Origin of the sequence: Streptococcus sp. 2020WUSS089, from assembly GCF_044427405.1 — a bacterium.
Lineage (GTDB): Bacteria > Bacillota > Bacilli > Lactobacillales > Streptococcaceae > Streptococcus > Streptococcus hashimotonensis.
The window spans coordinates 1-115343 of record NZ_JAOTGD010000003.1 but is presented as its reverse complement, the minus strand read 5'-3'; the positions used below and the strand labels follow the sequence as shown (position 1 = coordinate 115343).

Annotated in this window: 99 protein-coding genes and 2 tRNA genes (1 of these 101 running past the window's edge); 19 read left to right on the top strand and 82 right to left on the bottom strand. The window is 44.2% G+C overall.

The features are described 5' to 3' along the window. Positions 1 to 572 carry the 5' end (the start) of a glycoside hydrolase family 125 protein gene (locus ODU46_RS04185; protein WP_398579288.1) on the bottom strand. Its footprint begins 715 nt before the window's first position, so only the first 572 of its 1287 coding nucleotides appear in the window; it begins with the start codon at positions 570 to 572; its stop codon lies off the left edge, out of view. Between the two features lie 722 nt (positions 573 to 1294). Between ODU46_RS04185 and ODU46_RS04180 the strand changes: the two genes are divergently transcribed. Then, complete coding sequence (locus ODU46_RS04180; protein WP_398579287.1) at positions 1295 to 3436, top strand: GH92 family glycosyl hydrolase; 2142 nt, start codon at positions 1295 to 1297, stop codon at positions 3434 to 3436. Positions 3437 to 3475: 39 nt separating this feature from the next. Here ODU46_RS04180 and ODU46_RS04175 read toward each other — a convergent pair whose 3' ends face one another. The 12 genes from ODU46_RS04175 to ODU46_RS04120 form a co-directional block, all read right to left on the bottom strand. Beyond that, positions 3476 to 7927, bottom strand: a complete 4452-nt coding sequence (locus tag ODU46_RS04175) for a bacterial Ig-like domain-containing protein (RefSeq protein WP_398579286.1) — start codon at positions 7925 to 7927, stop codon at positions 3476 to 3478. Positions 7928 to 8172: 245 nt separating this feature from the next. Next, the gene (locus ODU46_RS04170) at positions 8173 to 8571 is read right to left on the bottom strand and encodes a Mini-ribonuclease 3 (RefSeq protein ID WP_024407940.1); all 399 of its coding nucleotides are present in this window, start codon (positions 8569 to 8571) and stop codon (positions 8173 to 8175) included. Further along, positions 8564 to 9907, bottom strand: coding sequence for a cysteine--tRNA ligase (cysS, locus tag ODU46_RS04165; RefSeq protein ID WP_105136461.1), 1344 nt, complete (start codon positions 9905 to 9907; stop codon positions 8564 to 8566). The genes ODU46_RS04170 and cysS overlap by 8 nt, the downstream gene beginning before the upstream one ends. A 269-nt stretch (positions 9908 to 10176) precedes the next feature. After that, the gene (cysE, locus tag ODU46_RS04160) at positions 10177 to 10794 is read right to left on the bottom strand and encodes a serine O-acetyltransferase (RefSeq protein ID WP_205026922.1); all 618 of its coding nucleotides are present in this window, start codon (positions 10792 to 10794) and stop codon (positions 10177 to 10179) included. Positions 10795 to 10847: 53 nt separating this feature from the next. After that, a complete protein-coding gene (gene pnp / locus ODU46_RS04155) occupies positions 10848 to 13067 on the bottom strand; it encodes a polyribonucleotide nucleotidyltransferase (RefSeq protein ID WP_105118974.1) in 2220 nt (739 codons plus the stop codon). A gap of 162 nt (positions 13068 to 13229) precedes the next feature. After that, the gene (locus ODU46_RS04150) at positions 13230 to 13355 is read right to left on the bottom strand and encodes a hypothetical protein (protein ID WP_260619436.1); all 126 of its coding nucleotides are present in this window, start codon (positions 13353 to 13355) and stop codon (positions 13230 to 13232) included. Positions 13356 to 13369: 14 nt separating this feature from the next. After that, complete coding sequence (gene rpsO / locus ODU46_RS04145) at positions 13370 to 13639, bottom strand: 30S ribosomal protein S15 (RefSeq protein ID WP_002938849.1); 270 nt, start codon at positions 13637 to 13639, stop codon at positions 13370 to 13372. Between the two features lie 197 nt (positions 13640 to 13836). After that, positions 13837 to 15120, bottom strand: a complete 1284-nt coding sequence (locus ODU46_RS04140; protein WP_105155357.1) for a uracil-xanthine permease family protein — start codon at positions 15118 to 15120, stop codon at positions 13837 to 13839. Positions 15121 to 15335: 215 nt separating this feature from the next. Beyond that, positions 15336 to 15812 carry a DUF6773 family protein gene (locus ODU46_RS04135; RefSeq protein WP_044675947.1) on the bottom strand — a complete coding sequence of 159 codons (477 nt, stop codon included), beginning with the start codon at positions 15810 to 15812 and terminating at the stop codon, positions 15336 to 15338. Continuing rightward, positions 15793 to 16011: a helix-turn-helix transcriptional regulator gene (locus ODU46_RS04130; RefSeq protein ID WP_044675946.1), complete on the bottom strand. Its 219-nt coding sequence runs from the start codon at positions 16009 to 16011 to the stop codon at positions 15793 to 15795. The genes ODU46_RS04135 and ODU46_RS04130 overlap by 20 nt, the downstream gene beginning before the upstream one ends. Before the next feature lie 142 nt (positions 16012 to 16153). Then, positions 16154 to 16663 (bottom strand): hypothetical protein, encoded by a 510-nt coding sequence (locus tag ODU46_RS04125; protein ID WP_024378859.1) that lies wholly within the window; start codon positions 16661 to 16663, stop codon positions 16154 to 16156. Positions 16664 to 17347: 684 nt separating this feature from the next. Beyond that, positions 17348 to 18658 (bottom strand): nucleobase:cation symporter-2 family protein, encoded by a 1311-nt coding sequence (locus ODU46_RS04120; protein WP_014638669.1) that lies wholly within the window; start codon positions 18656 to 18658, stop codon positions 17348 to 17350. Between the two features lie 216 nt (positions 18659 to 18874). On the opposite strand from ODU46_RS04120, the gene ODU46_RS04115 reads away from it, so the two are divergent. Then, positions 18875 to 19456: a xanthine phosphoribosyltransferase gene (locus ODU46_RS04115; RefSeq protein WP_398579285.1), complete on the top strand. Its 582-nt coding sequence runs from the start codon at positions 18875 to 18877 to the stop codon at positions 19454 to 19456. Between the two features lie 41 nt (positions 19457 to 19497). Here ODU46_RS04115 and ODU46_RS04110 read toward each other — a convergent pair whose 3' ends face one another. Genes ODU46_RS04110 through ODU46_RS04100 form a run of 3 tightly spaced genes read right to left on the bottom strand, consistent with a single transcriptional unit; the run spans position 19498 to position 22043 of the window. Next, entirely contained in the window at positions 19498 to 20226 is a 729-nt protein-coding gene (locus tag ODU46_RS04110; protein ID WP_105153686.1) for a pseudouridine synthase, read from the bottom strand. After that, complete coding sequence (locus ODU46_RS04105; protein ID WP_238137350.1) at positions 20217 to 20843, bottom strand: GNAT family N-acetyltransferase; 627 nt, start codon at positions 20841 to 20843, stop codon at positions 20217 to 20219. The genes ODU46_RS04110 and ODU46_RS04105 overlap by 10 nt, the downstream gene beginning before the upstream one ends. A gap of 36 nt (positions 20844 to 20879) precedes the next feature. Further along, the gene (locus ODU46_RS04100; RefSeq protein WP_105211720.1) at positions 20880 to 22043 is read right to left on the bottom strand and encodes an MFS transporter; all 1164 of its coding nucleotides are present in this window, start codon (positions 22041 to 22043) and stop codon (positions 20880 to 20882) included. Between the two features lie 129 nt (positions 22044 to 22172). On the opposite strand from ODU46_RS04100, the gene def reads away from it, so the two are divergent. Then, the gene (gene def, locus ODU46_RS04095; protein ID WP_105100564.1) at positions 22173 to 22787 is read left to right on the top strand and encodes a peptide deformylase; all 615 of its coding nucleotides are present in this window, start codon (positions 22173 to 22175) and stop codon (positions 22785 to 22787) included. 43 nt (positions 22788 to 22830) lie between these two features. On the opposite strand, the gene ODU46_RS04090 is transcribed toward def, so the two are convergent. From ODU46_RS04090 to ODU46_RS04080, 3 genes are all read right to left on the bottom strand, one after another. After that, positions 22831 to 25173: a hypothetical protein gene (locus ODU46_RS04090; RefSeq protein ID WP_398579284.1), complete on the bottom strand. Its 2343-nt coding sequence runs from the start codon at positions 25171 to 25173 to the stop codon at positions 22831 to 22833. After that, on the bottom strand, positions 25170 to 26054 hold the full coding sequence (locus tag ODU46_RS04085) for an ABC transporter ATP-binding protein (RefSeq protein WP_105134004.1): 885 nt from the start codon (positions 26052 to 26054) through the stop codon (positions 25170 to 25172). The genes ODU46_RS04090 and ODU46_RS04085 overlap by 4 nt, the downstream gene beginning before the upstream one ends. A gap of 68 nt (positions 26055 to 26122) precedes the next feature. Next, positions 26123 to 26335: a hypothetical protein gene (locus ODU46_RS04080; protein WP_205013421.1), complete on the bottom strand. Its 213-nt coding sequence runs from the start codon at positions 26333 to 26335 to the stop codon at positions 26123 to 26125. Positions 26336 to 26466: 131 nt separating this feature from the next. Here ODU46_RS04080 and ODU46_RS04075 point away from each other — a divergent pair, with 131 nt between their 5' ends. Further along, a complete protein-coding gene (locus ODU46_RS04075; protein WP_205013422.1) occupies positions 26467 to 27327 on the top strand; it encodes a helix-turn-helix transcriptional regulator in 861 nt (286 codons plus the stop codon). A 327-nt stretch (positions 27328 to 27654) separates the two neighbouring features. Here ODU46_RS04075 and ODU46_RS04070 read toward each other — a convergent pair whose 3' ends face one another. The 15 genes from ODU46_RS04070 to dhaS form a co-directional block, all read right to left on the bottom strand. Further along, positions 27655 to 28440, bottom strand: a complete 786-nt coding sequence (locus ODU46_RS04070; RefSeq protein WP_136627969.1) for an L-threonylcarbamoyladenylate synthase — start codon at positions 28438 to 28440, stop codon at positions 27655 to 27657. Between the two features lie 59 nt (positions 28441 to 28499). Continuing rightward, positions 28500 to 29093, bottom strand: coding sequence for a 3-isopropylmalate dehydratase small subunit (leuD, locus tag ODU46_RS04065; protein WP_253221780.1), 594 nt, complete (start codon positions 29091 to 29093; stop codon positions 28500 to 28502). After that, complete coding sequence (leuC, locus tag ODU46_RS04060; RefSeq protein WP_105120207.1) at positions 29093 to 30484, bottom strand: 3-isopropylmalate dehydratase large subunit; 1392 nt, start codon at positions 30482 to 30484, stop codon at positions 29093 to 29095. Before leuC ends, leuD begins: the two co-directional genes overlap by 1 nt. A 2-nt stretch (positions 30485 to 30486) precedes the next feature. Continuing rightward, entirely contained in the window at positions 30487 to 31533 is a 1047-nt protein-coding gene (gene leuB / locus ODU46_RS04055) for a 3-isopropylmalate dehydrogenase (protein ID WP_105153679.1), read from the bottom strand. An 8-nt stretch (positions 31534 to 31541) separates the two neighbouring features. After that, on the bottom strand, positions 31542 to 33104 hold the full coding sequence (locus ODU46_RS04050) for a 2-isopropylmalate synthase (RefSeq protein ID WP_105153678.1): 1563 nt from the start codon (positions 33102 to 33104) through the stop codon (positions 31542 to 31544). 542 nt (positions 33105 to 33646) lie between these two features. Next, positions 33647 to 33880 (bottom strand): GlsB/YeaQ/YmgE family stress response membrane protein, encoded by a 234-nt coding sequence (locus ODU46_RS04045; RefSeq protein ID WP_002938398.1) that lies wholly within the window; start codon positions 33878 to 33880, stop codon positions 33647 to 33649. 208 nt (positions 33881 to 34088) lie between these two features. After that, the gene (locus tag ODU46_RS04040; RefSeq protein WP_398579283.1) at positions 34089 to 35330 is read right to left on the bottom strand and encodes an aminopeptidase; all 1242 of its coding nucleotides are present in this window, start codon (positions 35328 to 35330) and stop codon (positions 34089 to 34091) included. A 916-nt stretch (positions 35331 to 36246) separates the two neighbouring features. Further along, positions 36247 to 36849, bottom strand: coding sequence for a nitroreductase family protein (locus ODU46_RS04035; protein WP_202846789.1), 603 nt, complete (start codon positions 36847 to 36849; stop codon positions 36247 to 36249). A 143-nt stretch (positions 36850 to 36992) separates the two neighbouring features. Continuing rightward, the gene (locus ODU46_RS04030) at positions 36993 to 41384 is read right to left on the bottom strand and encodes a PolC-type DNA polymerase III (protein WP_398579282.1); all 4392 of its coding nucleotides are present in this window, start codon (positions 41382 to 41384) and stop codon (positions 36993 to 36995) included. A gap of 513 nt (positions 41385 to 41897) precedes the next feature. After that, entirely contained in the window at positions 41898 to 41975 is a 78-nt protein-coding gene (locus ODU46_RS04025) for a putative holin-like toxin (RefSeq protein ID WP_209307259.1), read from the bottom strand. A 231-nt stretch (positions 41976 to 42206) separates the two neighbouring features. Continuing rightward, the gene (locus ODU46_RS04020; RefSeq protein WP_309474041.1) at positions 42207 to 42320 is read right to left on the bottom strand and encodes a putative holin-like toxin; all 114 of its coding nucleotides are present in this window, start codon (positions 42318 to 42320) and stop codon (positions 42207 to 42209) included. Between the two features lie 213 nt (positions 42321 to 42533). Beyond that, the gene (locus ODU46_RS04015) at positions 42534 to 43001 is read right to left on the bottom strand and encodes a hypothetical protein (protein WP_395382167.1); all 468 of its coding nucleotides are present in this window, start codon (positions 42999 to 43001) and stop codon (positions 42534 to 42536) included. Positions 43002 to 43091: 90 nt separating this feature from the next. Beyond that, positions 43092 to 43292, bottom strand: coding sequence for a hypothetical protein (locus tag ODU46_RS04010; RefSeq protein WP_205026903.1), 201 nt, complete (start codon positions 43290 to 43292; stop codon positions 43092 to 43094). Between the two features lie 163 nt (positions 43293 to 43455). Then, entirely contained in the window at positions 43456 to 44445 is a 990-nt protein-coding gene (dhaQ, locus tag ODU46_RS04005) for a DhaKLM operon coactivator DhaQ (RefSeq protein ID WP_313681231.1), read from the bottom strand. A gap of 10 nt (positions 44446 to 44455) precedes the next feature. Then, entirely contained in the window at positions 44456 to 45001 is a 546-nt protein-coding gene (gene dhaS, locus ODU46_RS04000) for a dihydroxyacetone kinase transcriptional activator DhaS (RefSeq protein WP_024378834.1), read from the bottom strand. Positions 45002 to 45146: 145 nt separating this feature from the next. Between dhaS and dhaK the strand changes: the two genes are divergently transcribed. From dhaK to ODU46_RS03980, 4 genes are read left to right on the top strand one after another with little or no spacing between them, the layout of a single operon-like run. Further along, positions 45147 to 46136 carry a dihydroxyacetone kinase subunit DhaK gene (gene dhaK, locus ODU46_RS03995; RefSeq protein WP_105142570.1) on the top strand — a complete coding sequence of 330 codons (990 nt, stop codon included), beginning with the start codon at positions 45147 to 45149 and terminating at the stop codon, positions 46134 to 46136. Positions 46137 to 46146: 10 nt separating this feature from the next. After that, positions 46147 to 46722 (top strand): dihydroxyacetone kinase subunit DhaL, encoded by a 576-nt coding sequence (gene dhaL / locus ODU46_RS03990; RefSeq protein WP_398579281.1) that lies wholly within the window; start codon positions 46147 to 46149, stop codon positions 46720 to 46722. Further along, positions 46719 to 47093 (top strand): dihydroxyacetone kinase phosphoryl donor subunit DhaM, encoded by a 375-nt coding sequence (gene dhaM, locus ODU46_RS03985; RefSeq protein ID WP_398579280.1) that lies wholly within the window; start codon positions 46719 to 46721, stop codon positions 47091 to 47093. The genes dhaL and dhaM overlap by 4 nt, the downstream gene beginning before the upstream one ends. A 9-nt stretch (positions 47094 to 47102) precedes the next feature. Then, positions 47103 to 47813 carry an MIP/aquaporin family protein gene (locus ODU46_RS03980; RefSeq protein WP_222759405.1) on the top strand — a complete coding sequence of 237 codons (711 nt, stop codon included), beginning with the start codon at positions 47103 to 47105 and terminating at the stop codon, positions 47811 to 47813. Positions 47814 to 48035: 222 nt separating this feature from the next. On the opposite strand, the gene ODU46_RS03975 is transcribed toward ODU46_RS03980, so the two are convergent. The 6 genes from ODU46_RS03975 to ODU46_RS03950 form a co-directional block, all read right to left on the bottom strand. Further along, on the bottom strand, positions 48036 to 49898 hold the full coding sequence (locus tag ODU46_RS03975) for a proline--tRNA ligase (protein ID WP_398579279.1): 1863 nt from the start codon (positions 49896 to 49898) through the stop codon (positions 48036 to 48038). Positions 49899 to 50227: 329 nt separating this feature from the next. Continuing rightward, entirely contained in the window at positions 50228 to 51487 is a 1260-nt protein-coding gene (gene rseP / locus ODU46_RS03970; RefSeq protein WP_024384493.1) for an RIP metalloprotease RseP, read from the bottom strand. 9 nt (positions 51488 to 51496) lie between these two features. Beyond that, positions 51497 to 52303: a phosphatidate cytidylyltransferase gene (locus ODU46_RS03965; protein WP_014638692.1), complete on the bottom strand. Its 807-nt coding sequence runs from the start codon at positions 52301 to 52303 to the stop codon at positions 51497 to 51499. A gap of 9 nt (positions 52304 to 52312) precedes the next feature. Further along, complete coding sequence (locus ODU46_RS03960) at positions 52313 to 53068, bottom strand: isoprenyl transferase (protein WP_398579278.1); 756 nt, start codon at positions 53066 to 53068, stop codon at positions 52313 to 52315. Positions 53069 to 53181: 113 nt separating this feature from the next. Next, positions 53182 to 53505, bottom strand: a complete 324-nt coding sequence (gene yajC / locus ODU46_RS03955; protein WP_014638693.1) for a preprotein translocase subunit YajC — start codon at positions 53503 to 53505, stop codon at positions 53182 to 53184. A 109-nt stretch (positions 53506 to 53614) separates the two neighbouring features. Continuing rightward, positions 53615 to 54907, bottom strand: a complete 1293-nt coding sequence (locus ODU46_RS03950; protein ID WP_002937782.1) for an adenylosuccinate synthase — start codon at positions 54905 to 54907, stop codon at positions 53615 to 53617. A gap of 364 nt (positions 54908 to 55271) precedes the next feature. On the opposite strand from ODU46_RS03950, the gene gshAB reads away from it, so the two are divergent. The 4 genes from gshAB (at position 55272) to dusB (ending at position 63122) form a co-directional block, all read left to right on the top strand. Next, a complete protein-coding gene (gshAB, locus tag ODU46_RS03945) occupies positions 55272 to 57503 on the top strand; it encodes a bifunctional glutamate--cysteine ligase GshA/glutathione synthetase GshB (RefSeq protein WP_398579277.1) in 2232 nt (743 codons plus the stop codon). Between the two features lie 556 nt (positions 57504 to 58059). Next, complete coding sequence (locus ODU46_RS03940; RefSeq protein ID WP_398579276.1) at positions 58060 to 61179, top strand: DUF6359 domain-containing protein; 3120 nt, start codon at positions 58060 to 58062, stop codon at positions 61177 to 61179. Positions 61180 to 61258: 79 nt separating this feature from the next. After that, a complete protein-coding gene (hslO, locus tag ODU46_RS03935; protein ID WP_024407276.1) occupies positions 61259 to 62125 on the top strand; it encodes an Hsp33 family molecular chaperone HslO in 867 nt (288 codons plus the stop codon). Further along, entirely contained in the window at positions 62118 to 63122 is a 1005-nt protein-coding gene (dusB, locus tag ODU46_RS03930; RefSeq protein ID WP_398579275.1) for a tRNA dihydrouridine synthase DusB, read from the top strand. The genes hslO and dusB overlap by 8 nt, the downstream gene beginning before the upstream one ends. Positions 63123 to 63217: 95 nt before the next feature. On the opposite strand, the gene ODU46_RS03925 is transcribed toward dusB, so the two are convergent. The 4 genes from ODU46_RS03925 to ODU46_RS03910 form a co-directional block, all read right to left on the bottom strand. Continuing rightward, positions 63218 to 63709: an adenylyltransferase/cytidyltransferase family protein gene (locus tag ODU46_RS03925; protein ID WP_395325812.1), complete on the bottom strand. Its 492-nt coding sequence runs from the start codon at positions 63707 to 63709 to the stop codon at positions 63218 to 63220. Between the two features lie 192 nt (positions 63710 to 63901). Next, positions 63902 to 64399 (bottom strand): GNAT family N-acetyltransferase, encoded by a 498-nt coding sequence (locus ODU46_RS03920; protein ID WP_202851237.1) that lies wholly within the window; start codon positions 64397 to 64399, stop codon positions 63902 to 63904. Positions 64400 to 64407: 8 nt separating this feature from the next. After that, positions 64408 to 66858 carry an ATP-dependent Clp protease ATP-binding subunit gene (locus ODU46_RS03915; protein ID WP_398579274.1) on the bottom strand — a complete coding sequence of 817 codons (2451 nt, stop codon included), beginning with the start codon at positions 66856 to 66858 and terminating at the stop codon, positions 64408 to 64410. Positions 66859 to 66861: 3 nt separating this feature from the next. Then, positions 66862 to 67320, bottom strand: coding sequence for a CtsR family transcriptional regulator (locus tag ODU46_RS03910; protein WP_002937810.1), 459 nt, complete (start codon positions 67318 to 67320; stop codon positions 66862 to 66864). A gap of 268 nt (positions 67321 to 67588) precedes the next feature. Between ODU46_RS03910 and traF the strand changes: the two genes are divergently transcribed. Continuing rightward, a complete protein-coding gene (gene traF, locus ODU46_RS03905; protein ID WP_398579273.1) occupies positions 67589 to 67927 on the top strand; it encodes a conjugal transfer protein TraF in 339 nt (112 codons plus the stop codon). Beyond that, positions 67927 to 68628 (top strand): GNAT family acetyltransferase, encoded by a 702-nt coding sequence (locus ODU46_RS03900; protein ID WP_398579272.1) that lies wholly within the window; start codon positions 67927 to 67929, stop codon positions 68626 to 68628. The genes traF and ODU46_RS03900 overlap by 1 nt, the downstream gene beginning before the upstream one ends. Before the next feature lie 375 nt (positions 68629 to 69003). On the opposite strand, the gene tsf is transcribed toward ODU46_RS03900, so the two are convergent. The 3 genes from tsf to ODU46_RS03885 form a co-directional block, all read right to left on the bottom strand. Next, positions 69004 to 70044: a translation elongation factor Ts gene (gene tsf / locus ODU46_RS03895; RefSeq protein ID WP_024407282.1), complete on the bottom strand. Its 1041-nt coding sequence runs from the start codon at positions 70042 to 70044 to the stop codon at positions 69004 to 69006. Between the two features lie 267 nt (positions 70045 to 70311). Next, the gene (rpsB, locus tag ODU46_RS03890; RefSeq protein WP_012775356.1) at positions 70312 to 71088 is read right to left on the bottom strand and encodes a 30S ribosomal protein S2; all 777 of its coding nucleotides are present in this window, start codon (positions 71086 to 71088) and stop codon (positions 70312 to 70314) included. Between the two features lie 194 nt (positions 71089 to 71282). Then, positions 71283 to 73598, bottom strand: a complete 2316-nt coding sequence (locus tag ODU46_RS03885) for a hypothetical protein (RefSeq protein ID WP_398579271.1) — start codon at positions 73596 to 73598, stop codon at positions 71283 to 71285. Positions 73599 to 73737: 139 nt separating this feature from the next. Between ODU46_RS03885 and ODU46_RS03880 the strand changes: the two genes are divergently transcribed. Then, a tRNA-Cys gene (locus ODU46_RS03880) sits at positions 73738 to 73808 on the top strand. Positions 73809 to 73850: 42 nt separating this feature from the next. On the opposite strand, the gene ODU46_RS03875 is transcribed toward ODU46_RS03880, so the two are convergent. From ODU46_RS03875 to pbp2a, 5 genes are all read right to left on the bottom strand, one after another. Continuing rightward, positions 73851 to 78920: a S8 family serine peptidase gene (locus ODU46_RS03875; protein WP_398579270.1), complete on the bottom strand. Its 5070-nt coding sequence runs from the start codon at positions 78918 to 78920 to the stop codon at positions 73851 to 73853. Positions 78921 to 79061: 141 nt separating this feature from the next. After that, positions 79062 to 79601 carry a transcription termination/antitermination protein NusG gene (gene nusG / locus ODU46_RS03870; RefSeq protein ID WP_002940254.1) on the bottom strand — a complete coding sequence of 180 codons (540 nt, stop codon included), beginning with the start codon at positions 79599 to 79601 and terminating at the stop codon, positions 79062 to 79064. 109 nt (positions 79602 to 79710) lie between these two features. Further along, positions 79711 to 79887, bottom strand: a complete 177-nt coding sequence (secE, locus tag ODU46_RS03865; protein ID WP_002940255.1) for a preprotein translocase subunit SecE — start codon at positions 79885 to 79887, stop codon at positions 79711 to 79713. A gap of 9 nt (positions 79888 to 79896) precedes the next feature. Further along, positions 79897 to 80049: a 50S ribosomal protein L33 gene (gene rpmG / locus ODU46_RS03860; RefSeq protein ID WP_002940258.1), complete on the bottom strand. Its 153-nt coding sequence runs from the start codon at positions 80047 to 80049 to the stop codon at positions 79897 to 79899. A 33-nt stretch (positions 80050 to 80082) separates the two neighbouring features. After that, positions 80083 to 82296 carry a penicillin-binding protein PBP2A gene (gene pbp2a / locus ODU46_RS03855; RefSeq protein ID WP_398579269.1) on the bottom strand — a complete coding sequence of 738 codons (2214 nt, stop codon included), beginning with the start codon at positions 82294 to 82296 and terminating at the stop codon, positions 80083 to 80085. A 152-nt stretch (positions 82297 to 82448) separates the two neighbouring features. Here pbp2a and ODU46_RS03850 point away from each other — a divergent pair, with 152 nt between their 5' ends. Next, positions 82449 to 83417, top strand: a complete 969-nt coding sequence (locus ODU46_RS03850) for an NAD(P)/FAD-dependent oxidoreductase (protein WP_398579268.1) — start codon at positions 82449 to 82451, stop codon at positions 83415 to 83417. Between the two features lies 1 nt (position 83418). Continuing rightward, positions 83419 to 84285: an RluA family pseudouridine synthase gene (locus ODU46_RS03845; protein ID WP_398579267.1), complete on the top strand. Its 867-nt coding sequence runs from the start codon at positions 83419 to 83421 to the stop codon at positions 84283 to 84285. 25 nt (positions 84286 to 84310) lie between these two features. Here the strand turns inward: ODU46_RS03845 and purR are convergent, their stop codons facing one another. From purR to rsgA, 7 genes are all read right to left on the bottom strand, one after another. Then, positions 84311 to 85123, bottom strand: coding sequence for a pur operon repressor (gene purR / locus ODU46_RS03840; protein ID WP_002938438.1), 813 nt, complete (start codon positions 85121 to 85123; stop codon positions 84311 to 84313). A 101-nt stretch (positions 85124 to 85224) separates the two neighbouring features. Continuing rightward, a complete protein-coding gene (locus tag ODU46_RS03835) occupies positions 85225 to 86091 on the bottom strand; it encodes an aminoglycoside phosphotransferase family protein (RefSeq protein ID WP_202848498.1) in 867 nt (288 codons plus the stop codon). Further along, positions 86091 to 87032: a 3'-5' exoribonuclease YhaM family protein gene (locus tag ODU46_RS03830; RefSeq protein WP_202848499.1), complete on the bottom strand. Its 942-nt coding sequence runs from the start codon at positions 87030 to 87032 to the stop codon at positions 86091 to 86093. Before ODU46_RS03830 ends, ODU46_RS03835 begins: the two co-directional genes overlap by 1 nt. Further along, complete coding sequence (locus ODU46_RS03825) at positions 87022 to 88260, bottom strand: DNA recombination protein RmuC (RefSeq protein WP_024383259.1); 1239 nt, start codon at positions 88258 to 88260, stop codon at positions 87022 to 87024. The genes ODU46_RS03830 and ODU46_RS03825 overlap by 11 nt, the downstream gene beginning before the upstream one ends. Continuing rightward, on the bottom strand, positions 88261 to 88893 hold the full coding sequence (locus ODU46_RS03820; protein WP_398579266.1) for a thiamine diphosphokinase: 633 nt from the start codon (positions 88891 to 88893) through the stop codon (positions 88261 to 88263). Next, entirely contained in the window at positions 88886 to 89545 is a 660-nt protein-coding gene (gene rpe / locus ODU46_RS03815; RefSeq protein ID WP_024407309.1) for a ribulose-phosphate 3-epimerase, read from the bottom strand. The genes ODU46_RS03820 and rpe overlap by 8 nt, the downstream gene beginning before the upstream one ends. A 14-nt stretch (positions 89546 to 89559) precedes the next feature. Continuing rightward, positions 89560 to 90435 (bottom strand): ribosome small subunit-dependent GTPase A, encoded by an 876-nt coding sequence (gene rsgA / locus ODU46_RS03810; RefSeq protein WP_398579265.1) that lies wholly within the window; start codon positions 90433 to 90435, stop codon positions 89560 to 89562. A gap of 124 nt (positions 90436 to 90559) precedes the next feature. Here rsgA and ODU46_RS03805 point away from each other — a divergent pair. Then, a tRNA-Leu gene (locus ODU46_RS03805) sits at positions 90560 to 90641 on the top strand. A 46-nt stretch (positions 90642 to 90687) separates the two neighbouring features. Here the strand turns inward: ODU46_RS03805 and ODU46_RS03800 are convergent. The 20 genes from ODU46_RS03800 to ODU46_RS03705 all read right to left on the bottom strand — a co-directional run bounded on the left by ODU46_RS03800 (position 90688) and on the right by ODU46_RS03705 (position 110512). Continuing rightward, complete coding sequence (locus ODU46_RS03800; RefSeq protein WP_398579264.1) at positions 90688 to 92280, bottom strand: ATP-binding cassette domain-containing protein; 1593 nt, start codon at positions 92278 to 92280, stop codon at positions 90688 to 90690. 33 nt (positions 92281 to 92313) lie between these two features. Beyond that, complete coding sequence (locus ODU46_RS03795) at positions 92314 to 93891, bottom strand: ATP-binding cassette domain-containing protein (RefSeq protein WP_398579263.1); 1578 nt, start codon at positions 93889 to 93891, stop codon at positions 92314 to 92316. Between the two features lie 142 nt (positions 93892 to 94033). Beyond that, positions 94034 to 96478 (bottom strand): LTA synthase family protein, encoded by a 2445-nt coding sequence (locus tag ODU46_RS03790; protein ID WP_398579262.1) that lies wholly within the window; start codon positions 96476 to 96478, stop codon positions 94034 to 94036. Between the two features lie 12 nt (positions 96479 to 96490). Beyond that, a complete protein-coding gene (locus tag ODU46_RS03785; RefSeq protein WP_398579261.1) occupies positions 96491 to 98221 on the bottom strand; it encodes a hypothetical protein in 1731 nt (576 codons plus the stop codon). Between the two features lie 207 nt (positions 98222 to 98428). After that, positions 98429 to 99301: a 16S rRNA (adenine(1518)-N(6)/adenine(1519)-N(6))-dimethyltransferase RsmA gene (rsmA, locus tag ODU46_RS03780; protein WP_398579260.1), complete on the bottom strand. Its 873-nt coding sequence runs from the start codon at positions 99299 to 99301 to the stop codon at positions 98429 to 98431. Between the two features lie 23 nt (positions 99302 to 99324). Beyond that, positions 99325 to 100479: an MBL fold metallo-hydrolase gene (locus ODU46_RS03775; RefSeq protein WP_395325790.1), complete on the bottom strand. Its 1155-nt coding sequence runs from the start codon at positions 100477 to 100479 to the stop codon at positions 99325 to 99327. A gap of 59 nt (positions 100480 to 100538) precedes the next feature. Further along, a complete protein-coding gene (locus ODU46_RS03770) occupies positions 100539 to 100868 on the bottom strand; it encodes a type II toxin-antitoxin system RelE/ParE family toxin (RefSeq protein ID WP_336372423.1) in 330 nt (109 codons plus the stop codon). Then, on the bottom strand, positions 100858 to 101145 hold the full coding sequence (locus tag ODU46_RS03765; RefSeq protein WP_024381177.1) for a hypothetical protein: 288 nt from the start codon (positions 101143 to 101145) through the stop codon (positions 100858 to 100860). Before ODU46_RS03765 ends, ODU46_RS03770 begins: the two co-directional genes overlap by 11 nt. 97 nt (positions 101146 to 101242) lie before the next feature. Beyond that, the gene (locus tag ODU46_RS03760; protein WP_395325788.1) at positions 101243 to 101611 is read right to left on the bottom strand and encodes a hypothetical protein; all 369 of its coding nucleotides are present in this window, start codon (positions 101609 to 101611) and stop codon (positions 101243 to 101245) included. After that, a complete protein-coding gene (rnmV, locus tag ODU46_RS03755) occupies positions 101604 to 102194 on the bottom strand; it encodes a ribonuclease M5 (protein WP_238708585.1) in 591 nt (196 codons plus the stop codon). The genes ODU46_RS03760 and rnmV overlap by 8 nt, the downstream gene beginning before the upstream one ends. Beyond that, positions 102157 to 102939: a TatD family hydrolase gene (locus tag ODU46_RS03750; RefSeq protein WP_105134297.1), complete on the bottom strand. Its 783-nt coding sequence runs from the start codon at positions 102937 to 102939 to the stop codon at positions 102157 to 102159. The genes rnmV and ODU46_RS03750 overlap by 38 nt, the downstream gene beginning before the upstream one ends. Positions 102940 to 103045: 106 nt before the next feature. Further along, positions 103046 to 103183, bottom strand: coding sequence for a 50S ribosomal protein L34 (gene rpmH / locus ODU46_RS03745; RefSeq protein WP_002939016.1), 138 nt, complete (start codon positions 103181 to 103183; stop codon positions 103046 to 103048). 167 nt (positions 103184 to 103350) lie between these two features. Continuing rightward, positions 103351 to 104346: an RNA-binding cell elongation regulator Jag/EloR gene (gene jag, locus ODU46_RS03740; RefSeq protein ID WP_013730624.1), complete on the bottom strand. Its 996-nt coding sequence runs from the start codon at positions 104344 to 104346 to the stop codon at positions 103351 to 103353. A 19-nt stretch (positions 104347 to 104365) separates the two neighbouring features. Further along, on the bottom strand, positions 104366 to 105178 hold the full coding sequence (locus tag ODU46_RS03735) for a YidC/Oxa1 family membrane protein insertase (RefSeq protein ID WP_172071930.1): 813 nt from the start codon (positions 105176 to 105178) through the stop codon (positions 104366 to 104368). Continuing rightward, positions 105162 to 105521 (bottom strand): ribonuclease P protein component, encoded by a 360-nt coding sequence (gene rnpA / locus ODU46_RS03730; RefSeq protein WP_398579259.1) that lies wholly within the window; start codon positions 105519 to 105521, stop codon positions 105162 to 105164. The genes ODU46_RS03735 and rnpA overlap by 17 nt, the downstream gene beginning before the upstream one ends. A 70-nt stretch (positions 105522 to 105591) precedes the next feature. Continuing rightward, positions 105592 to 106986, bottom strand: coding sequence for an argininosuccinate lyase (gene argH, locus ODU46_RS03725; protein WP_398579258.1), 1395 nt, complete (start codon positions 106984 to 106986; stop codon positions 105592 to 105594). A gap of 13 nt (positions 106987 to 106999) precedes the next feature. Then, a complete protein-coding gene (locus ODU46_RS03720) occupies positions 107000 to 108193 on the bottom strand; it encodes an argininosuccinate synthase (protein WP_398579257.1) in 1194 nt (397 codons plus the stop codon). 192 nt (positions 108194 to 108385) lie between these two features. Next, the gene (locus ODU46_RS03715) at positions 108386 to 108934 is read right to left on the bottom strand and encodes a hypothetical protein (protein ID WP_105139658.1); all 549 of its coding nucleotides are present in this window, start codon (positions 108932 to 108934) and stop codon (positions 108386 to 108388) included. A gap of 69 nt (positions 108935 to 109003) precedes the next feature. Beyond that, positions 109004 to 109531: a transcription repressor NadR gene (locus ODU46_RS03710; protein ID WP_398579256.1), complete on the bottom strand. Its 528-nt coding sequence runs from the start codon at positions 109529 to 109531 to the stop codon at positions 109004 to 109006. A gap of 105 nt (positions 109532 to 109636) precedes the next feature. Continuing rightward, the gene (locus ODU46_RS03705) at positions 109637 to 110512 is read right to left on the bottom strand and encodes a VOC family protein (RefSeq protein ID WP_398579255.1); all 876 of its coding nucleotides are present in this window, start codon (positions 110510 to 110512) and stop codon (positions 109637 to 109639) included. A gap of 120 nt (positions 110513 to 110632) precedes the next feature. Between ODU46_RS03705 and ODU46_RS03700 the strand changes: the two genes are divergently transcribed. Next, the gene (locus ODU46_RS03700; RefSeq protein WP_398579254.1) at positions 110633 to 111133 is read left to right on the top strand and encodes an NUDIX domain-containing protein; all 501 of its coding nucleotides are present in this window, start codon (positions 110633 to 110635) and stop codon (positions 111131 to 111133) included. A gap of 49 nt (positions 111134 to 111182) precedes the next feature. On the opposite strand, the gene mmuM is transcribed toward ODU46_RS03700, so the two are convergent. From mmuM to gltX, 3 genes are all read right to left on the bottom strand, one after another. Continuing rightward, positions 111183 to 112130 (bottom strand): homocysteine S-methyltransferase, encoded by a 948-nt coding sequence (gene mmuM / locus ODU46_RS03695; protein ID WP_336372422.1) that lies wholly within the window; start codon positions 112128 to 112130, stop codon positions 111183 to 111185. 12 nt (positions 112131 to 112142) lie between these two features. Then, on the bottom strand, positions 112143 to 113519 hold the full coding sequence (locus ODU46_RS03690; protein ID WP_398579253.1) for an amino acid permease: 1377 nt from the start codon (positions 113517 to 113519) through the stop codon (positions 112143 to 112145). 137 nt (positions 113520 to 113656) lie between these two features. After that, positions 113657 to 115111 (bottom strand): glutamate--tRNA ligase, encoded by a 1455-nt coding sequence (gltX, locus tag ODU46_RS03685; RefSeq protein ID WP_395325772.1) that lies wholly within the window; start codon positions 115109 to 115111, stop codon positions 113657 to 113659. Positions 115112 to 115343: the final 232 nt, after the last annotated feature.

Below are 115343 nucleotides of genomic sequence, written 5' to 3'. Positions count from 1 at the left end.
TCTAGCCGGTCAGTATCCCGTTCAAAGCTATAAGGGGAGTTTTCATGGTGCTGCTCCAATTTCCAGACTTGAACAATTTTTTCAGCTGCTCCAAAGAAGGTCTGGTTAAAATGGCTAGTTTCTCCTGTCGCTTTCCAAAGTAGATAGGCTAGTTGAAGGGGGTAGCAGAGGGAATCCACTTCATATTTCCGCTCCCAAATCCATGGTCCCATCTGAGTTTGGTCAGTCTGGTGCCCATGCCCATTGGCTGCCTGATTAAAGGCATTGGCATAAGGATCCATCAAAATAAAGGCCATTTGTCGCTCTACCAGACCTACAATCATCTGGCGCAAGGTCGCATCTTTTCCTGCTAGGGCTAGATAGGGTTTGACCTGGGCTGTCGAGTCCCTCAACCACATGGCTGGAATGTCCCCTGTTAAGACAAATGTAGTCCCATCTTCCAACTGACTAATGGTCCTATCAAGCGTATCCGTATAACACCTTTCAAATACACTCCCCCAACTTGGGTGGTCTGCTGTTTTCTTCTGAATGTCCGTTAGCCAGTGCTCTATGATTTCTTTTGTGTAAAACATGATTTCTCCTTTTCATCCGTTGCTCAGACTTCTTCCAACCTCTATCTGGCAAGTCCATATCATTTTCATTAGACACAAGGTTCCTAGTATCAGTCTATACAATTCCAAATGCAAATCCTATACACAAATTAAACGCATTTTTACACAAATATTGCCAGTTTTAGAAAACGCTTTCTTTTCACTCGCTTTCTCTATATAATAAAGTGACACCACTTATTATCAATATCGTCTTTTAGTTTACTTTTAGTACTCACTCCAAAGGTTCGGGGAACCTTTGAAGGCTGGAGATAGTGGGAGTGGGAAAGAACTCGACTGGTCTAAAAAGAGTTCGTCTTCCCACCCCCGCACAGTTGATTAGGTCGTATTTGGAGTGTGAAACACGAACAAATCTGCCAATCAACCACTGCGCTGAGATGTTGACACGAACTCTAAGAAGTGGCACTGGGCTTTTTGCCCAGCCGCTTCAAAAGCCGTAGACATAACTCAATGCCTTCTTGTTTCTAGGTGACCAGCTGATGTACTTCGCTTTTTTGTTTTCAGGATCAGGTACGAATAGTTCACCGAACTATTCGTATCCCCCAGACTGTTTCAATCAGGCAAGGCGAGTTCCAACACTCCAGTGGAGTGTTTGAAGTTGGAAATAAGGAAACGGAGTTTCCTCTTATGTCGAAGTAATAAAAGTCAACTAAATGACGATAAAATAAAAAAGAAAAGGATAACCTATGCATACCTCCATCGTTTCAACCATTGACACCCGCTATGGTACTTATAACTCACATGCCTTTTCAAATGGAAACACCCTACCATTGACAGGTGTCCCTTTCGGCATGAATTATTTTGCTCCCCAGACCAGCGACCAGACTGGAAACTGGTGGTTCAATCCCTATGAACCTGTCTATCAAGGCATTCGCTTGACCCATCAACCCAGTCCTTGGTTGGGAGATTTTGCCTCCCTCCTATTGACGCCTGTCACAGGCGAATTAAGCCGAGATAGCATCTTTCACCGTCAATCTAGCTACCAACTGGATCAGGCTATTTTCCGACCTGACCTCCTTCAATTACAATCCAACCGCTATCGCTTGATAAGCCGTTTAGCTCCCAGCCGATACGGAGCCAGTTTTGAGATAGCGTCTTTTGCTAACCAGCCTGTCGGAATAGTCTTCTATTCATCTGGAAAATCCATTTATCGACTGCTCAATCCTCATCAATTGCTCATTCAGATTTTTCAGGTCAGCGCCTGCCAATCCCCTGATTTCTGCATGTATGCTCTCCTAGAATTTGAAGAGGAAATAACAGAATGTTACCATCTGGTCAAGGATCGCAAGATTGCTAAAAGGGAAGTGGTGGGAGAAGATTTGCACCTTCGCATCAACTTCTCAAACACTTCTATCAAGGGGCGTTTGGCTACCTCCTTTATCAGCCCTGAGCAGGCCGCCTTTCTATTGAAAGATGTTCCTGACTTCCCCCAAGCCCAAAAACAGGCGGAAAGCACCTGGAACCAACTACTGGGCCGTGTTCAGATTCGTGACAAAAAAACAGAAGACATCAATTTCTTCTACCACTGCCTCTATCGTTGCCTACTTTACCCACAGACTTTCTACGAACCTAGTCCTGATGGACAAGCCATTCATTTTGACCCTATCAGCAATCAGGCCAAACTAGGCAAATTTTTCACCAACAACGGCTACTGGGACACCTTCCGTTCCTCCTATCCCCTGCTTTCACTTATCTACCCAGACTATTTGGAAGAGTTTCTCCACGGCATTCTCCAACACTATCGAGATACTGGATTTTTACCCAAATGGCTATCGCCAGACGAGCGCGGTATCATGCCAGGAACTCTTGTAGATGGAGTCATTGCTGATGCGGCCTGCAAGGGACTTGTTCCTCATTTGATGGAAGAGTTTCTCCAAGCCATGATTGAAACCAGTCAAAAGACCGATGCAGATCAACGTTACGGTCGACACGGTAGTCAGATTTACCGCCAGTTAAACTATCTCCCTCTTGATTTCAACGAATCTGTGAGCCATTCTCTTGATTATGCCTACAGTGATTGGGCTATCAGCCAAGTAGCAGAAAAACTGGGGCAGGACCAACTGGCTAAGCAGTACGCTCAAATGAGCCTGGGCTACCGACAGTTATTCGATAGCCAAACAGGTCTCATGCGTGCCAAGGATAGACAGAAACAATTCCGATCAGACTTTTCTCCTCTAAGCTGGGGAAGAGACTATGCCGAATGTTCTGCCCTACAAGCAACCCTGTCCGTCTTTCATGACATCGATGGACTGATCGAATTGATGGGCGGAAAAGAAGCCTTTACCACCTACCTCATCCAACTGTGCAATCAGGAAGCTTATTTCTCACCTGAACAGTACGGCTACGAAATCCACGAAATGTCGGAAATGGCACAAGCCAATCTCGGTCAGCTGGCTATTTCAAATCAACCGAGCTTCCATATCCCTTATCTTTTCCAATGGTCCACCAAACCAGAATACACTAGTCTGCTCATTCACAAAATCAGACAAACAGCTTTCAAGACAGGTTTTCAAGCCTATCCAGGTGACGAGGATAATGGCAGCCTTTCAGCCTGGTACATTTTCTCCTGTCTAGGCTTCTACCCTGTCTGTCCTGGAAAAGCTGACTACCAAATCGGGCTTCCGCATTTTAAGGAAGTAGACTTGCTACTTGCAGATCAACACAAGCTGACCATTTCTACTCCAAAGAGCGATGCAAATTTCCAGTTTGTCAAGCAAGTTTCATTAGACAAACAAGTCATCCAAACCATCAAGCATGATCAGTTAGTGACAGCTAAGTGTCTGGAATTTGACCTATCTATACTTCCAAGCATAGAGGCATACTCTTAGAATAATAAATAGTCAGGGTTTGCTCCCTGACTATTCATTTTATTCACCTTGCTTTCTGAGCTTAGCTAACTGAGATAGGCCAGCCAGAGCCATACCAACTAACCCAAGAAGGACATACTTCTCCTGATAGGTATCACCAGTTTGTGGAAGACCGCTCTTCTGCAGAGAAGCATCTCTGATCTGCTTTTCAACCTGCGGGCTATTTTCTACCATTAAAGTCTTCTCCTGCTGGATAGGCAAACCGCTGCCGACCTCCACTATTTTCGGCTGACTCTCATTAGCAACTGTTCGTGAATACAGCTCGCGACGGCCATCACTATAGACTAGGTGAGCTACCATCATTTGACCATCCGCCCCCTCCTGAACAATTCGCTCTTTGCCCAGTGGCAAATCAGTGCTGATCCGTTTGATGACTTGTCTCGGCACCAGCTCATAGGTCAAATCCATCCTCGGTTTTTCAGGAGCCAGTAAATTCTTAGGTTCCATCGAATCTCTTGTACCGACATGCGTTACCAGACTAGACTGTTCAAACAAATCAGTCCATTCATTGAGCAGCTCCTTCATCTCATCTGGACGAATACTATCCGAACCCAAAATTTTCTCAGTTTTTTCAAGTAAAGAACTCAGCTCAGAAGAATTTATAGGCGTATCTATTCCTTTCACCTCTTGGATTAGCTGATTGAGACGTCCAAGATCTGCTTGGTAAAGTTTCTCCCCATCCAGCTCTCCTAACTGTTTCTCTAAAAGAGTTTGAACGGCTTCAACCTGCTCGACTGTCCGATTGGTATCTGCTACCACAGACTTAGCTTCTTCCAAGGCAGTTTGCAAGGCAAGTTGTGTCTGCTCACTAGAATAGAGATAGGCTGTTTGGGTTTGTAGAGCCTCAATTTCTGCTATTTTCTGCTTTAGATACTCATCATTGACGATTGGCTTCGGTGAAACAAGGACATCAAATGAAGTCTCCAAACCAGCATACCGTAAACCTAGGCTCTGACGCCCCTCTTTACGGGAATCGAAACCAACAATTTCTACTCCAGCTTCTGTCAAAGAGAAGGACTGAGTTGACTCATCGTCATAGATAATAGCAAATCGACCATTTGTAACATCCAAATCATCTCCTACAACATACTGCACTTTTGGTAACTGTTGGATTTCTAGACCGACTGCTTTTTTCTCACCTTGGGCTATATCTTCAACAACATATACCGTCAGTGGCTGAGCAAGTGTTTCGCCTAAATAGGAAACGGTCAATATTTGTTCACCTAATTTTTGCGGATCATATCCCCTTACTGTAACTGCCGGATTGGTGGTATTCACTCGTTCAGCAGGCCAATCTCCTTCAAAAGCTACACGGAATTGTGCTCCTGCAAGCGATAAAGGACTACCTTGTCGGTAAACTTTTTTCTCTAGGGGAGCTATCCATTCCATCGCTTTCACGACTTTTTCACCTTGCGGTACGCGAATGGCCAATAGATTGCTCCAATCCTTTCCTTCCTCCAGAGTACGGTAGTAAATGAACTCAGGCAGGGACTCAAAGCGAATCGGGTCGAATATAAGATTTCCTGACTCTGTCGATTCCAATTCTGCCAGTGGTTTTACGGCATCTGGGCTAGAATAAAGCGCTATTTTCCGATTGGCAGGGACATCCTTGAAACCTACTTGAATCTGATGATTACCGAGATGGCGAGCAACAGCATGGGTCATCGGAATGTTTGGTGTCTCCATGTCCAATTCTTCATACATACGCCAATTATAAATACGAATGGCCTTCCAAGGAGTGCCATTATCAGAAGTCAAGACATCCAAACGCCATTCCTGCGCTCGAATTGGCTTGTCCAATACGATGTCTGTCACATGATCACGATTGCCACGAACTTCTTTGGCTAACACCCAATCACCATTCTCATTTTTATAATAGAGATCGAAATCCTTGGTGTTCATTAAGCCATCATTGACCGATTCACCACCTGCACCAGCATGATCCATAGCCCATCGCACGACTGTCCGAGGTTGGGTCAAACGAATATCTACATGGCCACTCAACTGATGGGAAGACCATTTATCTGACAGACTGGTGATGGTCCCATTCAACATGCCCTCAATGCCTTCTCCACCTTCTTTTTTTGCAAAACTTGAACCGATGACTTCTGCTCCGAGAACAATGTTTTCTGCCAATGGTTTAGGAAGGCTAGTATCTTTCACCGTCATTTCCCAATCAAAGATAAACTCCCCTGCTTCCGAACGCAAACCGTTTTTCCCAACGGCATGAACTTTCAAAGCTTGGGTTCGACCTTCTGCCTGAGCAGAACGAACTAGCTGAGGGAGGTAAATCCTTGTATTAGAAGAACCTGTCAGCAATTTCCACTGTCCGTCAACCTGCGCATAGACTTCATAATAGTCTGCATCATCTGTCCCTGTAAAGCTAATCACAGCTTCAGCATCTTGGGCATTCTTCAATCGCTTAGCAAGGACTTGGCCATCTTTCGGTGCAGTAGGTGAAGTTTCTTGGTCATAAATAGCCAACTGCCCTAAACGAAAATCAAAATCCGACAGCGCTGCTTCATTTTCAACAACCACTTGGATACCGTACACTGTCTTTCCTGCCAGACTAGATAAATCAAAGGTCTGATCTTGCCAATCTCCTGATAGTTTAAGCAAGCGCCACGCTTCTTTATTCGCAAATTGATAATCTGGTTCAAGCGCTAGAGCTAGGGAGATATTTGCACCTTGCCCTCCTTTGTGCGCAACCCTTAAACGACTTGTTTCTGATAGAGGAATCTTGGTGGAATACAACTTAACTTCCTGCTTGCCATTTTTTTCCAAATCGCCTGTAAAACGAAGAGAGTTGCCCCCATTATAGGCATCATCAAAATCATAAGCCGCAGCAAGCTTTTCACCACTTGCTTCAATCCACCACCGCCAGGTTGGTAAAATACCAGACACAGAGCGATAATTCCATTCCCCATCTTTGGCAACCTTGCCATCTACAAACCATTTTTTCCCATGCCCTGTATTAAAGGAACTATTGAAATTACTGCTTGTAATAGCCGTCTTATCCGCAATGAGATTGGCCAAGCCATACCAATTTTTATCCGAAGGTTTCTGTTTGGTTGGATCACCTTGATAGCCTGTAAAGAAGATATTCTCATTCTCATGATAATCCTCACCCGTCGCACCCAAACTTGTAATAGTATCTGGCGCAAACAGACCGAGTGATAATTTCAATTTCCCATTTTCATCAAACAGAGCATCCCAGTTAATTTGCGTTTTGTAAGAGCCTCCCCGTTGCAATTCAAATCCAGCAAAAATATCAAATGGATCTCGACCGATTCGTTTCGCCACTTCAATTGAATAGTTATTTTTCGCCCGTGTCCAGTTAAAATTCGCAAAGAAACGATCCGCAGGGACCTTGTCTCCTTCCTTTTCCATAAACGGATAGTTGTACTCACCCAAACCATCTTCGTGATAGCGACCATATTCGTAGGTCATGGCATCATACCAAGAATACGTAATCGGATAACCAATCGATTCTGCATATTCCTTGGTATAGAGCATGAAGTTTCTCATTGTTTCCCCTAGTGGTTGAACCATGCTTCCTGTAGTCTCTTGATTAATGAAATAACCATCGAAACCATAGTATTTTGCCATATCTACCAACTTACGAGCCACAGGAAAACTTCCATCAGGATCCTGTCTCATAGAAGCCACAAACTTCTCTTGGTCTTCAATACTACTGGACCAATTGTAGAAAATCGTTCCCAAAACAGGCACACCATTGCGGTGTCCAGCATCAATAACGTCTGGGCTAGGAATCAAGCCTTCCCAAAATACCATTGAATCAATATACTGCCAGTAATCAAAGGCATAGGCTTTGAACTCTTCTCCCCCTACAGAGGCATGGTCTTTCGCCTTAGAGTTGGTATTTGAAAGAGCTTCTACCTTTGCATTCTCATTGGCTCTCTCATTGACGACATGCCCTCTAAAGCGCCCAACCAACTCTACAGAAGCACGGTTCAAATCGTCATCTGGACGAGCACCCGGCTCCCAAGCAAGCACCTGATCCCAGTTATCAAACTTAATCTCTTTCGGACGAATTCCTTGATCCTCTACCTGAGGAAAATCAGAAAGCAACAGACCAGAATCCGAAGAATCTACCTCTTTATCTTCCGCTTCCTCTGTGTCCTCTAGTTTATTTTCTGGATTATCAGACGGAGTTGAAGGCAGTTTTTCTTCTCTATTCAACTCTTCGGTCACCGCTTTTTCATCTGCTGAAATTGGTGATATTCCTTCCTCAGCTTCGGTCTTTTCCACATGTTCGTTCCCTACCGAAGAGAGCTCAACAGCTGGCTCTGACAAGCTGTCTAAATTTTCTAGCTGGTCCGCAGAAACCTGTGCCCCAAATAAGGTCGCACCAATCAAAACAGAACAGGCACCTATTGTAAATTTTCGAATACCGAATCGCTCACGTTTGTCGAAATCACATTTTGTCATATTTTCCTCCTACACAATTGTAGTGCAACAGCTGTTCTCACTTTCCTCCTTTCCAGATCATAGTTGGCACATGCTACCTTTGATAGAACAGCTATCACACGAAGTTTATCAGGTTTTATTAATTCCATTGTACAGAGGAAAAATATGACCTTCAAGCCCTCATGGTCCCCTTCTTTAAATCAGATAAAAAGAACTTTAGTTTAGAGAAAACAAAAAAGAGGAAGTTTCCCTCCTCATTGTCTTAGTTAATTATTTTCTACAAACTCAATACACCAGCCCACCAGTTCATCCAGGCGTTCCATCTGCTCGGTCATGTGCAAATAGCCCAAAACCGCCTCAAAACCTGTGGACATTCGATAGGTGACCACATCCGCATTCTTAGCCTTGGTGTGGCTATTGGCATTACGCCCCCGCTTGTAGATTTCTTCCTCTTTTTCGGTCAACAGCTGAGCTTCTAAGAGGGCAGAAATCAGGCTTGCCTGAGCCTTAGCCGAGACGTATTTGTTAGCCTCACCGTGCAATTTATTAGGCTTGGTCAGCCCCTTGAAAATCAAGTGCCGTCTGATATACATGGAATAGACAGCATCCCCTTCAAAAGCCAGGGCAATACCGTTGATGAGATTGACATCTACTGCCTTAGTCACGTGTCCACCTCACACCATCCTTGGTATCCAAGAGCTTGATGCCCTGGGCTGCCAATTCATCACGAATGCGGTCAGCCGTCGCAAAATCCCGATTGGCACGCGCTGCTTGACGTTCTTCTATTAATGCTTCAATCTCGCTGTCCAAGACTTCTTCTTCAAAGACAATACCGAACACTTGCAGCATGTTTCCAAAGGCTACTTTTACAGTTTCATCGTAGTTGCCAGAGTTGATCCATTTGGCAAAGTCAAAGATAGCCGTAATCCCATTTGCCGCATTGAAATCATCATCCATTGCCGCTTCAAAGGCTGCCAAATGCAATTCAAGACCTGACTTATCCACAGAGTTTTGCACAGGTTGTGTATAAGTATTTTTTAGATATTTGAGATTGATTTCCGCATCTGAAATAGCCTTCTCAGTGTAGTTGAGTGGACGGCGGTAGTGCTGGGTCGATAGGAAGAATCGCAAGACCTGACCATCAATTTGTTCCAACATATCATGGGCTGTCAGGAAATTGCCCAAGGACTTGGACATCTTCTCATCATTGATATTGAGCATGGCATTGTGCATCCAGTAGTTGGCAAAGGTTTGCCCTGTTTTGCACTCAGACTGGGCAATCTCATTGGTATGGTGAGGAAACTCCAAGTCTGCACCGCCACCATGAATGTCAATAGTATCTCCCAAAAGCTCTGTCGCCATAACCGAACACTCGATATGCCAACCTGGACGACCTGCTCCCCAAGGACTTTCCCAAGAAACTTCGCCTGGCTTGGCAGATTTCCAGAGGGCAAAGTCGAAAGGATGCTCCTTCAATTGACCTTCTCCCTCAACACGACCAGAAGCCCCAGCTTCTAAGTCAGACAAGGTTTTGTTGGCCAAACGAGCATAGTTTTCAGCCTTTTCCACACGGAAATAAACATCGCCAGCCGCTTCATAAGCGTACCCCTTGTCAATCAAAACCTGCACAAAATCAATGATTTCATCCATATAGTCGATAACCCGAGGGTTTTTGGTAGCTGGTTTGACACCTAACTTTGCCACATCTTCCTTGAAAGCTGCGATAAACTTATCAGACAGTTCCTTGGTTGTCATGCCTGCTTCATTAGCAGCTTTGATAATCTTGTCATCCACATCCGTAAAGTTAGAAATGTAAGCTACATCAAAGCCACGGTATTCAAAATAGCGGCGGATGGTATCAAAAGCCACGACACTACGGGCATTTCCGATATGGATATAGTTGTAAACCGTCGGACCGCAAACATACATCTTGACCTTCCCCTCTTCCAAGGGCACAAAGTCACGCAAACTGCGGGTCATGGTATCGTAAATTTTAATCATAGTTTCTCCATTACTTCTGAGTATTCTTTAGGACTTGATACTTTTGATACAATTTTACTAGCCAATAAGCTGTCACTGCCAGCCAAATCATCCCTAACTGCCAGTTTCCTTGGGAAAACTTAAGGATAGATAGAATTGTTCCAGCGATGGAGGTCAACACATAAGGCCAGTTTTGTCTTACTAATTTTTTTAACATGATGTACTTTCTAATTTTCTTGCAATCGCCATAGCCACTTCAAAGAAGGTCATACTGTCAGCCATCCGCTTTCCTACAAATGTGACGAACGGTGGCTGGCTTCTCGTAATTCCGCAAGCTTAGTCGTGTAGTGTTCACGGCCATCTTCCATGTCATGAATGACCTTCTCATCTTTTTGACCGTGTACACGGACAATTTTAGCTGGCATACCGACCACTGTCACATCTGCTGGAACATCGGCTAGGACAACGGCAGCTGCACCCACTTTAGCATTTTCTCCGATTTCAACTGGTCCAATAACCTGTGCGTGTGCAGAAACAAGGGCACCCTTTCGGATAGTTGGATGGCGTTTACCCGTATCCTTTCCTGTTCCACCAAGCGTTACGCCGTGGTAGAGCATGACACCAGACTCAATAATAGCTGTCTCACCGATAACCAAACCAGCTCCATGGTCAATGAAGACTCCCGAAGCAATCTCGGCACCTGGATGAATCTCAATATTGGTCCAAAAGCGCCAAAATTGGCTGTGCATCCGAGCCAAGAGTTTAAAGCCTTTTTTCCACATCCAATGGGACAGACGGTGGGCAGCCAAGGCCTTGACACCTGGGTAGGTCAAAAGAACTTCCAAGGTCGTCCGTGCTGCCGGATCTTTTTCTTTTACAATCTCAATGGTGTCCTTCCACCAACCCATAGTCACTCCTTCTAGCGAGAAGACAAGCCCGCTACCGAACTTGTCTACTCAGCTTATTTCTTTTCAACCTTGTGGAATTTGAATTCACCAAAGTTGTTATCTTTTTTCTCTTTGTTGTCTTTATGACGGCGTGGTCTGTCAGAACGCTCGCGTTTTTCTGGCTCCACATAACCTTCTGGTTTTGGAAGAAGAGCCTTCATAGAAGCGTCAATACGTCCTTTATCATCAATCTTGATGACTTTAACATCGACAATATCGCCGATTTCAACTAGGTCTTCTGGTTTATTGACACGAGTCCAAGCCATTTCAGAAACGTGGACCAGGGCATCTGTCTTATCAAATAGGTTGACAAAGGCACCGAATTTCTCCAAACGAACAACTTTTGCCTGGAAGACTTCGTCCACTTTTGCCTCACGAACAAGACCTGCGATGATTTCCTTGGTCCGCTCAATCGCATCGCGATCTGGTGAGAAGATCGCGACAAGACCGTCTTCGTCAATATCGATTTTCACGCCAGTTTCTGCAATAATCTTATCGATGGTTTCGCCACCCTTACCGATGACAATCTTGATCTTGTCCACATCAATCTTGATAGTGTCAATCTTCGGTGCGGTTGGTGCCAAGTCAGGACGAACTTCTGGGATCGTCGCTTCGATGACATCAAGGATTTCAAAACGTGCCTTCTTAGCCTGTGCCAAGGCTTCTTCCAAAATTTGCGGTGTAATACCGTCAATCTTGATGTCCATTTGAAGAGCTGTGATACCGTCACGGGTACCAGCAACCTTAAAGTCCATGTCGCCGAAGTGGTCCTCAAGACCTTGAATATCAGTCAAGACAGTGTAGTTGGTGCCGTCTGAGATCAGACCCATGGCAATCCCTGCAACTGGTGCCTTGATTGGCACACCACCTGCCATGAGGGCAAGGGTACCAGCTGTGATAGAAGCCTGCGATGAAGAACCGTTTGACTCCAAAACTTCTGCTACCAAGCGGATAGCGTAAGGGAAGTCTTCCAAGCTCGGTAAGACTTGCTCAAGGGCACGCTCACCAAGGGCACCGTGACCAATCTCACGACGACCTGGTGCACCATAACGACCAGTTGAACCAACTGAATATTGTGGGAAATTGTAGTGGTGCAAGAAACGTTTCTTGTATTCATCATCCAAACCATCGATGATTTGAGTTTCACCCATTGGGGCCAAGGTCAAGACTGAAAGTGCCTGAGTTTGACCACGGGTAAAGAGACCTGAGCCATGAACGTTTGGCAAGAAGTCCACTTCTGCGTCCAGCGGACGGATCTCATCGACACGACGGCCGTCTGGGCGGACCTTGTCTTCTGTAATCAAACGACGAACTTCTGCGTGCTCCATGAGTTCCAAGATTTCATGGACATCACGCATGATGCGGTCGAATTCTTCGTGTTCAGCGTATTTTTCTTCGTAGGCCGCGATGACGGTCTCACGAACGGCATTGGTCGCATCTTCACGGGCCAATTTTTCTTCAACCTGCACCGCTTTTTTCAAATCGTCATTATAAGCTGCGACAATCTCAGCCTGCAATTCTGGGTCCACTTGAAGAAGTTCCACATCTGCCTTTTCCTTGCCGACTGCTGCTACGATTTGATTTTGGAAATCAAGGAGTTCTTGAATAGCCTCATGACCTTTCAAAAGAGCTTCCAACATGATGTCTTCTGACAACTCTTTAGCGCCAGACTCTACCATGTTGATGGCATCCTTGTTACCAGCTACTGTCAAGTCAAGGAGAGACTCTTCCATTTGAGCCTTGTCAGGGTTGATGATGAGTTCACCATTGACATAACCAACCTGCACTCCTGCGATTGGGCCGTTGAATGGGATGTCTGAGATTGCCAATGCCAATGATGAACCAAACATGGCTGCCATTGGAGCAGAAGCATCTGGATCATAAGAAAGCACTGTGTTGATGACTTGTACTTCGTTACGGAAGCCTTCTGCAAACATTGGACGAATCGGACGGTCAATCAAACGAGCTGTCAAGGTCGCATCAGTTGACGGACGGCCTTCACGCTTCATCCAGCCACCTGGGAATTTCCCTGCAGCGTACATTTTCTCTTCATAGTTGACTTGGAGCGGGAAGAAATCGCCCGTTGCCATTTTCTTGGACATAACTGCCGCTGTAAGGACTGTGGAGTCGCCATAGCGAACGACAACCGCACCATTGGCTTGTTTGGCAACCTGGCCTGTTTCAACAACCAATTTCTTGCCAGCAAAAACCGTTTCAAATACTTGTTTTGACATGAATTGTCTCCTATTTTTTCTGAAATTTTTCTTGCGTGTTTTCTACAAAAGACAATCAAACAAGCTTGTTTCACTCTCTTTTGCACAAAACCACGCATACTTCTTATTTTATCATATTTGACGGAAAATGTGGGGAATTGAGGAAGGAATTTGAGGGAAAATCTAACCTGCTATATAAACAACCGAACGAAACGAATACTCTTCAATCAAACGAAGAACACCCAGCTTTTTCCGAGCACTACACTCCCATAATGGAACATAAGAAAAACTGCCAATGTCCGAAGACATGGCAGTTTCCTATATTAACGACGTAGTCCGAGTGAGTGAATCAATTCACGGTAACGGTTTACGTCTGTGCGGCGTAGGTATGCCAACAAGTTACGACGGCGACCGATTTTTTTCATCAAACCACGGTAAGTTGCGTGGTCTTTTTTGTGTTGTTTGATGTGGTCGTTAAGGTGGTTGATTTCCCAAGTAAGTACTGCTACTTGAACTTCAACTGAACCTGTGTCGCCTTCATGACGAGCATATTGTGCCATGATTTCATTTTTTTTCTCTTTTGAGATTGCCATGATATGTTCTCCTTTGTTTTTGAGCCTAATCCGAGTGACAGGTTGGCGACCTGTAACCAAGAAAAAGCTAGATTTGTCCTTTTGGACCTTAACCATTCTATCAAGGAATGGCTCTTTTGTCAACTGATTTGAGAAATAGCTGAGCTGCTCTGCTATTTTCAAAAAAAGCCAGCCGAAGCTGACTTTCTACTTGTATATCACATTTGCTCTGCCTTTTCTGCTTTTGGCAAGATAAGATTGAGGATAATACCTACAATGGCTGAGAGGGCTGTACCTGAAAGGGTGATGGCACCGATGTTGAGAACTGCTCCACCAAGACCCAATACCAACATAGAGCTTGCAATAATCAGGTTACGGACTTGACCGAAATCAACACGGCTCTCAATCAAAACTTTCAAACCATTTGAGGCGATAACACCGTAAAGTAAGATAGACATACCACCAAGAACGGCACTTGGAATAGTAGAGATAAGGGCTGTAAATTTACCCAAGAATGAGAAGGCAATGGCAATCAGGGCTGCATTACGGATAACGGATACTGATGCGATACGGGTCATACCGATAACCCCTGTATTTTCACCATAAGTCGTGTTAGCAGGTCCACCGATAAAGGCAGATACGGCAGTCGCCACACCGTCACCAATCAAGGTACGGCTGAGGCCTGGATCTTTCAAGAACTGGCGGCCGCAGATTTGGCTGAGAACGGTGTGGTCACCGATATGCTCAGCTACTGTTACAACAGCAATTGGTAAAATAGCAATCATTTCTGGACCGAAGTAGAAATTGTACGACTTGAAGGCACCTGTTTCAAATGGTAGGTAGAAACCTGGTAATTCAAACCAAGCTGCTTCCAGAACAGGTGTGAAGTCAACTAGTCCGAGGAAGATAGCAATCACATAACCACCGATGATGGCAATCAAGAAAGGGACAATCTTGGCGAAGCCTTTCCCTTTGGTATTGACAAAAGCAGCAATCAAGAAGGTTGCGATCGCCACAACGACGTTTTTCCAGTCACCGTCTGCGACAAAGCCTGCCGAAGTCACGGCAGAGTTGGCAAGACCCAGACCGATAACGATAATCATAGGACCGATAACAATCGGTGGCAAGAGGGTATCAATCCACTTAGTACCGATAACTTTAACAAGTGCAGCAATCAAGACGTAAATCAAACCGACGAAGAGAATACCTGTCTGCGCAGCTGATACATCACCGCCCATTTCTTTGATGGCAAGCGCCATAGCAGAAATGTAGGCAAAGGATGAACCCAAGTAAACTGGAACTTTAAACTGGGTTGCCACTTGGTAAATCAAGGTTCCGACACCTGATGCAAAGAGAGCCACGGAAACTGGCATACCGAGAATCAGTGGCACCAAAATGGTCGCTCCGAACATAGCGAACACGTGCTGGAAACTCAACAAAATCCCTTGAAGCGGTGCTGGTTTCTCATGGACATCAAACAAAAGATTGGCTTTTGTACTCATAAATCTCCCATTCTGGGTACACAAAAAGACCCAGACTTTCTAAATATACATAGTCATAGGCCCTTAATGAATTATCCTGTTGTCTTTCTCACCTCACGGGATGAGTTTAAAAACCTACGCTTTTGGTATTGTAACATAAGCCCTTACTTTTGACAAGGAATTTTGTAAATTTTTATTTTTTAGGAAAATGGCAGAGCAGGGAGCTGAACTGCTTATTAATACTCCATTTCTTCTTCCAACTCTTTTTCCACCTGCTTCTGACGGTAGCTATTTACCCAAGATACTATGTTCAGCAATAGCAGAACAAGACAGGTCATAGAAATAAAGAATATTAAAACGACTACCCAAAAATGTCCATCCCAAATGCCAGTATAATGATGTCCGTAAATCTGGTAGTTATTCCAAGCCATTAAGATAGTTGTACCAACGATTACCCCTCCTAAATAGAAGTAGCCTTGCCAAGCAGGTCCCCGTTCCATGTCTATCCCCTTTTTCCAATAGCCGTAAAAGAGATATGCTGAGATCAACAGCATGGCAACCAGTTCAAAAACATAGGTCTCAAAAGACCACTTTAAAACCACACTCTTGAGAAGAAAAGAGAGAGGCAAAAGAATATTCATGGCTCTGCCCACCCAGGCAAAGACTTGGTTTTCTTCTTGTCGAACACGTTCATCAGTCACAATTTTTTTCATTAGTTGGTTCCTCCCAAAATAATTGATCTAAACTTTTCTCTAAACAGTGGCAAATCGACAGACAAAGACTAAGACTGGGATTGTATTTCCCCGCCTCAATCAGACCGATGGTCTGGCGGGTCACTCCGATTGCCTCCGCTAAGTCCCCTTGGGTCATATCTTTTTCTACACGAGCCAGCTTAAGTCGTATGTTCCTCATATCATAGCCATCCTCCTTTCGTATTTTTATAGTTATATTATACACTATATTTTCTATTTTTGCAATATATACCTTACATTTTGTTTGGTTTTTTTAACAAAAAAGAAGACAGTCCTGCCTTCTTAAAATATTTAATCTTGACTTATCCCACACTCTTAATCCGTTTCTTAATCTTCTGGCTAAACTCAATCATCCTCCGCTTTTCCTCCGGCCAGATTTTGGTCACGCGGTCAACAGCAATTATGAAGATGATTACCGCAGCATAGTCCTTGGCTTTTTCAATCAGACCAACACTTTCAGCAACTACTAAAAGTAGATAGAATGTGAATAAAATAGTTCGTTTGGGTAACGCCATCAAAAACTCAATCCCTGCCTTATAGCCCAGATAAATCTGCCGATTAAGCCCTTTGGCCTTTTCCAAACGACGATTGAGAAAGGCACGAATCCGCTTGTAAAACCAATCCGAAGTTAGAAAAAGTGATTGGGCACCAATTACAATCAAAGAAACATTATTGGCATGTTCTTCCTTAAGCCCTAGCGCTCTAGTCACAACATAGGTCCAATCACCATTATCAATACAGATAAAAATAGTAAAGTAAACAACCGCTCCCGCTACTATAACAAGGGGAAGGGCACGGATATATTTCAACATATAATAACCTCTCTTGGACAAATCTTAGAACCTATATTCATAAACAAAGTGTTCTTATGCAAGAAATCGTTTTTGCTCATCAAGGCAATTTTTTGAAGGAATACTTGACTCTATCACCATTTAGTTTCACTTTATTGCTTCGACGAGTAAAAAGCTCCTGTGGCTGTTTTCGCCTACCACCTAATTGGTCAGGAATCTCCTTTCCTTATCTCCACCTTCAAACACTCCAATGGAAGCGATGAACTGTGAACACAGGTTCTTGTATATATTGTAATATGTTATACCAAGTACGGTCAAGCAGGGGCTAGAATTTCAGATACGACAACTGTACACCCTTAGCATTTTTTACTTACCCCAAAAAGGGGAGTGGGAAAGAACTCGACCAAGATAAAAAGAGTTCGTCAACAAGTCCTTATTTCCAGTTGTTGAGCTGAAACAGTCTATCCCCAGACTGTTTCACTCCCACCCCCGCATAGCTCCAACAGTCAGAGTAGTGACTGTTGGAGGTTGGAAATGAAGCGAACTCTGTTCGCATCAGTCGTAGAGACCAGATTTGGAGTGTAAAACACGAACAAATCTGCCAATCAACCACTGCGCTGAGATGTTGACACGAACTCTGAGTAGTGGTCCTGGGCTTTTTGCCCAGCCTTCTCTTTTCATCTAAGCAAACTAATAAAATAACTCTTATTTTTCCTCTTTTAACACCAGATTTAATACCAAGGCAGCCAGGGTCCCTGTTGAAATACCTGATGAGAAGACCATTTGAAGAGCTGATGGAAGATGACTCAATAATTCTGGACGAACGGTCACTCCAATCCCCAGCGCAAAGGCAATAGAGATAATCAAGAGCTCACGGTCCCCAATTTTAATCGTTGCAAGAGTCTTAATCCCTTGGGCTGCAACCAAACCGAACATGATAATCCCAACACCACCAAGAACAGGCTGCGGCATGATGGAAATCAAGGCAGATAATTTTGGAAAGACGCCAAGTAGAGTCAAGATAATACCTGCTAAAATCATGACATGACGACTAGCAACTTTTGTCAAAGTAATGAGGCCAACGTTTTGTGAGAAGGCTGTATTTGGACCAGCACCAAAAATACCTGCAATCAAGGAACCAACACCATCTGCCAGAACACCATTTGCTGCCCGCTCAGAAGAAATCTTTTGATTTGAGGCTTCTCCAATGGCCATCATAATTCCGACCGTTCCGATCAAGGATACGACATAGGCTGGAATGAAGGCTAGAATAGAAGATAGGTCAAATTTTACACCATAATGGAAAATTTTAGGAAGAGCAAACCAGGCTGCTTCTCCAACAGCAGACATATCTACTTTTCCAAGCAGAATACAGAGGACATATCCAAAGACCATCCCAAAGAAGACTGACGCTGTTTTCAACATTCCTTTACCATAATGATTTAATGCCAAAGTGAAAACCAAGACGATAAAGGCAATACCGATATTTTCAACTGAAGCATAGTCTGAAGCGCCAGCTCCACCAGCTGCCCAGTCCATACTTACTGGCATGAGGGTAATACCGATGAGGGATACAACAGTCCCTGTAATCAAAGGCGGAAAGAAGCGCATCAAGGGTTTGACAAAACGACTGAGAGCAATCTCTACAAATGAACCAGCAATGGTTGCTCCTACGATACCTGCAATCCCGAGCTGGCTACCAACACTGATAGCTGGATTGGCAAAGGTAAAGTCCGTTCCCATCATACCAGAGACACGTGAACCTACTGGCCCAACACCTTTAGATTGCAAAATGGTAGCAATACCAGCAACAAAGATAGAGGCTGATACCATAATTGAAGTATCTTCGACTGACAATCCTAAGGCACTTGCAACGACAAGAGGCACTGCGATGATTCCTGCAAAAGCTGCTAAAATATGCTGAAAAGCAAGCAAAACAGCCATCCCTTTTGGTGGTTGTTCATCAATTCCGTAAAGCATATCCGAAGAATGTTCATTTGTTATTTTCTGAGACATGATTTCTCCTTCTTTATTCCTAAATAATGGTATTAGTCTAACAGAAAACACAATCATTTTCAATACATTTCACTCCAACAAACACAGAACATTCGTATTTTTCAATGAATTTTGTCAATATATACAATATCTCAACACAAAAATTCGTTTATTGTTTTGATTTTAGCCAAAAAATGCTATAATACACAAAAGTATCATTTGGAGGAGAAGATAGATATGAAAGCTTTGGAGGCACGCATTTTAAAAGATGGTCAGGTATTAGGAGAAAACATCTTAAAAGTTGACTCATTCTTGACCCATCAGGTTGATTTTCGCTTGATGAAAGAAATGGGGCAGGTCTTGGCAGACGTCTATCGCTCTAAAGAAATTACCAAGGTTGTCACGATCGAAGCCTCAGGTATTGCACCAGCCGTCTATGTTGCAGAAAGCCTAGATGTGCCAATGATTTTTGCTAAAAAGCATAAAAATATTACTATGACCGAAGGCATTTTGACCGCTGAAGTCTATTCATTTACCAAGCAAGTTACTAGCACCGTTTCTATTGCCAGTAAGTTTTTGTCACCTGAGGACCGTGTTCTAATCGTTGATGACTTTTTGGCCAATGGACAAGCAGCAAAAGGCTTGATTGACATTATCCAACAGGCCGGGGCACAAGTAGCTGGGGTTGGTATCATCATCGAAAAGTCCTTCCAAGACGGTCGCCAGCTCTTACTGGATGCAGGTGTCCCGGTTACTTCTCTCGCTCGTATTGAAAAATTTCAAGATGGACAGGTTGTTTTTACAGCTGCGGATATTTAAAAGGACTTGCTTCCAATCGGGAGCAAGTCTCTTCTATTTATCTATAATTCCACACCAAAGACTTCTAATTGCTTTAATTCGGCAGCAGTCAACCTGCGGTATTCTCCAAGCGCTAATTTTGAATCTAAGCGAAGAGGCCCCATTGATAGTCGTTGCAAGTCTGTCACCGTCTTTCCACAGGCCTGCACCATGCGTTTGACCTGGTGAAATTTCCCTTCTCGGATGGTGACGTCAACCAGTGAGGTCTGCTTAGCTTCATCTGTAGAGAGGATGGTCAACTGGGCTGGCTGACAGGTAAAGTCTTTCAGCTCAATTCCTGCCGCAAATCGTTCGACATCCTCTTGGATCATGATCCCGTCCACCTGTGCACGGTAGAGTTTATCAACATGTTTTTTCGGAGAAAGCATGGTATGAGCCAGCTGACCGTTGTTGGTCAAGAGGAGCAAGCCATGGGTATCAATGTCCAAGCGTCCAACAGGAAAAACTTCCTTCTGGCGAGCTGTATTATCTAGCAAATCCAAAACAGTCCGATGGTGGTCATCCTCGGTTGCTGAAATAACTCCCTTGGGCTTATTCAATAGATAGTAAACAAAAGTTTCATGACTCAAGACCTGACCTGCTAGTGCAATCTGGTCTTGTTTTTCGTTAATTTGCTGTTTGGGTGATGTTTCAACCTGGCCGTTGACTGTGACTTGCTTGTTTTTCAGGAGTTTCTTGACTTCTGTTCGACTGCCGACACCACAGTCCACTAAAAATTTATCTAATCGCATACGACTTTCTTTTCCATTTTTATATATTCTGCTTGCTTTTCTATTTCTGTAAAACCAAGAGCATGAAAGAGTTTTTGGGCAACTTGATGAGAGCTAGCAACTGTCAGTTTGATACTAGCTGGCTGAACATGCTCTACTACATAGTCTTCAATAGCCTGATAGAAAGCTCTGCCATTTCCCTGACCCGTCAAAGAAGGTTTCATACCCAAACGAATGTCAACGGTCTCGCCATCTTGGTCAATACAGAAATAGCCCATGAGGGCCGCATTGCGGATGACTGCAAAAAAGCGGTCTCCACGCGCCTCTGGTGAAATCATCTCAGCATAAGTCTCGGGGTTTGCACTAATCGTATAGGCATCCAAAGGTGGTTGATAGCGCCATTGGTTAGCAATTTCCAATGCCAGATCCTGGGGCAGGGGCATGATGTAAAAATAATCCATTCTTCGGAAATTTTTTGCTAAATTTTTAATCCGACGGTTTTGGGTAGCGTAACTATCTGTCTGATAGACATAATCCGCATAGCCCAACTGATAGGAGGGAATCATGTCCTTAAAAATCAACTGAACATCCTCAGGAAAACGGAGTATTAATTCATTTAAGCGGTTGTTTTCTAACATAAGAATATTATACCAAAAAGGAGCGGAAATCCGCTCCTATTTCTTCAGTTGTTTATAAATCAAGCCTGCGCTTATCAAGGCACAGCCGATGGCGTAGATACCAAAGGCTCCTGTTGGGGTTGGGTTAAGTTTTTCCAGATAGGTCGGCAAGATGGCAGATGTGGCTCCGCCGATATTGCAGCCCATAAGGACGATTGTCATGACTGCATTGAGCAAGGCCTTAGGTGCTCGGTCTGTTACCTGACTAAAGACAATGGTTAGAATGATGCTGTAGAAAAATCCTGACACCATACCACCGAGACCCAGCACCCAGAGATTATCCGCAAAGGCAATGCCGACAACCGCGAGTCCAAAGACCACGTAGGAAACAGCTAAAAGCCAGCCCTTCAAACGACCAACCAAGCTACTAAAGACCGTCCCTGCCACAATCCCCATGACCTGCATAAGACTGAGAATTAGACTGGCTTGCTGAGCAGTACCAATGCCCTTGGCTAAAACAATCTGAGGAATACGAATGGTCAGGAAGGTATTGACATTGATAACAAAGAAGGCTAAGAATGCCAGATAAATTCCCATCATCCACATGGTCTTGTCCAGTTTGACCTTGGGCGCATTCTCCTCAACCTTTACCTCCATGCGAGCCAGCAATTCCTCCTTGGGAACAAAGAGAAGGAAGAGAGCCAAGATGACCAAGGCAAAAAGGTAGACCAAGAAGGCAGGTTGCCAACCAAACTGGGTCAACCAACCGACAAGGAGGGTAAGCCCTGCGCTTCCCAAAACCTCTGCTGAACCACGCAAGCCCATCATCTGCACCCGCTCCTGACCGGTGAAAAAATTACCGATAATGTTAATAGCACGCGCATTGATCAAGCCAATCCCCAAACCAAGCAAGATACGAGCCAATAAAATCAGAGGATAAGCAGTTAGAAACATGGGCAAAGCTCCGCCGATGGCCATAAGCAAAAGCCCTGCAATGATAATGTTTCGTTCTGATAAGAAACGAACAACTAGACCATTTGCCAATAGAGTAATCATAATAGCAAAAGAGGTCACCGTAATCAAATTTTCCACCTGGGCCGCTGCAATTCCCTGCTGAGCAAAATACTCAATCATCTGCGGAATAGCTGGTGAAACTGCAAATGTCGAAACCAGCATGGTGGACAGGGCCAGCAAACTGGCTTTTTCTAAAATTCTTTTCATTTTTCTCCCTTTCAACGTTCGTCTTTTACTAGTATAACAGATTTGAGACAGAATAGATAGGTGACTGAGACTTTTATTCTCCTAGATTTCATGCTATACTTAATCTATCGATACCCAAAGGAGAGAATTATGTCTGTTATTGAACGATTGACAAAAGCTGCCCATTTGATTGACATGGATGACATCATCCGTGAAGGGCATCCAACCCTACGCCAGGTCGCTGAAGAAGTTGCATTTCCCCTATCTGACCAGGAAATTATTTTAGGCGAAAAAATGATGCAATTCCTCAAACATTCGCAGGATCCAGTCATGGCGGAGAAGATGAAACTCCGTGGCGGAGTTGGTCTAGCAGCACCTCAGATTGACGTTTCCAAACGCATCATTGCTGTCTTAGTCCCAAATCCAGAAGATGAGGAAGGCAATCCACCTGCCCAAGCCTACTCTCTACAAGAGGTCATGTACAACCCTAAAATCGTGGCACACTCTGTCCAAGAAGCGGCTATGGAAGGAGGCGAAGGCTGCCTATCTGTTGACCGCGAAGTCCAAGGCTACGTAGTCCGCCACGCACGCGTGACTGTTGATTACATGGATAAAAACGGAGAAAAGCACCGCATCAAACTCAAAGGCTATAATGCCATCGTGGTCCAACACGAAATCGACCACCTCAACGGTGTCATGTTCTACGACCGCATTGACCCAGAACACCCATTTGCCGTTAAAGAAGGCATGCTGGTGATTGAATAAACATAAGAAACTGACTGAAAAATTTTCGGTCAGTTTTTCTTTTTTATAAACATAGCAGAGCTAACTGCCTAAAAATTTCCTGCCCATCCAAAATCAGGTCTTGAAAGAGGAGGTAGTCCAGCAGAGCCAGCAAACCAGTTAGTAGGACGAAGACAACCAAGCGATTTGAAAACCGAACCTGCAAGAGATGATTGAGACTAACTAGCACAATTTCCAAGACAAGCAAGCCAAGCGCCATCCACAAGAGATAAGGAGCATTTGGAAGGAACCAAGCCCAGAGTTCTTGTCCCCTCAGGAGTTCCAGAAAAATCCCTCTCTCCGAATGGGAAAGCAAGACAAGGCCATCTTCCAGATAACCGATTCCACCAACCAGACTATTGACCATGAAAAGACTGACTAGAAAGAGCACCGTAAACCCAAGAGCCTGACCCAGACCCAGCAACCACTTGGTGACTAGAACCTTACGCAAATCCACAGGCTGGGTCTGATAGAGACGCCAGTTTTTCCCTACAACCTCCACCGCCTTACCCCGACTGCCAAGCCAAACCGCCAGCAAGAGCACCAACAAATAGGCCGGACCATCAAAGAGAGAGCGCAGACTGCCAATACCTGACAAATCTCTGGAGCGGTCCCAAGAAGGATCGTCTACTGGAACTAAGGCATCATTGGTATCAAAACGATTTTCCAAGCTGGTCAAAACGACATCCTTGCCTCGCTTGGTTGCAGGCACCCCAGCCTCCATCAGCTGTTGCCAGTAATACTGACTGACCTGATTGCGGGTCTGGTAACGGCGAAGATTATCCACCGTCTGGCTGGCCCCAATATCACCATTGGCAAAGGCCTTTTCCTCTCTAGCCCATAGATAGACCTGCTCTGCCTCCAGCATAGCAAGGTGACTAGCTGGCAGAGCCTGAGGTTTTTCCTGATAAACCTGCCATTGCTTGACATAGAGGTCCTTGTAGATACGGTATTCTTGCAAGAGACCAAGCCTCAGCTCCAACTCCTCCTGATAGCTCGCGTCCTCTTTGACCAACTGCCTCAGACGGTTGATTTCCGACTGCAAACTCTCCACATAGGCCTCATCCTGCTCATAGGACTGGGCAACCAACTCCATCGAAACCCTCTCCTCCTGGGCAACCTCTTGCTTTTCTAGTCCCGTCAGTAGGGAAAATAGCAGAGCTAGGAGCAAGTTTCCTAAGACGAGCCCCTTCCAAGAATTGAGCCGACTAAGGATGAGAACATCAAAAGACCAAACCCTGTCTAAAGGACCTGTGTCTAACTCCTTCTGATGCCCCACGGTCAGGACTAGCCTTTTCTTTTCTGTCAGCAGATAATAAGCCACAAAAAGCCCAATGGTCAGCAGGAGCAAGACATCCACCGCTACAAAGACCTGTGAAAATGCAGCTGTGTCTAAAAAACTCGGAAAGGCAAGCAAGGGCAGAATTTGACCTGACCAACCAGCTACTGCACCTGCCTGATAGGAAAGCCCCAGAGCTAACAGTAACCCCGTCACCACAAAAGTCAGCCGACTGGCTAACAGGTGGTCTAGAAATCCAAATAAGAGACGAATAGCTAGGAGCAAGACCAGCCAAAAACCAAGCAAGATAAGCCCGTAAAGCCAAGAGCCTATCAACTGCCTCTGACCCAACATCTCAACAGGAGCTTGAAAACTAGATACAGCCAACTGACCTGTCAGCCCATCATAGACCAGGATAAAGAGTAAACCTATCCCCACAGCCAGCAAAAGCGAAAGCAAGGAAGCAACCAAACGCCTCATCCCCTGCAAACTCAGACTATCCCATTGTCGCAACTGCCAAACTTGATGAGCCAGTGTCTTTTCCGCCAGCTGATTGGCAAGTAGAAAACCAAGCACCAAAAATACAGGAAGAAAACCAAACAAACTTTCTAAGTAGGCTTGAACAATACGCCCTGTTGACCAAGCCTTGTTTTCAGGACCATCAGGCAATTGGTAGGCAAGCAACCAGTCATTCCATCTGGCCAAACACTCGACTTCACTAAGCGTCAAGGATTGTCGCGTTTGAAAAAGCTGCCGATTGCGACTGATAAAATAGTCCAAATCCTGATACATGAGTTTGCGGTAGTTGGGGATAGCTTCAAACTTCCCCTCATCTAAGGCCTGACCGACACTTTCTATATCGGATTTCAAGCCCACCATCCGCGGTGCTTCTTCTGACTCCTCCTCAATTTTTATATCTGCCAAGACACTAACCAATTCACTCAGTTCTTCTTTGTAGGTTTCCACATAGGCCGCTTGGTGGACTTGGCGCTGAGAAACAGGAAGGTAGGCCAGACCTAGAAAACCCAGCACGAGCAAGCAGTAGAGAGGCGACCAGAGAATTTTCTTGATTTCAAAGTTCAGCCTCATATCCCCTCACCACCTTCCTCCACGTAGAGATCACGATAGAGGGATTCCATATAGTCGCTGGCTTTTGTAAGGCCAGCCACCTGCTGGATTGGAATACGATCCAGACAATCCAATAAATCTCGCTCGGGTAAGAAGATTTCCACTAGACCCTGCTCTGCCTTTTTCCACAAGAGTTGCGGATAATCCCGTAAAAATTCCTGGACCTGCTTGGAGTTTTCCACAGCAAGATGGTAATCATAATCCGCCGTCAACTCCACTTCTGTGGCAATCAACTTGCTGGCCTTGAGGAAATAAACCTGATTGGTCAGCTTCTCAATCTCCGACAGATGGTGGGAAGAAAGCAAAATCGCAACACCTTCTGCCTGTAAATTCAGAAGAAATTCCCGCTGCTGGATGATATTGGTCGGGTCCAAGCCGATATGGGGTTCATCCAGCAACAAGAGCTTGGGCTTGGGAAGGACAGCCATGGCAAAGAGCAGCTTCTGCTTCATGCCCATGGAATAACCAGCCACCCGCTTTTTGACATAGTAGCCCATCCCCAATTCTTCCACTAACGCATCCACTTCCTTTTTCCCCAGCTTGTGGGTGGCAGCCACATAGGTCAGATGGTCATAACCCGTCAACTGTGGATAAAGTGCTTGGGCATCCAACATGACAGACATATCCTGAAAAATCGCTCGGTCACTATTCGGACGACCATTGATGGTTACCGACCCACGGTCAGCGGTTTCTGTATTGCTGATGATATTCAGGAGGGTGGATTTTCCCACACCATTGGGACCTACTAGAGCAACCAAGTCCCCCGCTTGCAGCTCAAAAGACACATAGGACAAGACCTGGTGGGCACCGTATCGCTTACAGACATCGACTACTTTTAGCATAGAAACTCCTTTCTTGGAGAAATGGCAGAGCGAAACAACAGCCTTTCATCAGCTTATTATTGGCTAGACTACTTCTTGAAAGCCTTATACAGCAAATAAAGCCCTACAAGAAAGCCTAGACTAGCAGCAGGTTTTAAAAATAGCACATGAATAAATGAATTTAGCCAGAGCCAAATCTCTCTATCTACAATCTGAATCGGGTCCATATGAAACAATAGGACACTACACGAAAGAACAATGACACTACTTAAAAATAAAGTATTTTTATCAATCTGTTTCATTAGGTTACTCCTTTTATCAGCCTATTTTCTATATACAAAACATAATATTTTCATATTATTATGATATACTATTTTTAAAAATGTTATTTATTTTGTTACATATTTTCACATTTTTTTGAATGGAGTAGTTTATGCGGTGGGATTACGGAAGTGTTTATAAGAGCATTCGGAAAAGCAAACGTTTGAGCCAAGAGCAAGTATGTGGAGATTTTATCAATCGGACTACTTTGGTTCGTTTCGAGAAAAATCAAACTATTCCCAGCTACGAACTCATGCGATTCTTGCTCAAGCAAGTTGATATGACCTTCGAGGAATTCGAATACCTCTGTAACTACTATCAACCTAGCCAACGCCAACAATTGCTCTATGATATAGATAATCTCAGGAATCCTACCACTAAGATGATGGAGGATTTGATAAAGCGTTGCCACGACCACTTGAACAAAGAACCAGATGATGGTCCTATCCGTCGAAAATGCCAACTTTTAGAAACCGTAGTAGCCATTCGAAAAAGCACTTCTTTCAATCAGATTTCCGAAGAAGCTGAAACCCTTTCAAAACTTCTGTGGTCAGAGCTAGAACGATATGACAACTGGTACCATAACGATATTATCTTGGTCGGCACTCTTCTGTCTAAGATTTCTTCACTTGATAGCCTTGAAGAAACTGCCAATCTTCTTCTAAAACGATTAGAAAAATACAAGGATTACAAGCGAATCCAGCCCACCATACTATCTTTCTACCAACAACTATCCCTTTTTACCCTTGAACAAAAACAGTACAGCAAGTCTACTTTTTTTGCCACCAAACTCATGGAACTAGCCAAGCAAGAAAAACGCTATGACCAACTAGCCCGTGCCTATGTCTACCTAGGCATAGCCCAAAACAAGCAGGAACTGATTGACAAAGGACTACAAATCTTGGAATTGACGGACGAGCAAGCACTTCTCGACAACCTCCAATTTCTTATCAAACAACACCAAACTGACTGAAATCTTCAGTCAGTTTTTTTGTGGTACTAAAAAACGACCCTTTCGGATCGTTCTCAATTATAGTCTTTTAGTTTACTTTTAGTACTCGCTTCAAAGGTTTGGGGAACCTTTGAAGGCTGGAGATAGTGCGAACCAAGTTCGCTTCAAAAGCCGCAGGCATAACTCAATGCTTTCTTGTTTCTAGGCATTGACTTGAAACAGTCCCCCAGACTGTTTCAATCAGGCAAGGTGAGTTCAAATAATGATGAAATTATTTGAAGTTGGAAATAGGGAAACGGAGTTTCCTCGTTCGTCGACGTAATAAAAGATAAACTAAATGACGATATCTTAGTAGTATTCCCCTTGTCTATAGTCCCAAGAGTTGAAGTGGTCTGACAGGTGCATCATGATTTTATCGATGTCCAGACCCTTACGGATGACAACTGGGCATGGGCTGATAGAACGGCTATCTGCACCTTGTTCTGGAATCAGTTTACCATCTTTGTCTACCATGGACACCATAACCCCTTGCTCATAGCGGGTTTCAATGGTCTTGTCTGGCTGGATAGAGGCCACGTAGTCATCCGCCTCGATAATCAAATCCACCTTAGAAGCAATCCGCTCACCGATACCTTCCACCTTACCACGATTACCCTTACCTGACGGGTTAGCAGATGAAGCGTAGACCATACGGCCTTCTTTTTCCCACATTTCCTTAGCAATCTGCTCGCCAGCCACACCAAACTTGATAACAAAGCAAGAAGTACCACGAACGTCGGTCATCAACTCTTCACGACCATCGCCATAAGCCTGCAACTTGGCATAAGCCTCTGGTTTCCAAGGCAAGATACAACCCAACAAAATGTCCTCATCCCAATGTTTTTGGTAGAAAGCATCAATCTCAGGAGTCAACTGAGCCAACTCACGAAGCTCCTCCATGCTACCACAAAGTACGACCCCTGGCTTATTACGCTTACGCTCTTTGGCATCAAACTTACGCTCCAAGCCAACCTTGTCAGCAGTCATGATGATGTAACCAACCTTAGTTGGGCAGACAATCACGCCTCCCTCACCCTTGATAATGTCAAGACCTTCTTGTGAAAGTGCGCCATCCCAGTGAATTTGTTTCGTCATAATCATTTCCTCTTTTCTTTTGTTTCATAGCAGAGCGACCTGCTTGTTTTCTAATATATTTAGTTTTGCCAGTAGCTTGGGCGATTCCCCTCATACTCAGCAATTAAATCCTGATACTGTAATGTAATACCAATATCATCCAAGCCATTGAGCAACTTGTGTTTCCAGTCCTGTTCGATGTCAAATGGGAATTCCCCAAAAGGCGTCCGTATCAACTGGTCTGCCAAGTCAACCGTGATTTCTTGGGCAGGAGCCAGCTGAGCCAGTTGGTCCCTGACTTCTTTGGGCTGGATAATGGGCAGAATCCCATTGTTCAAGTCATTGTTGTAATGGATATCCCCAAAGGAGCCTGCAATGATGACCTTGAAGCCATAATCTGCCAGAGCCCAAGCAGCGTGTTCCCTAGAGGAACCTGCTCCGAAGTTGTCCCCAGATATGAGGATACTGGCTCTTTGATAGGCAGGCTGATTGAGAATGAAATCAGGATTGTCCGTGTAGTCATCATCCAAGTATCGCCAAGCATAGAGCAGATACTTACCAAATCCTTTTTTGTCAATCAGCTTGAGAAACTGCTTGGGCAGGAGCTGGTCAGTATCAATATTATCATTCATGAGCGGAACGGTTGTTCCTGTCCATGTGGTAAATTGGTGCATTAAACTCCCTCCTTGAGAATGTCTAGCTGTCTAGTGTCGACAAATCGTCCATAAAGCGCAGCTGCGGCAGCCATCGCAGGACTACACAAGTGGGTCTTTGCCCCAAAGCCCTGTCGGTCTTCAAAGTTTCGATTACTTGTAGAGGCGCAGTGGACACCTGCAGGCACCTTGTCTGGATTCATACCCAGACACATGGAGCAACCTGGATCTCGCCATTCAAAACCAGCCTCCATGAAAATCTTGTCTAGACCAAGCTTTTCTGCAGCTCGCTTGACAGGGCGACTGCCTGGTACGACAATAGCCGTAACCTGCTCTGCTATTTTCCGCCCCTTAACAATCCTAGCTGCCAGCTGCAAATCGCTGAGGCGAGCATTGGTACAGGAGCCTAGGAAGACATAGCCAACGGGAATGTCCGCAGCCTTTTGCCCAGGAGCCAAGTCCATGTAAGCATAGGCCCGCTCGTCGTTGTGGTCACGGATGGATGGGAAAGTTTCGTCAAAGCTAACCCCCATAGCAGGAGTGGTCCCCCAAGTCACCATGGGTGCCAAGTCCGACACATCAAGGACCAGGTGCTTGTCATAGACGGTGTCCGCATCCGAGTAGAGCTCCTTCCAGTCTTCCACCGCCGCATCGAAGTCCGCTGGTGCACACTCCCGACCTCGCAGGTAGTCAAAGGTGGTCTGGTCTGGAGCCATAATGCCCATCTTAGAGCCGAACTCAATGGACATATTGCAAATCGTCATCCGCTCTTCCATGCTGAGTCGGTCGATGACGGGACCTGCAAACTCGACCACATGACCCAAACCACAATCCACGCCGTAGCGGGCAATCAGAGCCAGGATAAAGTCCTTAGCATAGACCCCTCTTTGTGCCTGACCGACAAACTCCACTAGGAGTCGCTTAGGTTTGACCTGCCAAATGGTCTGGGTAGCGAGAACGTGCTCCACTTCAGAAGTACCAATCCCAAAGGCAATAGCTCCAAATGCTCCGTGAGTCGCTGTATGGCTATCTCCACAGACGATGAATTTCCCTGGCTGGGTCCTGCCTGTTTCTGGTCCAACCATGTGGACAATCCCCTGATGTTCCGAACCATGGGCTGCGTGGGGAATGCCGAAATCTTCTATATTCTTAGCCAAGGCATCCATCTGAGCCTTGGAAATGACATCACGGATATTGTGAATATCAACGGTTGGCACGTTGTGGTCAAAAGTCGCAAAGGTCAAGTCTGGGCGCCGAACAGATCGCCCTGTATCCCTCAATCCTTGAAAGGCCTGGGGACTGGTCACCTCGTGGACATAATGTTGATCAACATAGAGGAGCTGAGGCTGACCTTCCTGCCCTGTAATCACATGGCGGTCCCAGAGCTTATCGAAAATGGATTTTCCACTCATATCTACCCACCTCCAATCTGGGCAATAATGGCCTCTGTCATTTCTTTGGTAGAGGCGGTCCCACCTAGATCTTTCGTGAAAACGCCTTGTGCAAAGACCGCTTCAATAGCTTGGCGAATGGTCTGACCTGCTTGGACCAAATCAAAACTTTCTTCCAGCATCATGGCAACAGATAGAATCATACTGACAGGATTGGCAATGCCCTGACCGGCAATATCCGGAGCCGAACCGTGAATCGGTTCGTAGAGACTGGGACCTGCTACCGCATGACTAGCAGAAGGCAGAACCCCCAGCGTTCCTGTTAATACGCTGGCTTCATCCGACAAAATATCTCCGAAAAGATTTTCCGTCACCAAGACGTCAAACCGACTAGGATTGGTAATCAAAAGCATGGCTGCGCTATCCACCAACTGGTGCTCCAAGGTCACATCTGGGTAGTCCTTAGCCACCTCATCCGCTACCTTACGCCATAATTTTGACGTCGCCAGTACATTTTGTTTATCAATGCTGGTGACTTTTTTTCGTCTTTTTTGGGCTAGGTCAAAGGCAGAGCGGACAACCCGTTCAATCTCTTCTGCCTGATAGGTATTGCTATCGCTGGCTTGGTCTGTCTCCAGAATGTGCTCTCCAAAATAAATCCCACCTGTCAACTCCCGTACCATGACCAAATCCACACCGTCCAGCCGGTCGGCCTTCAGAGGAGAATAGTCTTTCAGGCTATCAAAAATTTTCACCGGACGGATATTGGCAAAGAGACCCAGTTCCTTCCGAAGTTGAAGCAGACCTTGTTCTGGTCGAATAACTGCATCATCATATTGAGGGCTACCGATTGCTGCTAACAAAATCGCATCTGCCTGACGGCAGGCTTGCAAGGTAGCATCTGGTAGAGGATGGCCAGCCGCATCAATCCCAGCGCCACCAAAAGCTCTCTCCTCAATCTCATAATCAAATCCTACTTGCCCAGCAACAGCCTCGAGGACTGCTAGGCCAGCCTCCATGATTTCAGGACCGATTCCATCACCAGCCAAGGCTACAATTTTTTTCGTCATACTTCCTCCTAGATGTGTGGCAACTCTTTCTCAGATAGTTTCTTATCAATCTGTCCGCTATTTTCTTTCTGTACCATGATATTGGCATGAATATAGGCAATGGCAGAAGCCTTCACCACGTCAAAGTCAATACCAGAGGCATTAAAGACCGTTTCCGTTGCCTTGTTTTCTACAGCAACTAGCACACGCGCCTGGGCATCGATACCGTCGGTAATAGCGTCAATATGGTAGCGTTCCAAACTAATCTCTTGGTGGAAGAATTGGTCAATAGCATTAAAGACAGCCTCAACCGAGCCCTTGCCTGACTCCACAACGACCACTTCTTCCTCATTCTGATTGATGAAGATGACCTGAGCCTGAATACTTCCGTCAGACTGACTATCCAAACGCAAATCTTTAAATTGGAAACCATCGCGATTGCTGATTTCTGTCCCAGCTACCAGAGCTCGAATATCAGCATCCGTAATTTTTTCCTTCTTGTCTGCCAGGTTTTTGAAACGAGCAAACAAACTAGCAACATCACTTTCTTCAAAATACAGGTCTAGTTCTTTCAGCTTTTCCACAAAAGCATGGCGACCAGATAATTTACCTAGTGGCAGAGAATTTTTCTTGACCCCTACCAACTCAGGTGTAATGATTTCATAGGTCAATGGATTTTTCAAGACACCATCTTGGTGAATTCCTGACTCGTGAGAGAAGGCATTGCCACCGACAACCGCCTTATTGCGTGGAATGGCAATCCCAGAAAAGCGAGATACTAATTCCGAAGTATTGAGCGTTTCCTTAAGAACAATCGGACTAGTCACATCATAGAAATCTTTCCGAATTTCAAGGGCAACTGCTACTTCTTCAAGGGCCGCATTCCCTGCTCGCTCCCCGATACCGTTGATAGTTCCCTCGACACGACCGGCACCGTTTTTAATGGCCGATAGGGTATTGGCAACAGCCATACCTAGGTCATTATGGCAATGCGGACTGAAAATAATCTCACGGTCCGATTTGACATTTGTCGTCAAGTAACGGAAAATTTCTCCGTAGTGCTGAGGAGTCGTAAAGCCGACTGTATCTGGAATGTTGATGTAGGTCGCACCTGCATCAACCGCTGTCTGCACCACTTCAAGCAAGTAATTCAACTCCGTCCGTGTCGCATCCTCTGGCGAGAACTCAACCACTTCAAAACGCTCACGTGCATAGCTGACATGTTCAGTGATTTGCGCCAAAATTTCTTCCTTGGTCTTTTGAAGTTTAAATTCACGGTGAATGGGGCTGGTCGCAATGAAAACATGGATCTGCGGATACTTGGCATCTTTCAGAGCCTCATAACAAGCATCAATGTCTGATTTTACCGACCGTGCCAAACCTGTCACAGCCGTCTTGGTCATCGCTGCCGCAATCTGACGAACCGCTTCAAACGAATCAGGACTGGCCGCTGGGAAACCCGCTTCAATAGCAGAAATCCCCCATTTTTCCAACTGCTTGGCGATGGTCACTTTTTCTTTAATCGAAAAATTCACACCCGGCGTCTGTTCACCATCTCGTAAAGTCGTATCTAAAAATTCAATCACACGCATAAGAATACCTTTCTAAATAACCCTAACGTCAATATTAGGTTCTCTTTCTTAGTTTTCAAAGTATACTAAGAAAAAGAAAACACCTCGAGGACTATTACCTGCGAGATGTTGTCAACAGCGCCCGCTTGGTAAGCCAAACAGGACTAATGCATTCTTTCAGCACTAGCCCGACCGTCGCAACAACAAAGCAAAGAATTTTGTAGTGACAGGTTTCATTTGACTTTTTCCTTTCAGTATTCTGGAACCGGTATTCACAGTTCAGCACTTCCATCTAAGGCTAGTATTTCAGCTACTCATCGTTAGTTTTTTTCAAAATACGTCAGTATTCCCTCAAAAAACTGCCTTGATTAGCGAAAAACTATCTCTTATATACAAGCACTTCACTTGTGAATACAGGTTCTTAATTGTTTACAATGATACCTTACTTTTTTTCACTTGTCAACAGAAAAATGGAAATTTTCTGAAAAATCCGAACAATACGGCAATTCGTACAAATCCAGATAATAGAAAACCATGCTCCAATTGAAGCACGGTTCAGGTGTTTAATTCCGCCTTGAGCTGCTAAAAATCGCCACCAGCAATACTGCTCCAAAGACTGACGGTACCAGGGCCATACCAGCAAACTGTGGACCCCAATCACCAAAGAGCAACTGTCCAATCCACGAACCAGCAAGTCCAAGGATGATATTTCCAAGACAACCACGACGGTCGTCTGATGAAGTAAGAGCGCCTGCAATCAAGCCAATAATGGCACCTGCGATAATACTTGTTAACATCTTGTTTTCCTCCTTATTTACAAAATGGGAGTGGGAAAGAACTCGACTAGGTCAAAAAGAGTTCGTCTTCCCACCCCCGCACAGTTGATTAGGTCAGATTTGGAGTGCAAAACACGAACAAATCTGCCAATCAACCACTGCGCTGAGATGTTGATACGAACTCTGAGAAGTGATCCTGAGCTTTTTGCCCAGTTTCATTCAAATATCATTAAATCGCCCACTCACCGTCACGGAAGATTGGCACACGAGTACCGTCTTCACGGATTCCGTCAATGTTCATCTTGTTAGAACCAATCATAAAGTCCACGTGAACATCTGAGCGGTTGAGACCAGCTTCTTTCAACTCTTCTTGGCTCATTTCCGTGCCACCTTCGATAGAGAAGGCATAAGCTTGACCAATCGCCAAGTGGTTTGAGGCATTTTCATCAAAGAGAGTGTTGAAGAAAGTCACACCTGATTGAGAGATTGGGCTCTTGTCTGGCACAAGGGCAACCTCACCGAGACCACGTGCACCAGCGTTATCAAAGACTAATTTCTTCATGACTTCATCGCCTTTTTCAGCCGTCACGTCTACGATTTCACCGTCTTTGAAGGTTACTTTGATGCCTTCGATGATGTTACCATTGTAGCTGAGTGGTTTTGTTGACGTTACATAACCGTCTACCACACGGTAGTCAGGTGCTGTGAAGACCTCTTCTGTTGGCATGTTGGCAATAAAGTGTTCACCTTGGGCATTAACCGAACCAGCCGCTTCCCACAAGTGATTCTTCGGCATACCGAGAACGAGGTCAGTTCCTGGTGCTGTGTAGTGCAATTTGACAAACTGCTCATCGTTAAGCACCTTAGCCTTAGCCACCAAGCGTGCTTCGTGCTCTTCCCAAGCCTTGATTGGATCTTCCTCGTAGATACGGCAAGTCTTGAAGATTTGGTCCCAAAGGAGGTCCACTGCCTCTTCGTCAGACGCTGCATTTGGGAAGACTTTTTTAGCCCATTCCAAACCAGAGGCTGCACCGAGTGTCCAGCTGATTTTGTTAGCTTGGGATGCTTGCCGCATTGGGTTCAAAGCCTGGCTGAGTGCACGAGCGTTGCGAGACAATTTCTCTGGATCAACGCCATCGTAAGCACCTGGATCTTCTGACAAAACAACCAAACGGCTAGCCTTACGCTCCAAAAGGTAGTTCATTTCAGTGATGCGTTGTGGATGAACTTGTTCCAAAAGTTCCACATCTACATTGACCAAACGTTCACGCGCAATCACATCGTCCAACCAGTTGACCAAGACTTCCTTAGCACCGTGAGCATATGCTTCTTTGACAATCAAACGAGCCAACTCAGCCTGATCTACTCCAATTGTCAATTGAATCGTGTGACCTGGTTGCACATTGATACCTGTTGAAACCAAAAGTTTAGCATATTTAGCGAGATTTTCTTTAAAATTTGGTAATACCATCTTTTTCTCCTTTGTACTTTGAAATACCCTATTATTGTATCATATTTTAAGCTAGACAGATAAAAAAACTTCCTGCTGATACAGGAAGTTGGAAAGGTTAGCTCTGGGAGATAGTTGGAGCTGGAAGATAAAGCGAACGGAGTTCGTGTCAAAAAGCCGAAGGTATACCCCCGCTCCTCTCTTGTTTTAAGGGAGCAGAGTGTAAAGCTCCAGTGGAGCTTTACACTCATCACTTCAAGTCAACAACATCTGACTTCAATTTTCGCAGAGTAAAGTTTTCAGTTTGCATTTAGTACTTGCTCTAACTATCTGGGAGACAGTTAGAGGTTGGAGATAAAGCGAACAGAGTTCGTATCAACAGCTGTAGGCTGCTTCAACAGTCAGAGTAGTGACTGTTGAAGGTTGGAAATCTTACTTACGATAGTAAGTAACGCTCGTAACGTACGCCGAAGCGAGTTCAAACAATCCAGTGGAGTGTTTGAAGCTGGAAATAGGGAGTGAGAAAGAACTCGACTAGGTCAAAAAGAGTTCGTCAACAAGTCTTTATTTCTAGTTGTTGAGCTGAAACAGTCTATTCCCAGACTGTTTCACTCCCACCCCCGCATAACTCCAAAGGTTCGGGGAACCTTTGGAGGTTGGAGATGAAGCGAACTTTGTTCGCAACAGTCGTAATGGTCAGATTTGGAGTGTAAGACACGAACAAATCTGCCAATCAACCACTGCGCTGAGATGTTGGCACGAACTCTAAGAAGTGGCGCTGGGCTTGAGCCCAGCCCTTATCTGCCGACGTAATAAAACAAACTGTAAATATGTATACTCAATGAAAATTGAAGTCAGACTAGGCGACGCAGATGTAGATAGAACTTAAGTTCATCACATCAAGTCAACAACGTCTGACTTCAATTTTCGCAGAGTATTAGTTACCAAAAACCTTTACACGGTCACTATCCGCCATATAGTCTTTGTCTGCTGCTGGAGCTGCGATGCTTCCGAATGGTGCTTGTGCACGGAGTTTCCAGTTAGCTGGGATACCGTATTTTTCAGCAACTTGTGCGTCAACCAATGGGTTGTAGTGTTGTACGTTCATGCCGATGTTTTTCTCAGCGAAAGCCAACCATACTGCGTACAAGTTGATACCGTGAGCTTGTTCAGACCAGATCGGGAAGTTTTCAGCGTAAAGTGGGAAGCTTTCTTGCAAGCCTTTAACCACGTCTTGGTCTTCGAAGAACAAGATAGTACCAGCACCAGCCGCAAAACCAGCCAAACGACCTTTTGTGCCTTCAAAAGCTTCTGCTGGCGTTACTTTTTCTAATTCGCTGTAGGCAATTTCATTCCAAAAAGCGTCTGATTCAGCTCCGAAAAGTACAACTGCACGGCTTGATTGTGAGTTGAAAGCTGATGGAGATTCTTTCATGGCTTTCTCAACAAGTGCTACTACTTCTTCATTTGATACAGGTAGGTCTTTACCAAGTGCATAGATAGAACGACGAGTTTCTTGAAGTTTTGCAAAGTTTGACATAGGATTTCCTCTTTTCTTATTGTTACTACATAGTAGTTTTTATCACTATGTAGAGATTATATACCTATCAAAAATATTAGTCAAGAGTTTTGATTTCTTTTTATAAAAAAATTCACTGCTTCCAAAAGAAACAGTGAACAAGTTTAAAACAAATCATCAAAGAGACTGAGCTGGTTATCCTCTGGCATTTTACCGAGAATGCCCATTTCATCCATTTTTTCGACCAGTGTACCTGACAATCCACCACGCTTACGGAGTTCTGTCTTAGAGAGGAATTCTCCCTCTGCACGCGCCGCCACAACCTGCTTGGCAACGTTCTCTCCCAGACCATCCATAGCGACAAATGGTGGGATAAGGGTATCTTCTTCAATCAAGAAGTCGGTCGCATGAGACTTGTAAAGGTCCAATTTGCCGAACTTGAAGCCACGTTCCAGCATCTCATTGACCAACTCTAAGGTGGTGTAAAGGTCCTGCTCAACGTTTGAGGCTTCGTTGTTCTTCTTCTTGAGGGCAATTTCTTCCATCTTGGCCTTGACTTTATCTAGACCGCCTGACATGGTCGCCAAATCAAAGGCCTTGGCACGAATAGAGAAATAAGCACAATAGTAGTAGAGTGGATGATGAACCTTGAAATAGGCAACCCTCAAGGCCATCATAACGTAGGCAGCCGCGTGGGCTTTAGGGAACATGTACTTGATTTTCCCACAGGATTCGATGTACCAGTCTGGCACCTTGTTATCCTTCATGGCTTGGATATAGCCATTTCGCTCTTCCTCGGAAATCTTGAGCCACATGCCCTTCCGCACCCGCTCCATGATGTTAAAGGCCATCTTAGGTGGCAAACCTGCGTGCATGAGATAAACCATGATGTCATCCCGACAACCGATAACTGTGGATAGGTCGGCAATTCCTGCCTTAATCAAGTCCTGGGCATTGCCCAACCATACGTCTGTACCGTGGGATAGACCAGACAGCTGCAAGAGTTCTGCAAAGGTGGTCGGTTTGGTTTCCTCCACCATCCCCCGTACAAAGTTGGTCCCGAATTCCGGAATGCCCAGCATACCTGTCGGTGTCCCAATCTGCTCTGGTGTAACTCCCAGAATTTCTGTACCTGAGAAGAGGGCCATCACTCCCTTGTCATCGGCAGGAATGGTCTGCGGATCAATGCCTGACAAGTCCTGCAACTTGCGAACCATGGTCGGATCATCGTGACCCAGGACATCGAGTTTCAAGACGTTTTCATCAATATCGTGGAAGTTAAAGTGGGTGGTCTGCCAGTTGGCCGTCACATCATCGGCAGGATACTGAACAGGCGTAAAATCATAAACATCCATGTAGTCAGGAAATACGATAATTCCCCCTGGGTGCTGACCAGTCGTCCGTTTGACACCGGCCGCGCCAGCAGCCAAGCGTTCTACTTCCACATCTCGATAGAATTTGCCATAATCCCGCTCATAGCCTCGGACAAAACCATAGGCAGTCTTAGCAGCTACCGTACCTACCGTTCCTGCACGGAAGGCATTTTCCTCCCCGAAAATATCCCGAACATCCAAATGGGCAGACGGTTGGTCATCCCCTGAGAAGTTCAAGTCAATATCGGGAACTTTGTCTCCATCGAAACCAAGGAAGGTCTCGAAAGGAATGTCCTGACCATCTTTTTTATATTTGGTCCCACACTTTTCACAATCCTTGTCTGGCAGGTCAAAACCTGAACCATAGGAACCGTCTGTGATAAATTCACTGTGTTGACAATTTGGACAGACATAGTGAGGAGGCATAGGGTTTACCTCGGTAATCCCAATCATGGTCGCAACGAAACTGGAGCCGACAGACCCCCGTGAACCCACCAGGTAGCCCCGCTCGTTGGAACGGTGCACCAACATCTGCGACGCCAGGTAAATCACGGCGAATCCATTACCCAGAATGGACGTCAATTCCTTCTCAATCCGCAGGTCAATAATATCAGGCAGAGGATTGCCATAAATTTCAAAGGCTTTTTGATAGGTTAATTCCGCAACCGTTTCCTCGGCCTTCTCAATATAAGGCGTGTAGAGGTCGGTCTTGACTACCTGAACATCTTCAAACCGATCGAGCATGGCATTGGGATTGGTAATGACAATCTCACGGGCCAGACTTTCTCCCAAGAAGGCAAATTCGTCCAACATCTCGCTGGTCGTTCTAAAGTGAGCTTTTGGCAGCGGTGCTGGCTGAGCGTTCTCACCATTTCCGATGGTCCAGTTAATCGGTGCCCCTTGACCTAGAGCACGAACAATGATTTCCCGATAGATTTCCTCTTCGGGGTCAATATAGTGAACATTTCCTGTCGCCAAAACTGGCAGACCTGCCCTATGTCCTACCTCAATCAACTGCTTGATAGTTTCTTCAATCTCTGCCATGTCCTTAAACTGCTCCTTGGCAATCATAGGAGCATAGAGGGCAGGTGGCATAACTTCGATAAAATCATAATAGGCTGCCGTTTTAACCGCTTCATCTATCCCTTTGGAAAGCAAATCATCGAAGACCTCGCCCTCTTGACAGGCTGTTCCCAATATTAAACCTTCACGATGGGCATTGAGAACGGTCCGTGGAATACGTGGAACTCCCTCAAAATACTTGGTATTGGAAAGAGAGACCAGTTTGAACATATTTTTCAAACCAACTTGATTGATCACATATAACGTGGCATGCTTGACACGAGCCTTCTTATAGGAATCCTCTGCAATCAGCTCCGTATTTAGCTGGTTGAGATTGGTCAAATTGTGCTTCTCCAGAGCATCTTTTAGGAAGATGAAGAGAAGGCGCCCTGTCGCCTCCGCATCGTAGTTGGCCATGTGGTGATGTTCAAGAGCAACACCAAACCGCTTGGTGAGAGGACCTAAACCATGACGCTTAAAGTCGGGGTAGAGGTTACGAGCAAATTCCAAGGTATCAATGACAGGCTGGCTAATAATAGGTAAGCCTGCTCGTTCATAGTTGACATTCATAAAGCCAACGTCAAAGGTCGCGTTGTGGGCAACCATGACGGAATCTTGACAGAAATCTTGAAACTCACGCAGGACTTGTTCCAGAGGTTTAGAACAACGCACATGCTCATCTGTGATTCCTGTCAGATCTGTTGTAAATTGACTGAGCGGATGACCTGGATCGATAAATTCATCAAATTCCGCAATAATATTGCCCTTGTGCATCTTAGACGCCGCAATCTGAATCAGGGCATTGTTGACTGCAGAGAGACCGGTTGTTTCCACGTCAAAGACCACATAGGTTGCTTCGGACAGGACTAAATCTGCTTCGTTGTAAGCAATGGGCACAGAGTCCTCGACAATATTGGCCTCCATCCCGAAGAGGGGCTTGATTCCAGCTTTACGGGCAGCATGATAGCCATGGGGGAAGGACTGGACATTACCATGGTCAGTAATGGCCACCGCCTTGTGTCCCCAAGCCGCAGCACGTGCCACCAAGTCCTCAACAGCAGGCAGGGCATCCATGGTAGACATGTTGGTATGAGCATGAAACTCGACCCGTTTCTCCCCTTCAGGCATAAGGTCCTTACGGATTTCCTTCTTGACCTCTTGGACTTCCTGCACGTTCATAGTCAAATCACGAGTGAAATTATTGGTCTCCACATTGCCTCGTACCCGCAACCAGTTGCCCTTTTTGACCATATCAAACTTCTGGGCCTCTTCCTCATTCTTAGCCCACTTCTGCAAGGTAAAGGACGAAGTATAGTCGGTCATCTTAAAGTTGATAATGACCCGTCCCGTCTTGGTCGTCTTCTGCTCAACCTCAAAGACCAGTCCCTCAAAGACAATCCGGTTCTCCTCACTATCCACCTCAATCATAGGAGTAATCTCAGCCTTTTCGATATTGACCTTGGCAGGACGATTTTTCTTATATTCTGGGACAAATGGCTGAGCTGCCTCTGGTGGTGGCGCCATTTGAGCCAGTTGTTCAAGGGCCGCCAAGTTTTCTTCATTAGCTTGCTGGTAAATTTCCTCATTCTGCGCATGGAAAATCTCCGCTTGTTGCTGCGTCATTTCCTGACAGACTTGGATGTCCACCGCAAGATTGCCAAAACCAAATCGCTTGTATTGTTCCACAAGATTTGGCAGATGATTCTTCCGAAAATGATCTGTGTCAATGGTTTCAGGACCTTTTATCCACAAAACACCATCTCTATAAGTCACCTCTAATGGCTGAAAAAGAGCCTTGAAGCCTGCACTCTGGCACAAATCTTCCGTAAAAGCTTCTGGATAATAAGCTTCTACCAAACCAGCTTCAAAGGCCTCCGCATCGCTGACAATAGAAAATTGAATCTTATTGCCCACCTTTTCAAACTCCGTCGCCAAACGAGCCTTGAAGAGTTGATAGTCCATGAGCGGCAAGGGGGTTTCAAAACGGAAGGTAAATTCCCAGAGTTTGCTGACCTTGTGCAAGACTACTTTCTCAATCGTTGCAGTCGAAAAAGCCCCTGATTGTCGTGCATCAAGAGGCATTCCGATTTGTTGTAGCAAGAGTTGAAACTTATCTGACATACTTATTTCCTTTGTAGTTCGTTAGAAACATTTTACCATAAATGAAAGAATTTTTCTTGGACTAAGCCAGGGACTTTTCTGGCAGGACACCACCATTTAAACTGGGAGTGGGACAGAACTCGACCAATCTAAAGAGTTCGTCAACAATTTTTCGTTTTAAGTTGTTGAGCTGAAACAGTCTATCTCCAGACTGTTTCACTCCCACCCCCGCATAGCTCCAAAGGTTCGGGGAACCTTTGGAGGTTGGAGATGAAGCGAACTTTGTTCGCAACAGTCGTAATGGTCAGATTTGGTGTGTGAAACACGAACAAATCTGCCAATCAACCACTGCGCTGAGATGTTGACACTAACTTTGAGAAGCGTGGCAGGACTTTTTGCCCAGCCCTTTCGTGTTATAATAGAGATATAAGAAGGTAGTTGCGTCAACAACTACCCAACGTAGAACCGTTAAAAAGACGGTGGCTCATTAATTTTAGCTAAAGAAATAGCCGTTACTTGCCAAAGTATGGACGGCTATTTCTTCTGGTCATTTTCTTTGAAGATTTTATAGCACAAGCTGACTAAAGCAATGGTAAAGCTACCTAAAGCCAGAATCGTTTGTACAACTTCAAAAGCTGAAACTAGCCCCGACGTTTTATTTTATAGGTATGAAATCCCCAGTATGCCACTGCCTTTTAAACTTGCTTTTTCAAGCTTTCGTGTTATAATAGAAATAGAAAAAGGCAGTTGCGCTAACAACTACCCAACGTAGAACCGTTAAAAAGACGGTGGCTCATTAATTTTAGCTAAAGAAATAGCCGTTACTTGCCAAAGTATGGACGGCTATTTCTTTTGGTCATTTTCTTTGAAGATTTTATAGCACAAACTGACTAAAGCAATGGTAAAGCTACCAAAAGCCAGAATCGTTTGTACAACTTCAAAAGCTGTCAAAAGAATGCTCCCCCCTTTCTGTTAGATTTTGATGAATTGCCCATAGGCATCACCTCACTTTCAGAAAATCGAGAGCCACCGTCTTCACCTTTTCTACTAAATAATTATACCATAAACTTGATAAAAATATGAATACAGAACAAAAATCCTCAGAACGCTTTCCGAGGATTTTATTTATTTATATTGTGAATTTTTCAATACCTAGTTATTCCAGCGTACTTACTGAACATAAATACGACAAGATTGACCTGATAAACTTTCTATAAGTGGCTTAACTGTATTTACATTTGTAAATTGTTCTAAAGCTAATGTAGCAAGCTTTTTAGGATTTTTTAGTTCAAACCAAGTATAATTTGACTGACTTTCTTGGATCGTATCAAACTGTGACGGATTTTGATATGCATTACTTGGTGTCTTACTATGGAACTCTCCAAAGTCATCAACTTCCGCAATAAAGCCGTCCGAGAAGTCTCCTAGTGTCATGATGAGTTGGTCTGGTTGTTTATTTTTACCTACCTTTGTCACATTTTCAGTCGGCACTGTAAACAAAACTCTGCCGCCGTTATTTATTGCGTGATTATAGTGTGCATCTAAAACATCTTTAGCAGACATACCGTTCAATCTGTCTCCCAATTTATAGGCCACAATTAGATTTACATCCTTTTTATTTTCTACGTGATTACTCATCCCTACTCTCCTTTCCGTCTCACTCCTACTGCCAATCCGAGCATGCCCAGTCCTGCTCCGTTGTCGCCACTGCTGTATCAATGGCTTGCGCTACTTGACTGGCTTCATCAACCACTGCCTGAGCATCTGCACATCCTGAGCAGTGACCGGTTGGCTACTGGTCGTCGAACTGACAGCTTCCGCCTCTGCTGGACTAGTGGCTGTGACGATTTCGTCTGCTTGGACTTCGCTTCCCAAAACAGACAAACCTGTCGCAAGGACGAGTCCGGTCAATTGTTTTTTCTTTGTCATCTTATCATCCTTCTGAATCGTTTTATGACAAACTTTTTGTTTATCAGTACCATTCTCCTCCCTGACCATTTTTTTCAAGGTATTTTATCTAAAAATAGAAAGAGTGCAAGAAAAACCTCTATGGGAAAACCCCTAGAGGTGGATGTTCTATGAAAAGAGGAGCCTACCAAGCCGCAGCTTCTGTCGGTGCTTCTAAAAAGTCCAGCCATTTTTGATCCTTGACACGACAGAGGGTGACAGAAATTCCTCCCATATCTAGACTAGTCATAAACTTACCTGTTTTTATATAGGAAAGCTTCAGACCTTCTAGTTCTAGAAATTGGCAAATGTCGTTCAAAAAGATTCCTTGCTCAACCTCGGACATAGATCCAAGATTATTGACCAAAAGAATATAGTCTTCCCCCTCTTTCCAGCGGAATTTTAATTTTAATTTGTTCACAATTTCGTTGGCTAACTGCTCAGAGGATTCAAAACGAACGGTCCGATAGCCTTCTTCTCCATGGATACCAATGCCGTAAGATATCTGCCCCTCCTCCAAATCAAACAAAGGCAGGGCAGCATTGGGCAAATAGGCCGACTTGGTTGCAAAACCGATGGTCGCAATTTCTGTTGCCAAAGACAGTCCCAGCTGTTCCAATTCATCCAGGCTATAGCCAGTAAGGGCAGCAGCTCCTAATATCTTATGAAGTAGAATGGTCCCTGCAAGCCCCCTATGCCGCATACGGAAATTATTCTTAGTATCGACCGAAATATCGTCATGGGATACGATGTACTTGACTGCAATTCCCTCCTGCCGAGCCGATTCGATGGCTTTTCTAAAAGAGACAAGGTCTGCCTCAAAGTTTTTTACAATCAGAAAAACTCCCTTGCCCTTATCTACTGCATGAATGGCTGCCAAGACTTCTTCAGCAGTTGGTGGAGTAAAAATCTCTCCATAGACTGCTGCAGTCAGCATTCCTTTACCGACGAAGCCAACATGGGCTGGTTCATGACCAGAACCACCGCCAGAAACAATCGGAATCTGTTCCCCATTTTGTCTTCTTTGCAGAACAATCGGAAGCCCCTTCACTTTCTTCACTTTAGGATTGGTTCGACAGAAACCATCCAAATAATCTTCAATAATTGTTGCCTGTCTATTTCTAATAAACACCATATATTAACTCCTACAAAATCAAAAACGACTCGCGAACAAGAGCCACCATTTGCTTCCAATAACTGTGAATCTGACAAGGCGACTGCGTCAGTCCTTCCTTTATCAGTCCAATCCAAGCATTAGCATGATAGAGAATCAAAAAATGCTTATCCTGTTGGGAAATCATTTTCCCCTCCTGAAGCTGGTATTCGTTGATAATTTTCTCCATCAAAACCATAAAGTAGCCTTCTAAATAGCTGACAAAATCATTTTGCCCCTTAATCTCAAAGAGTTGCCTATAGAAAGATTGGTTACTCTCGATGTAGTACAAGAGCTCATCCAGAAGCTTGATTCCACTAATATAGGTCAGATTGTCAGTTACCTGCTCCTGCAATTCTGTTTCAAATATCCAGTCCAGTAACTCATACTTGTCTAAAAAATGGTTGTAAAAGGTTTGACGACGAATCCCTGCTTCCTGCATGATGTCGACAACTGAGATTTTATCAAAGGATTTTTGGGATAGCTGTTTTTTAAAAGCCTTTGCAATCCTTTTCTTTGTAATCAACGAGGTTGGCATATGTCACTTCCTTTCGCTTCCTCTTTATTATACCCTATCATGCTTTTCTTTGGAACAAAAGGGACACTTTGGACAATCTGTCCCTTCCTTTTTTCTTTCGGACAATGTAAAATGTAAGCGCAAACAAAAACAAAGGAGTTTTCTCATGAAAAAAATTATCAATCAACCCGAACATGTCGTTGATGAAATGTTAAAAGGACTTGTCTTTATGCACCAAGATCTTGTCGATCGTATCGATGGATTTGATGTGATTATCCGCAAGGCCGAAAAATCTGGTAAAGTCGGCATCATCTCAGGAGGTGGCTCTGGTCATGAACCTTCTCATGCAGGCTTTGTCGGCAAGGGCATGTTGTCCGCCGCTGTATGTGGCGCAGTATTTACCTCACCAACTCCAGACCAAATCTTGGAAGCCATCAAGGCTGCTGACGAGGGAGCTGGCGTCTTTATGGTCATCAAAAACTACTCTGGCGACATCATGAACTTTGAGATGGCGCAAGAATTGGCGGAAATGGAGGGCATCGAAGTAGCCAGTGTCGTTGTGGACGATGACATCGCTGTGGAAAATAGCCTCTATACCCAAGGCCGTCGTGGGGTAGCAGGTACCATCCTTGTCCACAAGATTCTCGGTCACGCTGCAACAACTGGCAAATCCCTAGCAGAAATCAAGGAACTGGCTGACCGTCTCGTCCCACAAATCAAGACTATCGGCTTAGCCCTATCAGGCGCTACTGTACCAGAAGTGGGCAAACCAGGCTTCGTCCTTGAAGAAGATGAATTTGAATACGGTGTCGGTATCCACGGCGAACCTGGCTATAAGAAAGAAAAACTCCAACCATCTGCTAAATTGGCTGAAGAATTGGTTGAGAAATTGGCTGAAGGCTTCGATATTCAAGATGGCGAGCACTATGGTGTCCTTATCAACGGTCTCGGCGCTACCCCTCTGATGGAGCAATATGTCTTTGCAAACGACGTTGCTCAATTGCTGGCTAAAAAAGGTGTTGTCGTTGACTACAAGAAAATCGGTAACTACATGACATCGATTGATATGGCTGGACTGTCATTGACCTTAATCAAATTAGAAGACCCAAGCTGGATTGACGCTTTGCAGGCCCCTGTTGAAGTGGTAGCTTGGTAGGAGAAAGACTATGGATGTAAAACAAGCATTACTCTGGATGGAGACATTCAACAAGAAAATTCAAGAAAACAAAGATTATTTGAGTGAGCTTGACTCTCCTATCGGAGATGGAGATCACGGGGGCAACATGGCGCGAGGAATGGCTGCCGTCATGCAGGAGCTATCTGAAAAAGACTATGAGACTGCGGACCAAGTCTTTAAGGTGGTTGCCATGCAACTTCTCAGCAAGGTTGGCGGTGCTTCCGGTCCTCTCTACGGCTCTGCCTTTATGGGTATTACCAAAGCCAGTCAAGCCGGCTCGGATTTAGCTGATATGCTTCAAGCAGGTTTGGACATGATCCAAAAACGCGGCAAGGCTGAATTAGGCGAGAAAACCATGGTAGACGTTTGGATTCCTGTTATTTCTGCCCTAAGAGAAAGCCAACTGACAGCGGAAATTATCCATAAAGCCGTTCAAGGGACAAAGGATATTGCTGCAACCAAGGGACGCGCGTCCTATGTTGGGGAAAGGTCTATTGGACACATTGACCCAGGTTCTTTCTCATCTGGACTTCTCTTTGAAGCCATGTTGGAGGCAGGACTATGACAAAGGTTGGTATCTTACTCGTATCCCATTCAAAAAATTTGGCCCAGGGAATCATCGACCTAGTATCTGAAGTCGCCAAAGATATTCCCATTACCTACTGTGGCGGATTAGAAGATGGTAGCATCGGTACTAGCTTTGAAATCGTACAAGAGCGAGTTGAAGCAAACCCTGCTGATACCCTCCTTGCCTTTTTCGACCTAGGTAGCGCCCGAATGAACATGGAAATTGCTGCCGATTTTACAGACAAACAAATTCTTATCCAAACCGTACCAGTCGTCGAAGGTTGCTACACTGCCGCAGCTCTCTTACAGGCTGGAGCTGACTTGAAGACTATTCTTGAACAATTAAAAGAACTGACAATCAATAAATAGGAGGTCATTATGAATCTGATTGGAGAATTACTTGGAACTTTCATACTAGTATTACTTGGAAACGGTGTGGTTGCATCCTGCATCCTCTCTAAAACCAAGGCTGAAAATAGCGGCTGGCTGACCATCGTACTAGGATGGGGCATCGCTGTCACAATTGCCGTCTACGTATCAGGAATTTTTGGACCTGCCCACCTGAATCCAGCTGTCACTATCGCAATGGCATCTATCGGCTCCCTACCATGGGTTCAAGTCCCTGGCTTCCTACTTGCCCAATTTGCTGGAGCAATGTTGGCATCCATCGTCCTCTATCTCCATTTCTACCCACATTGGCAGGAAACAAAAGATAGCGGAACAATCCTTGCTACCTTCTCTACTGGACCAGCTCTTCGTCACACAGCTTCAAACTTGCTCGGCGAGGCTCTTGGCACAGCTGTCTTAGTCATGGGAATCCTTGCAATTGGCCCTAACAATGTCAGCGCTGGCCTCGGCCCAATCATTGTGGGACTTATCGTATTTGCAATCGGCTTCTCACTAGGATCTACAACAGGCTACGCAGTCAATCCTGCTCGTGACCTTGGTCCTCGTATCATGCATGCCATCCTTCCAATTCCTAACAAGGGAGATTCTGACTGGTCTTATAGCTGGATCCCAGTTGCTGGCCCAATTCTTGGAGGAGTCGCAGGAGCTATCCTCTATAACCTCCTACTAAATATGTTATAAAAAAATAGGCTTTTGGAAAAAGACCCGCGCAACTTATCAGAGTTCGTGTCAACATCTCAGCGCAGTGGTTGATTGGCAGATTTATTCGTGTTTCACACTCCAAATCTGACCTAATCAACTGTGCGGGGGTGGAAAGACGAACTCTTTTTGACCTAGTCGAGTTCTTTCCCACTCCCATTTTATCAACAAAGACTTGGCTATCATCAACCAAGTCTTTTTCTGTTATTCATTTTCTTTTGTAAGGATTTGCAAGGTTTCAAGGAGTTGGTCCACATGAACTTCCACAGTATCACCTGTGCCCTTGATTTTCACTTCGACGATGCCATCAGCTGCTTTTTTACCAACGGTCACACGGATTGGCAAGCCAATCAAGTCACTGTCAGAGAACTTAACGCCGACACGCTCATTACGGTCGTCTGTCAAGACTTCATAACCAGCTCCGACCAAGCTCGCTTCGATAGACTGAGTCAAGGCCATAGCTTCTTCATCTTTGACATTGACTGGAATCAAATGCACATCAAACGGTGCCAATTCTTTAGGGAAGTTGATGCCCCAAGCGTAACGGTATTCGCCTTTTGGTGTCTTGTTAACAAAGAGGCGAGCGTGTTGTTCAAGAACGGCTGACAAGAGGCGGCTAACACCGATTCCATAGCATCCCATGATAATCGGCATAGAACGACCATTCTCATCCAAGATGTTGGCATTCATGCTGTCTGAATAGCGTGTACCGAGTTTGAAGATGTGACCAATCTCGATACCACGGGCAAAGTTGAGAACCCCGTGTCCATCTGGAGAAGGTTCGCCTTCCTTGACTTCACGAATGTCCACATACTCAGTCACTTGGAAATCACGTCCCGCATTGGCACCTGTGTAGTGGAAACCGTCTTCGTTGGCACCGACAACAGCATTTTTCACATCTTGCACCTTGCGGTCTGCAATAATCTTGATGTTTTCTGGCAAGCCGACTGGTCCAAGGGAACCAAAACCTGCACCGAAGATTTTTTCAGCATCCGCTGGGCCTGCTACATCAAAGAAATCTGCTCCGAGGTGGTTTTTCAACTTGACATCGTTCACTTGATCATTGCCAACAAGGAGGGCAACAACTGGCTCGCCATCTGCCATAAAGAGCATGGTTTTGATAGTTTGCTCTTCCACGACATTCAAGAAGGCTGCCACTTCATCGATCGTTTTAGCATCTGGCGTCGCCACTTTAACCAAGTCTTCTTCGACGACAACTGCTATACTTGGTTTGTACTCGCTAGTTGCCATTTCTAGGTTGGCAGCGTAGCCTGATTCGCTAGAGTAGGCGATGGTATCTTCACCAGACACAGACCATGCCAAGAGTTCTGCTTTGATTGCTTCAAGAACATCCTCTGGGATTTCCTCAAAAGAAGCAACCGACTTGTCCAAGACAACCCAACGGTCCAGGTCAGTACGGTCTGGAGTAATAGCCATAAACTCCTGGCTATCCTTACCACCCATGGCACCACCGTCACCGATGATAGCTTTGAACTCCAAGCCTGCACGAGTGAAGATTGCCTCGTAAGCCGCCTTGTAGTCATCATAGGTCTGGTCCAAGCTCTCATAACTAGCATGGAAGCTGTAACCATCTTTCATGATGAACTCGCGACCACGGAGAAGACCGTTACGAGGGCGTTTTTCATCACGATACTTAGATTGGATTTGGTAAATGTTAAGCGGCAACTGTTTGTAAGACTGGACCGCATCACGCGCCAAAAGAGTCACCGTTTCTTCGTGAGTTGGTCCCAAGATAAAGTCAGAACCTTCGCGGTTTTTGAGCTTGTAAAGATCATCGCCATATGTTTCGTAACGACCTGACTCACGCCAAATGTCCGCTGACAAGAGAGCTGGTGCCAAAAATTCAATAGCATCAATCTTATCAAACTCCTCACGCATGATATTTTTTGCTTTTTCAATCACACGGTTAGCCAATGGCAAGTAGCTGTAAATACCAGCAGAAATCTGGCGGACATAACCCGCACGTAACATCAAAGCGTGGCTAATCACCGACGCATCCGAAGGCATCTCCCGCAAAGTAGGGATAATCATTTTAGACTGTTTCATAGTTAAGATATAAGTGCGTTAAGAAAACGAAACGAAAATAGGAAACCTAACGCAGTGCTTTTGGCACTAGGCAGGTTTATCTTTTTCGTAAAGTTTTTAGCACGCATTCAGTTCCTTTCGTAGTTTACTTGATTAGGAATCACAGAAGTCACTTATCTGAACCCTCGCTGACGCTCGAGTTCAAATATGAAAACTCTCTGTTCCTTTCTTTTTCGTATTTTTCAGAACATCCTGCGTTTAGCACGCATTCAGTTCCTTTCATCATTTGTTTGACAGGAAGACACAGGTTTCAGCCCGTGTTCAATTCCTTTCGTAAATTTCAAATTATCTTAGAAGAAGACTCTTATAATATCATTCCAAGTGACTACTATCATAAGAACCACCATAACGGCTACACCTGCTAGAGTGATATAAGATTCCGTCTCTGGTTTGAGTGGTTTTCTGCGAATGGCTTCCAGAATATTCATAACAATCTTACCACCATCCAAGGCTGGAATTGGAATCAAATTGAAGATTCCAAGGTTAATGGAGAGCGCAGCCATTAGCCCCAATACAGAAACCAAACCAAATTCAGCCGCTTGAGAACTTACTTTATAAATAGCAACCGGTCCCCCCAACTGCTTAACATCAAAGTTTGCAATTAGATTCTTCAAAGCTGTCACAACCCTAAGAGCTGTCGCTCCCGCTTCTTGGAAACCACCGACAATTTTATCAACGAAACCAGTTTTCAAAATCGGTGAGATACCAATTCGATAAGCCCCATCTACTTGTTCAGCAGTAACGGAGACATGACGGTTTTTCCCATCATGCTCAACAACCAAATCAAAGCTTGGGGCTGTTGTTGCATCTGTCGCTGCTTTGCTAATAATCGTTGCAACTTCTGTGTAGCTGTCTGTCGCGTTCCCATTGACCGAAAGAATCTTGTCCCCTGTGACAACACCTGCAGCCTGCAAAGCACCACCTTCAGTAATACTTACTGCATTGCTTGATGGGTTGGCAACCCCGCCTTGCATGAAGAACAAAATAATAAATACTAGAATCCCTAGAATAAAATTATTCATAGGCCCCGCAAAGTTGGTCATCAACCGTCCCCAGACTGTCGCATTTTGATACTGAACATCAAGTGGAGCAATCCGAACTTCTGTTCCATCTTCCTCTACAATCGTGGCATCGTGATCAACCTTATAGGTCTTGCTTTCTTCCAAGACCAAGCCTGTGATTTCCAATTTTTCTTCAAAGTCAAAACTGGTTACATTCATTGGCAAACTGAGACTATCCAGTTGCTTACCAGACAAATTAATCCGCGTCACAACACCAGCTTCATTCAAGCTGAGGCTGGCAGGACTACCTGTCTTAATCTCTGTCTTATCTTCACCCCATCCAGCCATTCGAACATAGCCACCTAGAGGAAGAATACGGATGGTGTAAAGTGTCCCATCCTTACCCGTATGAGCGAAAATTTTGGGACCCATCCCAATCGCAAATTCCCTCACAAGGATACCCGCTTTCTTGGCGAAGTAGAAATGACCAAATTCATGGACAACCACAATCACACCAAATATAAATATAAATGCTAAAATTCCCTTCATAGTACCTCCTTAAAATAATCCAAAGAAGTGCATGATTGGAAAGACAAAAATCATACCGTCAAAACGATCCAGGATACCGCCGTGTCCTGGAATAATTTTTCCAGAATCCTTCACACCAAAATGGCGTTTAATAGCACTTTCTACTAAGTCTCCGAATTGTGAGAATATCGAGAAAATCACAACTAACAACAACATCATGCCAAATGAATAGCCCGCCAACAAGGACTTATCGACAATCAAGAAAATGATAGCAACTACCACCGCAGAAAGAATACCGCCTACAAAGCCTTCAACCGTTTTATTTGGTGAAACCTTCGGCAATAATTTTCTCCGACCAATCTGACGACCGATTAAGTAGGCACCAATGTCTGTTGCCCAGACTAAACAGAGGGCAAAGAAGACTTTATTGAGCCCATCCATACGAGCCAGTATCAAACTATGAAAGCCGATACCAACATAGAAACTTGAGGCAATTGGAAAGACCACATCGGAATAGTTGTAATGGCCGATATTAAAAACCGTCGAACCAAGCAGTAAAAATACTACAATGGCGTAGGCTGTGTAATTTCCATCCGTCGGTAAAAATGTCAGATAATTCTGGAGCGGAAGAGCCAAGACTAAACTGGCCAACATAGCTAGGACACCCTCGATAGAATTTGGTGCTAGGCGATGCATTTTAATCAATTCAGCCGTAGCAATGATAGCTAACAGGCCTACAAAAAATTGAAATGCCATCCCACCAGCCAACAAAAAGGGAATGAAAATAGCTAGAGCAATGCCGCCAAATATCACTCGTTTCTGTAAATCGTTTGTCATACCTTCTCCTTATACACCGCCAAAACGTCTGTGGCGACGGTTGTATTCTTTAATCGCTAATTTAAGTGCTTCTCCATCAAAATCAGGCCAAGCAATATCTGTAAAGTACAGCTCGCTGTAGGCTGTTTGCCACGACAGGAAGTTGCTAAGACGAAGTTCACCACTTGTACGGATAACTAGATCGGGATCGCGTAACGTTGGTGATAAGGTTCCTGTATAGAGGTAATCCGCTATTAATTTCTCATCAATATCACCAGGATTGAACTTGGCATCCAAGACATCTTGCGCAATAGCCTTGACTGCGCGAGTCACCTCATCACGACCGCCATAGTTCAGAGCGAAATTGAGAATCAAACCAGTGTTACTCTTTGTCTTTTGTTCAGCTTTATAAAGCGCATTGAGAGTCGGAACAGGAAGTTTGGAATGGTCACCAATCATCTGAATTTTGACATTATTGGCATGGAGTTCAGGAACATACTTATCATAAAACTCCACAGGTAGATTCATGATAAACTTCACTTCTTTTTCCGGTCGAGACCAGTTTTCTGTAGAAAAGGCATAGACAGTTAGCACCTTTACTCCCAAATCAGAAGCCGTCTTGGTAACCTTTTGAAGTGCATCCATACCAGCCTTATGCCCCATAATACGTGGCTGCATCCGCTTTTTCGCCCAACGGCCATTGCCATCCATAATCACAGCGATATGCTTAGGGACTTCAATTGCTGTTTCAATGCTTTCTTTCTTTTTAAAATTAAATTTAAACATGGTATTTTCCTTATTGTATAATCGTTTCATTATACCATATTTTTACCTAGGATAGCAAAAATCAGGCAGGGCTAAAACAAGAGAAAACCAAGGTTTCCCTCGGTTTTTCATCCTTATTCTTCAATTGCAGATTCTGGAGTCGCTTCTGTCGTTTCAACTGCCACTTCTTCAACAACTGCAGATGTAGTACCTGAACTTGCCACACGATTACGAATAGCACCACGTTCAAATGTCAAATAAACACCATCAACATCGAGAACAACCTTTTTATCATCGATTTCATCGACAATACCAAATAGCCCACCAATGGTCACAATTTCATCACCTTTTTTGATTTGATTTAGTGCTTCTTGACGTTGTTTTTGTTGTTTACGTTGCGAATAGAACATAAAACCAATCATGGCAACCATGACAAGCGGCAAAAATAAACCTTCCATTTGTTTACCTCTTTTATTGTTTGATAAGCATGATTATATCAAATTCTGGACAAGAAAGCAAAGTTCGACCAAACAGAAAAAGACCGAACTTTCGTTCAGTCTTCGCACACTATTTTGCGCTCCATACACTCTCAAGGATGTTGGTCTGTTCACGACCAGGACCTACTGAGAAGGTTGAGATACGAACGCCGACCAATTCGCTGATACGACGAACATAGTTGCGAGCCGCTTCTGGCAATTCATCCAGACTACGTACACCTGTGATGTCTTCAGACCAACCTGGCATTTCTTCATAGATTGGTTTGCAACGTTTGAGTTGCTCCAAGCTTGCTGGGTAGTGGTCAATACGCTCACCATCCAAGTCATAAGCCACACAGATTTTCAACGTTTCAAGACCTGACAAGACGTCAATCGAGTTGAGGGACAAGTTGGTAATACCTGACACACGGCGGCTATGGCGCATCACCACTGAGTCAAACCAACCGACACGGCGTGGACGGCCAGTTGTCGTACCGTATTCCTTACCGATTTCGCGGATACGGTCTCCGATTTCATCGTGCAATTCAGTTGGGAATGGTCCGTCACCAACACGGCTAGTGTATGCCTTACATACACCAACAACCTTGTCAATCTTGCTTGGGCCGACACCGCTACCGATGGTCACACCACCAGCAACTGGGTTTGAAGAAGTAACGAATGGATAGGTACCTTGGTCAATATCCAACATAACCCCTTGCGCACCTTCAAACAAGACACGTTTACCTTGATCGAGAGCATCGTTCAAGATAACAGAGGTATCTGTTACATACTTTTTGATTTCTTGACCATAAGCATAGTATTCTTCAAAGATTTCATCAAACTCAATCGGAGTTGACTCATACATTTTCTCAAACAAACGGTTTTTCTCAGCCAAGTTTGTTCTCAAACGCTCCGCAAAAATCTCCTTGTCCAAGAGGTCTGCAATACGGATACCAACACGAGCTGCCTTGTCCATGTAAGCAGGACCGATACCCTTGTTGGTTGTACCAATCTTGTTCTCACCTTTAGACTCTTCTTGCAACTGGTCCAATTTGATGTGGTAAGGCAAGATGACGTGTGCGCGGTCTGAAATCCGCAAATTATCTGTTGTCACACCTGAATCATGGAGATAGTTGATTTCCTTCACCAAAGATTTTGGATTGACAACCACACCATTACCGATTACAGAAATCTTTTCTGGGAAGAAGATTCCTGATGGAATCAAGTGCAATTTATACTTAGTGCCATCGATAACGATAGTGTGTCCAGCGTTATCACCACCTTGATAACGTGCGATTACTTCAGCATTAGCAGACAAGAAGTCTGTAATTTTACCCTTACCTTCGTCGCCCCACTGGGTTCCTACAACAACTACTGATGTCATATTCACTCTTTCTCTGAACTGGCTAACCAGCCCAGCCTTTCTTCTACTTCTGGCAGGAATCTCACCTGCAAGTTTCGTTTTACACACTATTCTATCAAAAAACGAACATTTTTTCAAGAAATTCCAATAATTTCATATATAGCGAATGTTTTTATTTTTTTAAAAGTATATTTCAAAAAAAATCCGATTAAACACACGAGATAGACATGTGTAAATATGCTTTTGACAGAGAAATCCGAAGTCTTTGTTTGCTTTCAGTGATTTTCAGTACATTTTTCACCAGAAACGTAGCAGAAATTTGTATTTGCCCTCCAATCTAGATAAAATTGGAATAAGACTTTGACAGAAATATAAAGGACTTAGTATGTTACAAAAATTATCACCAAACAGCCCCATCCTTCAGGCTACTTTTGGAATTGAGCGCGAATCACTTCGCATCAATTCAAACCACAGAGTTGCGCAAACTCCCCATCCTCATAAACTGGGTTCTCGTAGCTTCCACCCCTATATCCAGACAGACTACAGCGAGCCACAGTTAGAGTTGATTACACCAATAGCTCAGTCGACGAAGGAAGCGCGTCGCCTACTAGGAGCCATTACAGATGTTGCCGCACGTTCTATGGACAAGCAAGAATACCTCTGGCCCCTATCCATGCCACCTGTGATTTCAGAAGAAGAAATCCAAATTGCTCAACTAGATAGCGACTATGAGTACCAATATCGTGTCGGTTTGGGGGAACGCTATGGCAAGCTCGTCCAGTCTATGTCTGGCATCCATTATAATTTTGAATTAGGAAAAGACTTAACCCAACAACTTTTTGAATTAAGCGAGGAAACAGACTTTATCGCATTCAAAAATACCCTCTACCTCAAATTAGCACAAAACTTCCTCAACTATCGTTGGCTCTTAACCTACCTATATGGGGCAAGTAGCCTAGCCGAAAAAGGATTCCTAACTACGGAAGTCGGTTGCGTCCGTTCCATTCGTAATTCCAAGTACGGCTATGTCAACTACGATGATGTTCATATTTCCTTTTCTTCTCTCGAACAGTACGTGGATGACATCGAACAAGCTGTCCAGTCTGGTCAACTATCCGCTGAGAAGGAATTTTACTCTTCCGTCCGACTACGCGGAGCAAAGACTAGCCGTGACTACCTCAGCAAGGGGATTTCTTATTTAGAATTCCGTTCCTTCGACCTTAACCCCTATGACCCGCTTGCTATTAGTCAGGAAACCCTTGATACAGTCCACCTCTTTATCTTATCTCTTCTTTGGCTAGACCAACTGACAGATATTGATAACACCCTAGCAAAAGCAGATAAACTTAACAACCTCATCGCCCTTAGCCACCCACACACACCTCTACCTAGCGAGGCCGATGCCACGCCAATCTTGACGGCCATGACAGCCATAGTTCTACACTTTGGACTAGACGACTACTATGGCCAGCTCATTGCACATGTGGAGGACGCTCTTCAAGACCCACATCTGACCCTTTCCGGAAAAATAGCAGAGCAGGTTGAAGATGGGTCTCTAGAAAAGTTTGGTCAGCAGCAAGGACAAGTATTCCATGACTATGCTTGGACAGCCCCTTACGCCCTCAAGGGCTATGAAAACATGGAACTCTCCACCCAGATGATTCTCTTCGACGCCATTCAGCTGGGCTTGAATGTAGAGATTTTGGATGAGGAAGACCAGTTTCTCAAACTCTGGCATGGTGACCATGTCGAGTACATCAAAAATGGCAACATGACCTCCAAGGACAACTACGTCATTCCCCTCGCCATGGCCAACAAGGTCGTGACCAAGAAAATCTTGGACCAGGCTGGTTTTCCAGTACCTGCGGGAGCGGAATTTGCAAACAAGACAGACGCCCTGCGGTATTACGGACAGGTAGCCAGCTCTGCTATTGTTGTCAAACCAAAGTCCACCAACTTCGGTCTTGGCATCTCTATCTTCCAAGAACCAGCCAGCCTTGCGGACTATGAAAAAGCCCTGGACATCGCCTTTTCAGAAGACAGCCATGTGCTCGTGGAGGAGTTCGTGGCGGGGACCGAGTACCGTTTCTTCATCTTGGACGGCAAGTGCGAGGCTGTCCTGCTCCGCGTCGCAGCCAATGTCGTGGGGGACGGTAGCTCAACCATCCGTGAATTGGTGGACCAAAAAAACCAAGATCCACTGCGTGGGCGTGACCACCGTTCACCGCTGGAAATCATTAACTTGGGCGACATCGAACTGCTTATGTTGGAGCAGCAGGGCTACACACCCGATACAGTTTTGCCAGAGGGCGTTCAAGCCTTTCTGCGTGGCAATTCCAATATCTCAACGGGTGGCGACTCCATCGATATGACCGACCAGATGGACGAGTCCTACAAGCAACTGGCCGCTGATATGGCGACTGCTATGGGAGCTTGGGCCTGCGGTGTGGACTTGATTATCCCCGACCGCACCAAGCCAGCCAGCAAAGAAGAGCCTAACTGCACCTGCATCGAACTCAACTTCAACCCTGCCATGTACCTGCACACCTATACTTACGCAGGACCTGGACAGAGCATTACGCCGAAGATTTTGAAAAAATTGTTTCCAGAGCTATAGTTTTCCATTTTCCTTACTTTGTTAGTACTTACTTCAAAGATTCGTAGAACTCTTGAAGGCTGGAGATAGGGCAAAGTACATTCGCCTCAATAGCGACAGGTTGCTGGGAGTGGGAAAGCCCAGCCTCAGTTGGAAATAAGACTTGCCTCTCTATAAACGAGTTCAAACAAACCAGTGGATTGTTTGAAGCGGGAAAACCAGAAACGGGGTTCCTCTTGCGTCTAAGTAAAAAAGTCAACTAAAGAACTATATATCTGCTTTGCCCCTTTGTTCCTTCACAAAACCTCCCAACTAATGTTAAACAAAATGAATATGGCACCAAGATAATCATTTATATCTCGGTGCTTTTTTATGAACCAATTCCCTGTATTCAATCCAATTGTTCGTTTATTGTTTTGTTTTCCAATGTATTTTTACTGTTTCATTTGATTTTTTAAAAATATCCGTATTATATCCAGAAAAAGTATTCCAAACGACTCATTTTTTGTTAAACTATATGTATATAACAATCGCAGACGTTTTGATAACGTCCATATATAACAAAAAGGAGTTTTATATGAAGATTAGAAACCGTTCTCTCTTCTATACCGTAGGTTCTGTAGCGGTAACAGCCGGACTCTTGCTTAGTCTCGCCACTTCGCCCATACCATCTGTGCACGCTACTGAAGTGGCGATAGAGAATTATCCGTCACTTGCAATAACCAAGTCGGAAGTCACGATACAAGGCTATCTTATTGCACCACTTAATAGTAGCGGAACTGCTTTTGACGCTACTAACAAAACAAATCTAGCCCTTGGTGCAAGCATGGATACTGCGGCCGCCGACACTATCCCTATTCAACTAAAGGAACCACTTCGCAGCCAATTCAACCTCGTTGATCATCCCGAACTAGTCGGAAAATTGGTTCGCATCACAGGAACTAGCGATACATACATGAAGCGAGCTGGGATCAAACCAGCTACAGCGATTGAAATCGTAGATTCATCTTCTACTAATGTTCAGCCACCAACCAGTGAAAATACGACTACCGAGTCAAGTGACCTTGTTTCTACACCGATTGCTACTGTTCGTTCCGGTGCACAAGGAACAGAGTACACAGTCTCTGGTAAAATTATTAGCCTAGTAAACGGTTGGGGAGGAAATGGTTTCTACCTCCAAGGTTCTGACGGTGCTGGTATCTATATCTACCCTGGGGCTGCCTTGGGCTATCAGCCTGGTGATACCGTTCAATTAACAGGAACATTGGGTGAGTATAAAGGCGAACTCCAACTAACCACAGTTAGCAACCACAAGGCTATATCTGAGCATTTCAACACTCCTATTACAGAAACAAACATCGCTCAGTTAGCAACGCAAGCACAGGCAACACTAGTTTCTCTAAAAAACTTGACTGTCGGAGACATTCAAAGCGATAGCTATCAAAATTCTACCTTTACTGTAACTGACTCCGAAGGACAAACTGTGGAGGTGCGTTTAGATAGTCGAACAGGTATCAAAACAGCTGATCTTTTGAACCATATCAACAAGGGAGATAAGATTAATCTAACCGCTATTTTATCCACCTATAACGGAAAAATACAATTAAAACCATTTGACCTCTCTCATTTTGAAGTCATTGAAAAGGCAACAACAGAAACAGCACCAGACAAGACCGAAACTGTAACAGTCGGTCACATTCAAGGTGCAAGTCACCAATCACCTCTAACCAATCAATCTGTGATTCTTAAAAACGTCGTAGTAACCTACGTTACCTCTGCCAATAACTTCTACGTGCAGGATGTCACACCAGATGGAGATGTCAAAACATCTGACGGTATTAATATTTTTACTGACAAATTAAAAACAAATGTCAAGGTAGGAGATCTTGTCACTATCGCAGGACGTGTAGAAGAATACCTCGGAAAAGGTTATACAGAACGTGGGGAAACAGACTTAACCATCACACAAATTCGAGCTACTGAAGTAACTGTGGATGGGACTGCACCTGTACCATCTCCTATAGTCCTTGGTCTTGATCGGACCATCCCAGCAAATATTATTGACAACGACGGTTTGGCTCAATTTGATCCAGAACAAGATGCACTCGATTTCTGGGAATCCGTTGAAGGCATGGTAGTTGCCGTTGATGATGCAAAAATCCTCGGTCCACTAAAAAACAAGGAAATCTATGTCACTCCTGCCACTAGTCAACTTCCTTTAAACAATGTCGGAGGCGTCAACCTTCGCCCTGAAGGGAATAATACCAATATCATTCCACTCCTTTTGAAAAATGGAAAACAGATCGTCAAATCAGGAGACTATTTTACCGGTCGTATTGCTGGACCAGTTACCTACTCTTACACCAATTATAAGGTCTATGTAGATGATAGCACCCTTCCAACCTTGCACGAAGGAGCTACAAAACCAGAAACAACAACCATTATCCCAAATGATGACAAGCTGACTATCGCTTCTTATAACATTGAAAACTTCTCTGCTGATAGTAAGTCAACATCAGACGCTAAAGTCCAACGCATTGCCAAATCCTTTGTTTCAGACCTACATTCTCCAGATATTATCGGATTGATTGAAGTGCAGGACAACAACGGTGCTACAAACGACGGTACAACTGATGCTAGTAAGAGTGCTGAGCGCCTGATTGCAGCCATTCAAGCAGCCGACGGACCAACCTATACCTATGTGGATATTGCTCCTGAAAACAACAAAGACGGCGGACAAGAGGGAGGCAATATTCGCGTCGGCTTCCTCTACAACTCCAAACGTGTCAGCCTATCTGACAAACCAATCGGTACCGCAACACAGGCAGTAGCTTGGGAAAACGGCGAACTCAATCTCAGCCTGGGCCGAATCGACCCAACCAACAGCGCTTGGGCAGCTGTCCGCAAAACACTTGCAGCTGAATTCGTCTTCAAAGGCGAGAAAGTCGTTGTCCTTGCCAACCATCTCAACTCAAAACGCGGTGACAATGGTCTCTACGGAAAAATCCAACCTGTCAGCTTCAAGTCCGAAGAAAAACGCCACATACTAGCACAAATTATCGCTGACTTTACAAAAGCAGGCTTAACTCAAAATCCAAATGCTAATATCGTTATGCTAGGCGACTTCAATGACTATGAATTTACTAAAACCATAGAAATTTTAGAAACAGGAGGAATGGCTAACCTCGTTAGTCGTCACGATGCATCCGATCGCTTCTCTTACTTCTATAACGGAAACAATCAGTCTCTTGACAATATGCTAGTATCAACTAACTTATTGGAGCGCTATGCCTTTGATATGGTCCATGTCAATTCAGCCTTTATGGAAGAACATGGCAGAGCTTCTGACCACGATCCGCTATTGGTACAACTAGATGTGACAAAGGCGCAAGAACCAACTCAACCAGAACCAAGCGACAAGCAGACAGATGACTCAGGAACAGTCAACAATAGTGATGACAATGGTACGCCCAACAATAACAAGCTAACAAATCTTTCAACTTCTAATCAAACATCTGTAAATACTGATGACCGTTCTGGCACTACAGACAAGGGACAAACAACCGTGACCCCTACTGCCAAAAACAGTCAAAAGAAAATCCTTCCAAAGACAGGAGGAGAAACAAGCTTTGTACTTATCACAATCGGTCTCGTAATCTTGAGTGCCTGCCTTGTTAAAAAACAAAAAGAATCCTAATCATTTTTCGAGCTTGAAAGCATGACTTTCAGGCTCATTTTTCTACTGCTCCACCTCCACTTGTGCTATAATTAAAGTTATGGATAAAATTATTAAAACACTATCAAAAAGCGGGCATTTCCGTGCCTTTGTGCTAGATAGCACAGAAACCGTGAAAACAGCCCAAGAAAAACACGACACTATGGCGTCATCCACCGTTGCTCTGGGGCGCACCCTCATTGCCAATCAAATTTTGGCTGCTAATGAAAAAGGCGATACAAAAATCACCCTGAAAATCTTGGCCAGCGGTGCTGTTGGGGCTATCATCTCCGTTGCCAATACCAAAGGTCAGGTCAAGGGCTACATTCAAAATCCAGACTTGGACTACAAACGGACCTCAACTGGCGAAGTCATCGTTGGGCCTCTTGTGGGCAATGGTCAATTCCTGGTTATCACAGACTACGGAACAGGCCACCCCTACAACTCCATGACGCCCTTGATTTCTGGTGAGATCGGTGAAGACTTTGCTTACTTCCTGACAGACAGCCAGCAGACACCTTCTGCGGTGGGACTAAACGTGTTATTAGACGAAGAAGACAAGGTCAAGGTAGCTGGCGGATTCTTGTTGCAAGTTTTACCAGGTGCAACCGAGGCTGAAATTGCCCGTTTCGAGAAACGTATCCAAGAAATGCCTGCCATTTCGAGCTTGCTGGCTTCTGAAAACCACATAGAAGCTCTGCTATCCGCCATTTATGGCGACGACGACTTCAAACGCCTATCCGAAGAAGAAATCGGATTTGTCTGCGACTGCTCTAAAGACCGCTTCCTCGATGCTCTAGCCAGCCTGCCAAAAACGGATCTGCAAGAGATGAAAGACGAGGACAAGGGCGTGGACATCACCTGTCAATTCTGCCAGACCCATTACCACTTTGACGAAAACGATTTGGAGGAACTCATCAATGGCTAATCTCAATACCCCTTTCATGATTGGTGATGTGGAAATCCCCAATCGCTGCGTGCTGGCCCCAATGGCTGGCGTGACCAACTCGGCCTTCCGCACCATTGCCAAGGAAATGGGCGCAGGCCTGGTCGTTATGGAAATGATTTCTGAAAAAGGCCTTCTCTACAACAACGAGAAGACCCTCCATATGCTCCATATCGACGACAACGAATACCCCATGTCCATCCAGCTTTTTGGTGGCGATGCCGAAGGACTGAAACGGGCTGCCGACTTCATCCAAACCAACACCAAAGCTAATATCGTAGATATTAACATGGGCTGCCCTGTCAACAAGGTCGTTAAAAACGAAGCTGGTGCCAAGTGGCTCAAGGACCCCGACAAGATTTACCACATCATCAAGGAAGTGACCTCAGTCCTCGATATTCCCTTGACTGTTAAAATGCGGACGGGTTGGAACAATACCGACCTAGCAGTCGAAAATACCCTGGCCGCAGAAAGTGCCGGTGTGTCTGCCCTGGCCATGCACGGACGGACCCGCGAGCAGATGTACACAGGAACCGTTGACCTGGAAACCTTGACTAAGGTGGCTAGCAGCCTAACTAAGATTCCCTTCATCGCAAATGGTGACATCCGTACTGTAGAAGATGCTCGCCAACGAATCGAGGAAGTCGGAGCTGATGCCGTCATGGTCGGACGGACTGCTATGGGAAATCCTTACATCTTCAACCAAATCAACCACTATCTTGAAACAGGAGAAGTCCTGCCCGACCTCTCCTTCGATGACAAACTCAATGTCGCCTTCGACCACCTGACCCGATTGACCAATCTCAAAGGCGAATCCATTGCCGTACGTGAATTCCGTGGTCTTGCTCCTCACTACCTCCGTGGTTCAGCAGGTGCCGCCAAGATCCGTGGTGCCGTTGCCCGAGCAGAGACTATCGAGCAGGTCCAAGAACTCTTTGACCAAGCTAGAGAGGCCTATCAAGAACGGATTGCTAAATAAGATAAACTGGCAGGTTAAAACTCGCTAACAATGAAACAGAAAAACGCATAAAGCCAAGATGATAACTTGATTTTATGCGTTTTTTCTATGTTGTTTTACAGTCTTTCCTTTCCAAAAAAGGCAAGAAAGGCTGGAGCAATGTAATCCTGATATTGTTGAGGTTGTTCACGAATGAGGGTCGCTGAAATACCAAATTTTCTAGGACTATAATGAGCTTGATAGCCTCGACTTTGCAGTTCCTGAGCGTATTCTTCCTCAGACACATAGAAGACTGGCGTTTGATGTTCAGACAAATCCAATAAACCAAGCAAGCGGTCTAACCAAAGGTCCCAACCATCTGGATAGGGAGGCAAGTCCGTTTCATCCAGGGCACGAACTTCGACAAAATCATCTTCCTTAAACTGCTCTTGAGCAAATTGAAATCGTTTGGTCAGGTCTAAACCTATCCTATCTCCTCGATCCTTGTCATATCCTGAAACCACCACATAAACCTGACCACAAGCCAACTTTGCTCGTTCAATCAAATCCAAATGCCCCTTGTGCATGGGGGCAAAGGTTCCGAAAACAACAGCTATGGTTTGATTCATAAATTTCCTTTCTACTTGCTAAAGAGGCGAGCAAGAAGCCCAGCACCTCTTCTCAGAGTTCGTGTCAACATCTCAGCGCAGTAGTTGATTGGCAGATTTGTTCGTGTTTTACACTCAAAATCTGACCTAATCAACTGTGCGGGGGTGAGAAGACGAACTCTTTTTTAGACTAGTCGAGTTCTTTCTCACTCCCTATTTCATCCTTTTTTCAAAACGGAAGAACAATTCTGCATCTGGAAAGTCAGGCACATGTTCCATGGGGTGGGCTGGATTGAAAAACTCCACAATCTGAAAGCCACATTTATTGACATAGAAATGAATATTGCGTACCTCAAAATACGGTGTGTGGGTTTCCCAAACTTCTGTATCTGGATAAGCCTGCTCGATAGCCTGCCAGATGGTCAATCCCAAGCCTTTGCCCTTATGATTGCCATCAACAAACAAGAGGTCCAAGGAGTTGCGCTTGGTTGCTGAATCAATCTGCACAACGACACCGCCTACCAAGTCATTTTTCCAATAAACCTGAAAGGCTTGAGCCTTAGGGGCAAGCAAGCTTTCCAAGATTTCCTCACGGCTAATCACCTCTTCCCCCTCTGGCATTTCCTCTGCCAAGGCTTCTAAAAACGCAGCTTGATTGCGGCGGATAAATTCTTCACGCTCTTCTTCCAGAAGCAGTCTTAGTTCTAGCATTTTACCACCTATTTGACCACATCAAACTTGAGCTCTTCGCCCTTGACCCCAACCTTCAAGGTCGAACCAGTAGACAAGTCACCACGGAGCAACAGTTCTGCCAATGGGTCTTCTAATTTGGTTTGCAAGAGTCTACGAAGTGGACGAGCCCCCATTTCTGGATCGTAACCTTGTTTAGCCAATAATTTGAGGGCGGACGGTTGCAGTTTAAGGGTAATGCCCTTCTCAGCTGTGACAGTCAACAATGGTTTAATCATGACCTTGACAACATCCTGCATATGAGTTTCCGTTAGGCTATGGAAGACAACTTTCTCGTCAATACGGTTGATAAATTCTGGACGATAGGCTTTTTTCAATTCCTCAAAAATGCGTTTCTCCACTTCCTTGTGGTCCTTAGACAAATCAAGGGCACCAAAACCAACTGTCTTATCATCACGAAGGGCTGTTGCTCCAAGGTTTGACGTCATGATAATAATGGTATTTGAGAAATCAACCTTACGTCCCTTACTGTCTGTCAGAACACCATCATCCAAGACCTGTAAAAGAACATTGAAAATATCTGGATGAGCCTTTTCAACCTCATCAAAAAGAAGAACAGAATAAGGTTTGTTACGAACTTTTTCTGTCAATTCGCCACCTTCCTCATAGCCCACATAGCCCGGAGGGGCACCGTTTAAACGGCTGGCTGCGAATTTCTCCATGTATTCAGACATATCAAAACGGATAAGAGCAGATTCATCATCAAAGAGAACCTCTGCCAAGGCCTTAGCAAGCTCTGTCTTACCAACACCAGTTGGTCCCAAGAACATAAAGGAACCAATCGGTCTGCGACCTGTACGAATCCCTGACTGATTACGGCGAATAGCTCTGCTAACTGCAGAAATAGCTTCTTCTTGACCGATGACACGTTTATGCAGTTCTGCTTCCAAATTCAGATATTTCTTGGTATCTGACTGACTGAGCTTGGCTACAGGAATACCTGACAAGCGGCTAAGTGTTTCTAAAACATCTTCTTCTGTTACTTCAAGGTCATAGTTTTGACTAGCCTCGGCATCTTCTTTCGTTTTAATCAAAAGCTTGCTGACAGTCTTATATTTTTTATCCATCAAGGCCTTGTCAATACTCGTCAGTCCCGTTTCCTCAGCCTGCCCTTTCACTCGATTTTGTACCGTTGCACTGGCTTCATCCAGCAGATCAATGGCAGAATCTGGCAGGTTTTTACTGGTCAAATACCGCTTAGCGTAGGTCACAGCAGTTTCAACAGCAGTATCTCCAATACGGACCCTGTGGTATTTCTCAAAAGTACCTTTTAAACCAGTCAAAATGGCAATGCTATCTTCCACTGTCGGCTCTTCAATGGTCACTTTGGCAAAACGACGAACCAGGGCTGCGTCTTTCTCAATATGCTTTTGATACTCTGTCTGAGTTGTCGCTCCGACCGTACGGAGGGTGCCACGAGCAAGAGCTGGTTTGAGGATATTGGCTGCATCCAAGGTCGAATCAATCCCTGACCCAGAACCCATAATGGTATGCAACTCATCGATGAAGAGGATGACCTGACCATCTTCCTCGATATCGTTGATGATATTATTCATCCGTTCTTCGAAATCACCACGGAAACGAGTTCCAGCGATAACGTTCATCAAGTCAAGTTCCAAAACCCGCATCTTAGCCAAGCTGACAGGGACATCACCTGCAGCAACACGTTGAGCAAGACCCAAAGCAAGCGCAGTTTTTCCGACACCAGCATCACCAACCAGAACTGGGTTGTTCTTGGTTTTACATGATAGAATTTGGATCATCCGTGCAATCTCAGCGTCTCGACCGATGACAGGTTCAATCTTCCCTTCACGCGCCAAAGCTGTCAAATCACGAGTGTAGTCTTCTAATCCACCACTTTGAGGTGCTGGGGGCATTCCCATCATCTGTCCCATATTAGTAGGTTTGGCTTTGCCACCCTTCATCACACTGCGGATAGCTTTAAGGTCCTCTTTGGTAAATCCCGCACGTGCCTCCAAGTTTTTACGCAAGTCCAAGAAACGAAACTTATCATCTGAGTCTTCAAAATAAAAACCTACCTTGTCCAAAATCTGACTAGCTGTTGACCGCTTGTCCAACAACATAGCCATAAACAAATGCTCCGTTCCCAGCTCCTTAGCCTTGACGACTTCTGCAATTTTCTTGGCAAAATTAGCCGTTTCATCCAAACGTTTAGAAGATGGTAAAATACGAAAACTATCCAACTCTTCACGATAGACCTTGTCGGTCACAACAAAAGTTGCATGTTCATAGTCAGAAATTGAAATAGGATATTCTGCCAAAACAGCGCCGGCGACTGTATCATGGTTGATAACGAAAGACAAGAGAACATGCCAGGTTTCCAAGTAATCACAGGCATAACGTTGGGCCACTAACTGGGCATCTTCAAAAACCCGTTGTAAACCAGTTGAAATTTTCATGAATTATTCCTCTTTCCTATCTAAACGTCGTAGTATTTGACGCATCATGCGTGCTCGAATAGTACTTGCATCTTTTCCTAATATTTCATCAGATCCTGTGGACAAAAAGAGATTGCCTTCTCGTTCTGTCATCAATCCTTCATCAAAAAGGAGCTGTAAAATATCCGCATAAACCGTCGCAGACAACTGCTCACCCATATTGTTTAACAAATCATGGACCAGTTCGTGCTTATCCGAAAAGGTAATCCGCCCAATTCGGATATAACCACCGCCACCACGCTTGCTTTCCACAATATAACCACGGCTGGCTGTAAAACGGGTTTTAATGACGTAGTTAATCTGACTTGGCACCACTTCAAACCGACTGGCCAATTCACTTCGACGCAACTCAGCTACACTGACTTGGTCCAAGATGGCTTTGATATGCTCTTCTATATAATCCGATGTATTCTTCATCGCCATAGTATCGCCTCTTTCTTTGACTATCTTTGACCATTATACCTTAAAATGACGAATTTTGAAAGCAAAAGCCTAGCAACTAGCGTAGCAGAATTTTGAAATCTGCTCTGCTTTATCCTATAATAAAAGAAAAATAGAAAGGACTAGGGTCTCCGTATTTGGTTGAACTGAATACGGGCTACGGACGAGGCCAAAAAGATAAACAAGAACTAGTCGTCGTTCTGTTTCCTATTTTGTCTGTGTCCGCTTAAGGCCCTTTATATCTTATACCATGAACTTTCAAGATTACATTCAAGACTTTACAAGTGTGACTGTGGAGCAGGCACAGAACCTTCTAGCTGCAAAAGAGGGGGCTGTTCTCTTCATCGGACGAGCAACCTGCCCTTACTGCAACCGCTTTGCGCCAAAACTCCACAAGGTCGCCCAAGACAAGCATGTGACCGTCCACTTCCTCGACTCCAGCCAAATCAATCCTGAACTCCAGGCCCTCCGCGACCACTACCAAGTCCCAACTGTTCCAGGTCTTTTGGTCGCTAAACCTACTGGCGTCCAAGTTCGCTGCGACTCCAGCATGACGGAAGAAGAAATTGTGGCTTTTATTGAGGACTAATGCTAGACATTTCCTACCAAGCCAACGCCTTCCACATCTCTTATCAAGGAAGACCACTAGGCAAGATTCACAGCTACCAAAATCCCTACCACCAGACCAATATCTATCTGCGACTAGATTTGGTTGATTTCGATTGCACCATAGCAGAGCAGCTCTTCCAGTCCCTACAGACTGCCTTGGACGGAAATCCTCTTCAGGTGATGCTCTCCTCTGCAGAGCAGGAAAGAATCCATTTCCTCACCGCAGCTGGCTTTGTCTGCAAACGGAAATGTTACGAGTTTGAAGTGACCAAACAAGACTATCTTGGTCAAACAGGCACTACCAACCTAGACATAGCCCGCAAAGGCACCGCACCTTATCAAATAGCCTGTCAGCAAATTTTTGACTACTATCAAACAGTCCACCAAGACATCAATCCTTGGACTGCCAGTCAAGAAGAATTTGAAAAGGGCTTACCTGATCTGGTTTATACAGACTCAGAAAACTGGGCCTTCGTAGAAAACAATGAAATTGCCTACGTATGCGGAAAAGATGAACAAAGCTTTGATTCCTTCATCCAAGCAGTTATTTGCCAACTATTTGAACAGTATGAGCAGATTAGCTTTGAGGCTGATGACTGCGATCCTATCGCCATGCGTTTAGCTGACCAATTCCGACAACCAAACAAGCCTAGCTGGGATACTTATATTTTAGAAATCTGACAAAAAGCACCGACCACAAGGCCGGTGCTTTTTAAGGAGATTATGAAAAATATTTAGGATTGATACTAGTATAACCGAATCAAACATAGCCGACATCCGCCCTAAGACCGATTTTACAAAAAAAGAACTCCCTTTCGGAAGTTCTTGAATTGTCGAGTAGTCTTTCAGTTTGCTTTTAGTACTCGCTTCAAAGGTTTGGGGAACCTTTGAAGGCTGGAGATAGTGCGAACCACGTTCGCCTCAAAAGAGCCGTAGGCTGTACTGAAGTACGGCAAGGCGAGTTCAAATACTCCAGTGGAGTATTTGAAGTTGGAAATATGGAAACAACGTTTCCTCGCTCGTCGAAGCAATAAAAGATAAAATGAAGACTACTAATTATTTACCAAGAGCTGCTGCCATAGTCGCTGCAACTTCTGCTTCAAAGTCGTTTGAAGCTTTCTCGATACCTTCACCCACTTCGAAACGAGCAAATTCTACAACAGAAGCGTTCACTGAGTTCAAGTAAGCTTCAACTGTTTTGCTGTCGTCCATGATGTAAACTTGTGCAAGAAGTGTGTAAGCTTGGTCAACTTGAGTGTTGTCAAGCAAGAAGCGATCCATTTTACCTGGGATGATTTTGTCCCAGATTTTTTCTGGTTTGCCTTCTGCTGCCAATTCCGCTTTGATAGCTTCTTCAGCTGCTGCAATCACTTCGTCAGTCAATTGAGCTTTTGAACCGTATTTCAACAATGGCAATGCTGGTTTGTCAACCATTGCACGGCTTTCGTTGTCTTGTTCGATTTTGTGGTTGATTTGTGCCAACTCATCTTTAACGAATTGCTCATCCAATTCAGTGTAAGAAAGAACAGTTGGTTTCATCGCAGCGATGTGCATTGAGATTTGTTTTGCAAGAGTTTCGTCGCCACCTTCAACAACTGAGATAACACCGATACGGCCGCCGTTGTGTTGGTATGCACCGAATGCTTGAGCATCTGTTTTTTCAACCAAAGCAAAGCGACGGAATGAGATTTTCTCACCGATTGTTGCAGTTGCGTTTACGTATGCTTCTTCAAGGGTTTCACCTGAAGGCATAGTCAATTTAAGAGCTGCTTCGTTGTCAGCTGGTTTGCCTTCTGCAATTACTTTAGCAGTAGTGTTTACCAATTCAACGAATTGAGCGTTTTTCGCAACGAAGTCTGTTTCAGCGTTAACTTCAACAACTGCTGCTACGTTACCATCAACGTAAACACCAGTCAAACCTTCAGCTGCTACACGGTCAGCTTTCTTAGCTGCCTTAGCCATACCTTTTTCGCGAAGCAATTCAATTGCTTTTTCGATATCGCCTTCTACTTCAACCAATGCTTTTTTAGCGTCCATAACGCCAGCACCTGATTTTTCACGCAATTCTTTAACGAGAGCTGCTGTAATTTCTGCCATGTCTATTCTCCTTGTTTGTATTTATAAAATAGAGGAGCGGGCTCAGCCCTGCCCCTCTAGGATTGTTTTTGTGTTTGATAAATGATGTAGAATGTACTCAGACTAAAAAGCTAGAATTTAGATAGATCTAACGCTTTTCTTAACGCCTTCGTTACTTATTCAATTGTACTCAGGCTAAAATCTTAGCGAAAAAGATAAACTTCCTTGTATGCAAGCATACTGCGTCAGTTTCCTATTTTCATACAGATTTCTAAACGCCTTCGTTACTTATTTTCCTTCTACAACTTCAACCAATTCTTCGATTGATTCTGTAGATGCTGGCTCAGCTGCCAATTCAGCTTCAACTGCTGCTACGCTGTCTTCACCTTGGTTACCTTCGATGATAGCATCAGCCATTTTAGCTGTGATCAATTTAACAGCGCGGATAGCGTCATCGTTAGCTGGGATGATAACATCGATATCATCTGGATCTGTGTTTGTATCAACCATCGCTACAACTGGGATACCCAATTTTTTAGCTTCTTTAACAGCGATTTGCTCTTTGTGTGGGTCAACTACGAACATTACGTCTGGAATGCGTGGCATGTCAGCGATACCGCCCAAGAATTTTTCAAGACGAGCACGTTGTTTGTTCAACAATGCTACTTCTTTCTTAGGAAGCACTTCGAAAGTTCCATCTTCTTCCATGCGGTTGATTTCTTTCAAACGAGCGATACGTTTTTGGATTGTACCCCAGTTTGTAAGAGTTCCACCCAACCAACGGTGGTTGATGAAGTATTGACCAGCGCGGATAGCTTCGTCTTTAACAGCTTCAGCAGCTTGTTTTTTAGTACCTACGAACAAGATAACTGCGTCGTTTGCTGCAGCGTCACGGATAAATTCGTAAGCTTGGTCAGCCAATTTTACAGTTTGTTGCAAGTCGATAACGTGGATACCGTTACGCTCTGTGAAGATGTATTTAGCCATCTTAGGATTCCAGCGACGAGTTTGGTGACCGAAGTGTACACCAGCCTCAAGAAGTTGTTTCATTGAAATTACTGCCATGAGTATTTCTCCTTTTTGTTTTTTCTCCTCTCCCGAACTTCGACTTGCAGCCCAACCTTTCGGCAACAAGACCACAATTGGTCCGAGATGAGTATTTGTTGCACAGCAACTCTATTATGATATCAAAAAAACTAACAGTTTTCAAGTGAAATATTTACTTTTATCATCTGCCCCCCTCAGACATCCAACAAGAACTATCTGAAGTGGATTCCAGACACTCCGATTTCAATTTCTGGGTCACAAAACTTAATGTAGGGCACAATCTTGGACTCGTTGTAGACCTTTGGTCCAAAGGTGATTTTCTTGATTTTGACACGTCCACCCTGCTCGACATAGAGCCGCGGAACTCCATCTCCAGTCTCATCCAGCAATATCTTGTCACTTTTTAGGTCGGCATACTTTAATAAACGGACTTCATTTTCAGTCACATAATCTGCTGATTTAAAGAGAAAACGGATTTCCTCCATTATCTGATAAATCTCTTTCTTTTGCGATGAAGCTGCGAAAATATCTTTTAAATTCGCCAACTCTTTTTTGATTTTTTCGAGTTCATCTGGTTTAAATAAATTACCATACAAATTCGTGTCAGACATATAACAGATTCGATAGGGAGCAAAGCGTTCTGCCTCTTTGGAAGACGAAGTTTTTTGTTCATCCTGACTATCTGCTTCCTCTTCACATTCTTGCAGCTTCAAATCGGTTGCCCTAGCAATCAGCTCGTGTTCTGCTAGGCTATTTTTTACTTCAAACAGGTCATCATGTAAGGTTACACAAATCCCTTTTCCGTCTCTACCATACTGAACCCACATGGGCAAGTGATCAGATTCTGTCGTCAGGCTCATCAGATAAAAAGGACTCACTTGATCAACGTTCTCTTCCTCTGCCTCTAACCATTTATGCAACAATTTGCCCTCTTCAGGGTCGTTCATGTAGTTGGCATTGTAGAAGCGGTAACGACCTGCCATCTCAACCTTGCCATTCTTTCTAATTATTTTACCAGTTACTTTATCTTTTTTACCCAACAAAATCTTTGGAAGGGTTTCAAGAGCAGTATAGTGGCTTAGGTGAGTGAGGTCTTTCTGGTTAACCCGGAGGAGATGAAGAATGGTCTTGCAGGCTTTGGTCGCCTTAAACAGGTGTTCGATGTCCGTATTTTCAGTCTTATGAATCCTATCTAACCATTGAGCATATTTACTCTCGCTTAGCTGTTCTTTACAGGTTAACAAAAATTCTCGGACATTTTCCCAATTCTCTGAAATATAAAAATAGCAATCGGTTGCTTTAATAATAGTAGTGGCTTCAATTCCATTCAAAAGATTGATAAAGTCGGGCTTCAACAAGGTTTCGATCAATAAACAGAGTTTTTTCTCATTATCCTTTGAAAAAATCATTAGAAAACGTTCCAGCAGCAAATGATGTTTCTTTGGGAACCGATCATTCATGTACGAAAGAGCTTGAGCGAAGGCTACTTTTGCCACTTCTTCTCCCTCTTCCTTACCACCGATTATCAACTGAAACCAGGCTGTTTGCTCCGCAATTCCAATAGACTTTGGAAACTGTTTAAACAACTCTTCTAACTGACCTGTTATAGCCTCGCATTTTGATGGTTCGGATTTATAGCCCAAATTAGTTAAAATTTTTGCATAAACCAAAGCAATATCTGCATTATCAGGAAAATGACTGAATAGAGTAGATAATCGTTTCTCACTGGCTTGGCGACCCGATAAATCTTGATAAATACTCAAATTAAACAAGCATTTAGCATATTCCAGTGCAATAGCTGAATCATCTGAAAAACGTTTAAACAAACTCGCCAGTGCCTCCACGTTTTGCTCACGACCCAATAAATCTTGTTTAGCACTCAGGTTTACCAAACCTTGGGCATATTCCAAGGCAATAGAGGAATCTGCAGGAAATTGACTAAACAAGTTAGCTAGTTTTTCAACTGTTTTCTTGCACCCCGATAAGTCCTGGTCTACCGTCAAGTTAAACAAACCTTGGGCATATACCAGTACAATAGCTGAGTCATCAGAAAATTGACTAGACAAGTTAGCCAGTTCTTTTACTGTTTGTTCAAGTCCCGATAGGTCCTGCTCACTTGTCAAGTTAAACAAACCTTTGGCATATTCCAAGGCAATAGAGGAGTCTTCGGGAAAGCGACTAAACAGATTCCCCAGTTTTTCAACTGTTTGTTCACATCCCAACAAATCTTGATCTACCGTCAAGTTAAACAAACCTATAGCATATACCAGTGCAATAGCTGAGTCATCAGGGAAACGACTAGATAACTCAGATAAGCTATCAACACTTTTTTTACAATCGGATACTTCCTGAAAGGCTGTCAAGTTTAACAAACCTTTAGCATAAACCAGAGCAGTTGTCTCATCTGGCTGTTCTTGGTACAGTTTGTATAAGTCTTCCAGTATAGGCTGTTTCTCTTCTAACTCTCTAGCCCTCAAATCAGCCAGAAGAGTTTTCATCTTTTCAATATGAATTTTTGTTTTAGACATAGGAACATCTCTTTCATTTTTCTACTATCAATATAGCATAAATTTTTCCTGATTTCCATTAGGACTGGTATATTTTTACAGGACTTGTCATTCTCGTGTTGACTTTCGGCTTTTTTTTCGGTAAAATAGTTTTTGTTATGGCGGTATAGCCAAGTGGTAAGGCACGGCTCTGCAAAAGCTTGATCGTCGGTTCAAATCCGTCTACCGCCTTTTAATATTCTAAAAAACCTAGGAATCTTCCTAGGTTTTTTGCTATTCTTTTCGCTTCAGATTTCCGAGAGCCATAGCTCCACCAAATAGACCTAACAAGACACTTATAAAGACACTTCCAAGGCTATCCCCAGTTTGAGGCAGTTTCCCACTAGTATCCGCCGCTAATTCACCTGTCTCTCCTCTTCCGCTTCTTTCAAAGAATGCTCTGTGAGGTACGGACACTTCTATTCTCTCGTCAGAAATTCCTAATGCCTCCTCATGTTTTGTAAGTCTCCCCAAATACTCCACACCATCTTCTCTTGTACCGCTAGTTAACAGCGCGATTTCAGTGGATTCTGTTTGCGGAGCAAATGGATTATCTTCTTTTGGCATTGGTACCTGCACTTCCGGTTTCGGAATAGGAATGCTAGGGGGTTGATCCTTATCTGATTGCTCCACATGAAGGTCTTTTTCAGGAACCTGCTCAGATACCTCCTTGTCATTTAACCGTACCTTATATTTCTTCACAAGAGCATTTCCAAAACTGTCACTCAAATCAAGCTTGACTGTATCCCCGTCTTTCAGACTATGTAGCTCATAGCGAAAGGCTTCTTCATTATTTCCATACTGCCTCCAGAAGCCTCCTCGAGCTACAAAATCTTCGTTGATTTTCAAGGACCAATAAATTCCATTATCCTTGGCGCTTCCGGTAAGTGTCAAGTGCCCATCAGCATCTGCTAGGAGGACTCCTGCATACTGATTTTCCTCGTCTTCATCTTCTTCACTATCCACTACCTGTCTTTCCAATGGTAGCACCTCATTTTCCAGCTGTAAAACAGGATTTTCTGTATCAACCAACATCTGATATTTCTTCGTGTAAGTCAACTCATCCGCCTCATTGTACACACTTATATCCACAACATTTCCCTCTTCAATCAGGGTAACTGGATAGATTAACTTACCATCCTCAAAATAGCGTTTTTCACCACCATTGATGCGCACAGAATGAGCTTGTTCGGTTTCTGCTTCTATTTCAAATGTAAATAGATAAGTCCCATCTTCTTGCTTTTTGAAGTCGACCAACTCACTATCTAGCTCACGACCAAGACTTTCTTTATTGAAACGAATTGGGTCAATCAACCAGTTATTGACAGTAATCGGAACTTCTGTTTCCTCCTCCTCATCCAGACTCTCTGGACTTGTATTGATACGAAGGTCCTTTAATTTATTACCCTTCTCATCTACCGCAGTTAACATGATGGCTCTAGGAAAATCAGATTTAAAGAAGTCTTGCTCAAAACTACCGTCTTCTTTTACATCTATGATTTTCAGCTCTCCCTTACCAATATCTAGATTGGAATAGTAAAGTTTGATGTCCTTAGGAAGACTAATATTATCACTCACTTTCCCCTTCAATGTAAAACGCCCATTTTTGCCAATCTGGATAACCTCTTCATCTTTTTCAATATCAAGATCAATCGTCGGCTTTTCATTATCTACCAAATAATTCAAGGTTTTAGTGTAAATAGGGTTGCCATCCTTATCTTTCAAGATTAATTCAAAACTATGGCGTCCATCTGATTGCCCTGGAAGCTGGAGGGATAGTTGACCATTCTCCAAAGAGTAACTCACAGCCTGAGCATCCAAGTTAGCCTGCACATCGAAAACTCGCGCTGAGACGTTCGCTTTAATTTCTACAGTTTTCTTACTGCGAGTTGCCATCAAATCTTCCAAATTTTTAAACTGGATTACAGGCGCTGCTAAGTCTTTTTCAACAGCAACCACATTGCCCGCTATATCCATCACTTCAACACGGAGATGATTTTTAGCATCGAGTGGCAGTTCCACTTCTTTGAGATGGTAATGTAGTTGACCTGCATCATCTACAACCTTTTCAACAAGAAGATCTTCTCCATTTAGATTCGCTCGAACCTCCCAAACTTTATTATTATCCTTGGCTGTGACGACCAGTTCTCTATGGCTGGTTAGACGATTGGTATCAATCGCGACAATTTCTGGCTTTTGATTATCAATTTTGACTGGCAGATAGGTATACTGATAGGCCCCATTTTCTTTATTTTTTACCCGCAATCTAAAGAAATATTGTCCTTCCGGTGCTGGTATATTTTCATCCTTGCTTGCATCGTACACTTTCCCATCCCAGCAGTGCAATTCTATCGGAGTACGAAGCTTGGAATACTCCGAAAGACTTTCAAAATAATCTACATAGCGAACACGAGACAGCATGGTTCCTGTATCAATCCGCCTCAAAACAGGAGCATCTTCTGTAGCTTCTTTTACAATATCCAAATCATAGTTGGTAATATCCCTCAGTAGCGCAAATCGAACAAAGGCATTCCCGATATGACTATCCGAATGCTGGTTTTGAATCGCGATATTGTCTGGATTTAGAGGTGATTGATTGTCTTGAATCTTTTCACGCCCAAGTTCAATATAGCGCCCAGACTTATTGTGTTTATAGCTAGATAAAACCGAGGTCAGTTTCAATTTAGAACTGGTTTCCCAAGCCGGTGCATCAACAATCCTTTCTTTTGACCAGTCCCCAACAAAGCCAAAATAAGGAATACTGATGTCCGACTGCCCCTCCGTCAATGATTTGAAGTAAATATACCCTTCTGCAAACTGGTCTTTCGCTTCTCCTGCATCCAATCTCAGGCGAATGGTTTTCTTCTCTTTCGGACCCAGTTGAATGGATTGCTCAGAAAGATGAATACTTGAGCCCTTGATTTCTGCCGCATGAATCTCTTTAACTACTTTTCCAGAACGTCCTATTCTATCAACAGGAACATCTTGGCTAGTCAATACTTTCCCAGCTGAAATAGCAAAGCTTCTTTGTTGGTTTCCCAGATTTTCCAAGGTTACCTCAAATTCTGTCTCACGCCCTATTTCTTTTAATTCCACCCCTCCTTTTAGACGGTGGTGAAGAATCACATCTGTTTCAAAGGCTCTATCGATCTGCAACAGACCAGCACCTTGTTGTCTCGGAGAATTTTCCAAAGCATGCCCAGATGAATCTAGAACATCAACCAAAGGGGTAGCAGTATTCATCAAAATGATTCTCAGCAAATCCATCCTAGTCATGCCTTCTGGCGGTGTCATTTGGCGAATCCGTGGCAATAAAAGTGCACTGGCACCCGCCACAATTGGCGAAGCCATCGAAGTCCCTGACATGGAGCCATAACGATTGTCATTCAAAGTTGCATAAACATCCTCTCCCGGCGCCACAATCTCTGGCTTCAATTCTAAGTTGACCGTAGGTCCCCAACTAGAAAAGCCTGATACCGTCGGTACTTCGATTAACTTCTTCATTCCAATTGTAGGTCTGAGAACCAAACCAGTGTTCCCTTGCGATTGGTTGGCAACTTCCAATAATCGCCTTCCATCTTCCCCGCTAAGACTGATTCCCCAGATAGAGGAATAGGAAAGCAAAGTCTTATCATCTACCAATAACTGATGGGTCCTATAATAATCCTTGTTCCATCCCTGATCTGTGTTTATCACAACAAGTCCAGCAACATCCTTGAACTTCAAATTACGAACGGCATCTTTCAAGTCAAACTTATCTTTTTTGATAATCGCTACTTTACCAGCCAAATCAAGCCCCTGCACTTCTTCCCAGCGACCATTTCCAGCATCTACAAATTCATATTTTCCCTCTGTAAGCGTTGTATAGCCAATAGGATAGTAACCAAAAGACTGTCCATTCAGCATAAATTCACGTTGAACAAGATGGGTATTTCTTGCCGAACCAACCCCGATAACTGCGGGAGTCGCTGCCACACCAACTGTTGTTGCCGTATCCACAGCTCCCAAGGCATTATTTGTATGCAGGTCAAAGGAGGTGTCTGAAGAGGAGGCGCCAGCATTACCAATAGCTGCTGTAATGATAATTCCCTTTTCTGCTGCCCTCTTAGCAATCGTGTAGTAAGCATTCCCTGGCAACCCGCTATCATAATAACCAACACTCAAGCTGATGACATCTGCCCCGTGTTTGATAGCATCTTCAATAGCAGCATATGCAGCATCCTCCGTCTCAGCCTTATAATTTTTAGGGTCATTTGAAAAAATCTTGTAGACTAGCAGTTGTGCGTTGGGAGCAATCCCATCAATCCCCTGTTTAGACGCAACTTCTTCGTCTGTTGCATTTCCTGCCAGAGTTCCTGCTATGTGCATACCATGTGGTTCGTGGGTATCATCGTAGAGATTATCGTTACCAGATACGTAATTATAGCCATGGGGAACTTTCAGTGTGTATGTCCCTGTCGTAGATGGAGTAATTTCCTTGATTTTAGGGACGACACCTTCATCCAACCTCATGTCTTTATGCTTAATATCCAAACCAGAGTCAATGACTGCAATCACCATTCCGCGACCATCTGTCTGGTATTTAGAACTTGCTTTTAAGGCACCAACCAGCTCTTTAGCAGTATGAAGAGTCGGTCGGATACGGCGACTCTCTTCCAAAGAAGTTAATTCAGCAATGGCTTTTATATCAGGCAAGCCTTCTCGCCCCACCTCTACTGATGCTCCCGTTAAAACCTCCTTATACTCATGAACAATTTTAACGCCATCAATTTTCTTTAATTTATCCAATACAAGATTTCGGTTCTCTTCGGAAAATTGTAAAATATAGCGCCCTGTTGTCACCTCTTCTGGCTCAAGCTGTGATTCCTGCGGGATTGTTTGAGGAACACTAGCTTCTTTTCCGCTAATGTCTTCTTTTTCCCTTGACTCATCTGTTGTCTTACCAGCTGTAGTTTTTATCTCGGTCGCAGCTCGATCTGTGAGAAGACCTGATTCTTCACCCGCCTCTGTATCTACAACTTCTTCGACCACTCCCTCTTCAACAACTGGCGCATCCACCTGCTCCATTTTAACTGGCTCATCTGATAACGGTCCATCTTCTTTTTTATCTACCACAGAATCTTGCTTGCTGTCCATATCCGTTGCGACCGCAACCGTAGACTCCAATCCTTCTCCACTAGTATCTGCTTGAACCATCGGAATACCTGTGATAAAAAATCCTATTGATACCGATGCCACACCGACACTTAACTTCTTGATGCTAAAGCGTTGTTTATTCTCAATCTGAGACCACTTCTGTTTCATAAAACCTCCGTTTTTAATATTGATTAATTTATAAGTTAGGTATACCTAATTCTATAAAATTTTTAAATCTTTGGCAAGGTTTTTTTGAGTTAGCCTCAAAAACAAGAAAAAGCACAGGTCTCCCTGCGCTTTAACAACTTATTACAACTCAGCAATCTGGCTCAAATTAACTTCAGCAATGGTATCATTACCAAACATAGAGATAACCATCTTAACCTTGTTGTTGTCGATTTCTGTAATTTTACCTGTGTAGTCTGTGAAGGCACCGTCGATGATACGAACAGTATCGCCAACTTTGACATCAATATCAAATTCTTGAACGGTTTGTCCCATAGACACCAAGATTTGACGGATTTCTTCTTCCAAAAGTGGAGTTGGTTTTGAACGGTTACCGTGTGAACCCACGAAACCTGTAACGTTTGGCGTGTTACGAACCACAAACCAAGCTTCATCGGTCATAACCATTTCAACCAAAACATAACCAGGGAAACGGTTTTCTTCTACTTCCTTGACCTCACCGTTCTTTTCAACCTGAACAGTCTGAGTTGGAATTTCTACACGGAGGATGTTTTCCAACATGTTATAAGTGTGGGCACGTTGGAGCAAGTTTTCCTTCACTTTATTTTCATATCCTGAGTAGGTCTGTAAAACAAACCAGCCTTTATCAAAACTATCGTACATTGTTACTTCCTTTCTTTGGAAACACGGAATTTTTAGACGCTAAAAAAAGCCCGAAGGCTTTCGCTTTTCCTTATTATATCACTTCCATTTTACAAATGGCAAGTATTTTCTAGAAAAGATTGATCAAGCTCATGATTCCTCGTGACAAAATCAAGTCAAAGAGGTAAACCACCGCTACGAAAAAGGCAGTATATTCCACTACAGACACGAAATCCGTCCAGCTCTGCTTACGAGTTGGCCAAGACGTATCTTTTAAAATGCGGATAATGTCTTTGATAAATTTCATGCGCGACTCCTATCTGGTTTCCTTGTGAACAGTGTATTGTCCACAGTGTTTACAAAATTTATTTACTTCTAACCGTGTTGGCTTGGGATTGCTCGAAAGGCTGATTGAATAGTTTCGAGAACCACAAACAGTACAGGCTAGGCTTGCTTTTTTTAGTGCCATAAAGCCCTCCATCCTTTTCATTCTACCATGTTTTTATGGATTTGACAACTCTCCAAACCAAGACGTAATGTTATCCCACAAGGTTTTTGCTCGTTCTGGTAACTGGGCATCGATTAGATTTTGTTTGGTTTGCTCAATCAAGTTTTTCGCCTGATCTGAAATTTCTTGTACCTGTTCTTGACCAAGACTTGATTCAGTTTGTGCAGCTTCATCTGGAGCTACTTCTACAATACCATTTTGTGCATAGGCATTTTCTACTTCGAACTGAGTTCCTGCAGTATATGGCAAGATTGAATTGGCTACAGTCTGGAAGACCGACGGAGCCATCCAGTAGCTACTGCTATCTATATAATGATTTTCATCTGTCTGCTCAAAACCAACCCACTGACTGATGACCAAATCAGGTGTGTAGGCAATATGCCACTGGTCATTGACAAGATTGACATCAAAACTCGTTTCGGTTGTTCCTGTTTTCCCAGCAATATAATAATTGGCCGCATCTGCTGTCACTCCCGTACCATTGGTATAGGTTCCAAGCATCATTGCTGTCATCTTATCTGCGACAGAACGGTCAATTACCTTGGTACTTGTTTCTCGATGCTCTGCTAAAACCTTTCCACTAGCCGTTTCAATACGAGTGATGAGGTGGGCATCCTTCATCACACCCTTATTCGCAAAAGTAGCGTAGGCCTGGGCCATTTGCAGAGGATTAGTCTCCACTCCAGAACCGATTGAAACACCTAAAACTTTCTCGACATTTTCCATATCAAGTCCAAACTTTTGTCCATACTCGAAGGCTTTGTCAATCCCCAAGGTGTTCACTATATAAGCTACTGGTAAATTGTAAGAGAGAGCCAAAGCTTGATACATTGGAATGGTATCAGAAGTCGAATAATCATAGTTATGCAAGGTGTAATCGCCGTAGGTTTCTGTATGGTTATCCAGAGCCATATCAATCGACCAGCCCGCCGCTACTGCTGGAGCATAGGCAACAAGAGGCTTGATTGTTGAACCAGGACTGCGCTTGGCTTGTGTCGCAAAGTTGAAGGTCCGAAAGACCGCATCCTCTGAACTGTTAACTCGACCAACCAAGGCACGAACTCCACCAGTCGTCGGATCAAGAGCTACGCTGGCAGCCTGAGCATGGGTACCATCAAAACTTGATGTCGGGAACATGGTCTCATCATCAAAAATCACCTGCATACTGGCTTGAGAATTTTGATCCATCTCTGTGTAAATCCTATAGCCGTTATTAATAATGTCTGATTCTTTCAGTCCGTATCGCTCAATCGCCTCAGCAATCACAGCATCAAAATAGGATGGATAGGAATAATTGCTTTGTTTCCCTGTATAGGTATCTGAAAGCTGACTGGCTAGGTCTACTTGGAAACCTGCATCTGCAGTCGCCTGATCAATATAACCAGCATTGACCATGTTTTGCAGGACTGTATCCCGACGATTAACTGCATTTTCTAGGGAATAATAAGGATTATAAATCTCAGGTCCCTTGAGCATACCTGCAATGACGGCCGCTTGCTCAAGAGTAAGATCACTGGCTGGAATACCGAAGTACTTTTGGCTTGCATCTTCCACTCCCCAAACACCATTCCCAAAATAGGCGTTATTGAGATACATGGTCAAAATTTCTTGCTTGCTGTACTTTTTATTGATTTCCAGAGCCAAAAAGAATTCTCGAGCCTTTCGACTGATGGTCTGATCCTGAGTTAGAAAGGCATTTTTTGCCAATTGCTGGGTAATAGTTGAACCACCTCCAGATCGACCTAACGTCAAGGCAGCCAAAATTGTACGCTGGTAATTAATACCTGAATTTTCGTAGAAGCTCCGATCTTCTGTAGCGATGACAGCATTCTCTAAATTATCAGAGACAGCATCCAGCTCTACATAGGTCCCCTTCTGACCTGACAATGTCCCAGCTTCCGCACCATCTTTATCGTAAATAATCGTTGTGGCTTTTAGCGCCTGCTGTAAATCACCAACATTAGCTGTTTTTGCAAGGAAAAATAGATAGCCACCTACTGTAAGAACTGTCAGGACCATTAAAATGATTAAAATTTTAGTCAGTTGGTAACGCCGCCAAAATTTACGAATCGGCTCCGGAATACGTGATTTTTTCTTTGGTTTATCAACAGAGCCACGATTTCCCCTGCGGCGACGGCTAGGTCGGTCTTCATGATCAATTTGGAAATCTTCTGGAACTTCAATCGGCTGGTGTTGCAAATCGTCCATACTTTACCTCTTTCTAGTGAATTTTGTACCATTATACACCATTTCGTAAAAACTAGCAGAAAAAAGCCTGCGATAACTTGTGACAACAGACAGGGAATTTTTTCCAAAAATATGATAAAATAGGGTCATTCTGAACAAAGAAGAGGATTCCCATGACACAAGTATATGACATTACCATCATCGGTGGCGGACCAGTCGGTCTCTTCGCCGCCTTCTACGCCCACCTCCGTCAAGCCAAGGTCAAAATCATTGACTCCCTTCCCCAACTGGGTGGCCAGCCTGCCATTCTCTATCCTGAGAAGGCTATTTTGGACATTCCCGCCTTTCCAAGCCTGACAGGACAAGAGTTGACCGACAACCTCCTCGCCCAGCTGGCTCCATTTGACACTACAATCTGCCTCAATGAAACCCTGACTGCTATTGAGCCAGGAGAGGTCATTTCCCTGACGACTAACAAAGGCAGCCACCAGACCAAGACCTTGATAATCGCTATGGGCGGCGGGGCCTTCAAGCCACGTCCGCTGGAGATTGACGGTGCTGAAAGCTTTGACAACGTCCACTACCACGTGTCTAATATCCAGCAGTACGCCGACAAGGACATCGTCGTCTTGGGTGGCGGTGACTCTGCGGTCGATTGGTCCCTGGCCTTTGAAAAAATCGCCAAGACCACTCACATCGTCCACCGACGCGATAACTTCCGAGCCCTCGAACACAGCGTAGAAGAGCTCAAGCAGTCCAGCGTTACTATTCACACACCTTTTGTTCCTAAAGGGCTTTCTGGGGAAAACGGCAGAGCTTCTGCCATTGATTTCGATAAGGTGAAGAGCGAGGACAAGCTCAGCCTGTCTTTCGATCACCTCTTTATCAACTACGGTTTCAAATCATCTGTCGGTACGCTGAAAGAATGGGGATTGGAGCTCAATCGCCACCGCATCGTGGTCAACAGCAAGCAAGAAACTTCTGTTCCTGGCATCTATGCTATCGGTGACTGTTGCTTCTACGAGGGCAAGGTTGACCTGATTGCGACTGGGCTGGGCGAAGCCCCAACCGCCGTCAACAATGCTATGAACTACCTCAATCCAAGTGAAAAAGTGCAACCCAAGCACTCGACCAGCCTATAAGATGAAAATTGATATTCGCATTCCCCAAGCCTTTCCCCAGCTGACTGTCAAGGAAGTCTTGGAAGATTATTTTCTCATTCCCAGAAAAATCCGCCACTTCCTCCGTACCAAGAAACAGGTCCGTGTCAACGGAGAGCTGATTAACTGGCAGAGTCCGATTGCTGCAGGCGACCTGCTGGAATTGACCTTTGACCAGGAAGATTATCCTGAAAAAAGTATTCCTCTGGGACAGGCGGACTTGATTGAGGAACTCTACCAAGATGAGCATTTGATTATCGTCAACAAGCCCGAAGGCATGAAAACCCACGGCAATGAGCCTACGGAAATCGCCCTGCTCAACCATGTATCTGCCTATGTGGGTCAGACCTGCTATGTGGTCCACAGACTCGATATGGAAACCAGCGGAGCCATTCTCTTTGCCAAAAATCCCTTTATCCTGCCCATTCTCAATCGGCTTCTGGAGGACAAGGTCATCTACCGTGACTACCTGGCCCTCTGCCAAGGGCAGCTAAGAAAGACAGACTGGACTATCACTGATAAAATCGGACGGGACCGACACGACCGCAGAAAGCGGGTGGTCGACAACCGCAAGGGACAGGCTGCTTTGACCCAAGTCCATCTCTTGAAGCCCCTTGGCAAAAATAGTTTGGTTACCTGTCGCCTCCAAACTGGGCGGACCCATCAGATTCGGGTCCACCTAGCCCACCATGGCCATGCCCTAATCGGTGACCCTCTTTACAGTCGAGTTGCAGCACCTCGCCTCATGCTCCACGCCCAAAAACTCAGCCTAACCCACCCGCTTACCCTTGAAGAAATCAGCGTGGAAGCACGGTCGGAGAGTTTTGAAAGAATAGTAAAAAAGAGCTGAAAACCAGCTCTTTTTTGCATGTATGTTATTCAAAAATATTTCCCAACTCTACATCAACTCGGTTTTCCTTGACATTGATATCGGTCACAGCGAGCAAAGACTTGTAGTTAGCTACGCTACGGTCCCCTTTTTGGTTTTCCGCAAAGACAGCCACGCCTACCAAGGTTGAGTCAAACTCAGACAAGAGGCTAATCATACCATTGATGGTGCCACCATTTTTCAAGAAATCATCGACGATCAAGACACGACTTCCTGCCTTCAAACTACGCTTGGACAGAAACATCTTTTCGATACGGTCGCTAGATCCTGACACATAGTTGACAGAAACGGTTGAACCTTCTGTGATTTTCAAATCACGACGCACAATAACAAACGGTACATTAAGGACATTGGCAACAGCATTGGCCAAAGGGACACCCTTAGTCGCAACTGTCATGACTGCATCAATCTTTTCATCTTTGAAAGCATCTGCAATGATACGACCGACATTTTTCAAAATATGCGGTGTAGACAGCAAGTCAGATGAATAGATATAACCGCCTGGCAAGATACGATTACTTTCGGCCATCTGATCACGAAGGGCCTGTGCAATTTCGACAGACTCTGCCTTAGAGATTGATGGAGTAAAAACAACTCCTCCACTGGCACCAGTAATGGTTTCAATATGCCCGATAGAGCTTTCTTCAAAAGCCTTTTTAATGATGGCAATATCCTCTGAGATAGATGACTTGGCAGATTCATACTTTTCCGCAAAGGTATTCAAACTAGTTAATTCATAAGGGTGGTTGATGAGGTAATTGGAAATGACAACCATACGCTCACTTCTTCTTAATTTCATAAAATCATCCTCTTTCACTTTTTTCTATTATATCATAATAAACTACAAAAAGCGAACTTTTTTGATTAAAAAGTCCGTCTTTTTCGTATTTTGTTTATCGCTTACATATACCACTTTGGAAGATGATGATTAAAATATTCATACCATTCAGAAATCTTCTGCGCTTGCAACTTCATCAATGAAATTTGTTCGGAATCTACTTGTTCTGCCCAAGAAAGAGCGCCTAGACTGTTTACTGTTAAGTATAGAGCTAAAAGTCTCCAAAATTCCTCTGGAATAGCACCGTCAAAATAGGCATCTACCTGACCACGCGCAAAGGCTGGAGACAAATCTGCCGTGAAAATCAAACGGTTGAATTCTTCCCAGGGGTCTCCTATATCGTAGCGATCAAAGTCTAAGATTTTTAGTTTTCCATCTCTTCCCAGTAGAAAATTCCCTGTATGAAAATCTCCATGATGGTAGGCAATCGATCGCCCTTCAAGCAAGTGACGATTGGCCTGGACAAAGTCTATCATAGCTTGACCATTTGGATAGGAATGACTAGTTGCTTGGTAGGCCTTGATTTTACTGTCAATCTTAGCCTGATAAAAACTGTTCCAGTCCCGTTGACTTTGGTCAATCGGTAGGGCATGCAGGGCTCGCAAAAACTGCCCTGACTGACAGCCCAAATCATACAAGACAGAATCAGACAGATCGGAAGCCACTTCATTCATGTCCTGACCTTCCACCCATTCATAAAGGGTGTAAACAGACAAGTCATCCGCCCAAAAACTTAGTGGCTCTGCCACAGGCAAACCTAGACCAAACAGGTTTTCAACTAACTGAAACTCTAATCGCTTAGCCTCATAGGCTGGTCGCTCTGCTATTCTCAACAGACCAAAGCGACCATCTTCTAGCTGGACCTTGTACTTTTGGTCCGTGGACCAGCCTTTGGTGAGGGGCTGTCGAGACACTATCCTAACTGCCATCAGTCGATATTGGGCTTATAGAAGGCACGGTTGTCCATGGCAAAGATGCGGTTGGTCATCTCGCCTGGACCGACCTTGTCCAAGGCCGATAGCATCATCATCATTTCCGCATCGATGTTGTCAATCATGTGGAGGATTTCCGCCTCCATAATCTGCGGACGGACTGGGCTACCATACTCCAAGAGGCCGTGGTGGCTGAGGATAACGTGGCGCAGAACAGTCACTTCCTCCAGACTGTCATCAATGCCCAATTCCACCAAAACCTTGGTAATCTCTTCATCAATCAAGGAAATGTGCCCAATCAAATTTCCACGGACAGTGTAGCCTGTGTTATCAGGACCTGTCAGTTCAATCACCTTGGCTAGGTCATGAAGCATGATTCCTGCAAAGAGCAGGCTCTTATTGAGCTGAGGATAAATATCACCAATTTTATCAGCCAAGCGGACCATGGTCGCCGTATGGAAGGACAAGCCTGAATAGAAGGCATGGTGATTGGTCTTGGCCGCTGGATAGGAATAAAATTCCTTGTCGTACTTGCTGTAAAGAGCACGGACAATCCTCTGCCAAGTGGCATTTTCGATGCGGAAAACCATCTGACTTAGGTAGTCCTTGGTGTCCTTGACATCCACCGGTGGCTTTTCCTTGAAATCAGCAGGGTCATTGGGTTCGCCAGCCTTTGGCAAACGGAGGACCAATTGATTGACTTGGGGTGTATTATTGTAAACTTCGCGGCGTCCCTGCATGTGAACAACTGTCCCAGCAGTAAAATCCTTGATTTTCCCTGGTTGGGCGTCCCAGACCTTGCCTTCAATCTCACCAGTATCATCCTGGAAGGTCAGAGCTAGGTAGTCTTTGCCAGCCCGTGTTTGACGGACTTCTGCGGTCTTGATGAGATAGAATCCCTCGAAGAATTCATCTTTTTTCATTTGGTTAATTTTCATTATCTTCCTCATCTAATGGGGACAGGCCAAGCAGTCCCTTGGTTTGGTCATCTTCGTACAGATCAATGGTACGAAGACTACGCTCGATAGCGTTGGTGCGAGTGGTTAGGAGTTTGTCAATATTGCTGCTGGCTTGATTGAGTTGTTTCTGAGCCTTAAGCAAGAGGTCAGAAAACTTGCCAAATTCCAGCTTGACATTGCCCAAGACCTTGGAAATATCATCGGCCGACCGTTGAATGTTGAGGGTCTTAAAGCCGACGGAGAGAGAATTGAGCAGGGCAGAAAGGGTGGTCGGTCCTGCTACCACGATATTTTCCTGACGGCGTAGGTCATCAAAGAAAATGGGATTGCGGACCACTTCTGAATACAGCCCTTCGGTTGGCAGAAAGAGCACACCAAAGTTGGTAGTTTCAGGCGGATTGAGGTACTTGCTCTGAATATCCTTGGCAAAACGCTTGATAGCCGCCAAGAGATTTTTCCGATGGAGGTCAATCTGGTCCTTGTCCCCACTTTCGTAAGCATCCTCCAAGCGGTAGTAATCCGCCAGCGGAAACTTGGAATCGATTGGCAAGTAGATATAATCGCCTTCAGTCCGTCCTGGTAGCTTGACCGCATACTCCACGCGCTCACTAGAGCCTGAAACCGTGGCAAACTCTCGCTCATATTGGCTAGGTGTCAAAATATCCTCGATAATCTGTCCCAGCTGCAATTCACCCATGATGCCACGGGTTTTGGTCCCAGACAGTACCTTGTTAAGACTACCCACATCACGCGCCACCGTCTGCATTTCTCCCAGACCACGATTGACTGACTCCAACTGCTTGGACACCGTTTCAAAGGAGGCTTGTAGGCGGGTTTGCAGGGTTTTCTCCAGCTTTTCCTCGACCGTCTGCCGCATTTCTTCCAGGCGTTTTTCATTGGACTCCTGAATGGCCTGTAAACGGCGGTCGGTGGCATCTCGCGTTTCCAAGTGGCTCTTATTCAGCTCTTGACGGATGTCGGTTAGCTGTTGGTAAAGCTCCGTGCGGAGTCTTTCCACTTCCTGATGAATGGCTTGCTGCTGTTTGAGGGTTGCATTTTCTAGTTGATAGCTGAGCTGATCAGACAAGTTGTCTGCTGTGTCTTCTGCCTGATCTTGCAAAAGCAGGGCCAAGCTCTGCCATTTTCCATAAAGAAAAACCAAGGCGAGCAAGACCAGTATCAGCAAAATAAGTAATACAATATCCATCTAATTCTTGTCCTTACTGTAGATAAGGACTACGTAGCCCTTATCCAGTTGAATGTCTATGTCTCTATCTATAAATTCGTTAGAGGAATAGCATTTTTTGAAAAAATAATTGCTGGCATCCAGCGGGTACTTGGCATGACGAATGGTCAAGCGGCTTTGGTCCGACGGCATAAAGGAAATGTACTTCATACCAGCAATCGGCAAAATCCTATGACTGCCAGCAGGTCGAAAACGGACGATGTTCTGACTGTCCACCAATTCAATCTGCTCCATATAGGTTGCCAAGTCAGGCTCCGCAGCCAGAAATAGATTAGTCATCATGTGGTCCATGCGGCCACCCAAGGCTCCGTATATGCGAACCTGGGCCTGCGGATAGGCCTTGAAGATTTCCTTTAAAGCCAGCTCCAAATCTGTATCATCTTTTTCAGCAGGAGCTTGCAAAAAATACTCTGCTTGTTCCTTTATCCGCCCCAACTCCTCAGAAGTCACCGAGTCAAAATCACCGATGGCCCAGTCAAGAGGCAGGGAATGGTCCAATAGACGAAGTGAGCCTGCATCTACCCCTACATAGAGGTCTGCAGGCTCAGGAAGGCAGTCAAATGAACCACCTGCTATTAAGGCAATCTTAATCATGGAGGGCCGCTCTCAATTTGGCAACGTTGGCATCCAAGTCTCCTTTGAAGAGATAGGAACCAGCCACAAAGACATTGGCACCCGCATTTTTGGCTGAATGAATGGTCTTGTCGTCAATTCCGCCGTCCACTTCGATGTCAAAGTTCAAGCCTTTGGCTTCACGGAGTTTGACCAAGGCCTCAATCTTCTCAGCCACTTCTGGGATGTAGGCTTGTCCACCAAAACCTGGGTTGACCGTCATGAGCAGAACCTGATCCACCAAGTTGAGCACAGGCTCAATGGTCACAAGAGGTGTACCTGGATTGATGACCACGCCAACCTTCATACCAGCGGCACGGATTTTCTGCAAGGTCCCATGCAGGTGAACCGTTGCTTCTGCATGAATGGTTAAAATATCTGCACCCGCACGTGCAAAGGTCTCAATATGATTTTCAGGATTGGACACCATGAGATGGCAATCAAAAACCAGCTTGCTATGAGGACGCATAGCCGCAACCACATCCGCCCCAAAGCTGATATTTGGCACAAAATGACCGTCCATGACATCAATGTGCACATACTCCACACCTGTCTTTTCTAGACGCTTGAGCTCTTTTTCAAAATTTGCATAATCTGCCGCCAAAATAGACGGTGCAATCTTATAATGTGACATACAGAACCAACTTTCTATTTGAATTTCTTACTTACCTTGGTATAGGTTTCGCGCTGATTTTGGATTTCGCTGAGGAATTGGAGATAATTGTCAAAGCGACTTTGGGAAATGGCAGAGCTGGCAACAGCTTCCTTGACCGCACAATCCGGCTCATGGGTATGGGTACAGGTCCTAAATTTGCAGTCCTGGCTGCTTTCCGCAATCTCTGGGAAACAATCTGTCAGAGCCTCAGCCTCCTTGACTTCATAGTCTAAGGATGAAAAACCTGGCGTATCCGCAATTTTCCCACCGAAGACATTGTAGAAACTGACCGCACGAGTGGTATGGCGACCACGCCCCAGACTATCTGAAATAGCCCCTGTTTCCAAGGCTAATTCTGGCGCAATGCGATTGAGAAGAGTCGATTTGCCAACCCCTGTCTGCCCCATAAAGACCGTCACCTTATCCTGCAATAATGGCGTCAATTCCTCCAAACTATAGACAAAAGGATAGCCAATTTTCTCATAGATAGCCTTGAAGGTATCCATCTCCGTCCGCTCTTCTACCAAGTCCATCTTAGAGATATAAATAATGGGATCCATGTCTTTCTGTTCCAAAAGCACTAGGAAACGATCTAGTAGATTGGCATTAAAATCAGGTTCCTTGGCCGACATGATAACCACTGCCTGATCGATATTGACGATAGGAGGTCGAACCAAACTATTCTTCCGCTCATGAATCTTTAAAATATAGCCTTCTGAGTTTTCCTCCGCAGAAAAGTCCACAAAATCACCCACGTAGGGCGTTTGGCCTTTCTTACGAAAATTTCCTCTGGCTCTGGTTTGATAAATCTGTCCATCCGCCTCGACATAGTAAAAACCAGCCAAGGCCTTGATAATTCTTCCTTGCAATGAAGACTCCTTTGTATGTACTTGTTCCTATTATACCAAATTTCCTACAAAAAAACCGCAAGCGGTTTCGATTTTACACTTTACTCTAGTCATTTCAATGTAAAAATAGTATAATAAAAAGCAAGCGGAGGTGGTGGAACGGCAGACACGCATGCTTCAGGCGCATGTGCCCATCGGGTGTGAGGGTTCAAATCCCTTCCTCCGCATGATAAATGAAGAACCCCAAGTCAGAAGGATAGACTTGGGGTTATTTTATATCTTCTCACTCAGTTTCCCATCCCGCATTTCCAAAACCACATCAAACATGTCTAGGATGGCAGGGTCTGATTCATGCAAGATAGTGATGATGAGTTTGTCCTCCAGCTGCAAGAGGTTGGTCAAAACCTGCTTGGTCAGGGCAGGGTCTAAATGGGCGGTCGGTTCATCTAAGAGCAAGATGTCCTTGCCGCTCATAAGGGAACGGAGCAGACACAGGATATTTTTTTCGCCACCACTCAAGAGACCGGGGTCTGTTGTTGTACGCAAGGTGTCCTGTAAACTCTTTGGCAAGCTCTTCAACAAGCCAAGCATAACATCTCTTCCCTTCTCATAAGTTCCAAAAACAGACACATTGCTTTCAAAATCGGTATGGTAAAGATGTTCAAACTGGCTGAGATAGAAGGCGGTAGCTGCTTCCATTTCATGTGAAACATCATGTTCCAGATAGGAAATACTTCCCTTGTCCAGAGCTAGTTCTCCTGCCAACACTCGTAGAAAAGTGGATTTCCCGCTGGCTGACGGACCAATGATGGCATACTTTTTCCCCTTGTCAAACCGATAGGAAAAATCGGTGACTGCTAATTCTCCCACATGATAAGCTACATCTTTCACTTCCAAGACTGTCACATTGGGATAGCTTGGCACTTGTTCAGACAAAACCTGACCAGCAAGATAGTCTTCTAGATTGGCAACTGTTTCCTTGGTTGAATGGATATAATTGACATCCAAGAGGATGTACTTCATAGGGTAGATGAAATTTTCAACATAGCTAAAAGTCGCAATGGCAGCTCCAATGGTCAACTCTTTTTGCAACAAGAGGTAGCCGACCAAGCCAAAAGCTGTTAATTGCACCAAAAACATGGAAAATCCATTGACAACATTAGCCAGGGTCTTGAATTGCCCAAAGCGAAAACGAGCCTGCTCACTTTCTTCTACTGACCGATGGTGGACACGGCTGATGGATCCGAAAGTTTCGGTATTAACACGATTCTTAGCAGAAAAGAGGTCTGTCACCACCTGAAAATAACTTTCCAAACTCTGTAAAAATACCCGCTGACGCTGAGAAAGAGGGCCAGAAATCCACTTGGGAATGAAGACCGCCAAGGCAGACGATAGAATAATCCCAACCGCAACCAGCGGATGAACAAAGAGAAAGAGGGAAACCGCATAGATGAGCATGCTCAAGCTAGATCGGACAATGTCCATGAGAGGGCTTAGATAACTCTCCTCAATGGTTTCCAAATCGTTGTCAAAAATGGACAGATAGGCAGAGACATTCTTCTCTGAAAATTTGGATAAAGGCTGTGATAACAAGCTGTTTGCCAGGCCTTTTTTAGCCGTGACATAGAAGCCCTGAGACACCTTCCACTCATAAACCTGGGAAATGTACTGAAAAACTGAATTGGCAATGATGGTCAAAGCGTAGGTCAACAATTGCCATACAAGCCCTGTCCAGCCCATCTGAAAAATATGGTCAAAAAGATACTTATTTAACTCAGGAAAAACGACATTGGTAAAACTATATAAGATATGGAAAACCAACTGAATAGCAATAACAAACCGCAATTGATAGATGATTTTTTTCATAACTCCTCCTAGATAGGAACAATCTGACAAAAATTAATTGCTCTCCCCAATCCGTACCACCCCATCATAACGAGAAAGGACCTCATCGGACACACGGTGGGAAATATGAATGAGCGTCTTATCTGCTAATGAGGTAAGGTAGGCTTCAATTGCTGTATAGGTTTCCTGATCCAAGGCAGACAGACTTTCATCCAGCAACAAGATGTCCTTATATTGCAGCAAGGCACGAATCAGGAGCAGGCGTTGCTTTTGTCCACCAGACAGTCCGCTATCATCACTAATTTCCTCGCTCAAAGAAGCATAACTTGGGAAACGACTGTCGAGATTCATGGTCTTAATGAGGGACATCAGCCTATCTTCTGAAACCTCCCGTCCCATGGTCAAGTTGTAAAGAACCGTATCATGGAAAAGGGCTCCCTCTTGTGGAAGATAGGCAATCTTGTCTTGAATGGCTTGGTAGGACAAGTCTGAAAGAGAGGTTTTATCAACGTAAATATCCCCTGCTTGCAATTGGCTATTCTTGGTCAAAATAAGAGCCAAGGAAGATTTGCCAGAACCACTTTCCCCAAGAATCAGGTACTTCTTGCCACGCTCAAACGCTACTGTCAGGTCTTCAAAGACCTGCTTCTCACCGATGGCATAACTAGCCTTGACCAGTTGCATGCTCTGGAAAGCTGAGACTAGTTCCTGTCCCTTCGTTTCTTGACCCAAAGTAGATAGCTCAAACTCTTGCTTCAATTCCTTAACGGCATGCCTGTCCAAAAAGGCTGCCGCAATGCTATTAATGGGATCCACCAACTGCTCTGAAATGGTCAAAATAGCTGTCAAGCCACCGATGGTCAAGGCGCCAGAAAAGACCTGAAAACCACCGATAAAGATAATCGAAAGAGTGGTCAGATAAAAGACGAAACCGACTAAGAGTCGCATGGTTACTGTCGTTCGATTGGCCTGATCGACCTTGTCATTGACTGCTTGATAGCGATCGTTCAGCCCATCTAAAACCTGCTGTTTTTGGCGGCTATTTTTCACTTGCAAATAACCTAGAAAGATATCTGAAACCCTTGTATTATAGACCTGCTGACTGTCCGAAATCGCCTCCTGATTGAGCCTTCTCCGCTTTTTAAACAAATAGGGAATCACAACTGGCAAGAATGAAATCAGAATCAAGAAAATAGCGGTCAGACCATCCAAGCTAAGAAGGGCCAAACTGGCAATACCAAAGGTACAAGCACCTTGAAAAATCGTAAAGAAAGCGTCGTAATAGTCTTCTTTCACCGTCTCCAAATCATTATTGAGCTGAGAAATATAGGCCCCTGCCCCCTGCTCAACGAACTCTCTAAAAGGCAAATCAAAAATTTTCCCAATAAAGGTCGCCTGCAATTGGAAACCTACTTGATTGAGATAGCTGACATTGGCAATCTGACGAATGTATTCAAAGACCAGCATGACAAGGACAGTTAACCCCATCAGCACAAAATAAGAAACAAAGGCCTGTCTATCTCCAGCCGCAATAGCATCAATAATATAGCGATATTGGTACAGAAAGCCAACATTGAGCAGGGCTACTGCAAAAATACAAGATAAGGTTAGCCAAAAATTCCTCTTTTTCATTTCTCCTCCACCATTGAATAGATTTTTAAGTAAAACAATAAAAAATCTGTATTAAACAAAGTTATTATACCACAACTCGCCATGTTTGTGTCCTTTTTCACATAAAGAAGAAACCAAGCCAGCTATCTGACTTGGTCTATTTTTATTCTGTCGTTTCAGTCGCTACTTTGAAAAAATCTTTGTATTTCAAAAGGTAGCCTTTTCCTGTGGATAGGTCATATTGGACCAGTTTGAGTTCTTCTGCGACTGTCGCATCCCGCTCAGCCTGCCCTACACGGTCCTTGTGGAGCACTTCCGTCAAGAGGGCATAGTAAGGACTGACCTTGTTATTGGTCGTCTCCAGCATCAGTGCATTCATGTCGCTAGAATTGACCAAATCATAATGGTAGTCTTCCGTTTCAAAATTACTCCACACGAAATAATCTGTCTTGTACTGCGCACTTGGATCCGTCACGAAAGCAGACTCTGGATACAAACCTGGTAGGTGGTCCCCGTAAAAAACAACTGTCACTTTCTTATCCAAGGTCTTAAGCTGGTCTAGAAAATCCCTTGTTGCCTGATCAGTAAAGGATAGGAGGCGAACATAGCTGGTCAAGTTTTCATTTTCCTCAGCCGTGAAGCCCTCACCCGAAGCTGTTATACCTGCAGGCTCTAGAGAATTCCACTGAACATGGTTCTGCATGGTAATGGCAGACACAAATTTATTGTCTGTAGAACGAACCTGCTCCAAAATCAAGTCATAGGTCTTTTTATCACTGACAAAATTCCCCTGATAATCTTCAGCCGTCACTGTCAGAGGATAAGCGGCACTATTCAGAGTGTAAAACTGCTCAATTCCCAACTGCTTATAGATTGAATTACGATTGTAACTAGTATCGTAGTAGGGATGAATAGCGACACGATTATCTGCTGGATAGAGGTCACTGATACTCGGCAACTTCTTCATATTCGGCGCCACATCCAGATAGACGGACGAAATGGACGAGTTGTAATTGTAGAAGGGCAGACCACTGTAGACCTGAAACTCGATATTAGCCGTACCACCGCCATAGTGGTCACTCTTCATCAAGCCACTGGTAGTCTGACTCATGATGTACTCAATATTTGGAAGGACATTTTGACTAAGGGTCACGCCTGGAATCCGACGCGGATCAGCCAAACTCTCACTAAGAATGTAGATAACCGTCTGGTCAGTCAATTGACCTGTCCGTTCTGCATTGATTTCCTCAGCCAGGGCGGTGTACTTCTTCACAATCGCCTTCATGGTCTTCTCAGAGTAATTTTCAGGCTTTTCCATACTGGTCTTGCTGAGCTGTTGCAACCAGAGGAAGGAAAGTGTGCGGTAACGAGCCACAAAGGCATAACCCTTCCAGTCTACGTTACGCCAGTTATTGACCTGAGAAAGGATAGGAATCCAACCAACAATCTTGTGGTCTTTTTCATTTCGAATAGCCCAACCCATTCCTAAAATCAAGGATACGATGACTGAAATTCCTGCCAGCCTTTTCCAGATAGAAGCGACAATCCTTCCTTGGAAGTACTTCTTATGAATCCGCCTATAAACAAAGAATAGGATGACCAAGAACACAAGCGATACCAAGACAACACGCAGACTGATAAAGCTGAGAATCATCCCCATGTTTCCAATCCATTTGAAATCGTTGGGGGTCATTGGCTCCGAACGGTAGCGGAATTTGAGGAAATTAGCCGCAATCAAGGTCACATTTAAACCAGCAATAACAGCAACTGATAAGATTTGACGGTTGATAACTAGGCTAATGATGACATTGAGGAAAAAGAGGCAGGCAATTTGGAAGACAATCGCACCTGGAAAGAGGTGGCGTGTGAAATAAGAACCCGTTCCCCCAGCCATAGAAGCCTGATAACCAATATGCGATAGCGTAGCCAGTGCCAAACTGATAAAGAGCATGCTGTGAACATTGGTCCGATTGGCCTTAAACTCTACAAATGCCTTATGAAGATAGCGAAGAAAAATGTAGGTCCCTATAAAATGAATAGGTGCAAACAAGGGTGTCTGGCTGAAAAACTCTATGTAAGAACCTTTCTCAACCAAACTCTCATAATGGCTATCTTTCCAATAAGATATAGCTAGTGGACTGAGAGAAAGTAAGCTGGTCAAGAGCAAATAGCTATCTGGCACCAGATGACTGGCCGACCACTTACTTAATTTTTCTCTGATTCCTACATTCTTCCGCCACAAAAATGCCAACAATACTGGAAGAAGCAACATCAATAGAAGTTCAAACTGAAAGAGATTATTACGGAAAATATTCCAGGGTTGATACTTCTTGGCATTGAGCCGATAGACCAGGTTGACAAGATATAGAAAACCTAGAAAATAGCCGACATACTTGGCAAAGGTTTTGGTCTTTACAAACTTCTCATATTTATCAAGCAAGGCCAATACATAAAAGGTAAAAATAGAATAGGCAAGCAGGGGCAGAGGAATAAACCAGAGCGGAAAAGATACACCGCTTAACAAAAGAGCCCGCCCCATCGCCAGCAAAACGGTCATAATCATAACCAGAATGAATTGCTTGCTTGCCTTGGGATTGATTTGTTTCATAACATTTCTCTCTTAGGAAAGATTTGATTTTCGATAGACAAAGATATAGTAAATCAACCAGAGTAGCCATCCAGTTAAACTGATAAAGATAACTGGCGATAACCACCACTGTTGCTTGTAGAATAGGACAAGGGTATTCTGCCCTGTTTGGCTGGTAACCGTTGGTACACCAATTGTGGAAAGCTCCATTTCTTCCCTATCCAAGACCTGGTCATTCAAAACAAGCTGACTCTCTTGGTAGACAATGATTGGCAGGGCTGTTTCTTCTGCTTCAGACGCCGTCCAAGTCACCACCAGCTGATCACCATCAACTTCTTTGGTAAAGTCTTGATTTGGTAAAATCACTTGGTCACGATAGGTAAAATAGGTATTATCCGACTCTTCATTGGTAATGTGACCTGTGCTATCTGACAAGTCTGGTACGTAGTCTGGCGTTGATTTCTGAGCAATGTGGATAAATTCGCCCAAGTCTTTAGAATGGAAAGAAGCTCGTAACTCTTCCGTTGTACCGTACAAGGTCGTATGAATTCGTTTTTGCAGGAAGGTATCACTGTAGTAATGCCCATTGATTTCCTTATAACTCTGATTCCATAGGAAACCAGCCGAAATAAGCAAGGAGGCAAGGACCACACCTGAAAAGATTTTCTGCAGTTTGTCGGACAAGCCAGACACCTGGACTCCTACGACTGCCAGTAAAAGAGCATTGGCGTAGAGGAAAAAGCGGAAGGGAAATTGAATCAATTCGACAAGTGTAATTCCTTTCCCAGCAAACAACTGCCAAGGGAAGAGGTTGGTTGACAAGATTAAAAACACTGCGTAGGTCAACGCAAGACCACCCAGAACCAGCGATTGTTTCTTCCAATTTTTCACCAAGAAATAGAGATAGATTCCAAAGAAAATTGGCAATGGATAGGGATAGTATAGAAAGGCTGTTTTGAGCCATGTTACGGTATTGAGGACAAATTTTTTGTTAACAAATGGTGGCACCAAGGTGTTGGTCGCGTTGATATAGACAAGCGGCAGCCAAATATTGATGGTCAGAAGCAAGAAAATTCCTACCGAAAGGGCTACTTGTCCAATAATCTTCATTTTTTGGTCTGATTTCCACCAACCAATAAGGAAGAGAACACCATAGGCAATGACCAAGAACAAGGTTGATAGCATATGAACCTGCAACATGAGCCCTACCGCTCCTGCCATGAGGAATATCGGTACTTTTTTGGTCTGTAGGAAACGAACCGCAGGAATCAAACAAAGCGGAAAGAAGGCCACACCCCAGCTGGTAAATCCTTGAGTTGCCCACCAATACTGGATTGAGTAGGTGGTTACAAAGAACATGGACAGGAGAATAGAGTGGGCATATTTGACCTTGACCTCACGCATGAGGAAATAGAGGGAGGTTGCACTCAGAGTTCCCAAGAGAAGGTTGGATAAAATCTGATAGCGGAACCAGGTCCCACTTAAAAGAACTAGAGCTCCTTGTAGATAGGCAAAATAAGGCCCATAGAGAGCATTGACAATCCGTCCTGACTGCTGATAGCCATACAAACTGATAATATAGGAAAAATTCCCCTCCTTCATCTGCATAGCCGCATCATAAAAACGATTGTAGTGGAAAATCAAGTCCGCACCTGTCACCATGCCCTTGGTCAGTAAGTGGGGAACCAATAATAATAAAGAAAAGCCCACAAATAGGCCAAGAGCAACTAGATGGGGATGCTTTTTTAACATGTTTTTAAACATAAGGATACCTTCATAAAAAAAGAGGGAAACCCTCTCTTGTTTTTGTAAATATTCTGCCAATTTGCAGACAATATTTTTCAAAAGTTAGTTACATTTCAGTATAGCAAGCTTTCTCCCCACTGTCAACGAACAAGGCAAGTAGAAAACTACTATAATTCTAAATAAACTAAATATTGATTGCAGATTTCTCCACAATCAAATATTTTTTTATAAGCCTACTTCCTGAAGGCTGTCAGACAAACGCGCGAAGTCAGCCATAGAAAGTGCTTCTCCACGGACACTGGCTTCCAGCTCTGCCATGCCAAGTGCCTGCGTCAGCTTGTCCTTGACTTCTTCGGACTTACCGAAATGGTTGGTCAGGTTGTTCCACAGGGTCTTGCGGCGATGCACAAAGCTGGCCTTGGACACCCGGAAGAAGAAATCTTCATCCTTGACGCTCACCAGAGGTTGCTCGCGGCGGACCATTTTGAGAATGGCGGAGTCCACGTTGGGTGTGGGCACAAAGACGGCGCGAGGCACGATGAAAGCCACCTTGGCAGTCATGTAGTACTGGACCGCAATGGACAGGCTGCCGTAAGCTTTGGTGTTTGGCTCGGCAGAAATGCGGTCGGCAACCTCCCGTTGCATCATGACCACGAACTCGCTGAAGGGAATCTTGCTCTCAATCAGGTGCATGAGGATAGGAGTTGTGATGTAGTAAGGCAGGTTGGCCACGACCTTGATGGGCAGGTCAGGATTCTTGAAATTCTGAATCTGGGTCTGCAGGTCGGTTTTCAGGATGTCTTGGTTGACCACGGTCACATTGTCAAAGCGGCCCAAGGTGTCCGCCAAAATCGGAATCAGGCGGTCATCAATCTCAAAGGCCATGACCTCGGCGGCATTTTCCGCCAAAAACTCGGTCAAGGCCCCGATTCCAGGACCAATCTCGATGACATTGACATTCTGGTCAATCTCTGCCGTGTCCACAATCTTCTGTAAAATATTGGTATCGGTCAAAAAGTTCTGACCGAAAGATTTCTTAAAGGTAAACCCGTGGCGTTCAAGGACGGCACGAGTAACGTTTTTGTCTGCGATTCTCATGTGTTTTTCTTTCTTGTTTTTTATTACCAATGACAATAATAAGTCATTTTTGAGTTAGCGTCCTCAGTTATCGTGTTAATACATTTTTGGTTTGAAATTAAATCAACTAAAACTTCCTTGTGCGGGTGCCTATATCTATTATGTTTTCCAGCCGATGCAAAGTAAGCAGCGAAATTAATCTTCTTTCTAAATCCTTCATTATAATTATGTCTTGAACCGTGATGTGGAATTTGAACAAGGCCAATATTTCTAAAATACTTAGAGTAGACATTTTCAACAGAATCCCATTTTTGTTTACAACTAATCCACTTTTTTTTATTCCAATCGTATTTACCAGATTCATAGTCACCTGTATAAAGACAACCATTAAAACATATGTATTCATAGTTCCCATTATGGTGGTAAATGCAGGAAAATAATCTACATTTATTAGAATAACCATTAAAAGGCAGATCTGCACCAGAATATAACATCATTGAATTTACATTTAAACTTCCAGGAACTTTTGAATAAGCTTTTTTAATCTCGCTTTTATCCGAATTTGTCCCTTGACTCCATAGTTTTTTTAATTTCTGTAAATCAACTTGTCCATTCAAATCTAAAATACTCATACTTAAACTTATTTTTTTTAATTCTGTCTCGAAGATTTGTTTTCTCGTATCTTCACGAAAATTATGCGGAAGATATATCCACCCCAATTTTCTGTAATTACTACCAAATATCGCTTGAGTTACCTCTATTACTCTATTATCACTACTTGCATCTTCTGAAATTGGATGTAATTGTACCTCTGAACCACCCTCTAACTCTCGAATACTATTCCCTTCACTATTAATAAATTGAGTTAAAAATCGAGATTGAGGATTAATGAGATTTCTAATTGCATTAAATTGCTTTGTTTGTTTAGTTATTAATGGAAAGAACAGATTCTTAACGTTACAATGCTTTAGTAAAAATTCCAGCCCGTTCACATGATCATCGTCTAGATGCGATATAAATACAGCATTAATTTCTTCATCTTTATTTAAGCTAGCTTTTATTTGAGTCTCCACATAAATTACATCAGTAGCCGAACCACAATCATATATAACCTTATATTCGTTTTCTCTCAACATCAAAGTTTCTAAATAAAAAGCACCTTGACCAACTGGCAAAATTTCTCTCTTAACGCAATTCATTGACGATATCCTCCTATCTATATTAGTTTTATTGAATTATATATGCAATCGCCAACCCCTTACTTCAATAACTTTACATAATCACTCTTGGTCGCAAAAAGGTGTCCAACTCGAACTTCATTTTTCACTACGCGATAGAGGGCGATGTAATCTTTTCCAATAACGTAACCTCGGGTTAGATGTGGCGGGTCTACCTGCTTACCAAAACGGTTATCGGCGTTAAAACCACGTTCAGGAAGAATTTGCAAACTCTCCAATGCTTCGACAATCATACCAATTCGTCTTTTGGCAATTTCTTCTGAAATCTGTTCCGAGAAATAGACATAAATATCCGCCAATTCCTTTTCCACTGCAGGAGCAAGTATCACTGAATATGACTCAAATTCCATACTTCTCTTTGACGCTTTCTAGGCTGATCCCTTGACCTGCCTCAATCGCCTGTTGGTTTTCCTGGATTTCCTTTTGAAGTTGTAAAAACAACTCTTCTCTTTCCAACTCTTCTTCTGTCAGAATGGGCAACTCATTTTTTACAGCGATATTTTGCAAGAAGAGGTTAAAACCAGCAGTCAAATCCAGCTGGTTCATAGCAAATACTTCCTTGGCTTTTTCTAAAAGTCTGGAATCAGTTTTAAAATTTACTTGGGCATCCTTCTTTATAGTTATCAATCTAGTCTACCTCCTAGTTGTCTATATTGTAACACGAATAGATATCAGTAGCAATCTTCAAAAAAGCAGAAACAGTAACATTTCCACTCTAGATTGTTTATCTTCCCAAATCATCAAAATAATAGAGATTCAAAAATTCTTCCTCAGTAACTAGACGTTCAAAATTGTAAAACCAGCGATAGACTTCCACAGCTGGGCCATCAAACTCTACCCTGTCGTCCATTTCTTGCACACCGGCAATATGAAACAAACGGCCCTGCTGCCAAATACCATCCGCATTGACATAGCCATCTTCAACTAGACCATGCAAATAGTCTGCTAGTTTGTTCTTATCAACCTGCTCATCCTCCCAAACAAGGACATTAGCCGGCAGCAAGTAGGTCACTTCTTCATAAGATGAATAATTTTCATAAGAAGGTTCAAACTCGTTTTTGACCAAGCACTTAACAGCATAGACCCTATCCATGATAGCTCCCCATTGCCTCCTCGACTTCCGCCAGACTTATCCCAAACAGCTCCAAGCGTTTAAGCAGTTGCTTGCCGTTGCAATAGCCGATGCGCAAGCGTTCTCCCAGATACTCCCTCCGCTTGCGACTGTCGCCACCCATAAGGAGCCCTAGGCGCATCAGATCTGACTTGGTGATGTCAAAGTTATTTTCATCATCGTAGTAACCACGCACGCCTGCGAGGGCTTTTTCCAAGTCCTCAAAGCTGGCGTGCTCAATGCCCAAGGACCGCCCTTTTGTTTTGGACTGTGGCCTGGCCTCGTCCCGCTGTAAAAAGGCGTGTTTGACCGTGGGAATGGCCTGCATAATGATTTTTCGAATCCGCTCCCCATTGTAGTCTGGGTCAGTAAAGACAATGACGCCACGCAGGTCATGGAGTTTCTCAATGCGTTCCAAGTCATCGTCTGATATGGCAGAGCCTCTGGTTTCGTAGGTATCTACCTCGTAAAATCGTTTTAGGTTTGCTGTATCATCCTTGCCTTCAACAACAAGGACTTCCTGTATCTTAATTTTCTGAGTCAATTCTGAACAAGCTCCTTGCATTCTCGTAGGTCGCTTTCGCCACTTCTTCGACCGACTGGTTGCGAAGCTGGGCCAGCATATCCACCACATATCTGGTGTAGCCGGTGCGATTTTCCCGACCACGCTTGGGAACTGGAGACAGGTAGGGCGCATCCGTCTCGACTAGGATTTTTTCTAGGGGCAATGCTTGCGCCGCTTCCTGAAGTTCGACGGCTTTCTTGAAGGTCACCACTCCCGAGAAGGAGATGTGCATACCCAAGTCCATGAAGGCCTGAGCCTCCTCTAGCGTACCAGAGAAGGAATGCATGATGCCTCCACGCGGACCGACGCCGACTTCCTTGATGATCTGGTAAGTATCTTCCAAAGCATCGCGAGTATGAACCACAAAGGGCAAATCCAACTGCTTGGCCAACTCCATCTGTCGCTTGAAAACACGAGCCTGAGTATCCTTATCCGCCGTCATCCAGTAGTAGTCCAGCCCAATCTCCCCCAGGGCAATGACCTTGGGATGTTTGAGTGCCTCAAGCAAGTAGCTTTCTACTTCTTCGTCATAGGTGCCAGCCTCTGTCGGATGCCAGCCCAGTGTCAGATAAATTTCAGGATGCTGGTCAGCCAGTTCCATAGCCTTGTCAATGGTTGCTCGGTCAAAACCGACCACATTGTGGAGGGTGACCCCCATTTCCTTGGCAAAGTCTAATTCTTCTTGGACCCGACCGTCAAACTGCTCTACGTTGAGGTGGGTGTGGGTGTCAAAAATTTGTATCATCGTTCCATCACTTTCTTTCCTACTATTGTAACATATTTCAGAAGATTCTTATGAGAAGAAAAAAACCAGCAGACTCGAGTTTCTGCTGGCTTCTCTTTTCATCTTCTTATGCTACTGTAAGAACTTTACGTCCCTTACGGCGACGAGCAGCTAACACGCGACGGCCGTTTTTAGTTGCCATACGGCTACGGAAACCGTGTTTACGCGCGCGACGGATTTTACTTGGTTGAAAAGTACGTTTCACGATGAATACCTCCTCTTAGATTCTTGTATTCGTTTAGCCGGCTAGTTTTGATCAGTTACTAAACATACCAAACTATTTTATATAAATTCTGTTCGTTTGTCAAGCTATTCTGCCATACTTTTAGGAAAGAATCAGAAAATCATTGAAAAAAGAGGACTAGCCTCTTTTTAATCATGATTCCCTTCAATATCTACAACGACATATCGGTTCGGCTCGCTACCTTCTGAATAGCTTGTCAAACCATCCATTTTAGAGATAATGCGGTGGATAATTTTACGTTCGCTACTTGACATCGGATCTGTATGGTAGGCTTCCTGCTCTGCCAAAACACGTTCTGCCAATTTTTGTGCGTAACCTTGAAGAACCTCTGCGCGGTGTTCTACATAATCATTCACATTGATTGTAATATAGAAATTACGCTCATAACGGTTGTATAAGAAGTTCTGAGCCAAAAGTTGCAAAGCCTTTAAGACTTTTCCGTGATAACCGATAACACGACCTGGTTCATTGGTATCCACTTGAATATTGATTGTACGGCGATTATGACTTGTATCAATACGCGCCTCAACATCCATATCATCCAGAATTTCTTGTACATAAGCTGTCACTTCTGAAACAACTTGTTCAATATCATACTGGGGCTCAATCTTAATATCTAAATCAGCAAAATTATCTGCTTGATTTTCTGAGACGACTTCTTGATTTACGTCTTCCTTAGCAGATGTTGTTGCATCTGTAGTAGTTAGTAAATCCTCTGAAAGAATTTCAATCCGACCTGTTTCTTCCAAAATCGTTGTCGCTTCTTTTTCATTTTTCAAGATCTGCGCTTTAATATCATCATCAAGCGTTTGACCAGACTTTTCAAATTCTTTCACCGCTGCAACAACTTTTCCTAGGTCAATCGTAGCCTCTGAAACGCTTTTTACTGGTTCATTGAGGTCGTTAATTTCACTTGGAACGCCACGAACTGCTTTCTGATTAGCCTTAACAACCGTTGTTTCATTGATAACATCAATATCCACAATCGCTGGCTTTTTACCGAAACCAAGGAAACCTTTCTTCTCACGCGCAACCACAGTAATATGTGCTTTTTTTCGAGGAATATTCAGCTCTACCAAGCCATTCTGGATGGCCTCTTCAACACTTGCTCCTGTAAATTTCATCTTCTCTCTCCTAGTTTTCCTATTTCTTTTTCTGTGCTTTTTTCTGTGCCCGTCGAATTTTTGCCTGACGTTCTTTTTCCGCATCAATTTTCGCTTGACGCTCTGCTATTATTTTAAACGGATTATTGAACACCAAGGTTTGAGCAACCTGATAGGCATTTGACACTGTCCAATACAAAGCCACCCCACTAGCAGCTGCCACAGCAAAGAAAAAGATTATCACGGGCATGACATAGGTCATAATTGTCATAGCCATATTCTTCTCAATTGCTGATTTATTGGTCAACCATGAGCTAAGGAATGTAAACACTGCAGCCAGAATCGGCAAAATAAAGAACGGATCCGGCTCCCCAAGATTTAACCAAAGGAAGTGACCTACTTTCAAGGCTTCAACACGTGTCAGAGCTTGAAAGAGGGCCAAAAGGATTGGCATTTGAATAAAGAGCGGAATCATGGACGCTCTCATGCTGACACCATTCTCTTTGTAGAGAGCTTGCGTTGCTTCATAGAGCTGCTGGCGACTTTCCATATCCGTCCCTGGATACTCCGCTTGCAACTTTTTCAGCTGAGGTTGAAGCTCCTGCATCTTCCGTGAGGAATTCATCTGTATTTGGAACAAAGGCAACAGAAGGGTTCGAATTAAAATGGTAAAAAGTATAATACCGATTCCAATTTGACCGTTGATAGATAGGAACTGAATAATGCTGGCAAACCAGTAAATTAATCTATCCCACGCATCTGTAGATTGACTGGTCACTGGCCCTGTTCCGCAGGCTGTTAAAACAATTAGAGATACTACCAGTAGACCTGCCCATTTAACTTTCTTTTTCAATCACAACACCTTCCTGGTATAGTTTAGCTAGTTTCAAAACATGGATGAGGTTTTGCTTCATTTCTTGATAGGACAATTCCTCTACACCTTTTCGAGCAATGATAACAAAGTCATCTGCTACCAGTTGATGTTGGCATTCAATTAAGATGTGACGCATCCTGCGCTTAATCTTATTTCGCATGACAGCGTTTCCCAATTTTTTGCTGACAGATAAACCTACTCGGAAATGCTTTTGCTCTTTAGGTAATCGGTAGACAACAAACCTCCGATTGGCGACATTGTTTCCTTTTGTAAAAATGTCATTAAAATCTCGTTCACGCTTGACACGATAGCTTTTTTTCAAACTGCCACTCCATCTTTCAAAATTACTTCTATTATACCACAAAATTCAAAAAAGCCAATAAACATACCGTTTATAGGCTTTTTGCGTTCTGAATTTCCTCTTTGGCACTTTTCAACTGGTCTGCAATCGATTCAAAACCTGTCCCACCAAGGGAATTTCTACGACTGACAGCAACTTTGGAGGACAAGGCATCATAAATATCTGCTTGAATAAGAGGCGAAATAGCCTGATAGGTCTCAAACGATACATCCTGGAGATAGTATCCTGCCTTGCTACACTCCAAGACCAGTTTTCCAACAATCTCATGCGCTTGGCGGAAGGGCATACCCTTGTTTGCTAGATAGTCTGCCAATTCAGTCGCATTGGAAAAGTCCTTCTCTGTCGATTGAGCCATCCTTTCCTTATGGACCGTCATCGATTGCAACATCCCTGCCAAAATATCGATAGATACTAAAATCGTTTCTGCCGTGTCAAACATTCCCTCTTTGTCTTCCTGCAAATCCTTATTATAGGTTAAAGGCAGGGATTTCATGACTGTCAATAGGCCAACTAAGTTCCCATAAACTCTACCTGTTTTCCCCCGAATCAGCTCAGCCATATCTGGATTTTTCTTCTGAGGCATGATGGAAGAACCTGTTGAAAAGGTATCGGATAGGGTGACAAATTGGTATTCATGTGAACACCAGTTAATGATTTCTTCACACAAGCGCGACATGTGCATCATGAGGATACTGGCATTTGACAGAAATTCCAGGATAAAATCACGGTCAGACACAGCATCAAGAGAATTACTATAGGGCTTGGCAAATCCCATTAAATCCGACGTCATCTGACGGTCAATCGGAAAGGTCGTCCCTGCCAAGGCCGCCGCACCAAGTGGGGATACATTTGTATGCTGCATGTTGAATGCAAAGCGCTCACTGTCTCGACTGAACATGTTGTAATAGGCCAACAAGTGCTGAGCAAAACTGATAGGTTGAGCATGTTGCAAGTGGGTATAGCCGGGCATGATAGTTTCCACATGCTCCTGTGCAAGGTCTACTAAAACCTGACGTAGGTTGGTCAATTTGTCTACAACTTGAAAGAGGGTATCCTTCAGATAGAGGTGCATATCGGTCGCTACTTGATCGTTACGAGAACGAGCTGTGTGGAGTTTGCCTGCAACTGGACCAATTTTCTCCGTCAATAGACTTTCGATATTCATGTGAATGTCTTCGTTACGAACATCAAACACTAACTTGCCAGTTTCATATTCTGCTAACAATTCTTCCAGACCAGTTTGAATAGCCTGGGCTTCTTCACGCTTGATAATCCCTGTGGCTCCAAGCATCTGTACATGCGCCAGTGAACCTTGAATATCATACTTGGCCAATTTTTGGTCAAAGCGAATGGAGGCTCCGAATTCTTCAACCCATTCCTCAAGACTGGCTTCAAAGCGACCTCCCCATAATTTCTTTGCTTCCATAAGCTCCTACTTTCTAGCTCTTTTTATGAATTTCCGCATTGACCTTGGTTGGTAATCCCCAAAGCTTGATGAAACCAACTGCTGCATCTTGGTCAAAAGTATCTGCACTGGTATAGGTTGCCAAATCTTCATCATAAAGGGAATTTGGAGATTTCCGAGCAACTACTTTGGCTGATCCCTTATACAATTTCACTTTTGCGGTGCCATTAACAACTGCCTGGGTCTGAGCAAGATAGGCCTTCAAGGCATCTGTTGCAGGATTGAACCACAAACCATTGTAAATGAGATTAGACAGCTCATTAGAGACAATCGGTTTGAAATGCGATACTTCCCGCACCAGGGTCAAATCTTCAATTTCCTTGTGGGCCGTCAGAAGGGTAATAGCACCTGGACACTCATAAATTTCACGTGACTTGATTCCGACTAAACGATTTTCCACGTGGTCAATCCGACCCACACCATGCTTACCAGCAATGACATTGAGTTTTTGAATGAGATTAGCCAGACTTAACTCTTCACCATTTACAGCAACAGGAACCCCTGCCTTAAACTCAATATCGACATACTCAGGAGTATCTGGTGCATTTTCTGGAGAAGTAGTGATGCCAAAAGCATCTTCTGGCGCTTCATTCCATGGATTTTCTAAAACTCCGCACTCATTGGCACGACCCCAAAGGTTTTGGTCAACTGAGTAAGGACTGTCCAGGTCAGCAGGGACTGGTACACCATTTTCCTTGGCGAAGATAATTTCCTCTTCACGCGCCCACTTCCATTCACGGACAGGAGCCACGACTTTCAAGCTTGGATCCAGGGCTGCAATGGCTACCTCAAACCGCACCTGGTCATTGCCCTTACCAGTACAGCCGTGAGCGATAGTGGTTGCTCCTGTCTTATGAGCCATTTCCACCAACTTTTTAGAAATCAAGGGACGGCTGAGAGCCGATACCAGCGGATATTTTTGCTCATAGTAGGCATGGGCTTGTAGGGCTGGTAGGACATATTCTTGGGCGAATTCTTCTTTTACATCCAATACATGGGACTCAATAGCACCGATTGATAAGGCCTTATCATGAATAAAGTCGAGGTCCTTTCCCTCTCCAACATCCATACAAACCGCAATGACATCATAGTCTTTCTTCAACCAAGCAATTGCAACTGAAGTATCAAGACCACCTGAATAAGCTAAGATTAATTTTTCTTTTGACATAAACTTTCTCATTTCTATATATATTAGCAAATAAAACTTAGTGACTATTATAGTGTATATTTATACTTTTTGCAACATATTTATGCAGATTTTCTTAAAAAATGAATAAATATCGTACATTTCCAGAAAAATTTCCAAAAAAAGCTAGAGAATATTCTCCAGCTTCTAAAATATATTCCTCATCATAACTGATTATGGTTGATAAATTTTCCGTTCTTTTAACATTTTCCAGAAATAATAAGCTAAACTAAAATCAAGCAATCCATGAATAGCCGAACCAACACCCACCAAGCCAAGCATCGTTATCCAGTAGGTAGCAGAAGTTTGTTCCCCCGACGTAAGTACCATTACCACAATATATTCTCCTAGACCATGCAGGAGATTAAGCCCAATCCCTAATAGTAAAAAGCGCTTAGAGTCCATAAGAATCGGAAAACGCTTGACCAAGACCGCACCTAAGGTAAGGAAGAACAGATGCGTAAGCGCCCGAAATACAATAACGATTGGAAAACCTGCGAGGAAAAAGCCTAAACTGGAACCTAAAGCAACAAAAATAGCAGTAGCTGGTGAAATGAACATGGCTATAAACAAAGGAATGTGACTAGCAAGTGTATAGGATGCTGGGCCAATAATGATTTTAATCGGCATCATTAAAGGTATTAAAATGGCAAATGCGGTTAAAATTGCACTAATTGATAGCTGCTTAACTGAATTTTTAGATGATCGTGTTAATTGGGACATTAGGCACCTCTCTTTCTATTGGTTTGATTATAAAACAAAACCTTACAGGTGTCAAGACACCTGTAAGGTTTATTGATTTTCTAGTAAAATACCTGCATGTTTTAAAGCTGCTAAAAGTTCATTATAGGCTTGCACAGATGGGAAAGAGACTGTATGTGTATGAACTCCTTCTGTTAAATTACTCAGTAACACACCTTGGTATTGACCCAAGGCATCCAAAAAATGATCCCTATCTTCTAAACTTGCAATATTCAGCTTGCCTGATAATAAGCCGTAAATGGGATGCTCAATTTCAACATCTAATATTTGAGCTCCACCCTCTAGCAAGATTGTCAATTCTTTTTCTACCTCTTCTGGACCATGTTGACAAGCTATCTTTCGAATGTAGGCTCCTTCAGTAGATGGCAAAGAAGATTGGAGCAAGTACCCTCTCGGAGTTGCCAAGACAGCTTCTCCCTCCGCACGAAGCAAGGCTACATCTCCAACAATTACTTGCCGACTCACTCCAAATTCTTTCGCTAGATAATTAGCTGCAAGGGGATCGGAGCTTTCTCGTAAAAGGGATAGGATTTTCTTACGTCGTTCTGTTGCTTTCATACACATTCCTTTCGTACACTTTTTTCCATTATATCAAAATTCCTGTAAATCAACCTTTCCTCAACCAAAAAACGGAAACTGCAGAACAGTCTCCGTTATCATCTGCTAGTTTAGCAATTCTTGAATAGCCGCAATGTCCAAACGCTTCATGGTCATCACAGTCGCATTCACAGCCTTGACCTTTTCTGGACTTACTGTATCGTATGCCTCCATCAAAATCCGCGGCACAATCTGCCAAGAAATCCCAAACTGATCCTTGGCCCAACCGCAAATCTCCGCTTCTGGAACTGCCGATACCTTCTCATACCAACTCTCCGCTTCTTCCTGACTGTCTACATAGACCATGAAGGAGAAGGCTTCGTTGAAAGAGACCTCACCGCCGTAGCCGTGGTCCATAGCGATCATTTTTTGGTCTCCGATAAAAAGCTCCGCATAATTCAACTTGGCAGCAGCCGCCGCAGCCTGCCCCTCACCATAGTAAGAGAGGTGACCCAGATGAGCCTGGGGCAGCTTGTCCTTGTAGTAGTCCAACATGGGCTGGGCTAAACCGACCTGGTCCTGCGAGAAGAGCAGGCAGATGTCAAACTGGTAGGGCTTGTCCAAGTCCGGTGCATAGGACAGTTGCCAAGACAGACCAAAGCGGTCTTCCAGCCAGACATAGTAAGGACTGAAGGGATATTCTGCCAATGGCATAAGCACACGACCACCGTCTGATAGCGCCTCATAAAGACGGCTTACGTCGTCCTTACTAGCTACATTTACCATGAGCGACATAGACTCATTGAGTTTGAAATAAGGCCCTGCACTAATAGCAGCCAGGGTCATGTCCCCCAGTTGGAATTGGACCAAGTCAGAGTCGCCAGAAGGCGTATCTGTAATGGTATAGGTCCAGTCAATCTTGCCGCCGAAAAGGTCCACATAGAACTCTACAGCTTCTTTTGCCTCTGTATTGTACCAGAGATGTGGGATTATGGTTTGCATTGATTTCTCCTTTGAGTTAGTAGCCCCAGTATAACACTTGTCCGTACAAAAACAAAACATGTTGCTTTGCACTTATAGATGTGCTATACTGAATAACTACAAAATTGACAGGAGAATGAAATGGAAACTTGGAACGCCTACACAGCCGACGGTCACTTGACCGACCATACCCTCATACGCGGAGAAGCCATTCCCGATGGTCTCTACCACCTAGTCGTCGAGTGCATCATCCGCCACCGTGACGGCAGCACCCTCTTTATGAAACGCGACAGCACCAAGCCCTCCTACCCTGACTATTATGAAGCGACAGCAGGAGGCTCGGCCTTGTTTGGGGAAATAGCAGAGCAGGCCATTTTACGCGAAGTCCGCGAAGAGACAGGCATTGAACTGACAGCTAACCAGCTCCGCCACCATACACACTTTGTCGCCCATGACGACCAGTGTATCTTCCACTGCTACTGGGCTGAAACCGACTGGGACAAATCTGCCATCCAACTCCAAGCCGACGAAACCAGCCACTACATCTGGGTCCCACAGGAAAAACTGAAAGGTTTCCTGGAAAATGAACAGGTTATTCCAAGGCAGAAGGACTATGTGGAGAGGTTGTTTTTAGAAAACTAAGTCCGAATAAGAAACAAATCCCCGCCGTCACAGGACAGCGGGGATTCATTTATTTCAATCCAGCAACTAGACTTGCAATATCAGCTGGTCGGGTTCGGCAACAACCTCCAACCACTTTAGCTCCTAGCTTATGCCAAGCAAGAGTATTGTCCAAAAGGCTGTGGCTATGGTCAGCTTCTTCCTTCCAGGTTTGAGTGGCTCCATCATAAACTTCACCAGAATTCGGATAAGTAACGAATGGCTTATCCGTTTTTTCTCTCAACTGACTGAGAAAGGCTGGGTAAAGAGAAGGAGCTGTACAGTTTAGACCAACCGCCAAAATCTGCTCACTGCTGTTGACCAGCTCTGCTATTTTCTCAATAGCCGTCCCGTCAGAAATCGACTGACCGTCCTGCGAGGTGAAGCTGATATAGGCTTCGACATTTGGGAAATCCTCTGCCAGCAACTCTACCAAGGCTTGTGTTTCGAGAAAATTGGGAATGGTCTCCAAGGCCAAGAGTTCTGCCCCCTGTTCTAAGAGGAGCTCCATCCGACGACGGTGAAAGGCCTTCAAGTCCACTAAACTGATGTTGCCATAATCACCTGTGTACTCCGAACCATTGGCTAGATAGGCTGCGTATGGACCAATATCACCTGAAATAAGGGGATAGGTTCGTTGTCCTTTTTCAGCCTCCGACAAGTCAGCCCAAACCTCGTCTCGAGCCTCCTTAGCCAAATCAACTGTCAGACGAATCAACTTTTCAGCCTCAGCCTGTGACAAACCAGCTTCCGCCAAACCTTCAAAAGTCGCCTGATAGGTTGATGTCGTGACCAAATCTGCTCCAGCACAAATATAATCCTTGTGAATATCCTTGATATACTGAGGATTTTCCAAAAGATATTTGGCAGACCAAAGCTTACCTGATACATCATGACCGCGAAATTCCAATTCCGTTCCCAGAGCACCATGTAAAATGACAAACTCTTGATTTTCTAATAGTTCCTTAAAACGACCCATACGAGTTTCTCCTTACCACTTTTTAAAGCGAATGTAATGATACGCATAGCAACCAATCATAAAGGGTACACCAAAGTAGAGGCCGGCACGCTGAGAAGGATCCCAGCCAATTCCGATGATGGAAATAACCAGCAAAACAACTGTAATCCATGGCAAAGTCGGTGAAAATGGCGTCTTGTATTCCAATTCGTCTTCGCTATGATTCTTCAAAAATTCACGTCGGAAGCCGATTTGTGCCAATGGAATGGCCAACCAAGCAATGACGACTGCAAAACCAGCGATAGAAACCAAGGCCAGGAAGATGGTGTCTTCTGCATAAATTGAGGCAATCAAGGCAACGACAACACCAATCATGGACAAAATCATGCCACGCATTGGAACACCATGCTTGTTGATTTTTACCAATTCCTTGCTAATCATGCCCTCATTAGCCAAGGACCAAAGCATACGACTTGAAGCGTAAAGTCCTGAAGTTGAGGCTGATAAGATAGCTGTCAAAATGATGAAGTTCATAATGTCTGCAGCGTACGGAAAACCGATTTTATCCAATACAAGCACGAATGGTGCTTCTGTCACGCCTGCTTCCGACATGGGAAGCAAAGCTGCTAAGACCACGATGGTCAAAACAAAGAAGATAACCAAGAGACCGATGGTCGATTTAATAGCTTGCGGCACGGCTTTCTTAGGATTATCTGTCTCCCCTGCAGCAATTCCAATCATTTCCACACCTGAGAAGGCATAGTTAACGGATAGCATGACCGAAATAAAACCAACCAAACCATTAGGAAGTAAGCCTTGAGCTGTAATATTATTGAAGAGCGGCGCAGCATTGGTTCCCTCAAAAGGCAAGACGCCAAAAATCGCTAAGGTTCCCAAAATGATGAATGCCATAATGGCATAGACTTTGACAGAAGAAAGGGCGTCCTCTGCTCGAACAAACCAGCCGACAGACAGCGTGTTCAAACCAAAGACAATGACCGCGAAAATCGTTGCAAAAATCCAAATTGGCACACTAGGAAACCAACGTTGCATAAGCTGAGCTGCTCCTACGAACTGAGAAGCCAGTGCGACTACCCAGCAAAGCCAATACATCCAGGCCACCATAAAACCCGTTCCAGGACTGATGAACTTGGTTGCATAGGTATGGAAGGAGCCTGTTACTGGCATGGCTACGGAAAGCTCCCCTAGAGAGAACATGACCAAATAAACCATAACAGCTCCAAAAAGATAAGCTGCAATAGCTCCAAATGGTCCAGCCTGTGCAATGGTATAGCCCGAACTCAGGAACAAACCTGTGCCAATTACCCCACCGATGGACAACATCTGCAAATGACGACTATTCATCTCTCGGTTAAAAGTACCTTCATTTTCAAAATTATGATTTTCCATAAACTCTCCTAAATAGTAATGATTTATTTATGATAACATAGTTTTTCAGAAAATCGTTATACCGTTTTTAATGCAAGTGTTATAGTTATCAGTTATAACAAAATCCCCGCCGTCACTGAACAGCGGGAATTTTTATCTTACAAACTCTTCAACATATTATCAATATGCTGGATGGATTTTTCACGGCCGAGTAGGTAAATGGTATTTGGCAACTCTGGTCCGTGCATTTCGCCTGAAACGGCGATACGGATTGGCATGAAGAGGTTTTTGCCCTTGATGCCTGTTTCTTTTTGAACAGCCTTGATTTGCGGGAAGATATTGTCTGGTTGGAAATCTTCGTCCGTCATGGCTTCCAACTTTTCCTTGAGGGCATTGAGAACCGTCGGAACAGTCTCACCCGCCATGACTTCTTTTTCTTCATCAGTCAATTCTGGGAAATCAGAGAAGAAAAGGTCTGTCAAACCAACGATTTCATCCGCAGATGACATTTGTGGCTTGTAAAGTTCCACCAATTTTTCTGCCTTGTCTGTCAAGCGACCCGCTTCTTCCAAGAATGGCTTAGCAAGGTTGAAAATAGTTTCCAGATCAGCATTTTTGATGTACTCATTGCTCATCCAGTCCATTTTCTTCTGGTCAAATGCTGCTGGTGACTTGCTGAGACGATTTTCATCGAAGAGTTGGATAAATTGCTCACGGGAGAAGATTTCCTCTTCACCACCAGGGTTCCAACCCAAGAGACCGATAAAGTTGAAAACAGCTTCAGGCATGTACCCTTTACGACGGTAATCTTCGATAAACTGAAGGGTGTTGGTATCACGTTTGGACAGTTTTTTACCAGTCTCAGAGTTGATAATCAAGGTCATGTGGGCAAATTCTGGTGCTTCCCAGCCTAGTGCTTCATAGACCATGAGCTGCTTAGGTGTATTGGCAATGTGGTCGTCCCCACGGATAACGTGCGAGATTTCCATCAAATGATCATCAATCACCACGGCAAAGTTATAGGTTGGATAGCCGTCACGTTTTTGGATAACCCAGTCGCCACCGATGTTGCCACCTTCGAACTCGATTTCGCCCTTAACCATGTCATTCCATTTGTAGATACCTGTTTCGTTGACAGCTAAGCGAACCGTTGGGACAATGCCAGCCGCCTCACGCTCTGCAATGTAGGCTGTTTTTTCATCTTCAGACATACCCAGGTATTCGTTGATGTAGCGAGGTGTTTCGCCTGCAGCCTCCTGACGCTCACGCTCCGCCGCCAATTCCTCTTCTGTCACGTAAGACTTGTAGGCCTTACCTTCTGCCAAAAGTTGATCAACGTATTTTTGGTAAATATCCAAACGCTCTGATTGACGGTATTGCTCATGAGTTTCTGGACTCTCATCCCAGTCAATACCCAACCAACGCAGGTTTTCAAGCTGAGAACGCTCGCCGTCTTCTACATGGCGTTTGCGGTCTGTGTCTTCGATACGAATAAGGAAAGTACCGCCGTGATGACGGGCAAAAAGATAGTTGAACAATGCTGTACGGGCATTTCCGATATGCAACAGTCCCGTTGGACTTGGTGCGTAACGCACACGAATTGGTTTAGTCATGTTTCTCTCCTGTAAAATTTCAATCAAGAACATTATAGCATAGATATGCATAAGAAAACAGAAAAATCAGCCTAGATAGACTGATTTTGAGGTGTTTTTTGATTAAGTAAATTCCCAAAGTAAGTTCTAGTCTGTCTTAAAAACTGGAAACTAGAATGAGACAAAGAAATAAGGTAGAACTTACTATGGGACAAGTTGGTAACCGACAATGAAAAACAAACACTTAACTCTC

Bases quoted from the DNA above. Each gene is read 5' to 3' on its own strand.
- ODU46_RS04180 (WP_398579287.1), top strand. From the start codon at position 1,295: ATGCATACCTCCATCGTTTCAACCATTGACACCCGCTATGGTACTTAT.
- ODU46_RS04175 (WP_398579286.1), bottom strand. From the start codon at position 7,927: ATGACAAAATGTGATTTCGACAAACGTGAGCGATTCGGTATTCGAAAA.
- cysS (WP_105136461.1), bottom strand. From the start codon at position 9,907: ATGATTAAAATTTACGATACCATGACCCGCAGTTTGCGTGACTTTGTG.
- cysE (WP_205026922.1), bottom strand. From the start codon at position 10,794: ATGGGTTGGTGGAAGGACACCATTGAGATTGTAAAAGAAAAAGATCCG.
- pnp (WP_105118974.1), bottom strand. From the start codon at position 13,067: ATGTCAAAACAAGTATTTGAAACGGTTTTTGCTGGCAAGAAATTGGTT.
- ODU46_RS04150 (WP_260619436.1), bottom strand. From the start codon at position 13,355: ATGTCTTCGGACATTGGCAGTTTTTCTTATGTTCCATTATGGGAGTGT.
- rpsO (WP_002938849.1), bottom strand. From the start codon at position 13,639: ATGGCAATCTCAAAAGAGAAAAAAAATGAAATCATGGCACAATATGCT.
- ODU46_RS04140 (WP_105155357.1), bottom strand. From the start codon at position 15,120: ATGAGTACAAAAGCCAATCTTTTGTTTGATGTCCATGAGAAACCAGCA.
- ODU46_RS04135 (WP_044675947.1), bottom strand. From the start codon at position 15,812: ATGAAAAAAATTGTGACTGATGAACGTGTTCGACAAGAAGAAAACCAA.
- ODU46_RS04130 (WP_044675946.1), bottom strand. From the start codon at position 16,011: ATGAGGAACATACGACTTAAGCTGGCTCGTGTAGAAAAAGATATGACC.
- ODU46_RS04125 (WP_024378859.1), bottom strand. From the start codon at position 16,663: ATGTTGAAATATATCCGTGCCCTTCCCCTTGTTATAGTAGCGGGAGCG.
- ODU46_RS04120 (WP_014638669.1), bottom strand. From the start codon at position 18,658: ATGTCTCAGAAAATAACAAATGAACATTCTTCGGATATGCTTTACGGA.
- ODU46_RS04115 (WP_398579285.1), top strand. From the start codon at position 18,875: ATGAAAGCTTTGGAGGCACGCATTTTAAAAGATGGTCAGGTATTAGGA.
- ODU46_RS04110 (WP_105153686.1), bottom strand. From the start codon at position 20,226: ATGCGATTAGATAAATTTTTAGTGGACTGTGGTGTCGGCAGTCGAACA.
- ODU46_RS04105 (WP_238137350.1), bottom strand. From the start codon at position 20,843: ATGTTAGAAAACAACCGCTTAAATGAATTAATACTCCGTTTTCCTGAG.
- ODU46_RS04100 (WP_105211720.1), bottom strand. From the start codon at position 22,043: ATGAAAAGAATTTTAGAAAAAGCCAGTTTGCTGGCCCTGTCCACCATG.
- def (WP_105100564.1), top strand. From the start codon at position 22,173: ATGTCTGTTATTGAACGATTGACAAAAGCTGCCCATTTGATTGACATG.
- ODU46_RS04090 (WP_398579284.1), bottom strand. From the start codon at position 25,173: ATGAGGCTGAACTTTGAAATCAAGAAAATTCTCTGGTCGCCTCTCTAC.
- ODU46_RS04085 (WP_105134004.1), bottom strand. From the start codon at position 26,054: ATGCTAAAAGTAGTCGATGTCTGTAAGCGATACGGTGCCCACCAGGTC.
- ODU46_RS04080 (WP_205013421.1), bottom strand. From the start codon at position 26,335: ATGAAACAGATTGATAAAAATACTTTATTTTTAAGTAGTGTCATTGTT.
- ODU46_RS04075 (WP_205013422.1), top strand. From the start codon at position 26,467: ATGCGGTGGGATTACGGAAGTGTTTATAAGAGCATTCGGAAAAGCAAA.
- ODU46_RS04070 (WP_136627969.1), bottom strand. From the start codon at position 28,440: ATGACGAAACAAATTCACTGGGATGGCGCACTTTCACAAGAAGGTCTT.
- leuD (WP_253221780.1), bottom strand. From the start codon at position 29,093: ATGCACCAATTTACCACATGGACAGGAACAACCGTTCCGCTCATGAAT.
- leuC (WP_105120207.1), bottom strand. From the start codon at position 30,484: ATGAGTGGAAAATCCATTTTCGATAAGCTCTGGGACCGCCATGTGATT.
- leuB (WP_105153679.1), bottom strand. From the start codon at position 31,533: ATGACGAAAAAAATTGTAGCCTTGGCTGGTGATGGAATCGGTCCTGAA.
- ODU46_RS04050 (WP_105153678.1), bottom strand. From the start codon at position 33,104: ATGCGTGTGATTGAATTTTTAGATACGACTTTACGAGATGGTGAACAG.
- ODU46_RS04045 (WP_002938398.1), bottom strand. From the start codon at position 33,880: ATGTTAACAAGTATTATCGCAGGTGCCATTATTGGCTTGATTGCAGGC.
- ODU46_RS04040 (WP_398579283.1), bottom strand. From the start codon at position 35,330: ATGGTATTACCAAATTTTAAAGAAAATCTCGCTAAATATGCTAAACTT.
- ODU46_RS04035 (WP_202846789.1), bottom strand. From the start codon at position 36,849: ATGTCAAACTTTGCAAAACTTCAAGAAACTCGTCGTTCTATCTATGCA.
- ODU46_RS04030 (WP_398579282.1), bottom strand. From the start codon at position 41,384: ATGTCAGATAAGTTTCAACTCTTGCTACAACAAATCGGAATGCCTCTT.
- ODU46_RS04015 (WP_395382167.1), bottom strand. From the start codon at position 43,001: ATGAGTAATCACGTAGAAAATAAAAAGGATGTAAATCTAATTGTGGCC.
- ODU46_RS04010 (WP_205026903.1), bottom strand. From the start codon at position 43,292: ATGACAAAGAAAAAACAATTGACCGGACTCGTCCTTGCGACAGGTTTG.
- dhaQ (WP_313681231.1), bottom strand. From the start codon at position 44,445: ATGGTGTTTATTAGAAATAGACAGGCAACAATTATTGAAGATTATTTG.
- dhaS (WP_024378834.1), bottom strand. From the start codon at position 45,001: ATGCCAACCTCGTTGATTACAAAGAAAAGGATTGCAAAGGCTTTTAAA.
- dhaK (WP_105142570.1), top strand. From the start codon at position 45,147: ATGAAAAAAATTATCAATCAACCCGAACATGTCGTTGATGAAATGTTA.
- dhaL (WP_398579281.1), top strand. From the start codon at position 46,147: ATGGATGTAAAACAAGCATTACTCTGGATGGAGACATTCAACAAGAAA.
- dhaM (WP_398579280.1), top strand. From the start codon at position 46,719: ATGACAAAGGTTGGTATCTTACTCGTATCCCATTCAAAAAATTTGGCC.
- ODU46_RS03980 (WP_222759405.1), top strand. From the start codon at position 47,103: ATGAATCTGATTGGAGAATTACTTGGAACTTTCATACTAGTATTACTT.
- ODU46_RS03975 (WP_398579279.1), bottom strand. From the start codon at position 49,898: ATGAAACAGTCTAAAATGATTATCCCTACTTTGCGGGAGATGCCTTCG.
- rseP (WP_024384493.1), bottom strand. From the start codon at position 51,487: ATGAAGGGAATTTTAGCATTTATATTTATATTTGGTGTGATTGTGGTT.
- ODU46_RS03965 (WP_014638692.1), bottom strand. From the start codon at position 52,303: ATGACAAACGATTTACAGAAACGAGTGATATTTGGCGGCATTGCTCTA.
- ODU46_RS03960 (WP_398579278.1), bottom strand. From the start codon at position 53,068: ATGTTTAAATTTAATTTTAAAAAGAAAGAAAGCATTGAAACAGCAATT.
- yajC (WP_014638693.1), bottom strand. From the start codon at position 53,505: ATGGAAGGTTTATTTTTGCCGCTTGTCATGGTTGCCATGATTGGTTTT.
- ODU46_RS03950 (WP_002937782.1), bottom strand. From the start codon at position 54,907: ATGACATCAGTAGTTGTTGTAGGAACCCAGTGGGGCGACGAAGGTAAG.
- gshAB (WP_398579277.1), top strand. From the start codon at position 55,272: ATGTTACAAAAATTATCACCAAACAGCCCCATCCTTCAGGCTACTTTT.
- ODU46_RS03940 (WP_398579276.1), top strand. From the start codon at position 58,060: ATGAAGATTAGAAACCGTTCTCTCTTCTATACCGTAGGTTCTGTAGCG.
- hslO (WP_024407276.1), top strand. From the start codon at position 61,259: ATGGATAAAATTATTAAAACACTATCAAAAAGCGGGCATTTCCGTGCC.
- dusB (WP_398579275.1), top strand. From the start codon at position 62,118: ATGGCTAATCTCAATACCCCTTTCATGATTGGTGATGTGGAAATCCCC.
- ODU46_RS03925 (WP_395325812.1), bottom strand. From the start codon at position 63,709: ATGAATCAAACCATAGCTGTTGTTTTCGGAACCTTTGCCCCCATGCAC.
- ODU46_RS03920 (WP_202851237.1), bottom strand. From the start codon at position 64,399: ATGCTAGAACTAAGACTGCTTCTGGAAGAAGAGCGTGAAGAATTTATC.
- ODU46_RS03915 (WP_398579274.1), bottom strand. From the start codon at position 66,858: ATGAAAATTTCAACTGGTTTACAACGGGTTTTTGAAGATGCCCAGTTA.
- ODU46_RS03910 (WP_002937810.1), bottom strand. From the start codon at position 67,320: ATGGCGATGAAGAATACATCGGATTATATAGAAGAGCATATCAAAGCC.
- traF (WP_398579273.1), top strand. From the start codon at position 67,589: ATGAACTTTCAAGATTACATTCAAGACTTTACAAGTGTGACTGTGGAG.
- ODU46_RS03900 (WP_398579272.1), top strand. From the start codon at position 67,927: ATGCTAGACATTTCCTACCAAGCCAACGCCTTCCACATCTCTTATCAA.
- tsf (WP_024407282.1), bottom strand. From the start codon at position 70,044: ATGGCAGAAATTACAGCAGCTCTCGTTAAAGAATTGCGTGAAAAATCA.
- rpsB (WP_012775356.1), bottom strand. From the start codon at position 71,088: ATGGCAGTAATTTCAATGAAACAACTTCTTGAGGCTGGTGTACACTTC.
- ODU46_RS03885 (WP_398579271.1), bottom strand. From the start codon at position 73,598: ATGTCTAAAACAAAAATTCATATTGAAAAGATGAAAACTCTTCTGGCT.
- ODU46_RS03875 (WP_398579270.1), bottom strand. From the start codon at position 78,920: ATGAAACAGAAGTGGTCTCAGATTGAGAATAAACAACGCTTTAGCATC.
- nusG (WP_002940254.1), bottom strand. From the start codon at position 79,601: ATGTACGATAGTTTTGATAAAGGCTGGTTTGTTTTACAGACCTACTCA.
- secE (WP_002940255.1), bottom strand. From the start codon at position 79,887: ATGAAATTTATCAAAGACATTATCCGCATTTTAAAAGATACGTCTTGG.
- rpmG (WP_002940258.1), bottom strand. From the start codon at position 80,049: ATGGCACTAAAAAAAGCAAGCCTAGCCTGTACTGTTTGTGGTTCTCGA.
- pbp2a (WP_398579269.1), bottom strand. From the start codon at position 82,296: ATGGACGATTTGCAACACCAGCCGATTGAAGTTCCAGAAGATTTCCAA.
- ODU46_RS03850 (WP_398579268.1), top strand. From the start codon at position 82,449: ATGACACAAGTATATGACATTACCATCATCGGTGGCGGACCAGTCGGT.
- ODU46_RS03845 (WP_398579267.1), top strand. From the start codon at position 83,419: ATGAAAATTGATATTCGCATTCCCCAAGCCTTTCCCCAGCTGACTGTC.
- purR (WP_002938438.1), bottom strand. From the start codon at position 85,123: ATGAAATTAAGAAGAAGTGAGCGTATGGTTGTCATTTCCAATTACCTC.
- ODU46_RS03835 (WP_202848498.1), bottom strand. From the start codon at position 86,091: ATGGCAGTTAGGATAGTGTCTCGACAGCCCCTCACCAAAGGCTGGTCC.
- ODU46_RS03830 (WP_202848499.1), bottom strand. From the start codon at position 87,032: ATGAAAATTAACCAAATGAAAAAAGATGAATTCTTCGAGGGATTCTAT.
- ODU46_RS03825 (WP_024383259.1), bottom strand. From the start codon at position 88,260: ATGGATATTGTATTACTTATTTTGCTGATACTGGTCTTGCTCGCCTTG.
- ODU46_RS03820 (WP_398579266.1), bottom strand. From the start codon at position 88,893: ATGATTAAGATTGCCTTAATAGCAGGTGGTTCATTTGACTGCCTTCCT.
- rpe (WP_024407309.1), bottom strand. From the start codon at position 89,545: ATGTCACATTATAAGATTGCACCGTCTATTTTGGCGGCAGATTATGCA.
- ODU46_RS03800 (WP_398579264.1), bottom strand. From the start codon at position 92,280: ATGAAAAAAATCATCTATCAATTGCGGTTTGTTATTGCTATTCAGTTG.
- ODU46_RS03795 (WP_398579263.1), bottom strand. From the start codon at position 93,891: ATGAAAAAGAGGAATTTTTGGCTAACCTTATCTTGTATTTTTGCAGTA.
- ODU46_RS03790 (WP_398579262.1), bottom strand. From the start codon at position 96,478: ATGAAACAAATCAATCCCAAGGCAAGCAAGCAATTCATTCTGGTTATG.
- ODU46_RS03785 (WP_398579261.1), bottom strand. From the start codon at position 98,221: ATGTTTAAAAACATGTTAAAAAAGCATCCCCATCTAGTTGCTCTTGGC.
- rsmA (WP_398579260.1), bottom strand. From the start codon at position 99,301: ATGAGAATCGCAGACAAAAACGTTACTCGTGCCGTCCTTGAACGCCAC.
- ODU46_RS03775 (WP_395325790.1), bottom strand. From the start codon at position 100,479: ATGAATTGCGTTAAGAGAGAAATTTTGCCAGTTGGTCAAGGTGCTTTT.
- ODU46_RS03770 (WP_336372423.1), bottom strand. From the start codon at position 100,868: ATGGAATTTGAGTCATATTCAGTGATACTTGCTCCTGCAGTGGAAAAG.
- ODU46_RS03760 (WP_395325788.1), bottom strand. From the start codon at position 101,611: ATGGATAGGGTCTATGCTGTTAAGTGCTTGGTCAAAAACGAGTTTGAA.
- rnmV (WP_238708585.1), bottom strand. From the start codon at position 102,194: ATGCAAGGAGCTTGTTCAGAATTGACTCAGAAAATTAAGATACAGGAA.
- ODU46_RS03750 (WP_105134297.1), bottom strand. From the start codon at position 102,939: ATGATACAAATTTTTGACACCCACACCCACCTCAACGTAGAGCAGTTT.
- jag (WP_013730624.1), bottom strand. From the start codon at position 104,346: ATGAAATTTACAGGAGCAAGTGTTGAAGAGGCCATCCAGAATGGCTTG.
- argH (WP_398579258.1), bottom strand. From the start codon at position 106,986: ATGGAAGCAAAGAAATTATGGGGAGGTCGCTTTGAAGCCAGTCTTGAG.
- ODU46_RS03720 (WP_398579257.1), bottom strand. From the start codon at position 108,193: ATGTCAAAAGAAAAATTAATCTTAGCTTATTCAGGTGGTCTTGATACT.
- ODU46_RS03715 (WP_105139658.1), bottom strand. From the start codon at position 108,934: ATGTCCCAATTAACACGATCATCTAAAAATTCAGTTAAGCAGCTATCA.
- ODU46_RS03710 (WP_398579256.1), bottom strand. From the start codon at position 109,531: ATGAAAGCAACAGAACGACGTAAGAAAATCCTATCCCTTTTACGAGAA.
- ODU46_RS03705 (WP_398579255.1), bottom strand. From the start codon at position 110,512: ATGCAAACCATAATCCCACATCTCTGGTACAATACAGAGGCAAAAGAA.
- ODU46_RS03700 (WP_398579254.1), top strand. From the start codon at position 110,633: ATGGAAACTTGGAACGCCTACACAGCCGACGGTCACTTGACCGACCAT.
- mmuM (WP_336372422.1), bottom strand. From the start codon at position 112,130: ATGGGTCGTTTTAAGGAACTATTAGAAAATCAAGAGTTTGTCATTTTA.
- ODU46_RS03690 (WP_398579253.1), bottom strand. From the start codon at position 113,519: ATGGAAAATCATAATTTTGAAAATGAAGGTACTTTTAACCGAGAGATG.
- gltX (WP_395325772.1), bottom strand. From the start codon at position 115,111: ATGACTAAACCAATTCGTGTGCGTTACGCACCAAGTCCAACGGGACTG.